Raw genomic sequence first — 98,425 nt, 5'->3', positions numbered from 1 at the left:
CCTCACGAGCCACACCCGTCACACACGCCACACCGGTCACACGGCCGTAAACCCGCAGGCCAGAGCCCCAGGCAACGACTTTGCCGGGGCCCTGGCTGGGGGTGGTGCAGGCGGTTAGGGCACCGAGGAGGCAGGCGCCTGCGGTGAGGATGGTCAGCCGGTTGCGGTTGGTCACGAGCGTCAGCCCTCCGTAGTCGGAGTCGATCGTAACTGGGCGTGAGGCCGCGAGGCCGGGCTGCGAAGCAGCCCTGTGGATAACTGGGGGCCAGGAGCCGCCCGGCTGGGGGGTGAGAGGCTCGGACGGCTCCTGGTTGATGGTGGGACGGGGCTACGAGCGACTTATGACGCGAAGTGAGGAACTGATTTCGGTGTGACACCACTCACAAGGCGTCCGAGGGCCCGAACTGGACATCCAGCGCGGCCGTCGTGAAGCCGAGCTTCTCGTAGAGCGCACGCGCGGCGGTGTTCGTCCCGTCGACATAAAGCACGACGCTCGACAGCCCCCGGTCCTCCTGCAGGTGCCGCAGTCCCTCGATCGTGAGCGCCTTCCCCAGCCCGGATCCCTGGTACGCCGGGTCGACGCCGACCACGTAGACCTCGCCCACGGAGTCCTCCACCTTCGTCCAGTGGAACCCCGCAACCGCCCCCGTCTCGCTCTCCACGGCAAGGAAGAACCCCCTCGGATCGAACCAAGGCTGCCCCATCCGGTCCGCCAGATCCGACGAGGTCCAGCTGCCCTGTTCCGGATGCTCCGCGAAGGCCCGAGCGTTCACCCCCAGCCAAGCAGTCTCGTCTCGCCCGGGCTCAAACGTCCGTACTGCGATGCCGTCGGGCCATACCGGCTTCGGAAGCGGTCCACTCATCCGGCGCAGAAAGTACAGCTCGCGGGTCACTCCGAGCCCTAGGCGCGCCGCGAGTTCGTCGGATCCAGGCAGTCGACCGTGGGCCCAAACCCGAAGCCCCGGTCCGCCGTGATCGAGCAGCAACCGGAGCAGCGCAGTACCGGTGCCTTGTCGTCGTGCGCGCGGTGCCACGACCAGTTGGGCCGAGCTGTCCGGTGCGAGTGATGCGTAGCCGACCAGGTCGCCGACTGTCTGCAGGCCGGATACCCCGAGCGTGCCCGGCTCACCGATGTACGCGAGGACGTGCAGATCGCCCGGATGCTCGCCGTCCAGGTGTAACAGGGTTCGCTCGGACAGCGGATTCACGCCGTCGCTCTGTGCTGCGGCGCGCGCGAGTTCGGTGACGGCGGCGGCAGTGGCCGGGGGCAACGGTGAGGGAACTGCTTCGAGGGTCACTGGACTACCGTAAAAGGTCCTTGGCAGTTCATGGCCAGGTCCTTGGTACGGCCACGCCGGGTCCGGTAATTTTCCCGGAACCGCACACCAGCGGTGACCGAATCGACGACGGAGAAGACATGGCCTACACAGGACGAGGCAGGGCTTGGCTGAGGGGACCGCGGGCCGTTGGCCTGCTGGCTGCCGGAGCCGCTGTAGTACTCGGCTTGGCCACGGGGGGAACCGTGACCCAGGCGGCGACGACGGCGAAACCCAAGCCGACGCACACGCAGATCGAGTTGCTCGCGCTCAACGACTTCCATGGAAACCTGGCGCCCAACAGCCCGACCAGCTCGAGCGGCAATGTGAACGGTGTGCCGGCAGGCGGTGCGGAGTACCTCGCGACGCACCTGAAGCAGATGCGGGCGGCCGCAGCGGCCCAGGGTCGGGAGAGCGTCACTGTCGCGGCTGGTGACCTGATCGGTGCCTCACCACTGCTGTCGGCGGCGTTCCACGACGAGCCGACGATCGAGGCGCTGAACGGGATGGGCCTGGAGGCCGCGTCGGTCGGCAACCACGAGTTCGACGAGGGCTGGCGTGAACTGCTCCGGATGCAGTCCGGCGGCTGCCTGCCCGACGGCGACGGACAGAACAACCAGAACTCCTGTCCCGACCCGGAACACCCGTTCCCGGGCGCGAAGTTCAAGTACCTCTCGGCGAACGTCTTCTTCGAGAACACCCGGACCACGCTGTTCGCGCCCTACAAGATCAAGACCTTCAAGGACGGCCGGAAGGTCGCGTTCATCGGCATGACGTTGGAGAACACCCCCAACATCGTCACCAAGTCCGGCGTCGAGGGCCTTCAGTTCACCGATGAGGCCGAGACCGCGAACCGGCTGGTGCCGATCCTGAAGAAGAAGGGTGTCGAGTCGATCGTGGTGCTGCTGCATGAGGGCGGCTTCCCGGCCGACCCGAGGGCATACAACAGCTGCCCCGGTATCTCCGGCCCCATCGTCGAGATCAACAACGCCCTGAGCCCAGAGATCGACATGATCATCTCCGGCCACACCCACCAGGGCTACAACTGCTCGCTCCCCGACAGCGACAAGCAGCCACGGCTGATCACCAGCGCCTCCTCCTTCGGCAAGCTGATCACCGACGTGCGGCTCAGCATCGACAACGCCACCGGAGACGTCGATCGCGTGAACACCCTGGCGAACAACCAGATCGTCACCCAGGACGTGGCGAAGGACCCCCGGACCACCGCGCTGATCACCAAGTACCAGACCCTGGTCGCGCCGATCGCGAACAAGGTGATCGGCCACCTGACGACGCCGTCGGTGTCGCGGACTGCCGACGACTCACTGGAGTCGCCGCTGGGCAACCTGATCGCGGACGCGCAGTTGGCCGACGCGTCGACCGTGACGAACGGCAAGACCCCCGTTGCGGCGTTCATGAACCCTGGCGGCATCCGGGCCGATCTGGCCTCGACCGGCGGGGAGGTCACCTTCGGGCAGGCGTTCACCGTGCAGCCGTTCAACAACTACCTGGTCTCGATGGACATGACCGGCACCCAGATCAAGGCCCTGCTCGAGCAGCAGTTCTCCGGCGTCAACGGTCCGGAGGCGCCGAAGTTCAAGGTGCTCCAGGTCGCGGGCATCGCCTACACGTGGAACCCGGCTGCTCCGGCGGGCTCGAAGGTGGTGGCCGGCTCGATCAAGATCGCGGGTCAGCCGCTGGTCGACGGTACGACGTACCGGATCGTCACGAACAACTTCCTCTCCGACGGGGGTGACGGCTTCCCGGCCTTCACCACCGCCACGGACAAGTTCTTCGGCGGTCTCGACATCGATGCCTTCGCCAACTACCTGACCGCCCACGACCCGTACACCCCAGTTGCCACCGACCGCATCTCCACCGGTTCCTGACCCGTACTACGGGACGCCGCGCCCGGGTCGACCATCCACAAGACCCGGGCGTGGCGCCCACCACCGGTGGCCGGACGCCGCGCCCGGGTCGGGCCGCTGGTCAGAAGCGGGCGGTTGGCGTCAGAGCAAGAACTTCAGTGCGACCAGGGTGAGGGCTGCAGCCGTGGCGAAGGCGGCCTTGCCCGAACCGAACCCGCGACGGACGGCCGTGCCGAACACCGCGACCGTCAGCGGTACCAGCATGACCAGCAAGGTGATCCCGGCTGCCCGGACGCCGACGTGGTCGCGGCCGCTCAGTACGAGACCGAGGATCATCGCGAAGGTCAACCCGATCCAGGTCGTCGTCAGAACCGGTCCGTCGGCCGGGTCGCTGCGATGCGATGCGTGCGCACCGCGGCGATGCGAAGTCGGAGCAACGTGCGCCATCGGTCACCTTCCGTGAATAGACCGAATACGCAAGGTAGCACCCTGACCACGCTCTGGTCCAAGGCCGTTTCGCGCACCGAACCCGACCCGTTTCTCGAGCCGGTCCAGGCCAGAATCCCCGCCGTCCCGGCGAATAATCGTCGCAGCCCGCAGCCCGCAGCCCGCAGCCCGCAGCCCGCAGCCCGCAGCCCCCCAGCCCGCAGCCCCAGCCCGCAGCAGCCACCCGCCCCCCGCAGCCCAGCCGCAGCCCGCCCCAAGCCCGCCGCTCAGCCCGCAGCCGCAGCCGGCCCTGAGCCCGCGGGGTGGGTGGTGGAGCGTCAGACGGTTACGTCGGCGGTTTCGCGCTGGTTGCTGGGTGGGATGACGAAGCGGTAGCCGACGTTGCGGACGGTGCCGATGAGGGACTCGTGTTCGGGGCCGAGCTTGGCGCGCAGGCGGCGGACATGGACGTCGACCGTGCGGGTACCGCCGAAGTAGTCGTAGCCCCAGACTTCTTGCAGCAACTGCTCCCGGGTGAACACACGGCCCGGGTGCTGCGCGAGGAACTTGAACAGCTCGAACTCCTTGTAGGTGAGGTCGAGCGCGCGTCCGTTGAGCTTGGCGGTGTACGACGCCTCGTCGATCACCACGTCGCCGCTGCGGATCAGGGACGTGTCCGGGTCCTCGTTGCGCACCGCGGCCAGTCGCCCGATCACCAGGCGCAGTCGCGCCTCGATCTCGGCCGGCCCCGCGGTGTCGAGCAGGACGTCGTCGGCGCCCCAGTCGGCGTTCACCGCGGTCAGGCCGCCTTCGGTGACGACCAGGAGCAGCGGTACGTCGATCCCAGTGGTCCGGATCAGGCGGGAAACACCCCGCACGCTGACCAGGTCGCGCCGGGCGTCGAGGAGGACGGCGTCGGCATCGGGTGCGTCGACGAGTGCGGCGACCTCGGCGGGCAGGATCCGGATCTGGTGGGGCAGCAGGGCGAGCGAGGGCAGCACCTCGGTGGAGGCCTGCAGCGCGTTCGTCAGCAGTAACAACGTGCTCACGCTGTCTCCTTGTGCGGGTCGTCGGATCCCGAGTCAGTGATCCGGTCCTTATGCACGTCAGGCCCCAGCGGCGTCATTGCCGGGGGCCCGAGACACACTGGATGCAACAGCAAGCTGACATAATACTCCAAGACTTAACCGATTAGTGAGGGCTCTCCCACATGGCGGAAGTAACCATCAGGTACTTTGCCGCGGCACGCGCCGCGGCGGGCGAGTCCACCGCGACCGCCGACGCCGCCTCGGTCAAGGATCTCGTCGTCACCGTGTCCGCCGATCGGCCGGAGCTGGCCCGCGTCCTCGGCATCTGCTCCTTCCTCGTCGATGGCGAGCGCGTGGACCTGGAAACGCCCCTCCGCCCTGGTGCTCTGGTAGACGCCCTCCCGCCCTTCGCCGGCGGCTGACCCAAACTGTCCGCCGAGCCGGGCTTGACCCTGACACGGTGTCAGGCAGTGAAGTGGTCAGCATGTTGAGCATCGGAGATCTGGCCCGCCATACGCGCGTCTCCGTCCGCATGCTCCGGTACTACGACACGCTCGGGCTGTGAACTGACGGGAGATTAGCGAGTGAGCCACCGGCAGGGCTTCCGGGTCGAGCTCGCCCCCGACCCTGGGCAGGCCATCGTCATGGGCCGGCACTGTGGCCTGTCGCGGGTGGTGGAGAACTTCTGCCTGGAGACGGTGCGTAAGAAGTGGGCGCAGCGCAAGGCGGAGGAGTCCTACGGCGTCACCGGCGACGACCTGACCAAGGTTCCGTGGTCGGCCCCCGCGCTGGAGAAGGAGTGGCGCGCCGCCCACCCCGCACGCTTCCCATGGTTCGCCGAGAACAAGCTGTCCTCCCGCGTCCCCAAGGAAGCCTGCCGGGTCCGTGCCGCCGGATTCTCCAACTATCTCAAGTCGAAGAAGGGCGAACGCCGGGGCGCGAAGATGGGCTTCCCCTCGTGGCGCAAACGCAAGCACGGCTCCCGGTTCCGCTACGACGCCGACCGGGCCAAGCCGCTGGATGCCCGCACCGTGCGCCTGCCGGCCATCGGCGATGTCGCAACCCGTGAGGACATGTCCTGGCTCACCGGCCGGATGGAGAACGGCAGCGCCCGGATCCTGGGCGCCACTGTCCGGGAGCAGGCCGGGCGCTGGTGGATCTCGTTCCAGATCGAGGTGGACCGCGACGACCTCAACAAGCACCGTCAGGCCGACGCCGAGGCCCCAGCGTGCGGGATCGACCTGGGCCTGAAGACGTTCGCCGTCATCAAGAACAGCGACGGCACCACCGAGGAGATCCACGCCCCCAAACCACTCAAGGCCGCACAGCGCGCGTTGAAGCGCGCCAACCGCAAGCTCGCCCGCAGCGCGAACGACTCCAAGAACCGGGCCAAAGCCCGCCAGCGTGTCGCCCGCCTGCATCTTCAGGTCGCCGACCGGCGCCGGGACTTCCTGCACAAGACCACCACGAGGCTGACGAGAACCAAGTCGGCCATCGCCGTGGAGACCCTGCACGTCAAGGGCATCATCAAGAACCGCCGGCTCGCCCGCTCCATCTCCGACGCCGGGTTCGGCGAGTTCGTTCACCAGCTGGACTACAAGGCCGACTGGTACGGCTCGACCGTATGGAAAGCCGACCGGTGGTTCCCGTCGTCCAAAACGTGCGGGGACTGCGGACGCATCAACCGCGCCCTGGTCCTCGCCGACCGCACCTGGGTCTGTCCCGGCTGCGGCGTCCTGCACGACCGAGACCAGAACGCGGCAGGCAACCTGCTCGCCGCTATGCTCGCAGACCGACCATGTACGACCTCGCCGGGAAGTTGCCCGGAGAACCGAAACGCCTGTGGAGACCACATAAGACCTCACTCTCCGGAGTCGGCAGCGGTCAGCGAAGCAGGAAGGGCCGAAGCGAGTACATCGCTGAGACTCACTCAACGGCTGGTCGTCCCGGAGTACGACGGCTCCGATCGATCGAGAGAGGTCTGACCATGACGAACAACACGCTGACGTTCAAGACTCTGCCCGCGCTTAGGCTGGCCCGCGTCACCGCCGAGGTGAACGACACCACCGAGATCAGTGGGGTGTCCGGGCAACTGGTCGAATCCCTGAACCAACGGCTGGCAGCGGCAGGCATCACCGGCGCCGGCCCCGGGATCAGGACCTACTACGGCCGCCCGGACGGATCGAAGATCGAAGTCGCCGTCGCCGTCCCGATCGACACCGATCTCGACGGGGCAGGCGGGGGCGGTGGTGCCGACCGTGCCGACGGCGCCAACCATCCCGACCGGCTCGGCGGGCTTGAGATCTTCGATCTGCCGGCGGAGGAGCGTGGTGTTTCGGTGGTCCACCGCGGCCCAGGGGTCGATGTCGGCGATGCCTGGATGACCTTGGATGTCGCGCTCGAAGAACGCGGCCTGGAATCCCACGGCGTCTACCGCCTGGTCGAGCTACCGTCCCCCGACGACGCGATCGAGCTTCAATGCCCCGTCCGCCCAATCGGCTCAGCCTGCCGCTGACCCCGGGCAGGATAGGTTTCGGTCGTGGCACGGGATACGGGGAGCCTGCTGACTACTGTCGGGCGGGCGGGTGCGTTGTTCGGCAGAGCTTGGCCACGTTTGCTGGCGGTGTTCGTGGTGGCGCAGTTGGCTCATCGCGGGGTCCAGTGGGTCGCGGTGCAGGCGGGGGCGAAGGCGGAAGCGGCCGGGATCGCGCTGCTGGCGTTGCTCGTGCTGATCTCACTGGCGATGTACGTCGCCATGTTCCTGGTCCTCCGCGGCGAGTTGCCGTTCCATCGGCGTGCGGTCGACGAAGGTGTGCTGGCGCCCGACGGGATGGAGCCGGGCAAGGAGCATCGGCCGATCGATGCGCTCGCGGCGGCGTTGTTGCCGTTCCTGGCGTTCTACGCGGCGTACAAGTTTCTCCAGGCCGAGGCACTCGAGTACGAGTACGAGCTGGCCGTCCACAAGGTGAACCAGACGGTCGCCGACGTGCTGGGCGGAGGCGTTGTCTCGCAGGAGTCGACGGGGCTCCAGTCGCTGTCCACCTGGTTGTTCATCGGCCTCGGTGTCGCGGCGTACCTGCTGCGGTTGTTCTTCAAGAAGCGCAGGGGCGGCGAGGACGGCGGCCCGGTGCGCAAGCTGTTCATCACTTACCTCGAAGCGCTGTGGATCTTCGTGGTCGCCTACCAGGCGTCGGCGTACATCCCGTCGCCGAAGGACTGGATCAAGGAACGCCGGGTCGCCGATTGGGTGCACGACGGCTATGTCTGGGTGCTCGACCAGGTTCTCGGGGTCGAGCGGATCCGGGAGATCTGGGACGCCGTTACCGGATTCGTTGCCGCCGGCATCGGCGATCTGTGGAACGCGGCCGTGTTGCCGCTGATGTGGATCACCATGACCGCGGTGATCTACGGACGCGCCGTGCACAAGGCACGGAAGCCACGGGTTCTGCGCTGGCGGTTCGACCGGATCACGCATCGCTGGCAGCAGACCCCGCCGATCGTGCGCGCGGCCGGCAACTCCATGGTGTCCGACTGGCGGGATCGCTGGACCCCAGTGGCGGACGCGTTCCGGTTGGTGGTCCGGTCGGGGCTGCGCCCGCTGCTCGGGTACTTCCTCGCCTGGGCCGTGGTGACGTACCTGGCCAGCGCGGTGTGGATCGTACTGCGGGACTACGTGCTCGGGCCGCACTCGTTGGCGTTCTGGCAGGTGATCGACGAGCCGCTGAACCTGGTCACGGAGGGGCTGAAGATCATGCTCCAGATCAGTCTGCTCGCGGCCGCGTACGACCGGATGGTGGGCGGGCTCGCGGGATACCTTCAGCCGCGGATCCGCGCAGTACAAGGGGATGCGACCGAGGACAAGGGGGTGACCGACCTGACCGCGGCTACCTCGGGAATGCCAGATACTCAGGGAGCTTCGTAGCCCAGGTGATCGTCGGCTGGACGGATTCGGCGACCTCGGTCGGTACGACGAACACGGCGACCGTCTCGAACGGCTTGCCCGCTTGCGGCGTCAAGTAGTACTGCGCGATCCGTGGGTTCCGAAACCTTTGAAGCTTGTCGTCGGAACCGCCGGCGCAACCCGTTGGGCGGTCGTGGAACGCGCTCTCGAGGTTCGACTCGTCCCAGATCCGCCCGTCCGGCGCGCGAAGGTGGACCCTGCAACCGCCAAGCGTCTCGAGTGCGGCCAAGTTGTCCACGCGGATGCGGAGATACACGCGGACGCGGGTCGTGCCTTCCGGCGGGGGTTCGGGGGCAGCGCTGGACTTGGGCTGGGGATCCACCTCGACACTCGCGTTGTACCAGGTGGCGTCCTGGTACGCCGTACCGCCGGCTGCGACGACGACTGGGTCGCGGGGTTCACTGTCGTACCACGACTTGTAGTCGGACCGGGTCGACCACCAGCCGAGTACGGGAACGGTGAGCACGAGAGCGGCCAGAGCAACCGTGTTCTTGCGGAACCAGTTCGGCTTGGCGCGGCGGGCCGTCATCATGTGCTCGCCCGGGTGAGGACGGCGACATCCTGACGGAGCGAGTCGAGCTGATCGGCCTTGACGTCCAGCGGGATCGTGGCCTGCGGCTCCAGTTCGGTGAAGATCTTCTTCTCTGTCACCAGCAGGATCGCGCCGGGCAGCTTATCGGCCGGGAGTTCGACCACGAACGAGCCGCGGACAGGAATACCCGGGGCGAGCTGGGTCCCGGTGAGATCGGCCTCTCGAAGGCCGCTCCGGTTCGCGCCGAGGTAGGTCGTGCCGTCGTCGGTGCGGATCTCGACCTTCTGCAGGAAGATCGGTTCGCGGGTGGCGTTGACGAGCGCGTCGATCACGACGAAGTCGGTCAACGTGTCGCGGTCGGGTTTCGTCCGGGGGATACGGAGCTTCTTGCTGACCCGGACCCCCTCGACGGTGAGCTCGAACCGCGGCGTCTCGACCGCCTTGCCGACGGCGCCCTTGACCGCGACCGGCTGCTGGAAGTCCTGCTGCGACGGGGTCAGCCGGTAGAGACCGATGATCGCGACGAGGACGAGCACGGTCAGGCCGATGTTGACGAGCTTGCGGCCGGTCATTTGGTGTTGTCCTTGACCTTGACGGTGCTCTCGGCCGCGGTCTTGTCCGGGGTCCACTTCTCGTGGTGGTCGAGCACGGATTCCTCGATGTGCTCGTAGTGCTGGACGGTCAGCTTGACTTCCTTCGGGAGCTCCGTCGCTTTGGGCAACTTCCAGACGTAGGCGACGTCCTCGGCCTGGCCGGGGGTGAGCACCGGGCCCTGGGTCTGGTCGCGCAGGTTCGTCGTACCGAGCGGGGCGTCGGTGGAGTCCAACCCTGGTACGTCGATGAGGCGGATCAGGTCGCTGGGTGGGATCGTGCCCATGTCGTCGGTGAGCTCGATCTTCGTGACGACTGCGATCAGCGCGCCGCCCGGGTCGGGTCTGAACAACGGCTCCAGGTCCTTTGTCGTGACCACGCGGTCGATCGTCACCTCGAACTGGCCCGCGTCGATCGCAGTACCGGCTGCCGCCTGTGGGGTCTCGTCGGCGGCTTTCTCCAGTCCGCCGAACGCCGCCGAGATCGCCAGCACCACGGCACCTGACCCGATCGCCCAGGTCCGCACCGACCGGCCGCGAACCCGGACATCCCGCAAGTCGGGCAGGTCCGCCCGTTCCCTGTTCCCCGTTGACACACGCGAAGCCTAACCACAGCAAGGCCCACCGCACGCCTTCCAGGAACCGTACGTGTCGACGAACCGCAGTCTCCGTGGAGCCGAGTCGGTCGTGGGGCCGGGTGGGTCGTGGAACCGGTTGGACGCGATGGGGCTGATCGGATGGAATGTGCGCATGGACGGCGGGCTGACGGTGCGGGCGGGGGTGGTTATCCCTGAGGCCGAGCTCGGTTGGCGGTTCTCGCGGTCCAGTGGGCCGGGCGGGCAGTCGGTGAACACGACGGACAGCCGGGTGGAACTCAGCTTCGATGTCAGCTCGACCACCGCGTTGAATGAGGCGCTGCGGGCCAGGGCGGTCGAGCGGCTCGCCTCCCGCCTGGTCGACGGGGTGCTGACGATCGCCGCCTCCGAGCACCGTTCACAATGGCGCAATCGGGAGGCCGCGCTGGCGAGGCTGGCCAGCCTGTTGCGAGAGGCGATCGCGGCGCCGCCTCGGCAGCGCCGCCCGACCCGCCCCAGCAAGAACTCCATCCGGCGCCGGATCGAGGACAAGAAGCGCCGCGGCGAAACCAAACGCCTCCGCAACCCCCCGGCCGACTAAGGGCGGGTGGGTGTGCGGGGCGGGACGCCGCGTGGTGCGGGCCCGGGGGTACGGGGTGTGGGACAGGCGGGTGTGCGGGGCGGGACGCCGCGTGGTGCGGGCCCCCGGGGGTACGAGGTGTGGGACAGGCGGGGGTGCAGGCGGGGGTGCAGGCTGGGGTGCAGGCGCGGGCCGTGGGACGGCCCGCGCCTGCTGTTGGGGTGGGGGTTCAGGCGGCGCGGCCGAGGGCTCGGTAGTCCCAGGAGGCTTGGCGCCAGGTGGTGGGGTCGAGGGCGTGGCGGCCGTCGACGATGTTGCGGACGGCTACGTAGTCGCCCAGCCATTCGGGGTCGAGTTCGCGGAACTGGTCCCATTCGGTGAGCAGGGCGACGACCTGGGCGCCGGTCGCAGCCTCAGCGACGCTGTCGGCGTAGTGCAGGTCGGGGTAGGCCCGCCGGGCGTTGTCCATCGCCTGCGGGTCGTAGACGCGGACGATCGCGCCCTCGGCGACGAGCAGCCGGGCGACGTCCAGGGCGGGGGCGTCGCGGATGTCGTCGGAGTCGGGCTTGAACGCGGCGCCCAGCGCGCAGACGGTGACCCCCGCCAGCGAGCCGCCGGCCTGGGCGCGGATCAGGTCGACGGTGCGCTGCCGACGACGCTGGTTGATCGCATCGACCTCACGGAGGAACGAGACGGCCTGGCCGACCCCGAGTTCGTCGGCCCGGTGGATGAAGGCGCGGATGTCCTTCGGCAGGCAGCCGCCGCCGAAGCCGAGACCCGGGCGGAGGAACCGGCCGCCGATCCGCGGGTCGTAGGACAGCGATGCGGCGAGCTGCTGTACGTCGGCTCCGGTGGTCTCGCAGACCTCGGCCATCGCGTTGATGAAGGAGATCTTCGTGGCCAGGAACGAGTTCGCGGCCACCTTGACCAGTTCGGCCGTCGGCAGGTCCGTGACCACCACCGGCACGGAAGCCTCCAGCAGCGGTGCGAAGGCCGACTCCAGAACCGACAGCGCCCACGGCGACGAGACCCCGAAGACCAGGCGATCCGGTCGCATCGTGTCCTCGACGGCGAATCCCTCGCGCAGGAACTCGGGGTTCCAGGCCAGCTCCACAGCAGTCCCGGCCGGTGCCGACGACTGCAGCATCGAGGTCAGCCGGGCCGCCGTACCGACCGGCACGGTGGACTTGCCGACCACCAGACAAGGCCGCGTCAGGTGCGGGGCCAGCGACGAGACCACCTGGTCGACGTACCGGAGGTCCGCTGCGGGCGAGTCGGCGGCCTGCGGCGTACCGACACAGATGAAGTGGACATCGCCAAAACCCCCGGCCTCGGCAATATCAGTACTGAACCGCAGCCGCCCGGAATCGAGCGCCTTGCGGAGCATCTCCGGCAGCCCGGGTTCGTAGAACGGAACCCGGCCGTCGGACAGCGCGGCGATCTTGGCCGCGTCGGTGTCGATACCGAGTACTTCGTAGCCCAGCACCGCCATGCAGATGGCGTGTGTGGCACCGAGATAGCCGGTGCCGAGGACAGTGAGACGTGGCTTTGCAGACATGGGTGTCCCCCCAAATCGACTTGTGCAGGGAATATCAGCGGCAGGGAATGTTGCTCAGACCTTCGCCGGCGCCGGTGACCTTGTTGTCACAGGCAACGACATTTGCCTCGGTCGGGCGCAGCGCGAAGCCGAACCCGGGCCCGTCCACGGCAGCGGTGTTGCCGGTGAACAGGTTGTGGTCGCCCCAGCCCTTCAGGATCTGATGGGTCTGGAAGCCGTCAGTGGTTGATTTCGTGCCGGTGTTGCCCTTGATCAACCAGTTGTTGCCCTTGACATCCACCCAGGAGTCGGCGCCGCTGAGTGCCGATCCGTCGAAGGTGTTCCCCTCCAGCAACCCTCCGGTGGTGCCTTCCTTGATGTCGACCGCCTCGGACGTGGTCTGCGAGATCTTGTTGTCCCTGACCACGTTGCGGTCGCTGCGGTCCGGCTTGCAGTCGTTGCTGGTGCACCAGTTGCTGACCGCGGAGCCGATGTAGACGCCTTCGCCGAACTTCTCCCGGCGCAGGCCCGTCTTGCTGATGGTGTTGTCCCGGACGACGTTGTCCGTGCTGTTGGAGCGCAGGTGGATCGCCTCGTCGCCGATGTCGTGCACCGTGAGCGCCTGGACGACCGTGCCGACCGTGGTGTCGGCCATCACGCCCTTCTGCCCGTTGGTCACGGTGAAGCCGACGAGTCGCCAGTACTTCGCCTTCTTCAGGTGGAAGACGTAACCGCCCTTGATGTTCTCGCCATCCAGTACTGCGCCCGCCCCGCCGCACAACCAGACCGGCTGCTCCGCGGTACCGGAGGCCTCGGCCACGAACTTCCCGGCGTACTTGCCGTCTGACAGCGCGATGCTGGTTCCAGGCGCGGCATTCTTCAGCGCCTCGGTCAACCCGTTCGTGTCGGAGACGGTGACCGTGGCGGCCGGGCAGGAGACCGGCGACGACGACGGCAGTGGTCCCTTGCCGGGAGCCGGCGCATCGGCGAGCAGCGGCGCGTCCTCCGGCTTGCGCTTGCCGTTCCCCTCCTCCTCTTCCTCGTTCTCCGGCGACGACGACGACGACGGAGTGTCAGATGGAGAGTCGGAAGAAGGGCCGGTAGGTTCCAGCGACGTGATCGTCGGAGCCGGCGGCACCGAAGGGATCGACGAGTCGGCACTGGGGGTCGGCGAGTCCGACGACGGCCAGACCGCGGCCACGACCCCGCCGCCGACCAGCAGCACGGCAGCAGCGGAGGCGCCGGCGATGATCAGGTCTCGCCTCGTCATTGCGCTCCCTGCCTGTCGATCTGTACTGCGGTCGCGGGCACCGGTTGTCCGTCGGAGACCGGTCCCTTGTCAGCGTAGGGGTGAACGATTCGCCGGATCTTCCTGGTTCCGCGTGCCGCCGTGAAGATCAGCAGCGCCGCCAAGGCGAGCCACATCGCGGTCAGCGGCTGCAGGAACCGCTTCAGCGTAACCAGGAACGGCGTGGTGTCGTGCCAGTTGCCGTCGTCGTTCCGCCAACTGCGCATGTTCACGTCGGCGGCCCGCTTGGTGTCGATGGCGCTGGGCCCCCGTCCGCTGATGGTGTTCTCGGTGACCTTCGTGGCGTTCACCGTGCCGACCAGTGACACCGCGTGCGACGTCGCGTCCGACATGGTGTTGCGCTGTACGGCGGCGGCCGAGTCGCGCACGTACACGCTGGTACTGCCGCCGCTGATGATGTTGCCGGACACGACCGACGAGACGACACCGTCCCGTACCGCGATGCCCTGCCGACCCGGATCCGTGACCCGGTTGCCGACCACGGACACGTCCTTCGCACCACCACGGACCACGACGCCCATGTCGTTGCCGTGCAGGTCGTTCGCGTTGACGCCGATGTTGGCGCCGCCGATCACCTCCACGCCGTACCGGGCGTTGTCACTGAGCTTGCTGTTCGACACTGTGTTGTTGCCGTAGCTGCCGAGGCTCGAACCGGTCGCACTGGGTCCGTCGGCGAGCGGCAGACCGGACATGGTCAGCCCGTTGCGGTGGTTCTGGGTCGCCTCGATCTCGGACAGCACGATGCCGGTCGTCGCCCGGGACAACACGATCCCGTCACCCGCGTTGCGGCTCGCAGTACTGGAGTCCACCACCGCGTTGGTGACGTAGCGGTGCATGACCAGGCCGTCGACCAGGCTCTCGTCGAACTTGCTGTCGCGGATGTCCAGACCGTTGGCACTGGCCGCGAACAGGCCGAACGCGTTCCGCTGGATCACCGTGTTCTGGATCAGCGCGGACACGAAGCTGTACTCCGGGTTGGCGATGTCCACCTCAGGCAGGGGGAGCGCGCCGGCTGGCAGGACCTGGCTGAGCGTGTTCTTGCCGGCCCCGTCGAGCCCTACGCCTGGCTGGTTCTTCTGTGTCGCCTTCTCAGCCGCGCGTTCCTGGTTGGCCCGCTTACCGACCCGCATGGTCTCGCCGAGCTTGTCGAGCGAACCGGAGTTCGGCCGGTCCGTACCAGTGAGCGACAGTCCGCCGGTCCGGCCGCTCCAGAACCCGAGGTCCGACAGTTCGGCGTACCGGACCCGCACCTGACCGCCGAGCGAACGGAGGTAGGCGCGACCGTCGTTGGTGAGGGTGTCCGGGCTGTCGGTGTCGCGGTTCCAGCTGGTGATCCGGACCGGTTTGCCCTCGGCGCCCTGCACGTTGAGCACACCGCCGTAGTTCACGATCGACACGAATCCGTCGGGATCGCTGGCCAGCCGCAGCCTCAGGCCGCCCGCGGACGACAGGTTCAGCGTCGCGCCGGACTGGACGACGACGTGCTCGGACAGCAGGTACCCGCCGTCCGGCTGCCGGATGAACGTCTGCGGCGCGAGACCGAGCAGGTCCTTGATCGTGTAGACCTCCCGCCGCGGCGTCAGCACCAGCGTGTACGCCGACCCGGTGGCGATCCGGTACGGCGTGTTCAGCGAGGTCTTGCTCCACCGGGTGAGCGAGTCGACGGTCCGGACCTCGACCAGTCGCCGGTCCTCGTCCGCGACGTACGCCGCCTCGGCCTCGGGGTCGCCCGGATACGGCAGCCGGTCGATCACCTTGTCCTCGGCAGCCGGTGTCTTCCCGGGCACGGACGGCTGGGTCGCGTCGGGCGGTTCGGTGGCCTTGGCGGAAGGCTGAGCAGGAGCCTTCGTACCGGGCTTCGATGGCTTTGGTGTGGATGGCTTGGGAGGAGTCGGAGTCGGGGTGGCGGCGAGTGCGCCCGGTTGAGCGAGCCCGAGGATCGCCAGGGTCAGAACGCCTGCGGTGAGAACCTTCCGCGGCTTGTTCACGCCACCGACTCCGTCTCCAGCGCCGAACTGGTGGACTGCCTCGCCATCCCAGCGGCCGGCGCGGCAGCCTGGTGCCGGGGGGCCTGAACGGCCGGCGCTGAGCTGGTACCGCGCAGCGAGGCGGCGTTCTGGCCCTCGCCGCCGACCATGGTCGCGGACCTGGTCAGCCAGCCCTGCTTGTTCATCGTCACGAACGCGTACAGCTTGATCGGCAGCGCGATCAGGATCACCGTCAGCGTCACCACCGGCAGCAGCAGGATCTCGAACGGGTGCCGGCGCAGATGCGAGATACCGCGGATCCCGCGCGCGATCATCAGCCAGGCGGCGGCCAGCGTGTAACTCTGCCAGGTCAGCTCGAGCCGGCTGAAGATCAGGTAGCCGATCGTGATCCCCATCGTCACCGGCGTGAGCAGGATCTGCAGCACGGTCACCTTGGTGACCAGCGGCACCCGCCACAGCCAGCCCTTCCAGGCCGCGGTCAGGTAGCAGCGGTACGAGTTCCGGCTCCAGCGGATCCGCTGCTTGACGAACGCCCGGAACGAGGCCGGGAACATCGACAGCGCCCGCGCCGACGACTGGTGCACGGTCTTGTAGCCGGAGGCAAGGACCAGCCAGGTCAGCCGGCCGTCGTCACCGGAGACGCAACGGCGGCCGAGGAAGAACTCGTTCTCCAGGTTGTCCAGCACCGACAGGACGACACTGCGACGGTATGCACCGGTCCGGCCGGACACGCAAGCGACCGCGCCGGCCCGGCCCATCGCGGGCACGTAGTCGTAGTACCGCAGGTTCACCAGCCAGTCGGCGACCCGCCGCCAGATGCTGGTGGTCCGCTCGTGCACGTTCTGCTGGGTGCTCACGGCACCGACCGTCGCGTCGACGAAGGGGTGCTGCACCGCCTTCAGCAGGCCCGGCTGCCAACTGGTGTCGGAGTCGGTGAGAACCAGGATCTCGTACTTCGCCGCGCGGATCCCGACGCCGAGCGCGGACCGCTTGCCCGCGTGCTTGAACAGGATCGGGTGCACCCGCGGATCGTCCAGCGCGACCAGCCGCTCGTACGCCTCGATGTCGGCGACGTCCAGCACGATCAGGATCTCGTCCGGGTTCTGCGCCCGCCAGCTCTCCAGGCAGCGCATCAGGATGTCCGGATCCTCGTGGTACGACGGCACCACCACCGAGGTCGTGGTGGTGTAGTCGTTGACGATCGGCCGGGCCAGCCGGGACAGCACGAACCGGTAGAGCCACAAGGCCCACACGATGATTCCGGCCAGGGCCAGCGGAACGAGGCTGCGCCATTGCGACAGATCGTTACCGGAAAAGCTGATTCCAGTGACTTTGTCCCAGATTTCGCTCAGGCTGAGCCGGCTCATGGGAATACCTGAAACAATCATTTGTTTCCCCCCACCGCATATGCGGTCGAATTCATCGGCCCCACCCCTGGAACCGATGACCCCTCCGGCCGGGCCTCACTGACCGGTCGGTGTCTTGCGAACCGCATCCGCCGGGGTTCTGTCCGGGTGGAACGGCCAGAATGAAAAGTAGCGGGCTGGGAAGTGGGAAGCCGCTGTCCCAAAGATCGTTCACGAAAGTTTAATCACCGGGTAACACACGTTGCGGGGATATTTCTGGTGACCCATGGGCATGGGACACTTACGCAATGAGTGGGCGGGTGGGACAAGTCGGCCGGTGTTTGCTGGCTATTGGTTTCGTGTTTTCTTTGATTTCCTGTTCGGACGGTGGTGAGGCGGCGCCGTCGCCGTCGGCGAGCAGTGTGCCCACGTCCGAGGCAAGCACTGTCGAAGCAACCACTCCGACACCTGTCCCCAGCACGCCGACCGTGCCCGCGGAGAATCCGGACTGCGTCGCCGGTCCGGGCAAGACGATCCGGCAACTCCCGGACATCACGGTGCCCGCGGTGACCATCGCGCCGGTGAATTCGGGTGACGAGACCGTGGTCGAGGGGTTCACCATCCCCGCGCAGACGATCGACGCCGGCTGCGTGATCCAGTACGACGCCCCGGGTGGTTGCCTGGGCGCGATCCGGATCACCGGCGCCTCGATCCCGGCCGCGACGATCCCGGAGAGCCGGGTGTCCGACTCGGACAAGGTGTACGCGGCCGTCACGGTGTCCGGGGTGGATGCGCCCGCGGTGAATTCACCCCAGGTCTGCCAGGTCGAGACCAACGGGGTGCTGCCGACCGTGACCCGCAAGGGCGTAGTACGGCGTGGGGTTTCGCGGCCTGGTACGGCGCGACCCGGTGGGAGTGAGAACGGCGTCAAGGTGGAGACCGTCAAGCTCGAGCCGGCCCGGCTGCCCGACGTGGACGTGGACCCGGCCCGGCTGGAGTCGCGCAAGTTGCCGGGTCAGGACAAGGTCGACGTGTTCACCGGCGAGGGCAAGATCTCGTACGTCGCGCCGGGGGACGTGCTGTTCGACTCAGAGCAGTGGACGATCCGGCCGGATGCGGCCCGCGCGCTGCACGCGATCGCCCTGAAGATCAAGGCCGGCTCGCCGAACGCCCGTCTCCGGGTGGAAGGCCACACCGACGATCGCGGTGACGCGACGTACGGCCTGCGTCTGTCCGAACGCCGCGCCCAGGCCGTCGCCACCTGGCTGATCCGCACTGAGAAGTTCCCCGCGTCCCTGATCACCACCAAGGGCTTCGGCGAAACCACCCCGGCCGTCCCCAACACCTCCGACGCCAACCGCCAGAAGAACCGCCGCGTGGTCATCACCGTCGCCACCCGCTGACCGGGATGTGAAACGGTTGGTTGAAAGGTAAGACGAGCGACGTAGTCTGGATTGCTGTGAGTCCAGGGATTGCCGTGCTCGTGGTCGCGCTGGTTGCCGGCGTGCTGCTGAGCCTGCTCAAGACCTGGTACGACGGGCGGTTCCGCGAGTCGCCGGTGGTCAGGGGAGCAGCGGTGGACGAGGATCGCGTTGACGCGAGTGATCTGGGTGTGGAGCTCGGTGAGCGGGCGACGTTGCTGCAGTTCTCGTCGGCGTTTTGCGCGCCGTGCCGAGCGACCCGGCGGGTGCTGGCCGATGTCGAGTCGATGGTCGACGGGGTCCGGCATGTGGAGCTCGACGCCGAGTCGAACCTGGACCTGGTCCGCCGCCTCGACATCCTGCGGACGCCTACTGTGCTCGTCCTCGACAGCTCAGGCGCGGTCGTCACCCGTGCCAGCGGCCAGCCCCACAAGCCGGCCGTCATCGCCGCACTGGGCACCGCGCTGGCCAGCTGAGTCCAGAGTTTGGGCGGCAGCAACCTGCCTTAGATGGTGTTGGCGGCCCAGATAGGTGATGCTTTGGCGGTGAGTTTCCCGGCCGGGTGGTACGACGATCCACGAGACCAGTCTCAGCAGAGGTTCTGGGACGGTGCGGCGTGGACCGAGCACCGCCGTCCCCGCCCAGGTCCACCGCCGTACCAGGCGCAACCCCCTCTCCCGTCGAACCAGCCAGCGCAGTACCAAGGTGCGCCACAGCACACCGGCGCGCCGCAGTACCAAGATGCGCAGCGGGCGCAATACCAAGGAGCGCCCGCCTACCAAGGTCCTGGGTTCGGCTATGGATCCATGGTGCCGTCGACGCCGGACGGCGTGCCGTTGTCCGGGTGGTGGAAGCGGGTCTGGGCTCGGCTGCTCGACGGATTGATCGTGCTGATCGTGAGCCTCCCGCTCACCGGTTACTTCTGGTACCACTACATCGGTGCCCTGGTGGACTACCAGAGCGAGGTCTTCGACCGCGCCGTCGCCGGCGAGACCACCAACTTCAACGCCACGCCGCCCTGGGACGTCTATCAATGGGCGATCCCCGCCGCGCTGATCGCGCTCGCGGTGAACTTCGTCTACGAGTACTTCTTCCTGGTCCGCTCCGGCGCGACCCCCGGCAAGAAGGCGCTCGGCATCAGCGTCCGCCTGCGTGAAGTCCCCGGACCGCCGCCGCCGCTCGCGGTCTGCAAGCGGTTCGGCCTGTACTCCGCGCTGTCGCTGCTCAGCGGGGTCCCGATCGTCGGCAGCCTCTTCAGTCTGCTCAGCCTGCTCAACGACCTCTGGCCGCTCTGGGACGACAAGAAGCAGGCCCTGCACGACAAGGTCGCCGCGACGAACGTCGTACTCGGCCCCCAGCCCCGTCGCTAGGCGACCACCACGTCGCCGAGGACCTCGAGGTAGTGCTCGCAGGGGTACCAGATCGACACACCGGCGTGGATGTGTCCGTCCGCCTCGTCGAAGTAGAGATCGGTGTAGATCTCTCCGCCACACGCATGCGAGTCGTACACCTGTTCGGCTTTGACATGGCCGAATACCTTCGGTTGCCCGCCGCGGATCGCCGCCAGCGCATGTAAGGCATCCAGGTCGAGAGCGGAGAAGGTGGTCTGCGCGTTCCAGCCGCTGCGGGTCGGCTCGGTCACTTCACCGGACATCGGTTCCTCCCGTGGTTTCGTCTGACCACCAGCATCGGCCGCGTTCTTCAGCCAGCCTTAAACTCCTTCGGGATCAGGCAACTTGTCCGAATATTGATCAATTGTCTCGCTGGGTGGGACCACGGCTCGCGATGCCGGACAGGTTCCGTACTCTCAGTGCGTGACTTACACGACGTGGCTGACCAAGCGCAGGGCAGTGGACAACTGCCGGATGCGCTCGTCGCTGTGTCGTCGCCGCTGACCAGGCGGCGTCCCGAGCGCTTCCGAACCGGTCGCTGAGCACGGTTCGCAGTACGCCGCCTCCCGCATCCTCTGGGCGGGATCTTGCTCGATCCCCACTCCTTCCGGGAGTCGCCATGTCTGACAAGACGGCAACAAAACCCCAGGTAGATCCGCGCGGACTCCGGTTCGCCGCGGCGCTCACCACGGTCGTGCTCGCGCTGACCCTGGTGCTGAACAACCCGTGGCCACTCGCGGTCCAGGCCTTGGTGTTCGCGATCTCGGTCGCCTTCGGCGTGAGCGCGTCGCCGTACGGCCAGATCTTCAAACGACTGATCCGGCCCCGGCTCGGCCCGCCGAAGGAACTGGAGGACGCGACGCCGCCCCGGTTCGCCCAGCTGGTCGGGCTGGTGTTCGCCGTGCTCGGCCTGATCGGCTACCTCACCGGCGCCGAGGTGCTCGGCGTCGTCGCCACCGGGTTCGCCCTGGTCGCCGCGTTCGTGAACGCCGCGGTCGGGCTCTGCCTCGGCTGCGAGGCCTATCTGCTGATCCAACGTATTCGTACGCCATCCACCGCTACTACCACCTGAGGAGCAGCAAACATGAGCAGGGAATCCGCTCTCGTCTCGGCCGACTGGGTCGAGGAACACAAGTCCGACCCCGGTGTCGTTCTGATCGAGGTCGACGAGGACGTCTCGGCGTACGACGCCGGCCACATCGCCGGTGCGATCAAGCTGGACTGGAAGGAAGACCTCCAGGACCACGTCCGCCGAGACTTCGTCAACAAGGAGCAGTTCGAGGCGCTGCTGTCCGACCGCGGCGTCGCCAGCGACGACACGGTCGTCCTGTACGGCGGCAACAACAACTGGTTCGCGGCCTACGCGTACTGGTACTTCAAGCTCTACGGCCACGGTGACGTCAAGCTGCTCGACGGCGGCCGCAAGCGCTGGGAGCTGGACAGCCGCGAACTGACCGACGAGGTGGTCAAGCGCGAGGCCACGCAGTACACCGCGCAGGAGCCGGACCTGAACATCCGCGCCTTCCGCGACGAGGTCGGCGAGGCCATCGGCGTCAAGAACCTGGTCGACGTCCGCAGCCCCGACGAGTACGCCGGCCGGCTGCTCGCCCCGGCGCACCTGCCGCAGGAGCAGGCGCAGCGGGCCGGGCACATCCCGACCGCGGCGAATATCCCGTGGAGCAAGGCGGCCAACGACGACGGCACGTTCCGCCCCGACGACGACCTGAAGCAGCTGTACGCCGACGCGGGCGTCGACTTCGGCAAGGACACGATCGCGTACTGCCGGATCGGCGAGCGCTCGGCGCACACCTGGTTCGTGCTGCACGAGATCCTCGGTCAGGCCAACGTCAAGAACTACGACGGTTCCTGGACCGAGTGGGGTTCGCTGGTCGGCGTACCCGTTGCCCTCGGCGACGAGCCCGGAAAGGCCTGAACATGTGCGGAGCAAAGCAAGGCGGCCTTGACCTCAAGGGCGTCGACATCGACAAGGAAGCCGTGATCCAGGGCCAGGTGCTGCGCGGCGACGAGCCGGTCGGCGGCGCGTACGTGCGGCTGCTGGACTCGACTGGTGAGTTCACGGCCGAGGTGCCGACCTCGGCGACCGGGCACTTCCGGTTCTTCGCCGCGCCGGGCAGCTGGACGCTGCGCACGCTGGCGCCGAAGGCCGAGCCGGTCGACCGCCAGGTGGTGGCCCAGTACGGCGAGGTGGCCGAGGTGGCCGTCTCCGTCTGAACCAAGCTCTGGGTGGTTCGGTGATAACCCGGTGGCCGGGCGCTCGTTGAGCAACTAGCCACGGTGGTGAATCGCCGAGCCCCCGGTTACGAACTGTGAAGTCTCCGAGGGCCCGGGCCTTGCGCGCTCGGGCCCTCGGCCTGTCTCCGGCCGGCTGGATGGTGTCCAGTCGCCACGCCGGTGATTCGTCGATCCCTGCGCCGATTTCCCTTGTGGCGTAGGGATCTTTCTATGCCGTCACGTGTTCCGGGTGCTTCTCAACTGCACAATCTCCACACTCTCGCAAGACCGCGTTCTTCTCGACCGCCGGGCCGAATGTAACGGTTTGATCTCGGAGAGGGTCTGGCTCGTTACCTACCGCGACCGGCCGAGTTGTGTCTGTGTCCTGGCCCGCCCAACGGGTCACGTCATCACTCAGGGAGGAGGGGTCATGAGACCCCGCATCGGATACAAGAAGCTCGCTGCCGTCGGTGTCGCGGCGGTTGTCGGCGTTGCTTCTACGATCGCGCTGACCTCGGGTTCGGCGTCCGCCGCGCCGGTTTTCGGTTACAGCGGCTACGCGTTCGGCACCGACGTGCAGACCGGGCTGGCCAACAGCGGCCCGCAGGTCATCAGCCAGATCAGCTGCACCACGGACCCGAGCCGGCAGTCGAGGAACGACCTGGCCACGGCCAATGTGAACAACCAGGCCATCGCGAAGACGGTCACGACCGACACGCATGCCTTCAACAACAAGTACGGCAACGGCGTCACCAGCAACGCGACCGCCGCGGACATCCGGGTCGGCGGGCTGCTGTCGCTCACCGGGGCCAAGACCACGACCACCGCGTGGTACAAGAACGGCAACCTGTACTACACCGGTAGCACCACCTTCGCGGCCGTGAAGATCGGTGGCATCCCGGTGCCGTCGCTGCTGAAGGCCAAGCCGAACACCAAGGTCGCCATCCCGGGCCTGGGCTACATCGTGCTGAACCGCGTGGGCGGCGTGAAGACGAGCACGGGCATCTACTCGTACGCGCAGGCCGTCGTGCTGCACGCGACCGTGAAGAACAAGTACATCCCGCAGGGCGTCGACGTCGCGGTTCTGAAGACCCGCGCCGAGATCACCAAGCCCGCCACCGCGATGGTGATGGGTGACGCCTACGGCACCAAGGCGAACGTCGACAAGCTGGTCGTCTCGGGCCCGACCTCCTACCAGGCCACCTGCCAGGGCACGGAAGGAAAGACGGTTCGCGTCGCGGTCGGAGAGGTCGTCATCCCGAAGGTCGCCTACGTGGGTGCGGTTTACACCACGAAGAACGGCATCGTCGGCGCCGACAAGTCGGCCGTGAAGTTCACCTCCCACGTCGCGGGCGTGAAGGTCGGCAACCTGTCCATCGGCGCGATCGAGTCCTCCGCGTTCGCGTGGAAGACCAAGGACGGCAAGTTCGGCACGCACTCGTCGTCGAGCATCGCCTCGATCAAGGTCGGCAAGAAGGTCTACAACGTCCCGACCGAGCCGAACACCACCCTGGAGATCCCCGGCATCGCCACCCTGACCTTCAACGAGGTCGTGAAGCAGAGCCGCTACGTCTCCGTGAACGCTCTGGTGATCCGGGTCCACGGCCTGAACACCAAGGTAGTCGTCGGCCACTCGGCCGCCGGTGTGATCGGCTGATCCAGCCCCACACCCCTCCCCGCTGAGCCGAACCTCACCGATTCAGCCGGGCAACACGACGGCCCCCCGGCCGGACCCCAAGTCCAGCCGGGGGGCCGATCCACGCCCAGCGGCGGCCGCGCCGGTGACGCCGTGCTTCACCGCTGACCAGTTGTATAACCCGCCAGCGACGCAACGACCCACCAGCGGTGCAGCGACCACGGCTCTCGCTCGGCCTCACCCACAGCTGCGTCAGGTGTCGAGGATGAGGGTGACCGGGCCGTCGTTGACCAGTTCGACCGACATGTCGGCCCCGAAGCGGCCGCATTCGACCTTGGCGCCGAGAGACTCCAGTGCTGTGCAGAAGGCGTCGTACAACGGCTCCGAAACCGCGCCGGGTGCCGCGGCACTCCACGAAGGACGCCGGCCTTTGCGAGTGTCGGCGTACAGGGTGAACTGACTGATCGCGAGGATCGGCGCCTGCTCCTCAGCGCACGACCGCTCGTCCCGCAGGATCCGCAGCGTCCAGATCTTCGCCGCCAGCGCGGTCGCCTTCTCCGTGGTGTCGACATGCGTCACCCCGAGCAGGACCACCAGCCCGGCCTCGCCGATCGCCCCGACCACCTCACCCCCGACCGTCACCGACGCCCGGCTGACCCGCTGCACCACCGCTCTCATGCCGCCCAGTCTGCCAAGCCTCATATCCCCGCCCGGAGCGGCTCCGATCCACGGGATGCTCTCGGGACCTTGAACACCACCTGGCGTCCTCGGACACGTCCTGTCCTGTCCGAAGTCCCCGTGTCTTGTCCGAACCCCCTCGGCCGCCATGCCGCCGGCGATCCCCTGGGTCTTCGCTGGACGACGAGACCACGGCCATCACCGGACCGCCTGCCCGCGCCTCCCGCCGCGACGGGAGATTGTCCGGTAAGCGGCCCCAGTTACCGGGGAATATCCCGTATCGGGCGGGGATCTGGCACGATTCGTTCATGACGTCGACGTTGCTCACCGTTGCCCCGACCGGCGCCGAGACCGCCAAAGCGGACTGCTCGGCCCTGCCGACCACCCTCGACGAACTCGTCGAGACCGCGAAGCGCTGCGAGGCCGCCGGCGCCGCGATGATCCACGTCCACATCCGCGACGCCGAGCACCGCCCGACCCTCGATCTCGGCCGGCTGACCGACACGGTCACCGCGCTCCGCGAGAACACCGCGCTGATCGTGCAGCTCTCCACCGGCGGCGCGGTCACGGATCCGTACGATCACCGCCTCCGGGTGCTCGACGCCGCGCCGGACTCTTGTTCGCTGACGATGGGCACGGTGAACTTCGGCGACGACGTCTTCATGAACCCCTGGCCGTTCGTCACCCAGCTCTACCAGCTCACCCAGGAACGCGAGATCGTTCCGGAGTTCGAGCTGTTCGATCTCGGTCAGGTCGCCGCGTTGCAGCGGTTGCTCGACAAGTTCGGCCTGCCGTACGGCGGCAAGGTCCACTGCGATCTGGTGATGGGCGTCCCCGGCGGCATGCCCGGTACTGCGGACGCTCTGGTTGCCGCCGTCAACGGTCTGCCCGACGCGGTCACGTCCTGGTCGGCGACGGGCGTCGGCCGGACGACGTTGCCGGTCGCGTTCGCGGCGCTCTCGAAGGGCGGTCATCTCCGCGTCGGCATGGAGGACACGCTGACCCTCGCCAAGGGCCGCCCGGTCACCCACAACGCCGAACTCGTCGAACGCGCCGCCGCCCTGGCAACCCTCGCTCAGCGTCCGTCCATGTCACCCGACGAGGCGCGAGACCTCCTCAACATCAAACGCCGCTGAGTTCTCACCGGGGACTGCGACGGTCGGGCCGGTCGCCGCTGCTGGATCATGACCACCAGTACGCCGACGGCGACGATCGTGGCCTCCAGCAACAACCAGTCGCGGAAGTAGTCGCGTGGAAGCACGGTCGGGTTGATCCCCTTGCCCTGCCGGAGCAGGAGGGGTATCGCCACGAGCGTCGTGATCCCGGCATACAGAAGGGTCGTGCGGATGGTGGTCACGGTGCGGTGGTGATCCGGGCCGATCGACCAGCGGGTAAGGAGCCAGCCGGCGCCGATCGTCAACGGCACCAGGAGGAAGTCGTCTGCCAGTACGGCTCCGCCTAACCAGAGCGGCAACCGGACCAACGCGTCGGTGCTCAAACTGTGCAGCAACAGCCGCAACCCCCACAGCCCGAATCCGACCCCAACCACTGCAAGCGCAGCACGGACAACAACCACAGACGGGCTGGGTGTTGCGTCGTCCGGGCTGTGGTCTGGGTCGGGCGGGCTGTGGTCTGAGTCGGGCGGGGTGCGGTCTGCGTTGGGCGGGCGGGGTGTTGCGTCGGGTGAGATGGGGGTTGGGTTGGTGGTGGTGTTGTCATTGGGGGACTGGCTGTTGGGGGTCATGGGAGGATCTCCAGGCGGTGGACCCATTTGGTTTGGAGGACGCCGGGGCGGTTGGGGGCGATGACGCGGGCGGGGAAGCCGTGGTCGAGGTCCAGGTCGCTGCCGTTGAGGCGGAGGGCCAGCAGGGTGAGTGGATCGTCGGCGAACTGCGGCGGCAACTCGCTGGTCGCGTGGAAACCGCCCTGTTCCATCGAGACGACCCGGACGCGCGAGGCCGCCGGTGCGCCGCAGAATCTGAGCAGGTCGCGGATGCGGATGCCTTCCCAGTGCGCACCCTGGCTCCAGCCCTCGACGCATGCGATCGGCAGTTCAGAGCGGCTCTGGGGGAGTGCTCTCAATTCTTCCAAAGAGTAAGTAAGTTGCTGAGGGCCCTCGATGGTGAATCGCCAGTCCGAGCCGATCCGCGGGACGCCGGCATCGTGGGCGGTTCGGTTCACCGGGAGACCTTGTGGGCCGATACCGGGTTTGCGTGGTGCGAGTACGGCGATCGGGCCGAGGGCTGGTACTGATTGGCCGATCGAGGCGACTCCGATGAGGGCTCCGGCGCCGGCGACCGTACGGAACAGGCCGCGCCGGCTGAGTCCGGTGATTGCTGGCGGCAACGAGTCGGCGGGTTGCGGGAGCGGCGTACGGTCGGCTGGGGTCTTCTTCCAGTGCGCAAGGATCAGCGGGAGTTTGACCGCCAGGTGGACGAGGAGGGCGCCCACGATGATCCAGGCGAGCGCGTAGTGGGTCTCCTTGAAGGGGAACGGCCAGGGGTACCACTGGAGGGTGTTCAGGAATCCGATGAAGAGTTCCAGTGCCATCGCGGATACCAGGACGAGGATGGAGAGGCGTTCCAGCACCGTGCCCAGTGCCGTGCCCAGCGTTTGGCGGCTGGGTGGCCAAGGGAGCTTGGCGAAGAGCTTGGGGTAGACGGTCCACAGCTTGGCGAGGAGCAGTGGGATCGCGACGGTGCCGGTGAGGATGTGCAGGCCCTGGGTCACTCGATAGAGGGACGACGGTCGGCTCGGGATGTGCAGCCAGTCGGGAGTCGCCTGCTGGAGATGGCTGAACAGGCCGGTGAGGAAACAGATCGTCACCGCTATGCCCAGCCAGCGGCCGATCACGGTCGCCACGCGTGGGTGGTGCAGCGGAGACGGGAACGACTTCTCCGTCGGGAGCGCCGGCAGTTTCATGTCCCCCATCACAACGCCACAAACCGCGACCCGGACCTCCCGAACGCTTACCGCCCACGAACATCCGGGTGATCCGGAGCAGTCATTCCAGGTTTGGACGCGGGACCGCTTACGGATCGGAAACAGCGGGGTGCCGTCAAGGGCCCGGGCGGGGTGAGAGTTGGGGCGGGTGGCGGTGCGAGGGTGGCGGGTTCGGGTGGTTGGGGTGGGCGGTGCGGGATGGCTTGTGGCTGGAGGGGGCGGGATTGTTGCCGGATTGCAGGTTTTGCCGGCTCGCGGGTGGGCTGGGTGCGTGACAAGGTATTCGGTCGGGGTGGATCCGGGGTGGGGTGGCGTGCGTCCCAGGCCGGGTGCACCGGGGAGGGCCTAGGCTGGTTGGGCTGGGGTGAGAGGAGAGGCACAGGTGAGGACACAGCTGCGGTCGTCGGACGATGACGAACGCGCTATGGCCGACCTGGCGGACGTATCCGACTGGCGCCGCCTCTGGGGCCCGCCGGGAACCGGGCTGGAGGCGATCCGGGCCCTGGTGATGCGGGTGACCGAGGCTACCGGTTGGCGTCCGTGGGCGCCCGGCAACATCGACCCGAATCGCTACACCTGGGGCCTGGTCACCCAGCGCCAGACCGTGATGCTGGTGCTGCCCGACGCCGTGCTGCCGGACAGTCCGCGCAGCGGGTGGTCGGCGTACGGGTTCGGGCGGGCGGATGTGCCGGCTGTCGAGGACGGGCTGGACGACTACTGGCCAGGACAGCTGCAGCTGGCGCGTAAGCACTGGGGTGAGCCGGTGTTCGTCGGCCCCGGTGACGACCTGCGGATCCCCGAGGAGTGGCGCGGCCGGCGCCGGCACCTGGCGGTGTGGTTGCGGCCGGGCGCCGAGATCCACCTGTACGCGACCCAGCCCGATGCCGAGGTGCCGAACTCCGCGGCCGGCTTCGGGTACTCCGTCTATGCGAGCGAGGTGGCCTGATGGCTGTCGAGGAACAACTGCTGCGGGACCTGAACCGGCTGTTCGGCCCGATCCTCCAGAGGTTGCGCCAGCGACGGCGCAATCGTCGGCTCTCGCGTCGGCTCTCCCGGCAGCAGGAGCGGCGCTCGATCGCGGAGGAGCTGCGCGACAGCATGGCGCAGAATCCCCAGCTCGAGTCGGAGGCCGACCGGCTGCTGGCACAGCTGTCGCCGGAAGAGCGGCAGGAGGCGATGGACCAGCTCGCCGAACGGGTTCAGCAGGATTACGACCGGCAGGACCGGGAGGCGAATACCGAGCTCCAGCAGGACCAGGACCGCGAACGGGACCCGAATGACCTCGACGACAACCAGATCGACGACCGGCGGGACAGGGACCTCGATCAGCAAGAGATCGAGGACCGCGTCGACGACGACGGCAACAACATCGACGACAACCGCGACGAGGACCTCGAGGACGAGCAGGACGCCGAGCGCGGCGAGGAGACCGCGGAGGCCGGCCAGCAGCGGGACGAGAGCGCCGAGGCGGACCGGCAGCGCACCGAGCAGCAGCAAGAGGAGCAGCGGAGACGGGAGCGCGAGGGGGACGGGCCGGACGTCGGACCGGCTGAGGCAGCCGGGGCGGCAGCCGGTACTGCGGCGGTGGTGGACGAGGTCGGCGACGAACTCGGCGAGGACCGCGATCAGGCCGAGCAAGCCCAGGACGCCCAGACGCAGGAATCCGAGCAGGGCCAGGACGGGCAGACCCCGGAACTAGAAGCTCAGGAAGCCGACGCGCAGGCGGAACAGACCCAGGACGGGCAGACCCCGCAGGTTCAGGAAGCCGAGGCCGAGGAGCCTGTGCAGGCCGATGAGGTCGCACAGGACGAGCCGGAGCTCAGCCCCTACGTCGCCGAAGAGGGCGCGGCTGAGCCGGAGATCGATGCGGATCAGCGCGATCTGGAGCAGGGCGATCCGGAGGTCACACAGGATCAGCGTGATTTCGAGCCGGATGAGCCCGAGGTCAACCCGTACGTGGCCGCGGAGGGCGCGGTCGAGCCGGAGGTCGCCCAGGATCAGCGCGATCTGGAGCAGGGTGAGCCGGAGGTCGGTGACGAGCAGCGCGACTTCGAGGCGGATGAGCCGGAGGTCAGCCCGTACGTAGCCGAAGAGGGCTCCATCCAGCCGGAGCGCGGCGACGACAACCAGCCTGGGCTGGAGCAGGAAGCCGAGCAGAACGAGCCGGAGCGGGACGGGAACGCCGAGCAGGTCGCGTTGCCGACGGCCGGCGATCAGCGGGCCGCGGCGGAAGCCGAAGAGCGCAACGAGGAGGAGCGCCCCGGGCAGGAGAGCCCTGGGCAGGAGCGCCCCGGGCAGGAGCGCCCCGGGCAGGAGAACCGGCGTCCGGAGGCGCTGGACAAGGTCATCAAGCAGGAGCAGCTGAATGATCCGAGCCGGGTCAACGGCGAGCGGGTCAGTGGCAACGGCAAGGAAATACCGACCTCCGAGAAGGCCAATCTGACGAAGCAGACGCAGGCGGGAGTTGCGCCGGCGGCCGGTGCCACGAGGCAGGACCGGACCCCGGTCGAGGCGGGCGTCGGTGGGAAGAACGCCGGCGCGAGGGCCAAAGAACTCCGCCAGGACAGCCCGGCCAAGGGACCTGCCGGCCGGGGCGGGAGCGAGTAGTCCCAGGTGACCCCGGTCGGCGCCAACGCCCGGCCGGGGTCGTCAGTAAACGATGGCCTGGGCATTGTCGGTGAGGATCTCTTCGGCGAACGCCTGGGCGCCGGCGATCCGCGCGCCCGGCACCAGGTCCGTCTCCGTCAGGTCGCGGCGCTTGGCGCACTGGGTGCACACGGTCAGTTGGCCGCCTGCCAGTACGCCGGCGAGCAGGTCGGCGAGGGGAGCGGCGTACGGGAGGTCGAACTCCTCGGCCTTGCCCGGTACGGCGAACCACACGGCGTCCCCGGTCAGCCACAGCGAGACCGTGGCTCCGGAGGCGACGGCGGTGGCCGCGACGGTGAAGGCCTGGTTGGCGCGTTCGGGTTCGTCGGCGCCTGCGGTCAGTTTGATCACCAGGGTGCGGGACATCACGCCACGGTAGCCCAGACCCCGCCCGGGCATCCCCTAGACTGGCGAACGTGCTGCACGTCATCTTCACCTCCCTGCTGGTGCTGGTCTGTGTGTTCATGGGCTGGTTCTCGGCGTTCGTCGTCTACCGCCTGTACCGCGGTCGCGGCGCGAACTGACGACCGGACGACACGATGGCGTTCGAGATCCCGCAGGACCTGCACCCCGATCTGGTACCGCTGGCCTGGCTGCTCGGCCGGTGGGAGGGCCGCGGTCACGGTGACTACCCGACGATCGAGAAGTTCGAGTTCGGCCAGCAGCTCGACTTCAGCCACAACGGCAAGCCGTACCTGCACTACGTCAGCCAGACCTATGTCGTCGGCGAGGACGGCACCAAGGTCCGGCCGCTCGCGGTGGAGACCGGGTTCTGGCGGCCGAAGCCGGACAACAAGATCGAGGTCGTGCTGGCCCACCCGACCGGGATCGCGGAGATCTGGTACGGCGAGATCGACGGCGCCAAGATCGAGCTGCAGACCGACGTGGTCGCCCGGACGGTGACCGCCAAGGAGGTCAGCGCCGGCCATCGGCTCTACGGCCTGGTCAAGGGTGAGCTCCTCTGGGCCTACGACATGGCTGCCGAGGGTCAGCCGCTCCAGCCCCACCTCTGGGCCACCCTGGTCCGCAGCTAGCTCTCCGAAACCCAGGAGTACTCGACCTTCGGCCGCCCGCTGCGTCCGTCGTACCGTTGCGTCCGTAGCGCCTGGCCCTGGTCGGCGAGGTGTTCCAGGTACCGGCGGGCCGTGATCCGGGACGTCCCCAACGAGGCCGCGACCTCCTCGGCGGTCCACCCTTCCCGGTTGCCGAGCAGCTGCACCACCCGGTCCAGAACGGATCCCGCCAGCCCCTTCGGCACCGACGAGACGGTTGCCGGATGCAACAACCGGTCCACCTCGTCCTGGTCCGCGACCACCTGGCCCAATTCGGCGGCCCGACGCTGACGCAGGTACGCCGACAGTCGGTCGCGCAACGTCTCGAAGGCGAACGGCTTCAGCACGTACTGCACCACGCCGATCCGCGCCGCTGCCTGAACCGCGGCCACTTCACGTGCTGCTGTCACGGCCACCACGTCCGTTTGGTTGCCTGCGGCCCGCATTCGCCGGACGACATCGAGGCCGTGCCCGTCCGGGAGATTCATGTCCAGAAGCACGAGGTCGACCTGTTCCCGGCTGAGCACCTGCAGCGCGCGAGCCGCAGTACCGGCGACGCCGAGACAGGTGAAGCCCGGCAGGCGATCGACGTACGTGCGATGCGCTTCGGCCGCCACCGGATCGTCCTCGACCACGAGGACCCGGAGCTCAGGCACTCGCGTTCACCGCCCGCGGCAGCCGGACCCGGACCGTCAGCGCCGGGACCTCCGCCAGTTCGGAATCCGGGTCGACCATCAACGTGCCCTGCCAGCGTTCGACCGTACTGCGAACCAGGACGAGCCCCAGTCCGTGGCCCGGCTCGGGCTTGGTCGTCCAGCCGCGTTCGAACATCCGGGCCAGCTCGGCCGAACCCAGTTCGGAGCCGGTGTTGGTCACCGCGAGGTCGATCGCATCGGTCGTAGTCTGCGCCTTCAACTCGACGCGCCGGGGCGCCGGACCACCTCGCGCGGCCTCGATCGCGTTGTCGAGCAGGTTGCCGACGACGGTGACGACGTCCTGGGCCGGGAGCTTGGTGGTGAGCGATTCCGAACCGAGGTCGAGGGTGAGCACGACACCGCGTTCCTGCGCCTGGGAGAGCTTGGCGAGCAGGAGGGACGCGAGCACCGGATCGCCGACCGTGCCGACCACGCGATCCGTCATTGCCTGGGCGAACTGCAGTTCCGACACCGCGAACTCGCGAGCCCGTTCCGGCCGGCCGATCTCGATCAGGCTGACCACGGTGTGCAGACGGTTCGAGGCCTCGTGGTTCTGCGCCTGCAGGGATTCGGCCAGGCTGCGGACCGCGTCGAGTTCACCGAGCAGCGCCTGCAGTTGGGTGTGGTCCCGCAGGGTGACGATCCGGCCGGATCGGGTCGGCTGCTGGTTGACCACGACGACCCCGTGTGCACCGAGATGCAGTTCGTCGTACGCCGGCCGCCCGGCGCGTAGCAGTTCGGCCAGGGCCTCGGGCAGCCGGAGATCGTCGATGGCGGCGCCGGGCTGGACCTCGTGGAGGCCGAGCAGGTGGAGCGCCTCGTCGTTGACCAGCTGGATCCGGCCGTCGACGTCGACTAGCAGCAGGCCTTCGCGGGCGGCGTGCAGGACGCCTTCGTAGAAGTCGAGCATCCAGGCCAGCGCCCCGGTCCCCATCCCGCGGGTGGCGCGACGTACCCGCCAGGACACCAGGGCGTTGCCGGCGATCGCGATGCCGAGCATCAGGCTGCCGATGCCGAGCATGGTCCGGATCTCGGTCTCGAGCAGCTCCCACCAGCCCGGCGGGGTGAGGCCGGCCGCGGCGGCGTCCCGGTCGGCCTGGGCGCGGGCGCGGCTGGCCAGGGTGATCCAGACCATCGCGATCAGCACCAGGACCGTGACCGTCTGCAGCCAGAGCACCTGGCGCCGCAGCTCCCACGGCCGACGTTTCATGCCGACATTGTGCACACCAGTCGCCCCAGTGGTAGACCACGGCGAGTGCGCCCGCCTGATTGAGACGGCGATGGCGAACGATATGAACGAAATGCGCTGTTGGCTTGTGCGTCACGTCACAGTTACTCGAAACAAGCACCGCCCGGCCCATCTAGGAGTCCCCCTATGTCGAGCGCCAGCAGTCCCCGCCCAACGCCGGTCCGCAACGACCGGACCCATTTCCTCTACATCGCCGTCGTGGTCGCCGTCCTGCTGGGGATCGGCGTCGGCTTCCTCTTCCCGGACTTCGCCGCCGAGCTGAAACCGCTCGGCACCGGGTTCGTGAACCTGATCAAGATGATGATCAGCCCGATCATCTTCTGCACGCTGGTGCTCGGCATCGGCTCGGTCCGGAAGGCCGCCAGCGTCGGCAAGGTCGGCGGTCTCGCGCTCGGCTACTTCCTGGTGATGTCGACGGTCGCGCTCGGTATCGGCCTGGTGGTCGGCAACATCGTCAAGCCCGGCTCCGGCCTGAACCTGACCGAGGCGCTGCGTGAGACCGGCCAGAAGCAGGCCGCCGGCGCACACGAGACCACCACCGACTTCCTGCTCGGCATCATCCCGAAGACGGTCGTCTCCGCGCTGACCGAGGGCGAGGTGCTGCAGACCGTCCTGGTGGCGTTGCTGATCGGCTTCGCGTTGCAGGCGATGGGCCGCACCGGCCAGCCGATCCTCAACGGCATCGCACACCTCCAGCGGCTCGTCTTCAAGGTGCTGTCGATGATCATGTGGGTCGCCCCGATCGGCGCGTTCGGCGCGATCGCGGCCGTCGTCGGCTCGGCCGGCGGAGACGCCCTGCTCAGCCTCGGCAAGATCATGCTGGCCTTCTACGCCACCTGCCTGATCTTCGTGATCGTCGTCCTCGGCACTCTGCTCCGGGTCGTCACCGGGATCTCGATCTTCCAGCTGTTGCGCTACCTCGGCCGCGAGTTCCTGCTGATCGTGTCCACCTCGTCGTCGGAGACCGCACTGCCGCGGCTGATCGGCAAGATGGAACACCTCGGCGTCGGCAAGCAGGTGGTCGGCATCACCGTCCCGACCGGCTACTCCTTCAACCTGGACGGCACCGCGATCTACCTGACGATGGCCTCGCTGTTCATCGCCGAGGCGCTGAACGAACCGTTCTCGATCGGCCAGCAGGTCTCCCTGCTGCTGTTCATGATCGTCGCCTCGAAGGGTGCAGCCGGGGTCACCGGTGCCGGTCTGGCCACGCTCGCCGGTGGTCTCCAGTCGCACCGGCCGGAGCTGGTGGATGGTGTCGGCCTGATCGTCGGGATCGACCGGTTCATGTCGGAGGCGCGGGCGCTGACCAACTTCGCCGGCAACGCGGTCGCGACCGTACTGGTCGGCCACTGGGTCGGCGCGCTGGACAAGGATCAGGTCCGGCAGGTGTTCGCCGGTGACGATCCGTTCGACGAGGCCGCCTTCGCCGCGGGCGACACCCACGCCGGCGACGTCCCCGGGCCGACCGATCAGCAGACGGCCGAGGTTCCTGCCCACTGACCAACCGTCCCACCCCTCCCCGCTGCCCGTCAGGTCTCGACCTGACGGGCAGCGGGCCTTTCCGCTGGTACCGTCGCGGTCGGACCCGATGCCCGGCGTACGTCGGGCGGCCCCCGGAGGAGGCTGAGATGCCCGACAGTGCACGGGAACGGTACGAGCTTGGGGGCCATCACAAACTGGTGTCCAGGCTGACGATCTGGCTTGTCGTGCTGGCACCCGTGCTCAGCCTGGGCGTCGGTGCCCTCGGCGCAGCCGAGGTCTATCCGTACAAGTACGCCATGACCGCGGGCATCATCGCCTTGGTGGTCCCGATCGGGCTGTCACTCCTCATCGGGGCCGTGCTCGGCCTCTACATTCTGGGCGGGTGGCAGCTGGCCCCGTTCGGCGTCGTCTTCGTCGCGGGCTTCGCGGCCCTTGTCTACGGGATCGCCGCCGACCCGAGACCGTGGATCGACCTTGGCGTCGGCCTGCTGGCGATCTCAGGCGCCGTCTTCTACGGCACCGGAGTGATGGCGGGGATGTTGCCGACCGCGATGCTCGCCTTCTTGGGCAATGGCGCCGCCTTGGTCGCTGGAGCGGTGATCGCCACCATCGCCCGGCTTACCGGCAACGTGGGGTGGTTTCTGTTCGGGGCGATGGCGGTTGGATGTGGCGCAGGCGGCCTGCTGGGACTCTTTCTGGTACGCCGCCGGGCGGGCTCGGCTGGCGGTCAACGCCCGGCCAGCAGTTCGACCACTGGAGCCAGCACATCCAAGTAGGTGGCGTTGATACTGATGTAGGACGTGCCGAGGGTGTCGCGGCGGCGCAGCAGCTCGTCCGCCATCTCCTGAGGACTCCCGGGGAGCAGCATCAGCGAGTCGGTCTTGCGCAACTGGTCCGGATCCACACCGGTCGCCTGGCGGGTCCAGGGCGGCAGGTCACCGTCCCCGGCGGCGAACAGGTTCATCGCCAGCTCGATCTCAGCTGCCCGCGGCCCGGCCAGCGCACGGAGTTCGCGAGCCATCCGGAAGACCTCGACCGGTGGTGACATCGGTCCGGCGGCCAGCGTGACGATGTCGGCTCGGGCAGCGGCCAGGGCAAGGGAACGCGGTCCGCCGGCCGCGAGCATGACAGGCGTGTGCCGATCACCGTCGAGCTTGTCCAAGTGATCCAGTGTCTGCCGGATCTGGTCCCGCCGCTCCTTGCCTGAACCGAACGGCAGGCCGAGTTCTGCGGCGTACTGCTCGGTGCCAGGTCGTCCAGTACCGATGCCGAACTCGAACCGGCCGTCGGTGAGGGTGGTCAGGGTGTGGGCCTCCCACGCAGCCGCCCGCGGCGTGCGGAGGGGTGCGGCGGCTACGAAGGTTCCGACCCGGATGTCGGTCGTGGCAGCGGCTGCTGCCAGTGAGGGGAACGGCGACAGCAGTTGGAGCCCGTCAGGCATCAGGACACTGGAGTAACCGAGGTCCGCGGCCCGGCGTGCGGTCGTCTGCCACTGGTCAGGTCCGCGGTCCGGGCTCGCCACGACGCCGAATCGGAATCGCCTGTCGCTCATCGCCTTCTCCTCTCGCAGGTTGTGTGTTCAGCCTGGTCGAGGCTGTGGGTTGTCCACATCCCACAGCGGGAGGCGTTCGGCGTACGTCGCTCGACGTACGCTGGTGACATGTCACGGAATCGCAGTCCCTTGCTGGACCTGGCGGGCGCCGTCGAGGCGGATGGTGTCGACGCGGGTGTCGCGGCCCACTACGGCTCCGACCTGCGGGAGCAACGGGCACTCGTCGCGGGCAAGGGATTCGTCGACCTCTCGCACCGGGATGTGGTCACGATCAAAGGCCCGGACCGGCTCACCTGGCTGCACGCGCTGACGACGCAGTACTTCGAGGGCCTGCGGGCGGGTGCTTCCACCACGGCCCTGCTGCTCTCGCCGACCGGTCACGTCGAGCACGTCATGTACGGCGTGGACGACGGCGAGACCTTCTGGCTGCACACCGAGCCGGGTGCCGCCGCGGCCATGGTCGAGTGGCTGAGCAAGATGGTGTTCCTGTCGCGGGTGGAGATCACCGACGTCACCGCGTCGTACGCGATCGTTTGGCGCCCTGGTACGCCGGCCGCGGACGGTACGGCGTTGATCCGGAGCGGGGCGGATTCGCTGGGTGGGCACGAGGTGTTCCTGCCGCGGGACGACTTGTCCGCATTCGCCGAGCTGGCTGGACCGCCGGCCGGGATCTGGGCGTACGAGGCGCTCCGGATCGAGGCGGGCGCACCGCGGTTCGGGCTGGACACGGACGAGCGCGCGATCCCGAACGAGCTCGGCTGGCTCGGCGTCGGCGTACATCTGGACAAGGGTTGCTACCGCGGCCAGGAGACGGTCGCCCGCGTGCACAACCTCGGCCGCCCGCCACGTCGCCTCGTCCGCCTCCACCTGGACGGCTCTGTCGACCGCCTCCCTGCCCATGGTGACGCCGTCCACGTCGGCGACAAGCAAGTCGGCTTCATCGGCTCGGCCGCCCGCCACCACGAGTACGGCCCAATCGCCCTCGCCCTGGTCAAGCGCTCAGTAGACACAGCAGCCGACCTGGCCGTCGTCGCCGAAGACCAGCCGACCGTCACCGCAACCCAGGAGCTCGTGGTCGATCCCGAGGTCGGCCTGCACGTCCGCGCCCGCCTGTAACCGCCAGCCACCCCCATCGCGCGCCTGCGCGCACCGCTTACCGCACCCACACCCGCGCACCGGGCAGAAGTGCATTGTGAGGGGAATCATCTCCTATTGGGGTTTTTGGTACTGACGTCTGGGCCTTACAGTTCAGCCGTGACCGAACCTGTGATCTTGGCCGATGTCGTCCGCAGCGGATTCGCGGAAGGGCATCATCGCGGCTCCGTGGTGGTGACGAACGCGGACGGCTCCGTCGAGTGGTCTGCCGGTGTGGTGGACCAGCCGATGTTCCCGCGCTCGTCGAACAAGCCGATGCAGGCACTCGGCATGCTCCGATCCGGGCTGGACCTGGACGGCGAACTGCTCGCGCTCGCGGGCGCGTCCCACTCGGGCGAGGGGTTCCACCTGGACGGCGTACGGAGGATCCTGGCCGGCGTCGACCTGGACGAGTCGGCGTTGCGCACCCCGGCGGCGTACCCGTTGGACGACACCGCACGCGATGAGTGGGTCCGGGCCGGGCATGGCAAGGAGCGGATCACGATGAACTGCTCCGGCAAGCACGCCGCGATGATCGCCACGTGCACCGCGAACGACTGGCCGTTCCACGATCCTGAGCGCGAGGAGAGCCCGGACGGGGTGTGGGGCCCGAACGACTATCGATCGCCCGGACACCCGTTGCAGCAAGCGATCCGGACCGCGGTCGAGGATTCGGCCGGGGAGAAGGTCTCGTACGTCGCGGTCGACGGTTGTGGCGCCCCCATTCTCGCGATCAGCCTGGCGGGGTTGGCCCGGTCGTTCGGCCTGTTCGCGTCGGCGGCCGCGGGGACGTTGGAGGCGCGTGTGGCGGATGCGTTCCGGGCGTTCCCGGAGTACGCCAGCGGGAGTACGCGCGACGAGGCCGAGCTGATGTGGGCCGTGCCGGGGTTGTTCTGCAAGGCCGGCGCGGAAAGCGTGTACGCCGCGGGTCTCGCGGACGGCCGGGGGATCGCGGTGAAGATCGAGGACGGTACTCCGCGCGCCCGCGCCGTGGTGATGGCCGCCGTACTCCGCAAGCTCGGCGTCGACAACGACGTCATCGAGCAGCAGGCCCGTTTCCCCTTGTTCGGCGGCGGTATCGAGGTCGGCGCAGTCCAGCCCCACGCGGGAGTCTTCGCGTAGCTCCCGGGACCTCGGCCAGCGAACCTGGACCTTGAACAGGAAACCGGGACATCGGACAGGAATGGATGCTGTCCGAGGTCCCGGCTTCTTGGTCAAGGTCTCGGTTTCTTGTTCAAGCATCAGCTCAGCGCGGGGTGAGCGGGCTCACGGTGGGGCTGCTTGCAATTGCAAGCAGCTGCTAGCAGACTGGGCGCATGGCCAGGTTGAGTGATCGCGCCGCTGGTGCGGTGGGATCGGTGGGGGAGTACCTCGCCGAGCAACGACGGCATGCGCAGCTGTCGTTGCGTCAGTTGTCCGACCTGGCCGGGGTGTCGAACCCGTATCTGAGTCAGATCGAGCGCGGCCTGCGGAAACCGTCGGCCGACGTGTTGCAGCAGCTGGCGAAGGCGTTGCGGATCTCCGCGGAGACCCTGTACGTGCGAGCCGGCATCCTCGACCCCGATGAGACCTCGGACGGCACCCGCAGGTCGGGTGTCGCCGACGCGATCCTGCTCGACCCCGCGCTGAGCGAGCGGCAGAAGCGTGTCCTGCTCGACGTCTACGCATCGTTCGTCCGGGAGAACGAGGGCCCGGCCGACCCCGAGCCCGACCACCCCGCGACCAACCCCGCCCCGACCAGCCCCGCCCCGGCGAAGAAGTCCGCGCCGGCGAAGAAGTCCGCGGCGGCCAAGAAGAGCGCCGCTGAGCCCGATCCAAGGACCCCTGCAAGAAAACGCATCACCCCGTAGTACGCCGTACCCCGAGACCAAAACCCCAAGGAGCAGCCTGATGGCTACCCGTACGCCCGTCACCCCGTTGTACGTCATCGCCGGCGCCGGCGACCTGGCGGTGGAGAAGTTCCGCGCGGTCAGCGAGGACGTCACCGCCCGGTTCGCCAAGCTGGACCAGAAGACCCTGCAGTCGTCCGTGCAGACCGAGATCGGCAAGGCGCAGGCCGAGCTGACCAAGGCCTTCGAGGCGCTGGTCGCCGACGCAAAGACCGCGCCGGCCAAGCTCCGCGAGCTGCCCGCCGCCGCGCAGGCCGGTCTGACCACCGTCCGCGGCCAGGTCGAGGAGACCTACGACGACCTCGCCACCCGCGGCGAGGAGATCGTGACCCGGATCCGCAGCCAGAAGGCCACCGAGGACCTGGTCGCCCAGGCCAAGACCACCGTGAGCAAGGCCAAGGCCACCCGGACCACCGCGAAGAAGACCGCCGACTCGGCCGCCCGGAACGTCAAGGCGACCACGACGAGCGCCCGCAAGACCGCCAAGACCGCGACCAAGGCCGCCGCCGACGCCGCCACCAAGGTCGGCGACTGAGCGTAGTTTCCGCGCTCCCGCGCGCTGAAATTCGAAGCCGGGTGGTCCCAATCTGCGTCTCAGCAGAGGTGGGCCACCCGGCTACTGCGTTACGCTCGTACGCATGCTCCCACTCGCTACGTTCCCGACCCTGTTCCCGGGGTTCGGCGACCCCTTCGCCATCATCTGGTGGGTGCTGTTCGGCTTGAAGCTGGTCGCCCTGCTGGACGCGGCGCTCCGGCCGCGTGCGGTGTTCGTGGCCGCCGACAAGCTGACCAAGCCCGGCTGGGTGCTGATTCTGGCGACGTTCACGCTGTCCCACATCTTCCAGAGCTGGCTCAGCTTCTTCGGCCTGATCGGGATCGTCGCCGCCGGTGTCTACCTGGTCGACGCCCGCCCCGCCCTCCGCGCCGCGGCTGGCCGAGGCCGCGGCGGCTGGGGCATCCGCAGGAGACGCGGCCCCCGCCCGCTCTAGTACCACGAACGCCCGCCTCCGGTACTACGAACGCCCACCCGCTGGAGTACTACGAGCGGTAGACGATGACCTTGTCGCCGAGGTTGACCTGGTCGAACAGCCACTTGATCCTGGCCAGGTCCCGGACGTTCACGCAGCCGTGGGAGGCGCCGGCGTAGCCGCGGGCGGCGAAATCGGACGAGTAGTGGACCGCCTGCCCACCGCTGAAGAACATCGCGAACGGCATCGGCGAGTCGTACAGCTTGGAGACGTGGTCCCGGCTCTTCCATCCGACCGTGAAGCTACCCTCCCGGGTCGCAGTCTTCTTGGCGCCGAACCGGACGTCGAACTGCAGTTTCACGACACCGTCGACGACGTACCGCAGCTTGCGGGTGGTCTTGTCGATGCAGAGGGCCACGCCGGTCGCACACCGCTGGTCGAGGCGCTTGCCGTTCACGACCGGCGCCGGCGGGTAGAGCTCGACCTGGGTCGGCTCGCGAGTCGCGGACTTGAGTTGGTCCCAGGTGTTCTGGTCGACGTATCCGAGTTCGGGAATCCCCTTCGACGTCTGGAACTTCTTCACCGCGGACCGGGTCATCGTGCCGTACTCGTTGTCCAGCCAGCGCTTCTCCAGCAGCTTCAGCTGGATCAGCCGGGCCTCGACCTTGCGGACCTCCGCGCTGGTGGATCCGTTCCGCCACAGCGCCTCCGGGTAGATCGGCAGCTCACCGCTGACCTCGAACGGCACGGTCTTCAGATCGGTCGTCGACACCGGCGTCGCGGCCGCCGTATCACCAGAACCGGACAGGCTTCCAGCGCTGGTCACGCTTTCGGAACCGTTCAGTCCGTAACCCGCGATCCCGGCGATCGCCGCCGTGACGACGGCCGCGGCCAGGACGTGCCTGACGGCGTACAACCTGCGAACCCAGTTCCGCGCGCGCATCTCGGAAACCCCTCGTGGTCGAAACCTTCCCCTGCCACACATGGGACGCCCGCACCGGCCTGTTGGTTGGCGCCCGGTACCGTTCGGTTTCCCTGCGTGCCCGGGTCAGCGTAGGTTGCTAACCGCAGTGAGTACACGTCTCGTTTGCAACTCGTGATCTCTTCCACACCAGGAGTTCCGATGGAGATCGTGCTCAGTACCGCGGACATCACCACCGTGGCGGCCGACGCGATCGTCAACGCCGCGAACCGCGCCCTTCGCGGCGGAGGCGGCGTGGATGGGGCGATCCACCGAGCAGGTGGACCGGAGATCCTGGCCGAGTGCATCGCGAAGTACCCGGACGGCGTACCGACGGGCCAGGCCGGCTGGACGACGGCGGGCAACCTGCCCGCGCAGTACGTGATCCATGTGGTCGGGCCCAATTACAACGCAGGGCAACGGGATCCGGCCCTGCTCGAGTCCTGCTATCGCAACGCGTTGCTGCTCGCGGAGGGCCTGGACGTGAAGCACCTGACGCTTCCGGCGGTGTCGGCCGGCATCTACGGCTGGCCGGCCCAGTCCGCCGCGGACATCGCCGTTCAGACGCTGCGGGAGCGGCCGACGATCGTGGAGCGAGCGACCTTCTGCCTGGTCGAGCCGCGGCTGTTCAAAGCCTTCACAAAGGCAACGGCGGCCGGGAAGTGATCCCGGCCGCCGTCAGACGTAGTACAGATTGAGCTCAGGCGTTGTAGACCAGCACGCGGTCGCCGACCTTGACCCGGGCGAAGATCCACGCGATCTTGCTCTTGTCGCGCATGTTGATGCAACCGTGCGAGGCGCCGTTGTAGCCGCGCGCCTTGAAGTCGGCCGAGTAGTGGATCGCCTGGCCGCCGCTGAAGAACATCGCGTACGGCATCGGCGACTTGTAGATCGACGACACGTGGTTCTTCGACTTGCGCTGAATCTTGAACATGCCCTGCCGGGTCGGCGTCGAGCGCCCACCGAACCGGGCGTCGCCGGTCGCGAGCAGCTTGCCGTTGTACAGGAATGCGACCTTGCGGGTCTTCTTGTTGACGCAGATGATCCGGCCGGTCATGCAGCGCCGGTCGAGCCGCAGCTTGCCCGGCACCAGGCCGCTCTTGGTGGTCTTGGCCGGAGCCAGCGGCTTCGGCGCGGTGGTCTTGGGCGCAACCTTCGGTGCTACCGCGGTGGCCTTCGCGGTCTGGGTCGTGGCGGCGCCGGCCGAACCGGTCGCGGCGAACACACCAACCCCCAGCATCGCGACCGCTGTCGTGGCGGCGCCGAGCTTACGCAGAATCCCCATGTTTCCTTTTGTCCTTCCCCCTGCTGAAATGTTCTTCCGATCTTCAGACGCCATGCGCGTCCAGCCGGTTGTAACGATCCGGGTCGTTCTTCCCCCGCCGGATCGCCCAACCGCTGAAGTGTTTTATCAGGCTTTGCTCTTGCGGCCCAGCTTGGCGCGCTCGACCTGCGTCAGTGCGACCTTCCGCATCCGGATCGCGTCCGGGGTGACCTCGACGCACTCGTCCTCGCGGCAGAACTCCAGCGACTGCTCGAGCGACAGTTTGCGGGCCGGGATGAGCTTCTCGAACTCGTCCGCGTTGGACCGGACGTTGGTCATCTTCTTTTCCTTGGTGATGTTCACGTCCATGTCGTCGGACCGCGAGTTCTCACCGACGATCATGCCCTCGTACACCTCGGTGGTCGGCTCCACGAACATGGTGCCGCGCTCCTGCAGGTTGATCATCGCGTACGACGTGGCGGCGCCGGTCCGGTCCGACACCAGCGAACCCGACGGCCGGGTGCGGAGCTCGCCGAACCAGGGCTCGTAGCCCTCGAAGACGTGGTGCGCGATCCCGGTACCGCGGGTGTCGGTGAGGAACTCGGTACGGAAGCCGATCAGGCCGCGGGCCGGCACCAGGAACTCCATCCGGACCCAGCCGGTGCCGTGGTTCGTCATCTGCTCCATCCGGCCCTTGCGGACCGCGAGCAGCTGGGTGACGGTACCGAGGTACTCCTCCGGGCAGTCGATGGTCAGCCGCTCGACCGGCTCGTGCCGCTTGCCGTTGATCTCCTTGGTGACCACCTGCGGCTTGCCGACGGTCAGCTCGTACCCCTCGCGGCGCATCTGCTCGACCAGGATGGCCAGCGCCAGCTCGCCACGGCCCTGCACCTCCCAGGCGTCCGGACGCTCGGTCGGCAGCACCTTCAGCGACACGTTGCCGACCAGTTCGCGGTCGAGCCGGTCCTTGACCAGCCGCGCGGTCACCTTGGTGCCCTTGACCCGGCCGGCCAGCGGCGAGGTGTTGGTGCCGATCGTCATCGAGATGGCGGGCTCGTCCACGGTGATCAGCGGAAGCGGCCTGGGGTTGTCCGGGTCGGTCAGGGTGTCGCCGATCATGATCTCCGGAATGCCCGCGATCGCCACGATGTCACCCGGACCGGCCGAGTCGCCGGGCACCCGCTCGAGCGCCTCGGTGACCAGCAGTTCGGTGATCTTGACCTTCTGGATCGAGCCGTCGTGACGGCACCAGGCGACCTGGGCCCCCTTTTTCAGGGTGCCTTCGTGCACCCGGACCAGCGCGAGGCGGCCGAGGAACGGCGAGGCGTCCAGGTTGGTGACGTGCGCCTGGAGGGGGGCGTCCTCGGTGTACTTCGGAGCCGGCACGTTCGCCAGGATCGTCTCGAACAGCGGCTCGAGGTCGTCGGAGTCCGGCATCCCGCCGTCGGCCGGCTGGGTCAGCGACGCGCGGCCGGCCCGGGCGGAGGCGTAGACGACCGGGAAGTCCAGCGCGCTCTGGTCCGCGTCGTGGTCGAGCAGGTCCAGGAACAGCTCGTAGGTCTCGTCGACGACCTCGGAGATCCGGGCGTCCGGACGGTCCACCTTGTTCACCACCAGGATCACCGGCATCTGCCGGGCCAGCGCCTTGCGCAGCACGAACCGGGTCTGCGGCAGCGGGCCCTCGGAGGCGTCCACCAGCAGCACGATCGCGTCCACCATCGACAGCCCGCGCTCGACCTCGCCACCGAAGTCGGCGTGGCCGGGGGTGTCGATGATGTTGATCGTCATCTGCTCGCCGTTGGCCATCTTGTGCCGGACGGCGGTGTTCTTGGCGAGGATCGTGATGCCCTTCTCGCGCTCGAGGTCGCCGGAGTCCATCGCCCGCTCGTCCACGTGCTGATGGGCCCCGAAGGCGCCGGACTGCCACAGCATCGCGTCGACCAGGGTGGTCTTCCCGTGGTCGACGTGAGCCACGATGGCCACGTTGCGCAGATCGTTACGGAGGGGCATGCGGAAGCGCTCCAAGCATTTTCGAAGAAGTCAGGCGGTGGCTACGACGGGATCTACGTGCCACTCGACGCAGGGCGCAGCCATCCCATCCTACCGGTCACCGTTCGTGTCCACGAATCCGGTTGAGCCTTTGACATCCCGCCGCCTCGCGCGTAACCGCGGGCTGTGGACAAGCGAGTGGACGAAGGACGGCAACTTGGATAAAAGTCATACACGGAAGCAGGTAGCGTGTAAGACTTTTATCCATGAAAGAGGTCGAGGCGAGGTTGCCCAGTACCTTCACCACGCAGGTGGCCAGAGAGTTCGGCGTGCATCCCCGCGATCTGTACGCCTGGCGGGACGACGGCCGCATCATCGAGCTGTCCCGGGGAGTCTTTCGCCGGGCGGAAGCCGCACCGGCGACGTTCCCCGATCTGCTGGCGGTCGCTCATCGTGTGCCGCGTGCGGTCGTGTGCTGTGTCTCGGCGGCAGCCGCGCATGACCTGACGGACGAGTTGGTTAGCGCAGTACAAATCGCCGTCCCGAACAGCTCGGCAGCGCCGCGGATCGACTTCCCACCGGTCACCTCGTTCCGCTTCGATCAAGCGACATTCGAGCTCGGTCTGTCCCGACTGGAGGCAGCGCCAGGAGAGTGGGTGCGGATCTACAGCCCAACCCGAACCGTGGTGGATCTGATGCGGCTGAGGAGCAGGCTGGGTGAACCGATCGCCTACGCGGCGCTCAACCGCTACCTGCGCTCGCGGGCAGCGAAGCCAGGATTGCTGCTGGAGTTCGCGGCGAAGCTCGGTGTGTACGGCCCGGTTCGGCAGGCTCTCGACATCTCGACCGCGGGATGACCCGCCCGACGCGCGAGAGCCGTGCCGGTCGCGCATATCTGGACCTTCAGAATCGGGCCCGCCGCGAGGGGCGTGGGACGCAAGAACTGCTGATTCTGTACGTCGTCGAGCGCTGGCTCGCGCGATTGGGCCGATCGCCATACGTGAACGATTTCGTACTCAAGGGCGGGATGCTGCTCGCCGCCTTCGGCCGGCGACGACCGACAGCCGACGCCGACGCACTCGCGCGAAACCTGGACGCCGACCAGTTCGCGGTCGCCTCGAGGGTCGCCGAGATCGCCGCATTGCCCGACTCGTCCGACGGCGTCGAGTTCCTCGCCAACACGGTCAGCAGCTCGGTCATCCGTGATGACGCTCTGTACTCCGGCGTACGGGTCACCATGGACGCCCGGATCGCCACCGCTGCGGTGAAGTTCCGGCTGGACGTCAACTTCGGCGACCCGGTGACACCGGAGCCTCAATTGGTCGAACTGCCCGCCCTGCGGCCGAACACGGATCCGATCTGGATCCTCGGCTATCCCGTCGAGACGGTCGTGGCCGAGAAGCTCACGACGGCGATATCGCTCGGGCCGGCGAGCACCCGGGTTCGGGACTACGCCGATCTCTACACCTTGGCCGGGACATATCCGCTTCTGCACAGCTCGACCCAGGCGGCCCTGCTGGCAACTGTCGCATTCCGAGGCGTGGCGCTGCGCCCGCTGTCCGAAGTGGTCGGCAACATCGTCGAGCTGAGGTCGGCGACCTACTCGGCCTATCGCCGCGGTCTCGGGCGGGACGGCGACCACCTGCCGACGTACTTCGGCGCGGTGGTCGACGCCGTTTCGGCTTTCGCCGATCCGCTGGTCCGCGACGATCGGCGCGTCTGGGATCCGGCGCGCTGGCGGTGGACCACTTAGCTCGTGGCTACTGGACGCGGTGGACCTTGTGTTGGGCGGCTTGGGCTCGGGGGCGGACGGTTAGGCGGTCGATGTTGACGTGGGCGGGGCGGGTGGCGACCCAGGTGACGATGTCGGCGATGTCGTCCGAGGTGAGGGGTTCGGCGACACCGGCGTACACGGCGTCGGCTTTGGACTGGTCGCCCTCGAAGCGGGTGAGGGCGAATCCCTCGCTGCGGACCATGCCCGGGGCGATCTCGCAGACGCGGACGGGCTGGTCGTAGAGCTCGAGGCGCAACGTGTCGACGACAGCCTTGACGGCGTGCTTGGCGGCGACGTACCCACCGCCGCCCTCGTACGCGACCTGGCCGGCCGTCGATCCCATCACGACGATCGTGCCGCGGCCGGCGATGAGGGCCGGGAGCAACGACTTGGTGACGGCGGCGACGCCGATCACGTTCACCTCGTACATCCGGCGCCAGGCGTCCAGGTCCGCATCCGCCACCGGTTCGAACCCGAAGGCACCGCCCGCGTTGTTGACCAGCAGGTCCAGCCGGTCTCCAACGGCCTCGATCAGGGACGCCACGTCATCGGCCGAGGTCACGTCGCACCGCACCGCACGGCCCTCGATCTCCTTGGCCAGTTCCTCGACCCGATCCAGCCGCCGGGCCGCACAGATCACCTCGAACCCCGCCTGCGCGAGGTGCCGCGCGGAGGCGGCCCCGATCCCACTACTGGCCCCGGTCACAACAGCAAGCGGACGACTCATACCCCGAGTCTCCCAAACCAGTGATGCCCACCTTGCACCCGTCTCACCCCGCAGCACGCTGGCTGACCGGACGGGCAGACAGGCAGCGGAGTTAGGCTGGCCGGGTGACCGAATCCTCGGCTGGCCGTCCCATTCGGCGGGTCGCGATGATCAGCCTGCACACCTCGCCGCTGGACCAGCCCGGGACCGGTGATGCCGGTGGCATGAACGTGTACGTGGTGGAGCTGTCCAAACGGCTGGCCGGCCTCGGGATCGAGGTGGACGTGTTCACCCGCGCGACCTCGTCGGCCCTGCCCGCGAAGGTCGCGCTGATGCCTGGCGTGACCGTGCGCAACGTGGCCGCCGGGCCGTACGAAGGCCTCTCCAAGAACGAGTTGCCCGCACAGCTGTGCACCTTCGCCCGTGCCGTACTCCGCGCCGAGGCGATCCGCGAACCCGGGTACTACGACGTGATCCACTCGCACTACTGGTTGTCCGGCCAGGTCGGCCTGCTCGCCCGGGACCGATGGGCCGTTCCACTCGTCCACACCATGCACACGATGGCGAAGGTGAAGAACGCCAGCCTGGCCGACGACGACGTACCGGAACCGCCGGCCCGGCTGATCGGTGAGGAGCAGGTGGTCGAGTCGGCCGATCGGTTGCTGGCCAACACCGCCGACGAGGCCGATGAGCTGATCACCTTGTACGACGCGGATCCCGCGAAGGTCGAAGTGGTCCACCCGGGCGTCGACCTGGACGTGTTCCATCCGGGCGACCAGGTCCTGGCCCGCAAGGCGGTCGGGGTACCGGAGGACGCGATCGTGCTCGCGTTCGTCGGCCGGATCCAGCCGCTGAAGGCACCCGACATCCTGATCAGGGCGGCCGCCCGGCTCCTCGACCAGGACCCGTCGTTGCGCAGCCGCCTGGTCGTCGCGATCATCGGCGGCCCGTCCGGCAACGGCATGGAGCACCCCGAGTCGCACGCCGAACTGGCCCGCGAACTCGGGATCGACGACGTCACCCGATTCGTCAAGCCGATGGCCCCCACCGGTCTCGTGGACTGGTACCGAGCCGCGTCGGTCGTCTGCGTCCCGTCGTACTCCGAATCGTTCGGGCTCGTCGCGCTGGAAGCACAGGCCTGCGGTACGCCGGTGGTCGCGGCCGCGGTCGGTGGGCTCACCACGGCCGTCGAGGACGGTCTCACCGGGCTGCTGGTGGCCGGCCACGAGATCGCCGACTTCGCCGACGCGCTGGGCCGGATCGCGACGGATCCGGACACTCGCGAGAGCATGGGCAAGGCCGCGGTGCAGCACGCGCAGGGATTCGGCTGGGAGCTGACCGCGGCGAAGACGCTGGCCGCGTACCGGACGGCGGCGGAGACGATGGCGGCTGACCAAGTGTCCAGTGTGTGGTGAGGCTCGACGCTATGGTGGCCGGATGAGAGTGTCGGCGGCGGACGTGATCCGCCAGGTTCTGACCGAGAACGCGCTGGAGTTCACCGAGTCCGCGCCGGGCGTGTTCAGCGCGGATCTCCCAGGCGAGCGCAAACTCAAGACCACCGTCGGACTGACCGTCGGACCGCAGGCGGTGCACGTGCACGCGTTCGTGGCCCGCCGGCCTGACGAGAACCACGAGGCCGTCTACCGCTGGCTGCTGGAGCGGAACCTCAAGATGTACGGCGTCGCGTTCGCCGTCGACCATCACGGCGACATCCACCTGGACGGCCGGGTCCCGCTCCAGGCGATCAACCCGGTCGAGGTGGACCGGCTGCTCGGCTCCGTGCTCGAGTACGCCGACTCGTCGTTCAACACGATCCTCGAACTCGGCTTCGCGGGCTCGATCCGCAAGGAGTACGAGTGGCGGCTGTCCCGCGGCGAGTCGACCCGGAATCTGGACGCGTTCAAGGGCTGGCTGGAGCCTCGATAGGCTGGGCACATGACCTATCGCCTGATCCTGCTCCGCCACGGCCACAGCGACTGGAACGCCAAGAACCTGTTCACCGGCTGGGTAGACGTCGACCTGAACGCCCAGGGCGTCGAGGAGGCGCACCGAGGCGGCCAGTTGCTGCTCGAGCGCGACCTGCTCCCGGACGTCCTGCACACCTCGGTACTGCGCCGCGCCATCCGCACCGCGACCATCGCCCTCGAGGAGTGCGGCCGCCAGTGGATCGACGTCCGCCGGTCCTGGCGGCTGAACGAGCGCCACTACGGCGGCCTGCAGGGCAAGGACAAGAAGCAGACGCTGGAGGAGCTCGGCGAGGAGCAGTTCATGCTGTTCCGCCGCTCCTACGACACCCCGCCGCCGGCGATCGAGCGCGGCTCCGAGTTCGACCAGGCCGGCGACCCGCGGTACGCCGGGCTCCCATCCGAGATCCTGCCGTCGACCGAGTGCCTGAAGGACGTCGTCGAGCGGATGCTGCCCTACTGGTACGACGCGATCGTGCCGGACCTGCGAGCCGGTAAGACCGTGCTCGTCACGGCCCACGGCAACTCCCTGCGTGCCCTGGTCAAGCACCTCGACGGCCTGGACGAGCAGACCATCGTCGGCCTCAACATCCCGACCGGCATCCCGCTGTACTACGAGCTCGACGACGATTTCAACCCGGTCACGCCGGGCGGCGAGTACCTCGACCCCGCGGCCGCCAAGGAAGCCATCGAGGCCGTCAAGAACCAGGGCCGCTGACGGCGGACGGCAAGAAGCCCTCGGCGACCAGGTGGTTGCCGAGGGCTACTTTTTTGCCGAGCTCAGTACGGAAGGGCTCAGTTGTTGCCGTTGGGGGACGGCGCCGATGCGCCGGCGCCGGAGCCGGCCGCGGTGCCGCCGACGGCGACCGGGAGCTCGCCGGTGACCAGGTAGACGACCCGGCGGGCCATCGACACGGCGTGGTCGGCGATGCGCTCGTAGTACCGGCCGAGCAGGGCGATGTCGACCGCCACCTCGACGCCGTGCGGCCAGGAGGCGTCCATCATCAGCCGGAACTGGCTGCTCCGCAGCTTGTCCATCTCGTCGTCGACGAGCTCCAGCTTGCCGGCCGCCTCGACGTCGTGGGACTTGATCACGTCACCGGCGGAGTCGACCATCTTGCCCGCCACGGACGCCATCTGCTCGATCACCGAGTGCAGATCGGCCGGGATGGCGGGCTGCGGGTAGCGCAGCCGGGCGATCTTGGAGACGTGCGCGGCCAGGTCGCCCATCCGCTCCAGGTCGGCGACCATCCGGAGCGCGGCGACCAGCATCCGCAGCTCGTTGGCGACCGGGGCCTGCCGGGCCATCAGCTCGAAGACCTTCTCCTCGACGCCCTCACCGGCCGCGTCCAGCTCGATGTCGGCGGCGATCACGTCCTCGGCCTGCCGGATGTCCGCCGCGAGCAGCGCGGCGGTGGAGCGTCGGACAGCGGTGGACACCGTCCGAGTCATCCGCTCGAGCTCGACGAGGATGTCGTCGAGCTGCTCGTGGTAGGTGTCACGCATGCTTGTGTCCGATCTGTGGATGCCGGCGCTGCCAGGGCGAATTCTGCCGGGGCATGGGTCCAGTACCCGCCCACGGGCGACGGTATGCCCCTGAGGTTGCCGGTTGGCGACGGGTGGTGAACGGCCGATGAACAGTTATGACGCGTGTAGGCCATCCTGTGATCATTCGGTCTTTCCCCATGATTTCCCCGCGTAGCATCGTTGCCGTGGACCCCACGCTGGCTGCGGTGCTGGGCGGCGTCATCGGCGCGGCCCTGGCCCTGCTTTCGCTGGGAGCCATGATGCTCAGCGAGCGAGCCCAGCAGAAGATCCCGGAATCCCCCGACCCGATCGTGCCGATCGGCGTCGCCACCGTGCTGTCCGTACTGCGTTCGTCTGCCGTGGTGATGGGTCCGGAGGACCAGGTGCTGCAGGCCAGCGCCCCGGCCCACGTGCTCGGCATCGTCCGGGGTGAGCGGTTGCTGGTGGAGGAGTTGCTCACCATGGTCCGCGCGGTCCGCCGGGACGGCGAGATCCGCCAGCAGGACCTGGAGATCGTCCGAGGCCGGCTCGGCGCCACGCAGTACGTGAGCGCGAGGGTGGCGCCGCTGGGCAGCCAGCTGGTGCTGGTCCTGGTCGAGGACCGGACCCGGGAGCGCCGGCTGGAGGCGATCCGGCGCGACTTCACCGTGAACGTCAGCCACGAGCTGAAGACCCCGATCGGGGCGCTGATCCTGCTCGCCGACGCGGTCTCGGAGGCATCCGACGACCCGGAGGCGGTGCAGCGGTTCTCGAACCGGATGCGGATCGAGGCGTCCCGGCTGAGCCGGCTGGTCAAGGAGATCATCGAGCTGTCCCGGCTGCAGGGCGACGACCCGCTGGAGAACCCCGGACCGGTCGACATCAACGGTGTCATCGACGCCGCGGTGGACCGCTGCCGGGTGGACGCCGAGGACCGTGACATCAACATCGTGGTGAAGACCGATCCGGTGCTCGAGGTGATGGGCAGCGAGGACCAGCTCGCGATCGCGATCGGCAACCTGGTCGAGAACGCGGTCAACTACAGCCCCGACGGCACCCGGGTCGCGGTCGCCGCGCACCCGATCGGCGACCTGGTCGAGATCACCGTCAGCGACCAGGGTGTCGGCATCCCGAGCAGCGACCTGGAACGCATCTTCGAGCGGTTCTACCGGGTCGACCGGGCCCGCAGCCGGGAGACCGGCGGCACCGGCCTGGGCCTGTCCATCGTCAAGCACATCGCCTCCATCCACGGCGGCGACGTGCGGGTCTGGAGCGTCGAGGGCCAAGGCTCGACCTTCACCGTCAGACTCCCGCTGCGGCTCGATCCCGCGACCGGGCAACCCGCCGACTCCGCCAGCCAGGTCGAGTCGACACCAACCCTGACCATCCCGTCTGGTCAGAGAACCAAGGAGGCAGCTTCGTGACCCGAGTGCTGGTCGTCGAAGACGAAGAGAGCTACAGCGACGCGCTGTCGTACGTGCTGCGCAAAGAGGGGTTCGAGGTCGCCGTCGCGGAGACCGGGCCGGACGCGCTGGACGAGTACGACCGAGCCGGTGCGGACATCGTCCTGCTCGACCTGATGCTGCCGGGTCTGTCCGGCACCGAGGTGTGCCGGGCGCTGCGCAGTCGTGGCAACGTGCCGGTGATCATCGTCAGCGCCAAGGACACCGAGGTGGACAAGGTGGTCGGGCTCGAACTGGGCGCCGACGACTACGTCACCAAGCCGTACAGCCCGCGCGAGCTGCTGGCCCGGATCCGGGCCGTGCTGCGTCGCGGCCAGGACGTCGAGCTGCTGCCCGACACGCTGGAGGCCGGACCGGTCCGGATGGACGTGGAACGGCACGTGGTGACCGTCTCCGGCACTGAGATCCGGCTGCCGCTGAAGGAGTTCGAGCTGCTCGAGATGCTGCTTCGGAACACCGGCCGGGTGCTCACCCGTGGTCAGCTGATCGACCGGATCTGGGGCGCCGACTACGTGGGCGACACCAAGACCCTCGACGTCCACGTCAAGCGGCTCCGATCCAAGCTGGAGAAGGACCCGTCCAACCCCGCCCACCTCGTCACCGTCCGGGGCCTCGGCTACAAGTTCGAGGCCTGACCCCGGTACGCCGTACGCGGGCGGGCTGCCGTCCGTAGTACGGGTCACACCCGGTCGGGGTAGGTCATCCTGGACGGTTAGCTTAGGCTCTCCTTAGTTGAGGCATCACCAGCTAAGGAGAACCACATGTCCTGGTCCCGTCGTTCCCGGGTGGCCCTGCGGCCGGCCCGCACCGCCGCGCTGGCGGTCGCTGCCCTGGTGGTCGCGACCACGCTGGCCGCGTGCGGCAGCGATGCCGACGAGCCCGCCGCCTCGGCGCCCGATGCGGCCGCCGGGTTCCCGGTCACGCTGAAGAACACCTTCGGCGACACCACCATCACCAAGAAGCCGGAGCGGATCGTCACGCTCGGCTGGAACGCCCAGGACGTGGTCTACGCGCTCGGCGAGACCCCGGTCGGGATGCCAAAGGTCACCTACGGCCCGACCAAGGAAGGCGTCACCGCCTGGGACGCGGACAAGTTCGACCCGGCCAAGACGACCCTGCTGGACGCCGGTGACAGCTACCCGTTCGAGAAGATCGCGGCGCTCAAGCCGGACGTCATCCTGGCGCCGTACGAGGGCTTCGACGCGACCGTCTACAAGACCCTGTCCGGGATCGCGCCGACGGTCGCGTACCCGGGTGCGCCGTGGCAGACCACCTGGCAGGACCAGACCACGCTGATCGGCAAGGCGCTCGGCAAGTCGGCCGAGGCGGACCAGTTGATCGCCGGGATCAAGGACCGGATCGCCAAGGTCGCGGCCGAGCACCCGGAGTTCAAGGACAAGACGATCACGGTCGGCTCGTTCGGCGCGGAGAACTACGTCTACATGCCGGGCGACCCGCGGGTGCAGATCCTGAACGAGATGGGCTTCAAGAACGCGCCCGGGGTCGAGGCGCTGGAGAAGACGAACACCAAGAAGGAGTTCGCCCTCACCATCAGCAAGGAGAAGGTCAGCGAGATCGACGCCGACGTGCTGGTCGCGTACGTCGACGGGCTGACCACGGCGAAGTTCAACGCCGACCCGGTGTACGCCGCTCTCGGCTCGGTGAAGAAGGGCAGCGCCTACGTGATGGAGGACCAGCAGGTCATCTCCGGGATGAGCGCGGTCAGCGTCCTGAGCGTCCCGTGGGTGATGGACAAGATCCTCCCGGGCCTGACCAAGGCCGCCCAGGCCGCTTCCTGATCGCGCAGGTCTCCGCCCGCTTCACCAGGGCGGGCGGCGGCCGGCGTCCGTACTGCGGCCTCGGCCACAGGTCCGCGGTACGAACAGAACGGGCCACCCCCGCGCCGGGGGTGGCCCGTTCTCGGTTCGTGTCTGGTCAGCCGTGGGTTTCGGCGTCGTCGCGGGGAGTCGGCGAGTAGTGGTCGAGGGTGAGGACCGGGATGTCGGTGGTCAGCGGAGCCGCCTTGGCGAAGGTGATGGTCACCTTGATCATGTCGCCGGGCTTGCCGCCGGTGACCGTGAACGGCTGGCCGGTGGCCGGCGGCAGGGTGAGGACGGCGCCGGTCGCCAGCGTCATCGGGCGCACGTTGCCGAACGTGACGGTGGCCGGCTCCTCGGTCGAGCTGGAACCCTCCGCGGGGGCGGACGCGATGCTCACCAGGGTGTCGTCGGTCCGGCCGCGATTGACGATCGCGCCCTGCAGTTCACCCTTGCCGTCCTCGGCGGCGAGTACCAGCAGGTTGCGGACAGCGATCGACCCGGAGTCCGCGTTGGTGCCCTCGGAGGGCTGGTAGGGCTTCGCGGTCTGGGCGTTGAAGTTCGCGCCGCAGGCGGCCAGCGCGATGCTCAGCGTGACGGCGGCACCGGCCGCGGCGGCCCGGCGGCGGGCCTGCGGGGGCAACGTGATGAGCACTGGGATCCCTCTCCTACATGCTGTGGACGCCGTCAGGCAGCGGCCTCCGGCGCAGCAAAGCGTAGCGACCGGGCTCGCCGGTGCCGACGGCGGCACCACCTTTTCGAGGTGTCCCGGGCAACCAAATCACGCGCGCGAGGCACGATGGACAGCGTTTGTCAAGGTGGGAAATGGCCTCTGACCAGCGCAAACGCCCCCAGCGGACCAGCGACCGCGTGGTAGGATAGATCTCGGAAAGGGGCACGTGACATATGACTTTCACAGTCGGCGAGACGGTTGTTTACCCCAATCACGGTGCGGCCGTCATCGAGGACATCGAGACCCGTCAGATCAAAGGTGAGGACAAGACCTATCTGGTCTTGAGGATCGTCGCTCAGAACGACCTGGTCGTCCGGGTCCCCGCGTGCAACCTCGATCTCGTCGGCGTGCGTGACGTCGTGGATCAGGCCGGCCTGGAGCGCGTCTTCGACGTGCTGCGTGCACCGCACACGGAGGAGCCGACCAACTGGTCGCGTCGCTACAAGGCGAACCTGGAGAAGCTTCACTCCGGTGACGTGATGAAGGTGGCCGAGGTCGTCCGGGACCTGTGGCGCCGTGAGCGTGACCGTGGTCTCTCCGCGGGTGAGAAGCGGATGCTGGCGAAGGCTCGTCAGATCCTCGTCTCCGAGCTTGCCCTGGCCGAACACACCAACGAGGACAAGGCGGAAGCCATCCTCGATGAGGTTCTCGCGTCCTGACCCCGGTCGGGCCGAGTTGGAACGCGTGACCGTACTGCCCTGTGCTGTTTTCAGGGTGAGGGGTTCGCTGTGAACACCGCGGCGATCATCCCGGCGGCCGGTCTCGGACTCCGGCTCGGTGGCGCGGAACCAAAGGCATTTCGAGAGGTCGGTGGCGAATCGCTGCTGGTCCACGCAGTGCGTGGGCTGACCGCAGCGACCGCCACCGGCCTTTCGTGTTTTGTGATCGCCGTTCCACCCGGCACGGAAGATGTCGTAGGCAAACAACTCGAGCCGTACGCCGGTGCCGCGGAGCTTCATGTGGTCGCCGGTGGGGCGGAGCGGACGGACTCGGTCCGGATGGCGCTCGAGTTGGTGCCGGTCGACGGGATCGACTGCATCCTCGTGCACGACGCGGCCCGGCCGTTCGTCCCCGTCGACGTGATCGAGCGCGTGGTCGCCGCCGTACGAGGTGGTGCTCCTGCTGTGGTCCCGGTGGTCCCGGTGACCGACACGATCAAGCGGGTCGATTCGGACGGTCGTGTGGTCGACACGCCCGACCGGTCTGCTCTTGTCGCCGTACAGACTCCGCAGGGATTCGAGCCGTCGGTGCTGCGCCGGGCGCATGCGCTGGAGGGCGCCGGGGCGACGGATGACGCGATGTTGTGCGAGCGGCTCGGGGTGACCGTGCAGACGGTCGCTGGATCCGAGGACGCTTTCAAGATCACCAGGCCGCGGGATCTTCAGTTGGCCGAGTGGTTGCTGGCCGAGCGGAGGTCGACGTGAGACCGCGGGTCGGGACCGGGGTCGACGTACACCCGGTTGAAGAAGGCCGGCCAATGTGGCTCGCGGGTCTGCTGTGGCCGGAGGAGACGGCCGGTCCGTCGGGGCATTCCGACGGGGATGTCGCCGCGCATGCCGCGTGCGATGCGTTGCTCGCGGCGGCGCGGCTTGGCGATCTCGGGTCGAACTTCGGTACTGCGGAACCGGAGTGGGCCGGCGCCTCGGGCGCGACCCTGTTGGCCGAGGCCGCTCGCCGGGTCCGGGCGGCCGGCTTCGAGATCGGCAACATCTCCGTCCAGGTGATCTGCAACCGGCCCCGTTTCGCCGCCCGCCGCGAAGAAGCCGAGAAGGCCATGAGCGCCGCCTGCGACGCCGACGTCTCCGTCAGCGCCACGACAACCGACGGCCTGGGCCTGACCGGCCGAGGCGAAGGCATAGCCGCCATCGCCACGGCCCTCATCTACTGACCCAGGTCTATCTGCTGACTGGGTCCTCCGAGAAGCGGGCGGCTCGTGGGTCCAGCTCGTCGCATGCTTGGGTGAGGATGGTGTAGAGCTCCGGTCGGCGGCCGCGGATCCAGCGGCGGCCGGTTGCCCTGGGCACCAGATCCAGGTCGAGATCGGCCAGTACCACGGCCTCGTCGGGCACCGGGGTCTCGGCGATGATCCGGCCGTACGGGTCGATCACCATTGCGTTGCCGGTCCGGATCTCATCGTCGTCCAGGCCGACCCCGTTGCTGAACAGCACGAACATTCCGTTGTCATGGGCCCGAGACGGCAACCATCGCATCAACCACCCACGCCCGTTCGGACCGTTGAAGGCTTCCTCGACCGCGGCCGGGTCGTGCTCGCGGTTCGCCCAGATCTCCGGCGGGATGGGCTTCATCCCTTGCGGACTGCGCGAGTTCGTGCCGCCTGTCTGGTGCGGTGCGAGCAGCACGGTTGCGCCGAGCAGCGCAGTCGCACGAACGTTCTCGACCAGGTTGTTGTCCCAGCAGATCAGTACGCCGACCTTGGCCTGCCACGGCGTGTCGAACACGGTGAACTCCGACCCGCTCGAGATCGCCTCGTGCTCGAACGCGTGCAACTTGCGATGCACGTGAATCGACCCATCCGGCAAGCACACGGCGTACGAGTTGAAGAGTCGGCCACGTCCGCGGTCCGCCAGGTCGTCGTACTCCAGGAAGCCCACGCCAATGCCCGCGCCGAGTTCCTGGGCGAGCGCTCGTACGGCGCTGACGTGCGGGCCGGTGCGCGGTTCGGCCAGTTCGTGGAGGCGTTCGGCGGTGTGCCGACGGAGGTGCCAGTAGCCGAGGAGGCACAGCTCCGGGAACACGACCAGCTCGGCCCCACCCTCGACGGCGGTGCGAGCGAGCCGGTCGACGATGGCGAGATTCTCCGCCGGCTGATCTGGAATCGCTTCGAACTGGACCACGGCGCGACGCAGCATCGACTTCTCCTGACAGGGGTTTCTGTCTAGGTAAGCCGAATCTTTACATGCCGTCCAATGTTATCCACAGGGTTTTCCATATCCTGTGGTTATGGATCTCCGGTTGCTGCGCATGTTCGTCGCGGTCGCGCGCGCCGGGCACTACGGCACCGCCGCGATCGAGCTGTCGATCAGCCAGCCGGCGCTGACCAAGCAGATCCAGGTGCTGGAGCGACGGGTCGGGGCGATGCTGTTCGTCCGTGGCCGGCAGGGGGCGCGGCTCACCACAGCGGGTAAGGCCTTGTTGCCTGACGCCCTCGACCTGCTCGACCGGGCCGATGCGTTCGAGCGCCGGGCGTCGTCGGTCGCAGCGGGTGACGACGGATCGCTCGCGATCGGCTTCGGGCTGTCCGGGATCCAGCTCGCGCCGCAGGCCGTGGCGCTGTTCCGCAGCCGCTATCCGCGCGTCGCCGTATCCCTGGACGACATGTCCTCGGCTGTCCAGTGTGAACGGCTACTCGCAGGCACCCTCCAGATCGGCTTCATCCGATTGCCCGCGCCGGTCGGCGTCGACTCGCTTCGCCTGCGCAGGGATCGCCTATCGCTCGCCTTACCGTCGACCGTCGATCCGCCCAGGTCGGTGGCGGCCTGGCTGGACGGCCGCCCGATGATCCGCCTACGCCCGGATCGCGGTCCCGGCCTGACTGGCCAGATCGATCGCCTGTACGCCGAACTCGGGTGCCGGCCGCTTGTTCTGCAAGAGGCCGCCGATCTGCAGACGGTGCTCGCCTTGGTTGCCGCGGGCGTCGGCGCGGCCGTAATACCAGCCAGTGCGGACGCGATCGCGCCCGATGCGGTCCGCCTCATTCCCCTCCGCGGTCGAGCCGCTTCCTGGTGGATCGGCGCTGCCTGGTCCGAGCGTTCCCTCCTGGTCGACCGCTTCCTGGCCGCCGCCACCGAAGCAGCCCGAACCTGAACGACGAAAACGTCAACGACGTAACCGACCCCGCCGCCGACGGGCGGTTCGCTGCAACGGAGGCAGTGCGGCCGAGTCCAACCAGGCCGAGAAGATCGCCTGTACTGCGTCCGCATCCGTCGCGGAGCTCGCCGCCAGCGCGCGAAACTCCACCGCCGTCACCGACCCATGTCGATGCGCACGAGTCCAAGCCCGGAGCAACTCGAAGAACGCGTCGTCACCCAACTGCTCCCGCAGCACATGCAGCGTGATCGCGCCGCGCTTGTACAACCGGTCGTCGAACATCAACTCCGGCCCCGGATCCGAGATGACCAGGTCCTGCGGCAGCCCGGCCAGCCGGCTGTGCGCCTTCGAGATCTGCTGCACGGCCGACAATCCGCCCGATTCCTCCGACCACAACCACTCGGCGTAGCAGGCGAATCCCTCGTTCAGCCAGATGTCCTGCCACCTCGACGGCGTCAGGCTGTTGCCGAACCACTGGTGCGAAAGCTCGTGCGCGACCAGCCGCTCGGAACCGCGCCGGCCGTCCACGTGGTTGCTGCCGAACACCGAGATCCCCTGCGCCTCCAACGGGATCTCCAGCGGATCGTCGGTCACCACCACCGTGTAGGAACCGAACGGATAAGGCCCGAACAGCTTGCAGAACAGCTTCATCATGTCCCGCTGCCGGCCGAAGTCCGAGCGGAAGTCCTTGATCTGCGCCACCGGCAACACGGCCCGCTGGACGACCGGCGACGAGGCCAGCTCGAGTACGTCGTACCGGCCGATCTGCACCGTCGCCAGGTACGTCGCCATCGGGGCGGTCTGGTCGTACACCCAGGTGGTCCGGCTCGCCTTCGTCCGGCGCGACACCAGTCGCCCGTTCGCGATCACCTGGTACGGCGAATCGGTGGTGACCGTGAGCTTGTAGTGAGCCTTGTCGCTGGGGTGGTCGTTGCACGGGAACCAGGTCGCCGCGCCGGTCGGCTGGCTCGCGACGATCACGCCCTCGGTGAGTTCCTCCCAGCCGAGCTCGCCCCACGGGCTGTCGACCGGCGCCGGGTTGCCCGAGTAGTGCACGTCGACCACGAAGTCGGCGCCCTCGGCGATGTCCACGACGGGCGTGATGTGCAGCTTGTGGCCACGGTGCACGTACCGGGCGCCGCGACGGCCGTTCACGAACACCTTCGACACCCGCAGGCCGGTCAGGTCGAGGCTGAACCGGGACAGCGACTGGGTCGCGGTCGCCCTGATGGTCGCCTTGCCGGTCAGCCGGTTGCTGCTGACCCGGTAGTCCAGGTCCAGCTCGTACCACGTGACTTGGTAGCCGCCGTTGCCGTGATTGGGGACATACGGATCTCCGGCACTCTCCGCACCCGGTCGGCCCTTGTCATGACCAATCATCAACCCTGCCACGGGGCGATCGGGTTGCCCGCCCAGCGGGATCCGGTCGGCACGCTCTCACCACGCATCACCAGGGAGACGGGGCCTACGGTCGCACCCTCGCCGACGGACGCGGCCGGCAGGATGATGCCGTGCGGCCCCAGGGTCGATCCAGGCCCGAAGGTGACGGTGCTCATGGACATCACCCTGTCATGGAACAGGTGCGTCTGGAGCACGCACCCGCGATTCACCGTGGCCCCGTCGCCGAGTGTGATCAGGTCGGCCTCGGGCAGCCAGTACGACTCGCACCAGACGCCCTTGCCGATCTTCGCCCCGAGGGTGCGCAGCCAGAGCGCCAGCACCGGCGTACCGGCCGCGGCGTTGGCGAACCACGGTGCGGCGACCAGCTCGACGAAGCTGTCGACCACCTCGTTCCGCCAGACGAACGAGCTCCACAGCGGGTACTCGACGGCGCGGGTGCGGCCGACGATCACCCACTTCGCGGCTGTCGCCATCCCGGCCGCGACCGCGCCCGCGGCGAGGATCACGCCGCCCGACAGCAGCAGCGTCGGCCACGGCCCGAGCCAGCCGACCATCGCCTGCAGGGCGAACAGCACACCGAGCGCCACCACGACCGTGCCCATCATCGGGATGAACCGGCAGAGCTCGACCAGCGCGCGGGCGATCTTCAGCCGCAGCGGCGGGTTGAACGTCCGGCTCTGGTCGCCCTCGACGGCCTGCCGGCGCAGCTTGACCGGTGGGCTGCCCAGCCAGGAGGTGCCCGCCTTCGACTTCTTCGGCGCGGCCGACAGCACCGCGACCAGGCCGTTCTTCGGCACCGACCGGCCGGGCGCGGTCATCCCGGAGTTGCCCAGGAACGCACGCTTGCCGACCTTCGCGCCGGCCACGTGCAACCAGCCGCCACCAAGCTCGTACGACGCGATCATGGTGTCGTCGGCCAGGAAGGCACCCTCACCGACCGTGGTCATCTTCGGCAGCAACAGCACGGTCGAAGCCTCGACGTCGCGGCCGACCTTGGCCCCGAGCGCCCGCAGCCAGAACGGCGTCAACAGGCTCGCGTACAACGGGAAGAGCAGCGTCCGGGCCGAGTCCAGCAACCGCTCGGTCGCCCACACCTGCCACCCGATCCGGCTGCGCACGGGATAGTGGCCCGCTTTGATCCCGAGCCCGAGCAACCGTACGCCGATCAGCGTCAGCACCGCCAACGTCACGAACGCGACCACGGTCATCAGCGGAACCGCGGCCAACGCCCGCAACGCGGCCGCACCGATCGTCTCGGTGTCACGGACCGCCCGACCCAGTACGACGATCGCCGCGACCGCAGCCGCCACGGGGAGCAACGACATCAGCGCCGAGGCAGCGCCGTACGCGAGGACCCACCAAGGGGCTCGCGCGGGACGTTCGTCCGGCCATGGGTGCCGGGCACGACCGACGCGCGTGGCGGGGGAACCGGACCAGCGTTCGTTGGCCGGGACCTTGCCGGACACGGCCGAGCCGGCGACGATCTCGGCGTTCCGGCCGATCTCAGCGCCGGGCAGCAACGTGCTCCGCGAACCGATGACGGCCTCGGCCCCGACGGTCACCGACCCGACGTGCAGGCGGTCGCCGTCGATCCAGTACCCCGCCAGGTCGACCTCTGGCTCGATCGAGGCGCCCCGGCCCATCGTCAGCATGCCGGTCACGGGCGGCAACGTGTGCAGGTCGACACCACGACCGATCTTCGCGCCGAGCGCCCTTGCGTAGTACGCGATCCAGGGCGCGCCGGCGAGGTTGGCCGCGCCCGCCGCGTCGGCCAGATTCTCCGCCGCCCAGAGCCGGACGTGGACGTTGCCGCCGCGCGGGTAGATGCCCGGCTTGAGACCGCGCAACAGGATCCGGGCGCCGATCACGGCGATGCCCATCCGCCCGGCCGGGGTGATCAGGAGCAACCAGCCGACCAGGATCCACCACCACGACACGGTGTGCATCCACGGCTGCCGGCCGACGGTCAGTTCGAGCAGGTTGTTCATCGTGAACAGATAGACCAGCCAGCGAACGCCGACCACGGTCTGCAGCAGCAGCGTCAGCACCGTCTGCAGCAACTGGATCCGCCGCGGAATCGGGCTGATCTCCCTGATCTCCACCGGCTCGGCGGACGTGGTGAAGGAGTCCAGCCGATCGGCGAGCGCGCCCAGTCGTGGGTACTCGTAGATGTCGCCGACCGTCGCCTCCGGATACCGCTCGCGCAGCACCGACACCAGTTGGGCCGCGGCCAGGCTGCCACCGCCGTGCAGGAAGAAGTCGTTGTCCGGCCCGGTGACCTGGGCGCCGAGCACCTTCGTCCAGCGTTCGGCGAGCCAGCCCGCGGTACCTTCCAACTCGGCTGCGGGGCCGCCCGTTTCCATCCCCGGCAACGGCCAGGGGAGGGCGTTCCGGTCGACCTTGCCGGACGTCCTGGTCGGCAGCGTGTCCGTCACCGCCAGCAGCGGAACCAGGGCAGCCGGCAACGCCTCCCGCAATCGCTCGGTCGCGGCCTTCTGATCGAACGTGTCCGGATCCTCCGGTACTACGTAGCCGACGAGCAACTGGTTCCCCGCGGCGCTCGCTCGTACTGCGGCTGCCGCACCGGTGACGCCGGGGAGGGCCTGCAGAGCCGCATCCACCTCGCCGAGCTCGATCCGCCGGCCGCCGAGCTTGATCTGCTCGTCGGCACGGCCGAGGAAGATCAGTCCCTCGGACTCCTTGCGGACCAGGTCGCCGCTGCGATACGCGCGCTCCCAGCCGAGCGACGGCATCGGGGCGAACTTCTCCGCGTCCTTGGCCGGATCCAGGTATCGGGCCAGGCCGACGCCGCCGATGATCAGCTCGCCGTTGCCGCCCTCCTCAATTTCGTTGCCCTGGGCATCCACCACGGCTAGGTCCCAGCCGTCCAGTGGCAGGCCGATGCGGACTGGGCCCTCGCCGGTCAGTTGCGCGGCGCAGGCGACGACGGTCGCCTCTGTTGGGCCGTACGTGTTCCAGACTTCGCGGCCGTCGATTGCGAGGCGCTCGGCCAGCTCTGGGGGACAGGCCTCGCCGCCGAAGATCAGTAGTCGGACCTGATCCAGCGCGTCGGCCGGCCACAGTGCGGCCAACGTCGGCACGGTGGACACGATGGTGATGCCTTGGGCAACCAACCACGGGCCTAGGTCCATCCCGCTGCGCACGAGCGACCGCGGTGCCGGGACCAGGCAGGCACCGTATCGCCAGGCGAGCCACATCTCTTCGCAGGACGCGTCGAAGGCCACCGACAGGCCGGCGAGCACTCGGTCGTCCGGACCGATCGGCTCCTTCTGGAGGAACATCATGGCCTCGGCGTCCACGAAAGCGGCCGCGGATCGGTGCGAGACTGCGACGCCCTTCGGTACCCCGGTCGACCCGGAGGTGAAGATGATCCAGGCGTCGTCCTCCGGCATCGGACCACTCGACGGATCTTGGTACGGCGAAGCGGCGTACGGGGTGCCGGTGTGCGGCGTAATGGGGTCGGACGAACCGGGGTACGGCGTACTGGGGTCGGGGGCGGCTTGGTCCATCCGGGCGGAGTACGGGAAGTCGTAGTACCCGTCCTCGTCCGGTCCGTCGGGGCGGGAACTCGGCCCGCTGGGGCGTGTGCTCGCGATCTCGAGATCGTCGGTGACCACGGCCGCCACCTGCGCCTCGCCGAACACCAACTCGGCCCGCTCATCGGGATCGTCCGCATCCACCGGCACGTACGCCGCGCCGGCCTGCAGGGTGCCGAGGATCCCGACATACAAGTCGTTGTGCCCGGACGAGATCCGCACGCCGACCCGGTCGCCCGGCCCGATCCCGAGCTCGATCAACCGCTGCGCGAACTTCTTCACCTGAGCCTGCAGTTCGCTGTAGCTCAGACTGACATGCGAGTCGTCCAGCGCAGGTTCATCGGGGTACTTGGTCGCCGTCTCCTGCAGGATGTCGACCAGCGTGCGCTCGGGTGGCGCACTGTCCCCCCGTCGCAACGTCACGCGCCGGATGATACGCGGATCTTCTGAACAGGTCGCGTTACGTCTCGTACGGAAGGATCTTGAACAAGGAAGCGGGACCGCGGACAAGAAATAACCTGTCCGAGGTCCCGCGATGTTGTTTCAGCTACGGCCGGGTGGAGTCGTGCCGCCCCCCGCCCGGCTATTGGACGAGGTTCGCCGGAGCGGCGTACGTGTTGCAGGCTTTGGTTTCGCCAATGTTGAGGCCGTTCATGATCCAGAAGCCCTGGCTGGTGGCCAGGCCATGGGTCCGCTCGTCGGCCGGGCTGTCCTTGGTCTCGCCGAAGCTGTTGCTCGCCTGGTGCTCGAACTCCTTCATCCGGCGGGTGAACGGATAGCTTTTCTCCACCGCCTTGCTGAAAACACCCGCCAAACAAGATGCCTGCAACTCGTTCCGCCGCGAGCTCTCCAGCTTCTGGTCCGGATGGTCCTGGACGTACGCGTACCGGGCGTAGGCCAGCTCGGTGACGCCCTGCACATGGTGGCCGTACTCGTGCGCGATCGTCATCAGGAACGCCAGGTCTTCCTTCGGCCCGAACGCCTTGTTCATCTGCGCCACGTCGGTGTACATCACCTGGTTGCCATAGCAGTAGAACGCGAGCACCCGGCCGGACAACGGCTTGAAGTTGCCGCACGGGGTGACCACCGGTTTGTCGAAGACGACCAGCCCCGGGTCCGGTTTCGAGCTGCCAAGCTTCTGGAACACCGGCCGCCAGGCGTCGTTCAGGCAGCCGAACAGCTTCTCGTAGTACCGCTTCTGCGCGGCCAGGCTGCCGTCGCCGAGCTCCTCCGCCGGGCAGTTCATTTCGCCGAGGCTGCCGGACTGGTAGAGCGGGTTGTTCAGCAGGAAGTCCTCGGCCGAGCCCTCGACCGGTTTGGTGGTCGCCGTCGGCACGATCGACGGGCCGGTCGGGCCGGGGTCCGCGGTGGTGTTGCTGCCGGTGAGGATCCCGGCGACGACCGCGAGCGAGATCCCGACGAAGGCGATCGCCACGAACGCGATCAGGACGAACTTGACCGCACCACCCCGGCGCCGTTGCGGCTGGAACCCGTTGAACTGGTTCGGACCGCCGTAGTACGGCTGCGCCCACTGGCCGGGGTACTGACCCTGCTGCGGGAACTGCCCTTGCGGCGGGTACTGGCCCTGCGGTGCGCCCTGGTACTGCGGCCCGCCGGGGTACTGCTGGCCCTGATACTGCTGCTGTCCGTACTGCGGCTGTGGTTGCTGTTGCTGCCACGGTGCGGCCTGCGGCGGCGGCAGTACGCCGGGCGGTGGCGCGGGCCGGCGGACGTCCTGGGGCCGGTCGTACCCGTAAGGATTGCTCACTGGTCGTTGGCCCCTTCTTCGAACGATCGTCCTTGTTTCGGTTCGCAAGGCGAACCGGCACGAGACTACTCTCGACCCATGTCACTGAAGCGCCGCCTCCTCCCGGTAGCCCTGCTTTTGTCCCTGTCTGCCCCCTTCGTTGCCCTCGGCACGTTGCCGGCCCAGGCCGCCGACGACCAGATCACGGCGTACGCCGCCGAGGCAACGCTGACCGGCGACGGGGTGCTCAAGGTCCAGGAGACCGTCGACCTGACCGCCGGCGGCGACACCTTCAGCCGCACCCTCACCACCCGGGTCCGGGCGAACGCCGACGAGGACCGGACGTATGCCGTCCGCAACGTGTCGGCCACGGTGAACGGGCAGCCGGCCGCGGGGTTCGAGAACGCCGAGACCGACGACGGCCGCCGGATCAGTGTGCGGCCGTCCGGTCAGGCCAAGATCGTCTACAGCTACGAAGTGGACAACGTGGTCGCCGACTCCACCGAGGGTCGCGAGGTGAGCTGGCCGATCGTCCAGGGCTTCGGCACCTCGATCCCGAAGGCGTCGGTGACGGTGAACGTGCCGTTCGCCACCTGGGTGACCTGTATCGCCGGGCGGACCGGTTCGAGCATGCCCTGTACCTCGTCGCAGCTGGCCGAGTCGGCCGCGCTCGAGATCGAGCAGAACGGCGTCCCGGCGGGCGGCCGGTTGACCTTCCTGACCGGGCTGGGCAACCAGGCGACGGTCCAGCCGAACGCGGAGTTCAAGACCCGGTGGTCCCTGCACCGCGCCTTCACGGTGGACACGGCGACGATCGGGTTGAGCGCGTTGCTGCTCGGTCTGGGCGTGCTGGCCGCGGCCGCGTTGTGGTTCCTCAAAGGTCGCGACGCGGGCAAGAGCCGCCTCGGTGGGTCTGAGCGTCCGGTGCTGGACGGTCCCGACGGGCCGCAGTTCGCCGCGCCGGACGGGATCCGGCCCGGCCAGGTCGGCACCGTCGTGGACGAGACGGCCGACGTGGTGGACATGACGGCGACTCTGCTCGACCTTGCCGTGCGCAACTACCTGACCATCGTGGAGCTGCCGCGGGAGAGCCAGTTCGGCAAGCTCGACTGGCAGCTGCAACGGTTGAACGCGGGCGGTCCGGAGCTGCTGCCGTACGAGAAGGCCCTGCTCGACGCCGTGTTCGCCGACGGGGACACCGTAGTGGTCTCCAACCTTGGTCAGGCGTTGCGGCCAAGGCTGAACCTGGTCCGCGAGCACCTGTACGCCGATGTCGTCACGCAGGGCTGGTTCGCCAACCGGCCGGACGCCGTACGGAACCGCTGGACCACGGCCGGTCTGGTGCTGCTCGGGGCGGGCGTGGTGCTGACGATCGTGCTGGCGATCGCGACGAAGTTCGGGCTGGTCGGGTTCGCGGTGATGCTCGCGGGGGTGGCGTTGTCACTGGCCGGACAGGTCGCGCCCGCCCGTACTGCCCGCGGAGCCTCCGTACTGGGCCGGGTTGCGGGGCTGCAGCGGTACCTGGCCGATGAGAGCTCGGCGGATCTGCCACAGAGTCACAGGCTGGAGTTCGCGTCTCGGTGCCTGCCGTACGCCGCGGTGCTGGGGCTGACCGAGAAGTGGGCGCTGGAGATCGCCGCGACCGACACGGACGACGACCCCGACGCGGGGATCGGCTGGTACTCCGGTCCGGCGGACTGGCACCTGTCCGACATCGGCGAGTCCCTGTCGAACTTCGTCACCTCGTTCGGCGGGACGCTGACCACGGCGCGCCGGCTGTTCTGAGGTTCCCCGACGTAAAGAAGCCCCCGGAATCCCTTTGCTGACAGGGATCCGGGGGCCTTCTTGCTTGCCCGCTAGCTGGTGTACTGCGGTCTGGTGCTGAACGTGTTGCAGAAGATCGGGTTCTTGTAGTTGAACCCGCGGGTCGACCAGAGGTTGTGGTTCGCCTTCGACCCGTGGTCGCGGATCCTCGGGTTGGAGAACTCGTCACCGGCGTTGGCGACGGCGAACTTCCACGCGGTCAGCAGTTCGCCGCGCATCGGGATGTATGCCGCGTTCGTCCCGAGATACGCCGAGCCGAAGCAGGACGCCTGCAGTTCGCGCTTGCGGGACTCCAGCAGCCGCAGGTTCGGGTCCGCCATCGTCGCCTGCCGGGCGAAGCTGGCGCCGAAGATGCCGGTCAGCGACTGGATGTGGTGCCCGTACTCGTGCGCGAACGTGTTCAGCATCCACGCGCGGGTGTAGATCGGGTTGATCCGGTAGTTCCGGTAGTCCACGTTGAACGGCATGTAGATCGCCTGGTTGGCGCCGCAGTAGTAGGCGCGGGTGCCGCGCTCCACTCCGCACGGGGTCTTCACCTGGTTCGCGTACACGATCAGGTTCGGCGCCCGGAACGGGATGCCGGCCTTCTTCAGCGCCAGGTACCAGGTCCGGTTCAGGCACGGCAGCAGCCGCTGGTAGTACGCCTTCGTCGCCGGGAAGGTGGTCGGCCGGTACACCGGTTCCACGCACTTCGTCGGCTGCAGCGCGCCCACCGAGTAGATCTTGTTCTTCGCCACCAGCTCGTACGCCGTCGGCTGCCGCGGCTTGGGCTTCGGCTTCGGGGTCGGCTTCGGCTTGACCGTCGGAGTCGGAGTCGGCGTCGGGCTGGGAGTCGGGGTCGGCGTGGGAGTCGGCGTCGGGGTCTCCGTCGGCGTGTCGATCGCGACGGGGGTGTCGTTGCCCCCGGCGTTGCGCAGGGCGTAGGTGACACCGGTGCCGACCACGAGGACGGCGAGCACGACCAGGCCGATCAGCAGGCCCTTCGAGAGCCGACGCGGCTTGCGCCTGCGTCCACCACCGGGCGGCTTCGGGATCGGGATCGGCGGGTACTGCCAGCTCGGTTGCTGGCCGCCCTGCTGGGGTTGCTGCCAACCGCCCTGGCCGCCTTGCTGCCAGTTTCCGCCACCCTGCTGCTGGTACGGCGGGTATGAGTTCTGCGCCGCGTTCGACCACGGGTTGGAGGGGTTGCCCCCTTGCGCGTTGGACGGCCCAGCCGGCCAAGAACTGGTCGGCCCCGGCGTGATCGGCCCAGTAGAACTACTAGGCCAGTTACTGGTCGACTCCCCCTCCTGCCCCCCAGCAGCGCCCCAACCAGACTGCCCCTGCCCAGGCTGCCCCTGGTCGGACGGTCCCCAGCCGGACCCACCACTCGCCCCGGAGGCGCCCGCAGCCGCCGGACCCCACCCGGACCCGCCCGCACCGGACTCACCCGCGCCAGTCTGTCCCCAGCCGGACCCACCCGCACCGGATTCACCCGGACCGGTCTGGCCCCAACCGGACCCACTCGCGCCGGACCCACTCGTACCGGATTCGCCCGCGCCGGACTGCGCCCAGCCAGAGTTGCTCGTGCCGGATTCACCCGGACCGGTCTGTCCCCAACCGGAGTTGCTCGTGCCGGATTCGCCTTGACCGGGCTGACCCCAGCCGGAGCCGCTCGTGCTGGAATCGCCTGGGCCGGAGGAGGCTGCGGCCGACGTTCTCCACGTGCCGGGACCCCAGGAGCCGGGGCCGGAGGTGGGGGAGCTCGGCGGGGTGGGACCGGTGCTCTGCGACGGACCGCCGGGAGTTGCCTGTGAACCGCCAACGCCGTCGGCCGGGGTCGCCGGCTGGCCGCTGGACGGCAGGTTCCATCCCTGGTTGCCGCTCGACGTCTGACCGGACGAGCCCTGCCCGGCGGAGTCCGAGCCCGCAGCACCCGGACCAGCAGTGCCCGGACCAGCGGCACCCGGACCAGCGGCACCCGGTCCAGCGGCACCCGGTCCAGCAGCACCCTGTCCAGCAGCGTCGCCCTGGCCCGCGGCGTCGGGGCCCGGGGCGCCCTCACCCGGCGGCTGGCCGGCTGGGTTCTGACCCGGTTGCTGGGGCGTCGGCGGGCCGGGCTGGATGTATTCCTGCGGCCGTTCGGCGGGTTCGGTCCACCACTGGGGAGACTGGCCATCCCTGCGCGGCGTTCCCTCACCGGTGCTGGGCTGTTCGCCCTCCGGCTCCGACGGGTCCCGCGGCGGGGGTGGATTCCAGTTGTCCGACATCGATACTCCTCACGAGACCTTGCTGGCCGAAGCCGTGAACGTGTTGCAATTCGCGCTGTTGAGCGTATTGAAGCCGCGCGCGGTCCAGTATTGGTGACTGGACCGGGCGCCGTGATCCCGCGGACCGCCGCGGTTGTTCTCATCCCCGGTCTGAGCCTCGACGTAACGTCGATAGACGGTCAGGTCGAGACCGGTGATGCCGTACGGGAGCTTGTTGGCCCCCATGAACACAGCGCCCAGGCAGGACGCTTGCAGCTCGATCCGGCGGCTCAGCTCGAGTCGCGCCTCGCGGTTCGGCGCGTCGTACTCGAGTCGTGCGGCGGCGGGCAGGATGCCGGTGAGCTGCTGTACGTGGTGGCCGAACTCGTGTCCGGCCGTGTAGGTGGCCCACATCCGCGCGAACGCCCGGTTGGCGGTGTCGGCGGAGCGGGTCCACAGCTTGATGTCGTCCTCGTACTTCAGGTACAGCGTCTGGCTGGACGGGCAGTAGAACGACACCGACGAGCCGCTCGTGCACGGTGACTGAACCGTCCCGGCCCAGAACACCACCCGGGGCGCGGTGAAGGTGTCCTGCGCGGCGCGGACCCGGGGTGTCCAGGCACGGTTCAGGCAGCCGACCAGGTTCGCGTAGTACCGCTGCACGGCCGCCTGGCTGGTCAAGGCGACCTGCGCTTCACGGCAATTGACCGAGCGCTGGACGCCCGTGGCGTAGAAGGCGTCGGCCTGGACGATTTTCGCACTGTCCTGCGACGGCTCCAGTTGGCCCGGGGTTCCGGTCGGGTCGGGCGTGGGTGAGCTGTCGTCCGGCTCGGTGGACGCCGCGGCGGGCGGCGTCGTACCGGATGCCGGGACTGCGGTCTGCGAATCGCCCCCACGAAACGCGAGGGCGGCGATCACCACGGCGACGGCCAGTCCGCCGATGACGAACAGGCCGACGGCCAGTCCGGTCCGGCGCCGGCGCGGTGGCCCACCATGCCGGAAGTGGTAGTCCCGGCCGGTGCCGAACTCGGGTCCCCACCCGACCTCCGGACGTGCCGGACCGCCGCCCGGCGTACCGGGCAGCGGGTAACTGGCGTAGAGCGGTATGGAGCCGTCGGGCAGTGGTCCCGGCGGCGGATGCGCTCCTGGCGGCTCGCTCCAGTCCTGATTCGACACGGTTCTTCCTCATCCCCCCGGGACGCACAGGGCGTGATCCGGACGACCAGGCTAACCACCGGGACCCACCATGGACTAGCGCGTTCTCGACGACATGAGCTAGCGCACTCTCCCCGACGGGGCGGTGAAGGTGTTGCACGCGGCCGGGTTACGGGTCTGATAGCCGCGCAGCGCCCAGTACTCGTGGTTGTTCGCGTCACCGTGGTCGTTCTTCAGATCGGTGACGTGACCGATCAGGTAGCGCCACTGTTGCTGCGACTGCCCGGTGACCGGGTAGGTCCGCCGGTTCGCGCCGATGAAGACGTCGCTGAAGCAGGACGCCTGCAGTTCGAGCCGCCGGGCCATCTCCAGCTCGGCCGTACGCGTCGGCGCGTCATAGCGCATGTCGTGGTTGGCCTCGAGGATGCCGGTCAGGTGCTGGATGTGGTGGCCGTACTCGTGCGCGAACTGGTGCAGCATCCACATCCGCGCCCAAACCTTCGCGTACGACTGCGAGTACTGGTTGTAGTTGCCGATGTCCTCGCGCAGGTTCATGTAGATGGTCTCGTTGGTGCTGCAGTAGAACGGCGGTCCGGAGTCGCTCATCGAGCCGCACGGCGACTGGACGGTCCCGCTGAACATGATCACCGACGGCTGCCGGAACTGGGCCCCGGAACTACGGATCATCGCCGGCCACGCCCGGCCCAGGCAGGCCTTCAGATTGACGTAGTTGGCCCGCGCGCCGGCGGTGGTCGACTGCCTGGCGTTCGACTCGCGGCAGCCGACCGATGCCATCGTGCCGACCCGGTAGATCCGGTTCCGGCTGACCACCTCGTAGTCGGTCGGCCCACGGCGTGCGGGTGGATTGCTGGTCCGCGGCGCGGTCGGCTTGACCACCGGCTTGGTGGTGGTCGGCCGGGTCGTGGGCGCCCGTGTGGGCGACGGCTCGTTTGTCGGCTCGATGGTCGGCCTGTTGCTGGTCGAGGACCTCGGCGTCGGGGCGGAGTAGTCGTCCAGGTCGTTCTTCTTGTCGACCAGTCCGGCGATCCACAGGCCGACCACGCCGAGGACGAGCAGGAGGATCGGCACCACGATGAACGGCGCCTTGCTCTTCTTCTTCGGGCCTTGCGGCCCACCCGGCGGCGGTCCGCCCCAGCCGAGTCCGTGCGGCAGCTGCTGCATCGGAGGCTGGGCACCACCGTACTGCGGGTACCCGGGCCGGCCTGGTTGCGTCTGCCACGGCTGCGGCCCCATCGGCCCCGGCGGCGGCACCTGACCGGGTGGTGGGGGGACCTGACCGGGCGGGGGAACCTGGCCGCCCGGCTGGTAGGGACCACCCGCGCCCGGCTGGTACGGGCCCTGCGGTTGGTACGGGCCTTGCGGCTGGTACGGCCCCTGGGGTGGTGGCTGCTGGGGGTACTGACCCGGTGGTCCCCATTGGTTGTCCGACACGCGCTCTCCACTGCCCCGACCGCGGACACCGACGTGGTCCGGGGCGCGACCACGCATCGCCTGACGCTATCCGAGACTCGGTCCAGCCGGACCGCTCGCCCGGTGATTCGCTCAGCTCACCCGCGACAAAGATCGTGTGGTTCCACGGGCAGTAGAACGAGACCCCTCGGCCGCTGCTGCCGCCGCACGGCGAGGACGCGTAACTGTTGACGACGATCATTCCGGGCGGCGTGAACTGGTGGCCGGTCTGGTCGCGATCGGTCTGGTTGCGCTCGGCCGGGACGTTGCCGCTGGCCGCGATGACGGCGAACACCGCACGGCCGCCACCGCGCTGCTTCGGCGGTTGCGGCAGTTGCCCCCAGCCCAGACCGTTGTCCGGGACCGCGTACTGGCTTGGCGGTACCGCGTGGTTCCCGGCTGAGGTGGTCCGCCGAACTGCGGTGCCCCGGTGAATCCAGAGGGCGGCGCCGACCCGCAGTACGGACCAGGTTGCGGCCTTCCACCATACGGACCAGGTTGTGGCGGCACGTGGCGGCGGTGGCCACCAGTAGCGGTAAGGTGCCCCCTGGCAACAATCACGGCAACGACTTGTGTACGACCTGTGGCCCCGCCCGGTGGCTCGCAGGGGCCCGGTGGCGCGGGCCGATCCGTTCCTGACCTCTCGATACGGTGTGATTGGGCGATGCGTCTACGTCTGCTCGGGGTGTCCCTCTGTGCGCTCGGCTTCCTGACCCTGACGGGCGGGCAGGCCGGTGCGACCGGTATGGGCGACGCCGCTGACCCGGTGGTGACCAACTACGACAGCGAGATCCGGGTGGACCGCGACGGTGCGCTCAAGGTGTCCGAATCGTGGAAGCTGAGCAACGTGTCCGGGACCTTCACCCGGTTCGTCGTCACTCGCGACCACCTGCCGGACGACGTCGATCACGTGCAGCGGATCGAGGACCTGCAGGTCAAGGCGGGCGGTGAGACCAAGCAGACCGAGCTGACCACCGACGGCGAGGTCACCTCGATCGCGGTCGCGGATGTCGCCGGCGACGCTCAGCTGGACTTCACGTACACCGTGCGCGGCGCGGTCGCGAAGACGCTGAACGGCACCGAGGTCCGGTTCGCGCCGCTGACCGGGCTGGCGCTCACCGTCCAGGACGCGAACATCGTCTACAGCACCCCCGAGGTCTCGCACGTCTCCTGCTTCGCCGGCGCGATCGACAGCAACACCCCGTGCACCCTGGCGCAGATCGGCGAGACCGCCGGCCCGACGTTCCGCCAGCAGGGCCTGCCGCCGGGCAACACGGTCCGGATGACGATCGGTTTCCCCGAGGGCGAGATCGCGGCCAACTCGATCGTCGAGTACCGCAAGACCCTCAAGCGCGCGTTCTCCACCGACACCGCGCAACTGATCACCTCGCTGCTGGTGCTGGTCCTCGGCGCCGCGGCCCTGCTCGTCCTGTACCGGCTGCGCGGCCGCGACCAGGTCGACCCGCGCCGCGTCGTACCGGCGTCGCTGTTCAGCCTCGGCCAGGACACCCGGATCGACTTCACCCCGCCGGCCGACCTGCGCCCCGGTGAGGTCGGCACCCTGATCGACGAGCGGATCGACCCGGTCGACGTCACCGCCACCATCATCGACCTCGCCGTCCGCGGACACCTCACCATCACCGAGCTCGAGCACGAGTCCGAGTACTCCCGGCCCGACTGGGAGCTCAAGCGGATCGCGAACGCGCCGTCCGAAGAGCTGCAGCGGTACGAGAACGTCCTGGTCCGCGCGATCTTCGGCGACAACGACACGGTCCTGGTCTCCGAACTCGGCAAGCAGGTCCGGGCCAACCTCGGCCAGGTCCAGGACGCCCTGTACGACGGGGTGGTCAAGCGCGGCTGGTTCACCGAGCGCCCCGACCGGACCCGATCCACCTGGGCCACCATCGGCATCGCCGTGACCGTCCTCGGCGTGATCGGCACTGTCCTGCTCGCCCTCTTCACCACCTGGGGCCTGCTCGGTCTCGCCGTCACCGCCGTCGGCCTCGGCCTGCTCGTCATCGGCCGCTACATGCCCGCCAAGGCCCCCGCCGCCGGCCGGGTCCTCGGCCAGGTCGCAGCCATCCGCGGCGAGCTGCTGGAGATGGACGTCAGCGAACTCCCGTCCGACCAGCACGCCGAACTCTGCTCCCGTGCCCTCCCGTACGCCGTGGTCCTGGGCGGCTCGGAGCGCTGGATCGACGCCCTCGTAGCCACAGACGCCGACGACGACGAGGACGAAGGCTTCCACTGGTACCGAGGCCCCCGCGGCTGGCACCTCCAGTACCTCCCCGACTCCCTCCGCAACCTCACCACGAACCTAACCGGCGCCCTCTTCACCCGTTGACCGGAGATGTTTCCAACCGGACTGTCGATGCTCTGGGAATCGACCGATCCACAAGACGCCCTGCGGGACAGGTTCGGGCTCTACGGCTTTGACGAGGCCGTTCTCTGGCTCACCAAGGTTTTGGCTGAGGTTTGGGGCGTCGACGTCGAGAGCTGCGAGCGGATCCTCATCAGCGGCCACAATGCGATCGCGTGGATTCGCAGCGATCGGGGAGCGTTCGTGGCGAAGTGGTCTCGGGCTGAGGGGCAGTTCGTACGGTTTGCCGCGGCTGCGGATCTGATCAACGCGTTGCACCAGCGAGGTGTGCCGGTGGCGCCGCCGCTGGAGTCGGTGGACGGCCGGTATCGGGAGATCGTCAGCTCTGATTCGTCCCGGTTGTCGATGACGGTGCAGCAGGCGGTGGACGGTCAACCGCTTGATACCGGCAACGAAACCACGGTCCGCGCGGCCGGTGCGTCCTTTGCGGAGCTGCACGCCGCGTTGGCTCTCCACCCGGACCATCGCCTGATCGGATCCGAGCCGAATTCGCCTGCGGATCTTCGACAGCGTATAGAGCAGTGGCTCGCAGAGGACGACTCCCGGATCGCGCCCGCAGCCTCTGACCGACTACGCGAGCAGATCTCCACGCTGCCGCCGATCGACACCGAGCCGCAGTTGATCCACAACGACTACCGCTCGACCAACATCCTCACCGCCGACACCGAGATCGTCGCCGTCGTCGACTTCGACGAGATCGCCTGGGACTACGCGGTCTGCGACCTCGCGCGCACGCTCGTCTTCCTCAACACCCGCTTCACCGACTGGAACCCGACCCCGGCCAACGTACGCCGCACCTTCCTCGCGGGCTACGAGTCGGTGCGCCCACTCACCAACCCCGAAGCCCAATGGCTCCAAGCCCTCGTCCTCTGGCGCGGCATCGCCGCCATCCCACCCGGCCCCGACCCCGCCGGCTGGGCCAACGCCCTCTAGGCACTCGCATCGCGGCCGCCGCTGGTGAGACAACCCGCCAGCGGGGATGGCTGGGGAGGCCTACTAGGTGGTGATTTGGGGGAGTTGGACCGACGGCGGGTGGATGACGTAGACGAGGCCGCCTGAGTGGGGGACCCAGGCGTTTTCGAAGGCTTCGCGGTCATACGTCGTACGGACCTGGTCGTTGCTCGGGATCAGGTGGGAGGCGGGGTCGTTGACCACGACGTTGCCGGCCGCGTCGAAGCCGACGATGACCATCAGGTGGCCGTTCGTGCCGTAGCCGGCGCCGGGGAGTTCGCCCTTCTTGAAGGACAGGGACGCGATCAACGGGATGCCGGCCTTGATGTACTGCTCCGCCTCCGTCAGCGAACGCAGTCGGGTGACGAAGGCGTCGAGCCCACGAGTTCCGGCGTACGCGGTGTTGTAGGGCCAGTTGCCCGCGCCGTCGTAGGCGTAGTCGAAGACCGAGCGGGCGGAGTGGTCCACCTGTGGATCGGCGTCGGCCGGATCGACCCAGGCTGTCTCGTCGGCAGAAGGGCCTGCGCCGTAATAGTCGAGGACCATCGCGGTGGAGGTCGGGGAGCACCACGCCTCGCCGCCGCCGTCCCACTGCGGGTAGTGCCCGATGTGTTTCTCCTGCGAGTACGTCGGTACGTCCAGTACGACACCTTCCGCGCCGCCGAGCGGGCTGACCGGGACCTTCTTCTCGTCCGGCAGCCTGGTCGCGACCGCACCGACACTGCGTACAGACGGCGTGCCGGTCGTCGCGGCGAGCCGGTAGAGCGAGACCTTCAACTGCCAGCGATCCAGTGACCGCCCGGTTGCGGCTACGAAGGTGTCGACCGCCACGGAGCCGTTCGAGTCGCCCTGGCTCGCGACCGAGGTCCGGTGGATGTCACCGGCCGAGGTGTCGTCGCCGCTACCCCAGCGGCCGAGCACGTACCACTTGGTCGTCGTACCCAGGTCGGTGTGGCCCGCCATCGCGACCTCGACCCAGGTGCCGGGCGGAGTGGTGGCGTTCCACGACGCGATCAGCTCGGTCAGGCCGAAGCTGGTCTGGACTTCTGGTGAGGTCCAGGTGGTGCGGTCGTAGGTCTTGGCCGTGCCATCGCCGAACGGGTCGACGTACGAGGTGGTGCCGGTTGCGGTGCCGAAGGTCAGGCTGCCGTCGGCGACCACGGTGCCGGCAGGTTCGCCGGCCAGGAACTCGGTGGTCGAGGTCCAGGCGTGGTAGGCGATGTCGCGTTGTTGCGGCACCTTGGCGGCCTCGCTCGGTACGGCGGCGAGGCTGAGCACGACCACCCCGGAGACCAGGGCGGCAAGTGGGCGGGAGGCGGTCATGCCAAAACGCTAGACCTGGTACCACGTCCTGTCGCGGTGAACGCGTGCCGTCGATCGTGTCGTCGCCGTTAGTTACTTTCGGTACCGGAGTGCTACTCCGCGGCGAGCGTGCCGGCCTTCCACTCCTCCGCGAGCATCGCGAAGACGAGCTCGTCGGTCCACTCGCCCTTGAGGAACTCGTTCGAGACGAAGTGCGCCTCCTGCCGCATCCCGAGTCGCTTCATCACTCCTGCGGATCCGGCGTTCCGACCGTCCAGCCGCCCGATCATCCGGTGCATGCCGAAATGCTCGAAGCCCAGGCGCAGTAGCGCGGCTGCCGCCTCGGTCGCGTATCCCCGGCCGTGGAAGTCCGGGTGGAAGACGAAGCCGATCTCGCCGCCCTTGTGCTCCACGGACTGCACGAACATCGTCACCTCGCCGACGTGTTGCCCCGTCTCCCGCAGTACGACGGCAAACGTCACCGCCTGTCCATCCGCATCCATCGGTACGTCGGCCAGCCGGAGTGCGAGTGAATCCCGGACCTGCTCGGGTGTCTTCGACTCGTAAAGTAAGAAACGGGTGACGTCGTCGTTCGACTGCAACTTCAGCAGGTCGTCGTAGTCGGTCTCGGTGTAGCGGCGCAGGGTCAGCCGCTCGGTCTCGATCGGCAGCGGAAGGCTCACATCCCGAGCTTAGGGCCTGTCTGACGGTTCCCTGCGTGCTGCGCGGCACTCGGCACGGCATCTCGCTGCACTGGAGCAAAGGCCACGATGAACACCGCATCGAGGCCTTCACTCCAGCACACCGAGCTACCGCACCGAGCACCTGCTCGCGACTGCAGGGAACCGTCAGACAGGCCCTAAGCGACCACCGCACCCCGGCAAGTCAATTAGGAGCACAGCGGCCCGGGCCCTCCTGAGTCGCGTCAGGAGGGCCCGTCTCCTCTCCCCGGATCCGGAACGGAGCGCCGGCGAAACTGGACCCGGCGAGTCCGTCGCTGGGTCAGCCGTTGGCGAGGGCAACCAATCTGGTCTGGTCGCCGTTGAAGCGGTTCTGGTCGATCGGGCTCGAGCTGTACTGCCAGAACGTGTAGTACGGCCAGCCGCCCGGCAGCGTCCCGGGTGCCGAGGCGTACCGCGCGACCCAGAGCGGATTGGTGCTGTTGAACGCCGTGGTGTTACCGGTGCAGCGGGTCCACCAGTCCAGGTTCGTGTAGATCACTGCGTCCCGGGTGGTGCGGGCCTTGTAGGTGTTGAGGAAGTCGCGGATCCAGGTCACCATCGCGGCCTGGGTCTTGCCGTAGCAGGTCGCTCCGTACGGGTTGTACTCGATGTCGAGCGCGCCGGGCAGTGTCTTGCCGTCCTTGGACCAGCCGCCGCCGTGGTCGACGAAGTAGTTGGCCTGGTTGGCGCCGCTGGAGTCGTTCGGGGTGGCGAAGTGGTAGGCGCCGCGGATCATGCCGACGTTGTAGGAACCGTTGTACTGCTGGGCGAAGTACGGGTTCGTGTAGTAGTTGCCTTCCGACGCCTTCACGTAGGCGAACCGCTTGCCGGCGGTCCATTGCGCGGCCCAGTTCACATTGCCCTGATGGCTGGAGACGTCGATGCCTTCGACCGTGGCGGCCGGTGCCATCACCGCGGTGGTGACGGCCGTACTGGTCTGGCGCCAGCCCATGTAGGCGTCACCGGCTTTGGTGATGCCGTGCGCACGGGCCTCGGCGGTCGGTTGGTGAGGGGCGGTTGACTGTGCTGTAGCGAGGGTGGGGCCGGCAAGCGAGGCCGTGAGCAGGCCGAGCGTGACGACGGCACCCGTGACGAGGGACTTCACGAGGAACCTCCAGGAGAACGCAAAGGGGCGGACAGAGCGCTCGGCGAAGGTTTTACCCGGGTCGAGGTAGGAAATAACCAAGACTTGGCAGTTTCGTTGTGAGAATTTGACGGCAAGCCGATGACCAGCCTGGGGATAACTGTCAAGAGCAGTCTCATCCGACCGTTACCCTTGATCGGTGACACTTCGCTTGTATGACACCGCGACAGCAGCAGTGAGAGATTTCGAGCCCGTTCATCCGGGCAAGGTCGGGATCTACCACTGTGGGCTGACGGTGCAGGGTGCCCCGCACGTAGGGCACATCTACAAGGAGGTCGTGTTCGACGTCCTGCGGCGCTGGTTCGAGTACGCCGGTTACGAAGTCACCGTGATCGCGAACGTGACCGACATCGAGGACAAGATCCTGGCCAAGTCCGCCGAGCGGGGCGTCCCGTGGTGGGCGCACGCCTACGAGTTCGAGCGCGAACTGCACTGGGCATACGACGTGCTCGGCTGCCGCCCACCGACGTACGAGCCACGCGCCACCGGGCACATCCCCGAGATGCTCGAGATGATCCAGCAGTTGATCGACTCCGGTCACGCGTACGTCGCGCCGGACGGGTCGGGTGACGTGTACTTCGACGTGAAGTCGTGGCCGGCGTACGGCGAACTGTCGAACCAGAAGATCGACGACATGGAGCCGGCCGAGGACGCCGATCCCCGGGGCAAGCGGGATCCGCGCGACTTCGCCCTGTGGAAGGGGCACACCGAGGACACTCCGCGGACCGCCTCCTGGCCGACTCCGTGGGGTCGCGGCCGGCCGGGTTGGCATCTGGAGTGCTCGGCGATGGCGGGGAAGTACCTCGGCACCGAGTTCGACATCCACGGCGGCGGGCTCGACCTGCGTTTCCCGCACCACGAGAACGAGTTGGCCCAGTCGACGGCGGTCGGGCAGAAGTTCGCCCGCTTCTGGATGCACAACGCGCTCGTCACCGCGGCCGGCGAGAAGATGTCGAAGTCGCTCGGCAACGGCGCGATCGTCCGCAACGTGGTCCGCCGGGTCCGGCCGATCGAGCTGCGGTGGTACCTGGTCCAGTCGCACTACCGGTCTGTGGTGGAGTACTCGTTGGCCTCGCTCGAGAAGGCCGCGACCGGCTTCCAGCGGATCGAGGGGTTCATCGCCCGGGCGACCGAGGTCACCGGCGGGGTCGAGCCGGCCACCAAGTTGCCCGTCGAGTTCGTCGCTGAGATGGACAACGATCTCAGCACGCCTGCGGCGATCGCCGTACTGCACAACACCGTGCACGATGGGAACAAGCTGATCGAGGACGGGGATTCGCCCGCACTGCGGGAGAACCTGGCCGCCGTGCGCGGGATGCTCGCCGTACTGGGCCTGGACCCGCTGGCCGAGCCGTGGGTGTCGCGGACCGGTGCGTCGGAGGAGCTCACCGAGATCCTGGACGGGCTGGTCGGCGCGCTGCTCGAGCAGCGGCAGGCCGCCCGCGAACGCAAGGACTATGCCGCGTCGGACGAGATCCGCGACCGGCTCAAGGCGCTCGGCGTCGTTGTCGAGGACACCCCGCAGGGGTCTCGCTGGACGATCGCCCCGCACCAACCAACCGAAGGAAACTGAAGTGCCAGGCAGTAGTCAGCGCAAGGGCGCGATCCGCAAGAAGCCCCGTGGCAACCCGACCGCCGGATCCGGCGGCCGGGTTCGTCGTGGGCTCGAGGGCAAGGGCCCGACGCCCAAGGCCGAGGAGCGGGTCAAGCACCCGGCGTACAAGCGCGCCAAGGCGAAGGCCAAGGCGCAGGAGCGCACCGCCGCCCGCCGGCCCGCCCGCAAGGACGCCGACGCGTCGGTGGAGTGGGTGTACGGTCGCAACCCGGTCGTCGAGGCGCTCCGCGCGGGCGTCCCGGTCAGCGCCGTATACGTTGCCGAAGGCACCGAACGGGACGCGCGGCTGCGGGAGGCGTTGCTGATCGCGGTCGAGCACGGCATCTCGCTGCTCGAAGTACCGCGGCAGGAGCTCGACCGGCTGACGAACAACGGTTCGCACCAAGGGCTGGCCGTGCAGATCCCGCCGTACGAGTACGCCCACCCGGACGACCTGCTCAGCCGCGCGTACGACGCCGGCCAGGTGCCGCTGATCGTCGCGCTCGACGGCGTCACCGATCCGCGCAACCTCGGCGCGATCACCCGGTCGGCCGCGGCCTTCGGGGCACACGGCGTCGTCGTACCGGAGCGCCGGACCGCCTCGATGTCCGCATCCGCCTGGAAGACCTCGGCCGGCGCCGCGGCCCGGATCCCGGTCGCCCGCGCCACCAACCTGAACCGCGCGCTCAAGTCCTACAAGGACGCCGGCATGCTGATCATCGGCCTCGACATGGGCGGCGAAGTTGAACTCCCCGAGCTCGCCGCAGCCACCGAGCCCCTGGTCCTCGTCGTCGGCTCCGAAGGCAAAGGGCTGGCCCGCCTGGTCCGCGAGAACTGCGACCTGATCGTCTCCATCCCGATGACCAGCGCCACCGAATCCCTCAACGCCGGCATAGCCACCGGCGTAGCCCTCTACGAAATCTCCCGCCGCCGCACCGCATAACCGGCCCCAGCGGGTCACCTGTGGTTGGCCGCCGCGCATGGGGACCTCGGTTAACCAGCAGGGACCGTGAACAACAAATGGGGACCGTGAACAAGAAATATCCAGTTCACGGTCCCCATTGCTTGTTCACGGTCCCGCAAGATGGCGCGGGTCGGGGCCGCATCGGTCATGCTTCCGCAAGGTGGCGGGGCGGCGGCTTGGTGGTCAGGTTTCCCGGGGATAGTGCGGGGGTCAGGCGGCGGCTGCGTGGGTGAGGGCGCGGCGGATGCGGTTGGCGGTTCGGGTCGGGTGCGCGAGGTCCGCCCAGCCGAATCGGGCGAAGGAGTAGCCGAGCTCGCGGATCCGGTCCTCGCGCCATTTCTCCGCGACCAGGACGTTCGCCCCGTCCGTGGAGTATTTCTGGGCTCCGTCGAACTCGACGATCAACACCCTGTCGAGCAAGAAGTCCACCCGTCCGAGGAGATGTCCGTCCGGGTCGCGAATCTCGGCTTGGAGGGTCGGCGCGGGTAGTCCCTGATTTGCCATCAGCACTCGCAATCGGGACTCCCCGACGGACTCGCTGCGGCCGTCGGCGAATCGCGTGGCTGCCCCGGCGGCGGGCGAACCCGGCCAGTGCTTGAGTCGGTCGGCTGCCGCGATCAACTCGTCCTGATCGACCAGCCCGGCCCGCAACGCCGCGTCCGACAGCACCACACCGGCTTCGTAGGACGACAAACAGGTGGTCTCCACGATGCACCGCGCAACGCCAGTGACTTGGAGTCCGTCGACCACCGTGGTGTCGCCCGGTGAAAGCGGCGAGCGATGTGTCTGCGTCACGCGGTCGGATCGAGTTCGTCCCGTCGAACGGGTCACCTGCACCCGGCTGAGGTCGGATCCCCATCCCGGGAGTCCGTGCAGGATGGCGGCCGACTGGTGGCTGACCGCCACTGCGCTGGTCATCCGGCTGAGGACGACTCGGGTCAGCACCTTGTGCAGACGGATGGCGCGATCCCAAGGGAGCTCCCCGTCCGGCCAGGCACCTGACTCGACGTACGCGTCACGGCAGAGCCGGGTCCATTGACCGCACTTCAGGCGCTGGCGGATCTCGCTGTCGCTGTAACCAGCATGAGCTGCGTCGGACCGCGTGAACCAGCCATCCCTGGCCCCGGCCAGCACCTCCAATTTCGGATTCATACCGGCAATATGCCGTCGCCCACCCCTCCGCTTCACGCCAATCTCCCGCCTGTGGATAAAGGGCGTGAACAAGAAACCGGGACCTCGCACAGGGAAATAACCTGTCCGAGGTCCCGGCTTGTGGTGCTGGGTCCCGCTTGTGGTGCGAGGTCCCGGCTTGTGGTGCTGGGTCCCCAGTTCCGACAGCTGGGGTCAGTAGACGCTGACGTTGTAGCGGGAGAGGACTTCGGTTACGGGCTGGAAGTAGGTGGTGCCGCCGGAGGAGCAGTTGCCGGATCCGCCGGAGGTGAGGCCGAGGGCCACGGTGCCGGCGAACAGCGAGCCGCCGGAGTCGCCGCCTTCGGCGCAGACGTTGGTGCGGATCAGGCCGGTGACAGTGCCTTCGGCGTAGTTGACGGTGGCGTTCAGGCCGGTGACGGAACCACTCCGCAGGCCGGTCGTGCTGCCGCTGCGCTTGACGGCCTGACCGACGTACGCGTTACCGGCTGAGGTGATGTCCTGGTTCGAGCCGTTGTAGAGGCTCACGGTACCGGGGTGGTTCGTGAACGACGTGCTGTACCGCACGATGCCGTAGTCGTTGCCGGGGAAGCTGGTCCCGTAGCGGGTGCCGAGCACGGTCGACTGCGACGAGTTCGCGTACCAGGTGCTGGAGAGGTTCGTGCAGTGTCCGGCGGTCAGGAAGTAGTAGGTGCTCCCGTTCCGGACGTTGAAGCCGAGCGAGCAGCGGTAACCACCGCCGTAGATGGCCTGCCCGCCGTTGATGCGCTTGCTGAGTACACCGGGCAGCTTCTCCAGCGTGACCTGGCTGCCGAACCGCTTGGTGACGGCGTTGAGCGCGTCGAACTTGCCGCCGGTCACGGTGTCGTCGTACGACACGATGATCCGGCCGGTCTTCTCGTCGGTCATCCACGCGGTACCCGGGATCGACGCATCCCGGGAGAGGGCGGAGGTGATGGTGCTCGCCGAGGCGATCGCCTCGGGACCCTTGGCCGCCTGGGCCTGGGTGCTGAGCATTGCGGTGGTCGCGGCAAGACCGGCGGTTGCCAGTAGTGCCACGAGGGGACGGATTCGCATGGTTGTGCCTCCTCACGATGAGGACGCCCCGGGGCGGGGTGCGTCCTTGACTCAACCGAAGACCCCTTTACCCAGGTTTATCCCTGAGTATTCAGGTAACTTCGGACGGTGAGGGTTAACCTCCGTATGTCAGGGTCCGCTCCAGCGTCTGGCGCCCGGCCGTCACCGCTGCGTGATCGACCTCGACCTCCCAGTCCTCCCCGGCGATCGTCACCGACATCACCCCGTTCCCGAACCACGGCCCGTACGCCGTCCGCCAGGTCGCCGCGACGTCCCGGACCCCCGCCGACCGGGCCAGCTTGTGCAGCAACGTGGTCATCCAACGCGAGTCGAGCACCTTGTTCGCCACCCGGATGTGCTTGCCGACCGGATTCCGGAACGGCGACATGGTCAGCTGGCGGATCGCCGTACCGGGGTGGTCGACGGCGGTGAGTCGCGCCTCGGTCACGTAGCTGCAGTGCACGTCGCCGGACAGCATCAGGATCGACGTAGGCGGGTTCTCGTCCCGGACCAGGTCGGTAAGCAAATCGGTCACGTCGTCGAACGACTTCCGGAACGAGGCCCAGTGCTCGAGGTCCATCTCCTGCCGGATCTTCTCGCCGACCCTGGACCCGCGCGGTCCCCAGGCGCCGGCCGAGATCGCCTCGTCCCACCCCTCCAGATGGTGCAGCCCGGGTGCGAGCAGGAACGGCAGGGTCGAGGCGAGCAGCAGATGGTTGATCGGCTGCGTCGCGTCCACGGTGTGCCGCCGGACCCACTCCCATTCGTGCGCGTCGACCATCGCCCGTTCGTCGGGTTCCAGGTGCCGCGAGCAGCGCGAGTCCACGGCGACCAGCCGCACACCACGGGATCGAGCGCCGAAGTCGCGGTAGAAGCTCCACCGCGTCGACGCCGGGTCCTCGTCCGCCTCCCAGGCGAAGGCGTCCAGGTAGGCCGTCCGCTCGTCCTCGTCGTCGAGCGTCAGCATCGCCCGGTACGTCGCGTCTTGCGTGAGCTGCTCCGGCGAGAGGTTGCCGAGGTGCTGATACACCCAGTACGACGCGTAGGCGCCGACCACCCGGTCATGCCACCACGGCTGCGAGGTGACCCAGCGACGCCAGGTCAGCGACGTGTTCCAGTCGTCCCGTAGGTCGTGGTCGTCGAGCAGCATGCACAGCGGGACAGTGGAGAACAGCCAGCGGACCGCGGGATTCGTCCACGCGTCGTAGTACAGCCAGGTGTACTCCTCGAAGTTGCCGATCTCGTCGGCCACCTCGGACCCGTGCCGACCACCATGCGCCTCCCGCAACTGCTCCAGTACGGCGTCCGACGGGTCGTCGGCGTACACCTGATCGCCGAGCAGCAGGATCGCGTCCGGGCTCTCCTCCGAGTGCGCCGCCATCCGTTCGGCCAACGCGACCAGCGCATCCGGGCCGAACCGCTTGAGACCCTCCTCGTCGAACGGCGCCGACCGCCGGCACGACCCGAACGTCAACCGGAACGTCCCGTCGGCCCGAGGCGTCCGGATCACACTCGGCCCGTACGGCGAATCCGCTAGCGGCCACGCCACGTCACCGTCCAGCAGCACCTCGTACGGCGTACTGGTGGCCGGCCGCAATCCCTCGACGAGCACGAGCGCGTAGTGATGACCGTGCACGGACCATGTGGTCGCGCGATGGCCGAGGATCTCCACCTCACACGGGCCGGTGGTCTCCACCCAAACGGTCGCCCGCGTCTCGTCGACGTACCGCAGGAGTGGACCCAACTTCAGTTGCATCCACAAAAGCTATCGGTCAGCGCAACCCTCAGTCGGTGCGCAGGGAGTGCAACACGAACGAGGCCAGCTCGCGGTAGGCCTCGGCGTCGTTCAGGCCGGTCCGGCGGGCGATGTCACCGCGCTGGATCGCCTGCATGGTGTGCGCGACCATCTCGGCGGCGAACCCGATGTCGACCTGCCGGAACGTCTTGCCGTTGATCCCGTCCTCGATCAGCGAGCGGACCCGGTCGGCCGCGATCCGGGTGTTGCGCTCGTACACCGACCGGGCCGGGGCGAAGGTCGCCACGTCGTCCAGGAAGGTCCGGCTGGCCGGCCGGAGCGCGTCGGCGACGGCGTTCAGGTAGGCGGCGATCCGGCGGTCGTGCCGGGTCTGCCGGGCGACGGCCGATTCCACCTGCGCGGTGGCATTCTTGAAGTAGTGCTTCACCACCTCGACGGCGAGCTGCTCCTTGCTCGGCGCGAGGGCGTACAGCGTCGTCTTGCTACAGCGCAGCTCGGCGGCCAGGTCGTCCAGGGTGAACCGGCTGAAGCCCTGCGCGAGAAACAGGGAGAGCAGCCGGTCGAGCAGCTCGGACTGCCTACGGGTACGGCGCCCCGGGACGACTGTTGTCATATCGAGACAGCATAGAACGATACTGAACTTGAGTCGACAGTATCGATGCTAGTATCGTTTCGATAGCTGTTGAGAGGGGTGTCTGATGGCCGTCGATCGTCTGCTTCCGACCGAGGAATCAACCGACCTGCTCGGACTCGTCCGGGAACTCTGCGACCACGAGCTGCGGCCGTATGCGGCCCAGGCCGAGGAGTCCGAGACGTTCCCGCGAGCCGCGTTCCGCACGCTCGGCAAGGCCGGCCTGCTCGGCCTGCCCTACCCGGAGGAGTACGGCGGCGCCGGCCAGCCGTATGAGGTCTATTTGCAGATGCTGGAGGAGATCGCCGGCGCCTGGATGTCGGTCGGCGTCGGCCTGTCCGTGCACACGATGACGAGCTACGCCGTGGCCACCTTCGGTACCGACGAGCAGCGGGACCGGTTGCTGCCCGACATGGTCGGCGGCGAACTGCTCGGCGCGTATGCCTTGTCGGAGCCGCAGGCCGGGTCGGACATCAGCGGGATGACCACGAAGGCGGTCCGCGACGGCGACGAGTATGTCCTGTCCGGTACGAAGGCCTGGATCTCGCACGGCTCGCACGCCGACTTCTACACCACCTTCGCCCGGACGTCGGCCGACCCGAAACACGGCATCTCCGCCTTCCACGTGCCCGCGTCGGCCGAGGGGCTCAGCTTCGGCGCACCCGAACGCAAGATGGGCATGACCGGCTCCACCACCACCCTGGTCAACTTCGACCGGGTCCGCGTCCCCGCGGCCAACCTGATCGGCTCCGAAGGCGACGGTATGCGGATCGCCTTGTCCGCGCTCGACTCGGGCCGGCTGGGGATCGCCGCCTGCGGGACGGGGCTGGCGCAGGCCGCGCTGGAGGTCGCCGCCAGGTACGCGCTGGAGCGGGAGCAGTTCGGGCACGCGATCGCGGAGTTCCAGGGGATGCAGTTCCTGCTCGCGGACATGGACGCGGCGGTCGAGTCGGCGCGGGCGACGTACCTGCTGGCCGCGCGGCGCCGCGACCTCGGCAAGCCGTTCACCCGGCAGGCCGCGATCGCCAAACTGGTCTGCACCGACGCCGCGATGAAGGTCACCACGGACGCCGTCCAGGTGCTCGGCGGCTACGGTTACACCCGCGAGTTCCCGGTCGAGCGGTACATGCGCGAGGCCAAGGTGACCCAGATCTTCGAAGGAACCAACCAGATCCAGCGGCTCGTCATCAGCCGCGACCTGCTCAGGAGTGTGCGATGAAGCTAGGCCCGACCGATGTCGCTCTGGTCACCGGTGGTGGCTCCGGCCTCGGTGAAGCGACCGTACGCCGCTTGGCCGCGGCGGGTGCCGGGGTGGTGATCTGCGACCTGCCGCAGTCGGCCGGGAAGAGCATCGCCGAGGAGCTGGGCGAGCGCGTCGTCTTCGTCCCGACCGATGTCACCGACGAGGCGGCCGTGGCCGCTGCCCTGGACGCCGCGGCGGAGCTCGGTGAGTTGCGCGTGGTCGTGACGTGCGCCGGGATCGCCACCCCTGGCCGGATCGTCGGCCGCAAGGGGCCATTGCCACTGGGAACCTTCCGGCAGGTGATCGAGGTCAACCTGATCGGCACCTTCAACGTGCTCCGGCTGGCCGCCGAGCGGATGATCGGCCTAGACGCACTGCCGGACGGCGACCGTGGCGTAGTGGTGATGACCGCCTCGATCGCGGCGTACGACGGGCAGGTCGGCCAGGCGGCGTACGCGTCGAGCAAGGGCGGCATCGTCGGGCTGACCCTGACCGCGGCTCGCGACCTTGCCGACAAGGGCATCCGGGTCGTCACGATCGCCCCCGGCACGATGGAGACCCCGATGCTTGCCGGCCTGCCCGAAGAGGCCCGCACCGCGCTCGAACAGCAGGTCCCGCACCCGGCCCGACTCGGCCGCCCGAGCGAGTACGCCGCGCTGGTCGCCCACATCATCGACAACCAGCTCCTCAACGGCGAGGTCATCCGCCTCGACGGCGCCCTCCGGATGCCACCACGCTGATCACCACCAAGGCGATCACCAACGGGGCGATCACCACTCCGTGAAGGATCCGTCCGGCCGGCGGAGCACGGGTGAGCGCCAGCTGTGACCTTTCGCAGCCGCGGCCCGGACCGCGGACTCGTCGACCTCGATCCCGAGTCCGGGGCCGGCGAGACGTTCGATGTGGCCGTCCACGAAGGTGAACACCTGCGGGTCGATCAGGTAGTCGAGCAGCGCACTGCCGCCGCCGTACTCGATGCCGAGGCTCTGCTCCTGGATCAGGAAGTTCGGCGTCGCCAGGTCGATCTGCAGGCTGGCCGCGAGCGTGATCGGGCCGAGCGGGCAATGCGGTGCCACCGTCACGTCGTACGTCTCGGCCATCGCCGCGATCCGGCGTACCTCCGAGATTCCGCCCGCGTGGGACAGATCCGGCTGGGCGACGGCGATGCCGGTGGGCAGTACATCGCGGAAGTCCCAGCGGGAGTAGAGCCGCTCGCCGGTCGCGATCGGGATGCTGGTCGACTCCGTGATCGGGCGCAGGTCGCGGGCGAACTCCGGCAGCACCGGCTCCTCGACGAACAAGGGCAGCATGGGTTCGAGCAGCGGCAGGATCCGCCGGGTCGCCGCCGTGCTGAAGCGGCCGTGGAAGTCCAGCGCGATGTCGACGGTGTCACCCAAGGCGAAGCGCAACGCCTCCACGCGATGCACCATCGCCCGTACTTCGGCGGCGCTCGGCACCGGCGGTAGCGCGTCGGCGAGGTTGAGCTTGACCGCCGTGAAACCGCTGGCCACCTTCGCCAGCGCATCGTCCACCAGAGCGGCCGTGTCCTTGCCGCCGATCCAGGTATAGATCCGGATCCGCTCGCGGACTGGACCGCCGAGCAACTCGTGCACGGGCGTCTCGTGGTACCGGCCTTTGATGTCCCACAATGCTTGATCGATCCCAGCCAGCGCACTCGACAGCACCGGCCCGCCACGATAGAAGCCGCCCTTGGCCATCGTCTGCCAGTGGTCCTCGATGCGCAGCGGATCCGTGCCGACGAGGTACTCCATCAAAGCAGCGACCGCACCCTGGACGGCTTCGGCCCGGCCCTCGACGATCGGCTCGCCCCAGCCGCTGATGCCTTCGTCGGTGTCGATCCGCAGGAACTGCCAGCGGGGTGCTACCAGGAAGGTCTCGTACCCGACGATCTTCACACTGCCTCATTCGGTCGAAGTTCCGCGCCGGCCAGCAGCGCGGCGACGAGCTGGTCGGTTTGCCGGAGCACCAGGGCGGCGGCGCCGGAAGCACCCGCCCGGGCGCCCAGATCCAGTTCCGCGGCCATGACTTCGACGTCGCGGGTGAGTGCCATCGCGGATCGGCGCAGGGTGGCGCGGATCGGTTCCAGCACGAGGTCGCCGGCGCGGGCGAGCTCGCCGCCGACGATGATGCGCTCCGGGTTGAGCAGGTTGCAGATGTTCGCCAGCACCCGGCCGGTCACCTCGCCGGCCTCGCGCAGCACCCGCACGGTGTCTTCCTGTCCGGCCTCCGCGGCGGCGAGGACCTCGTCGATGCCGGCGTCATCGCCGAGCACGGGGCTCAACGCCTTCAGTACGGCGAACAGCGACGCGTACTGCACCAGGCAACCTCGGTTCCCACACGGGCAGGCTGCACCGGACGGGTCCGCCGAGATGTGGCCGATCTCGCCGCCACCGCCGCGCGCACCACCGTGATGAAGGTTGCCGTCGACAAGCAATCCGGAGCCGATCCCGGTCGACAACCCGAGATACAGGACATCCCGAGAACCGCGGCCCGCGCCCCAGGTGAACTCGGCGACCGCCTCGAGCCGGGTGTTGTTCTCCACCAGCACCGGTACGGCGAGGTGGCGGCCGAACTCGGCGGCGACGTTCACCCCCGCCCACGCCTGACCGGGTAGGGACGGGCCGACCACGCCACTCAGCAGATCGATCGGTCCGGGTACGCCGATCGCGACGCCGACGAGGGCGCCCCGATCGAGTCCGGCCGAGGTCAGCAGGTCGTCGAGCAGGTCGAGCCCTGCCGTCAGCCGCTCCTGCCACGGGGTGTCCCGGGCCGCGGTCACACCGGCGCTGGCGAGCGACGTACCGGACAGGTCGGTGACGTGGCCCCAGACGCGTTCGAGGGTGAAGTCCAGGCCGGCCGCCGCGCCCGCGCCGGGGTTCGCCTGCAGGAAACCGCGGGCCCGGCCGTCGACCTCCGAGGCGTCGATACCGGCTTGGGCGACCTGGTCGCCGACCGCCTCGATCACGACGCCGCCCGCGACCAGGTCGCTGACGATGGTCGACACGGTCGTCCGCGACACCCCGCAGATCCGCGCCAGCTCAGCGCGGTGCAGCGCACCGTGCTCCATCAGGGCCGACAACAGCCGTTCGGAGTTCGTACGCCGGAGCGCTCGCAGGGATCCCGTGTCCTTCGCTGCCACGTCGTCGAGTATCGACCAGCGCATCGATTGAGTCAACGATTTTGACATGGAGCGTTCACACTCTTGACACAAACCCAGAAGTACTCGAACAATCACGGTCACAGTTCGGGCGTCGATCCCGGCCAGACGTTAGTGACGACATGGACAACGACATGGACGCACTGCGGAACGACCGAAGACCGCTGGTGGTGATCACCGGCGGGCTGGGCCGTGTGGCCACCGTGCTGCGGCCCCACCTGCGGGCGCAGTACCGGCTGCGGCTGGTCGACCGGGCCATCCAGGTCGGCTCGATCCCGGCTCAACACGACGTGGAGGTCCTCCACGCCGATATCGGCGACCCCGATACGGCGTACCAGGCCTTCGACGGAGCCGACGCGATCCTGCACCTGGCCGCGAACAGCAGCCCGTGGCAGAGCTGGGACAGCGTGTACGCCGCGAACGTGCGATCCGCACAGGTGGTGGTGGAGGCAGCCGCGGCGCACGGCGTACCGAAAATCGTGCTGGCGAGCTCGATCCATGCAATGGGTGAGTACAACCGCCCGGCGTACTGGCCAGTGAGTCCGCGGCTCGATCCCCGGCCGTGCTGTCCGTACGGCCTCGGCAAGGTCGTGGTGGAGGCACTGGCCAGGTCGCACGCGGACCGGACCGGCGCCTCGGTCACCTGCCTGCGGCTCGGCCTGACCGGTTGGCCGCTGACCGAACGGCGTTACCTCGGGCAGTGGCTCTCCGACGGCGACGCGGGCCGGCTGGTGCTCGCGGCGTTACAGGCGCGGGAGCCGTACGGCGTGCACTTCGGCGTTTCGGCCAACACCCGCAACCACTGGGACATCACCTCGGCCCGGACCGAACTCGGCTACCGGCCGCAGGACGACAGCGAACAACTGGCAGACGCCACCGGACCGTCGTCCGGTCCCGTCTGCCGTCTCTTCGACGAATCACAGACCCCTGAAGAAGGCGAGAAATGACATGATCACAACGAACCACGGGCTGTCCCGGCGGAGGTTCCTGGCGCTCACGGGTGCGGCGGCGGGCACCGCGGTCGCGGTCGGCTGCTCCCCGGCGTCCTCGACGAACACCGGTCCGGCCGCCGGATCGAGCGCGGGCTCGGCCGCCAAGGGGACTGTGACCGTCATGTCCCAGTCGGGTGAGTTCGGCCCGAAGGAGGCCAAGGCGGCTGCCCAGGCGCTCGGTCTCACCGTGAAGACCGTCGAGTACGACCTCACCAAGCTGACCGCCATGTTGGCCAGCGGCAACCCGCCGGACGTCGTCCGCGGTCTGGGCGCGACCGAGACGCCGTACCTGGTGGCCCGGCAGGTGGCCGAGAACCTCGATCCGTACTTCGAGAAGAGCACGCTGATCAAGGCCGACGACATCGACCCGGTCAACGACGTCTGGCGGTACGACGGCGAGAAGCAGGGATCCGGCCCGCGGTACGGGTTCGCGAAGGACTACTCGCAGGACTGCACCATCTGGTACAACGGCGGGCTGTACGACGCCGCGCAGGTGACCCGCCCGAGCGGGACCACGCCGTTGCTGTTTGACGAACTGCTCGAAGAGGGCAACAAGCTGACCAAGCGCCAGGGCGCCAAGGTCAGTGTCTACGGCCTCAACCCGAACGGGCTGGGCCTGTTCCAGCAGCTGTCCTGGATGACCGACCTGGCCGGTGGGAAGCTGACCGCCGACGACCTCGCGTCGGTCGACTTCAGCAGCCCGGAGGCCCAGCGGGCACTGACCTGGTATCTGGAGTACGCCAAGGCCGGCATCGGCCCGACGGTGCTCAACCCCGACCCGAACGGCTGGGACGGGCCGACGTTCCAGGCCGGCCGGATGGCGACCACACTCAGCGGTTACTGGCTCGGCGGATTGTTCTCCGAAGACCCCAAGTCCGCGAAGGTGGCGGGCTTCGCACCGGCGCCGCAGTTCGACACCAACCGCCGGGTCAGCCCGTGCTTCGGCGGCACCGGGCTGTGGATCCCGAGGGCCAGCAAGAACAAGGATGCCGCGTGGGCGGTGATGGAGTGGTTCCTGGCCGGTGCCCCGGCCAAGGCGCGGGCGTCCGGTGGCTGGGGCATCCCGCCGCTGAAGTCGCTGCAGACACTCATGCCGCAGAAGCTGCCGTACCAGAAGCAGGCGTACGAGGTGCAGATGGCCGAGAAGGAGCACTTCTCGGTGACGTCGTTCACGCCGTACGTGCGGGTGGACGCGATCAACACCATCATCAGCCGTGAGCTGCCCAAGGCAATCAAGGGCACGACCTCGGCGGGCCAGCTGGCCGACGCGCTGAACTCGCAGATCAACGCGCAACTCGAGGACGGAAAGAAGCGGTTGCGGTGAGCTCCGCACTGACCGAGGTACGACGTTCCGCCGCGCCGGCCGCGGCGGAACCGGTGGCCCAGGGCAAGCAGAAACCGCCCAGCCTGCGCCAGGCGCGGGCCTTCTACCTGTTCGTCGCGCCGTGGATCATCGGGTTCGTCGCGCTGACCGTCTTCCCGCTGGGCTATGCCTTCTGGCTCAGCCTGACCGACTCCGACGGACTCTCGCCCAAGACGCACTTCGTCGGCTTCGCCAACTACGTCGAGATCTTCCAGGACCCGCTGACGATCAGCTCACTGGCGAAGACCGGGGTGTTCACCCTCATCACGGTGCCGCTGTCGATCTTCGCCGGGCTGCTGCTCGCGGTGATGCTGAACCAGCGGCTGATGGCCCGCGGACTGTTCCGGGCGCTGATCTACCTGCCGGCGGTTGTTCCGCCGGTCGGTGCGGCGCTGACGTTCCGTCTGATCTTCGACCGCGACGCCGGTGCGGCGAACGGCATCCTGAGCACCTTCGGCGCGGATCCGATCACCTGGCTGGTCGATCCGAACGCCCGCTACGTCCTGTACGGCCTGGTGATGTGGGGTTGTGGCGGGGCGATGATCATCTCGCTGGCCGGGCTGCAGGACATACCCCGTGAGCTGGTGGAAGCGGCGCAGGTCGACGGAGCGTCGTACTGGCAGTCGTTCACCAGGATCACCATCCCGTTGCTGTCGCCGGTGATCCTGTTCCAGGTGATCACCGGGGTGATCGCTTCATTGCAGTCGTTCGCGCCGCTGCTGCTGTCCTCGGGTTCGCTCAGCGGGGCCGGGACGGTGCCACAGGGCAACTACATGTACATGATCCACGTGTTCGCGCAGTACTTCTCCGCGTCCCGCTTCGGCTACGCCTCGGCGATGCTGTGGCTGCTGTTCGCGGTCATCCTGGTCGTCACCCTGATCATCATCAAGGTGAGTGCCAAGACCGTCTTCTACACCGTCGAGCCGGAGGGGAAGCGATGACCAGGTCCTACCGCTATGCGCTGTACATCGTGCTGCTGGCCGTCGTACTGGCGATGCTCAGTCCGATCTACTGGCTGGTGCAGACCTCGCTGAAGTCGCCGGCCGAGATGGCGTCGTTCCCACCCACCTGGTGGCCGTCCGCGCCGCGGTTCGCGAACTACTCCGATGCGGTCAGCAGCGTCAACTTCGTCGGTGCCCTGCAGAACTCGCTCACCATCGCCTTCATCACCACCACCCTCACCACGCTCAGCTCGGCCTGGGTCGGGTTCGGGTTCGCCCGGCTGACCGCGCCGGGGAAGAAGCAGTTGTTCGTGATCCTGCTGTCGACGATGATGCTGCCCGGCATCGTCACGCTGGTACCGACGTACCTGATTTTCGCCAAGCTGCACATGGTCAACACCTACTGGCCGTGGGTGGCCTGGGGGCTCGGCGGCAGCGCGTTCCTGATCTTCCTGTTCCGGCAGTTCTTCGCCGGCATCCCGAAGGAGATGGAGGAGGCCGCCATCATCGACGGCTGCGGTTACGTCGGGATCTTCTGGCGGATCTTCCTGCCGCAGTCCTGGCCGGTGATCGCCGCCAGCGTGATCCTCTCCTTCACCGGCGCCTGGGGCGACTTCGTCGGGCCGGCCATGTTCCTCAGCCAGGACAGCACCACGCTGGCGGTTGCGATGGCGACCGGCTATGTCAACGACAAGGGCCTACCGCTGAACAACCTGGTCGCCGCGGGCGCGGTCATGTACGTCCTGCCGGTGCTGGTTCTGTTCATGTTCATGCAGAAGCGCTTCGTCAGCGGCTTCTCCACCTCCGGAATCAAGTGATGGAAGGGGTTCTGAGATGACGACGACACGAGCCCGGGCGTTGGCTCTTGGTAGCGCCATGATGTTGGCGGCGGCCTGCCTCACTGGCGGCGGCACCGCCACGGCCGGAGTGGATCAGATGCCGCAGGCAACCAACCGGACCTGCACGCAAGCCACCTCACCTGCTGCCCGCGGTCTGCGGCTCGCGTGGAATGACGAGTTCGGCGGCGAGTCCCTCGACAAACGCTCGTGGAGCACCGTGATGGACTTCCCCGGTCGAGCCGGCGGCCACTACCACAACACGTCGTACGGCAGCTACGCCGTCGACGAGAACGTGGTGCTGTCCAACGGACGACTGCGGTTGATCGCCAAAGACGAACCCGTCGTAGGCACGGACCCGGCCGGGACGTATCAGTACACCGAAGGCTTCATCTCGTCGCACGACAAATTCTTCCAGGCTGGAGGTTACTGGGAGATCTGCGCGAAGTTCCCGGCCGGCAAGGGATTGTGGCCCGCGTTCTGGCTGATCCCACAGGACCGCAGTTGGCCGCCGGAGATCGACGTCGCGGAGTGGTTCGGCAGTATCGAGGGCATGCACAGCGGCCTCGCCTCCGGCAACTGGCCGGACGTGCGATGGGACAGCCACTGGTCCTACGGCGCCGCCCCGACCCAGGGCTGGCACAAGTACGGCGTCCTGTGGTCCCCCGGCCGCCTCACCATCTACACCGACGGCATCCCCACCTACACCGTCACCGGCCCCCAGGTCCCCGACAAGCCGATGTACGTCGTCCTCAACAGCGGCACGTGGGCAAACGCGGATCGAGGTGGACCGCCCGACGAAACCACGGTCTTCCCCAACGCCTTCGAGGTCGACTACGTCCGCGTCTACCGGTAGGAACTACTTGGACGGTTGCGGGCCAACGACGAGTTCGTACAGAGAGCCGTGGTAGTGCCAGGGCTGGTGGATGCCGGTGAGGATGGGCCGTAGGACGGGTGCGGTCAGCTGACGGAGCGTCTGTCCGTCGTCGGTGCCGTTGAAGTCGCAGCCGTCGTACCGGACGGAGACCTCCTGATCGCGGCTGCCGCCGCGGACTGTGAGCACCAGGATGTACATGCCGTATGTGTCGATGCACTCCTTGTCGTTCGGTCCACTGCCCTCCGGTGCGCTGGTGATGGCGTCAACCAGCGCGCCGGCGGCGTCGCCGGTGAAGATCGAGCTCGCGATCAGTGGTGCGCGCCGATCGGGATCCCGACGGGTGATCGCGTACCGGCAGACCTTGATCGACTCGACGGTGCCGATCGATGCGAGGCCGCCGGTCGACGCGGGCCGTCCATCCGGCTGGTGCGCCAACCGGTGGTCCGGCGTACATCCGTTGGCATCCGAGCCGTCGATCACCCTCGCTGAGTCCAGGATCCGTCGTCTGAGGGAGTCGTCGTCGCTGAGCACGGTGACATGCAGGCCGTCCACGAGCCGGGTCTCCTCGACCCAGCCGTGGTCGGCCGGTTGGACGCCCAGCTTTCGCATCCCATCGCCGGCGGGATTCCTGCTCTTCGTGTCGAACCACACATAGGGTGCGCGGTGAGCGAGCGGTGGTAGCCCCCAGCAGCCAATCGTCCGCACGGGGCCGGGTCGGCCGACATGAGGGCGCTGCTTCTTCTCCACGAGGCAGGGCGGCGAGCCAGTGATGCCGTAGCCCCAGTCTTCGGGGACCTGGAGTTCGATGGTTTGGTACGACTCCCAGCGCCAGCCGTCATCCGCCGACGAGGCGCCCTGGCCGGCTCCAGTCGACCGGCCGGAATCGTCACCGCTGACCAGAGCACTCACCCCGATCATGCCGGCCGCGACGGCCGCACACGCCAGGACGACGGATCCGGTCGAACGCCATCGACGCATCCCCCTCAACTCCCGTCTCGGTTGAACAGACACTGCACCCGGAAACCGGATCGGACAAGAGTCGAGCTGTCAGATGACGCGTGGGGGTCGGCGAGGTCCAGGTCGAGTAGCGGCAGACGCTGACCGAGTGGACCGGACCGACTGACACGAGACCGCCTTGGGAAGGTGGCCGGACCACTTCGTCGCGGGCCAGGGCCGGCACTGGATCGCAACCGTTGCCGTCGATCTCGGGGATGACGTCGGCCGAGGCGAAGATCTTCTCCCGGAGGGCGTCGTCACCACTGGTCACGGTGATCAGCAGACTGCCGATCCGGCGGGTCTCCTTGGTCCAGCCGTCGGGGTACCTGATCACCTCCGGCCGCTCGCCCGTGAACTCCAGTGACGGGGCGAGGTGCCGGACTACGGGCGCGGGCGTCGGGCATTCGACCAGCATCGCGAACGTGGCGCCACCGGGGCGCGCACTATCGGCTTGGGCTCCGACGTGAACTCGGTGCACTTGGCCGGACCTGCCAGAGGCTCCGATCCCACGTACCCAGCACCTGCAGGTGAACGTCCTGGAACCCTCCCACCGCCACCCCGGCGCCAACGGAATCTCGGCTCTCTTCGCCGGCTGCAGCATCGACTGGTCGGCCGAGGTGGCCTGCTGCCGGTCGGTCAGCCCGTTCACACCAGTGAGGACGCTCGCGATAGCGACGACGGCCAGGACCGCAGAACCATTTACACGTGAGGTCATGGTGGGATCCGCTCAGCGGAGGAGGTGTTGGAGGGCAGGGGGGATGAACTCGGGGCGGTTGATGGCGTCGACCACCGGCTTGAGGACTGGCTTGGTCAGTTGGCGGACCATTAAGCCGTCGTCGAATCCAGTGGCGCCGCATTGGGCGAAGCGGCTGACGACCTCCTGCTCGCCGGAGTCGCCCCGTAGCCGGAGTACCAGGATCTCCGAGTCGCTGACCTGGCAGCCCTCGGCCGCGGTGACGTTGCCGGAGAAGACTCCTCGGTCCGGGATCTCCGGGGCTTCTCGCAGGGCCTCGCCGACTGCTCGGGCATCGTCGCCCGTGAGTTGGGCGCTGGCGACCAGCGGCGGAGGCTGGTTTGCGGAGGTGGTGCCTCGGTAGGCGCAGATCTGGATCGACTTGACCTCGCCCATCGCCGCGACGCCGTCACCGGTCTCGGGCCGCCAGCGCGTGTTCCCGACAGCCGGCGAGGACGGAGCACACCCGTATGCATCGGTGCCGGTGATCAGCTGGGCGGAGTCGATGATCTGCCGCCGGACTGCGTCGTCGTCGGTGAAGACGCTGACCCCGACAGCGCCGAAGACCTTGGCCTCCTCGGTCCAGCCGTTGCCCCGGGCAAACACTCCCGGCTGCAGGTTGTAATCGAAGAACGCGTGGGAGACCCGCTCCGCGACCGGTGGCGCCAGGGATCCACACGCCATCATCGGCACGATCCCCGTCGTCGGCCGCCCGACGGTCGGGCCTGCCGGCTTCCCACCACGACAAGTCCACAGGTGGCTGAAGGTGCCGTCCTGCCAGCTGTCCGGTACCTGGATCTGGATGTTCGAGTACGACTCCCAGTGCCACCCCTTCGCCGGCTGGGCGACCGTGGCCGGCGCGGGCGAGGGCGCGACCTCGTTGGTCAGGTTGTTGATCCCGGTGATCGCGGTCGCAACAGCAGCACAAGCCAGTACTGCGGCGCCGGCGGTGCGGGCCCGGCGGCGACGGCCGAGGCGCGTGTGGACGTCAGCCAACAGCGACGTGTCCGACGGCGCCTCGGTGGCGTGGTTCGCCAGGCTTTGGGCGAGCAGGGTTTCGGTGGGGTCGTTCATCAACGCAGGACCTCCTCGGAACTGCTCAGGGTGGTTCGGAGGGACGCGAGGGCGCGGTGGATCTGGGAGCGGACGGTGCTCGCGGAGCAGCCGAGGATCTCGGCGATCTCCGCGTCCGGCAGGCCCTCGTAGTACCGGAGGACGACGGCCGCTCGCTGCTTGGTTGGGAGGGATGCGCAGAGCTGCCAGACGGAGTCGGCATCGGCGTGGGCGATGGCGTGGTCGGGGCCGGCCTCACCGAGGATCGACGGGTCGTCGACGAGCGTCTCGCGGCGGAAGATGCGCCGCCAGGCCGAGATGTTCGCGTTCACGATGCACCGCCGGACGTACGCGTCCGGGTCGGACGCGATCCGCGACCAGCGTGGGTACGCCGCGACCAGCGCGTCCTGCACGACTTCTTCGGCCCGGTTGCGGTCGCGCGTGATCAGGTACGCGAACCGGAGCAGGTGCGCGCCGCGGTGCGACACCCAGGCGTCGAAGTCCGGCGGTGAGTCCCCGTCAGCTGCCATTTACCCCTCCCACACCTACTACCACGCCGGAGGAACGCAAGACGTTGCACGGTCCACCCCAGTACGACATACGGGGTGGCGGCCTGGTCAGTCTGCCTCAAGGGCCGCCGCTCGGTTTCAGTCGACCCTGGTCAGTGCTTCTCTGCTCTGACAATGGGATATGGACATCCCACTAGTCCTTCGTCGCCAGGCCGGTATTGAGCCGTCGGGGACCACGTTGCCGACGCGGGAGTCGGTCGCGTGGCTGGTGCGCCGTGACGGGCAAATGGCAGTGCTACGGCGACTCGACCCAGTCTTGTGGCCGGCCGGGGACAGCGATGTGCACTGCGAACTGAAGTGGCTGCACGACTTCTTGGCCCGCCTGGGTCGAACGTCGTTTCCCGCGCCTCGACCACTACCGCTGGACGGCGAGCGCGGCTGGACCCTCTATCAGGGCGCGCTATGGGAACTGGTGAGCTACCTGCCCGGCGACGTGGTTGGCTGGCGAGCGCGGCCATCGCTGGCGGTCAAGTCCATTCGCGTGGTGTAGCGGTCGTGTCGCGTGATCCGTTGGTTGGTTAGGCGCTGAGCGCCTTGAGGTCGGTGTTGGGTGTCACCTC

Annotated in this window: 95 protein-coding genes; 51 read left to right on the top strand and 44 right to left on the bottom strand. The window is 68.2% G+C overall.

Annotated features, from left to right (window positions below; genetic code table 11):
• Nucleotides 1-380: 380 nt before the first annotated feature.
• A complete protein-coding gene (gene mshD / locus EV643_RS37280; protein ID WP_133804928.1) occupies nt 381-1,298 on the bottom strand; it encodes a mycothiol synthase in 918 nt (305 codons plus the stop codon).
• Between the two features lie 206 nt (nt 1,299-1,504).
• Between mshD and EV643_RS37275 the strand changes: the two genes are divergently transcribed.
• Nucleotides 1,505-3,205, top strand: a complete 1,701-nt coding sequence (locus EV643_RS37275; protein WP_238166073.1) for a bifunctional metallophosphatase/5'-nucleotidase — start codon at nt 1,505-1,507, stop codon at nt 3,203-3,205.
• A 120-nt stretch (nt 3,206-3,325) separates the two neighbouring features.
• Here EV643_RS37275 and EV643_RS37270 read toward each other — a convergent pair whose 3' ends face one another.
• Together EV643_RS37270 and EV643_RS37265 are read right to left on the bottom strand one after the other, a co-directional pair.
• Nucleotides 3,326-3,631 (bottom strand): hypothetical protein, encoded by a 306-nt coding sequence (locus EV643_RS37270; protein WP_133804926.1) that lies wholly within the window; start codon nt 3,629-3,631, stop codon nt 3,326-3,328.
• 317 nt (nt 3,632-3,948) lie between these two features.
• A complete protein-coding gene (locus EV643_RS37265) occupies nt 3,949-4,659 on the bottom strand; it encodes a winged helix-turn-helix transcriptional regulator (RefSeq protein WP_133804925.1) in 711 nt (236 codons plus the stop codon).
• 161 nt (nt 4,660-4,820) lie between these two features.
• Between EV643_RS37265 and EV643_RS37260 the strand changes: the two genes are divergently transcribed.
• Genes EV643_RS37260 through EV643_RS37240 form a run of 5 tightly spaced genes read left to right on the top strand, consistent with a single transcriptional unit; the run spans nt 4,821 to nt 8,560 of the window.
• Nucleotides 4,821-5,060, top strand: a complete 240-nt coding sequence (locus EV643_RS37260) for a MoaD/ThiS family protein (protein WP_133804924.1) — start codon at nt 4,821-4,823, stop codon at nt 5,058-5,060.
• A 38-nt stretch (nt 5,061-5,098) separates the two neighbouring features.
• Nucleotides 5,099-5,203, top strand: a complete 105-nt coding sequence (locus EV643_RS37255; protein ID WP_202869922.1) for a MerR family DNA-binding transcriptional regulator — start codon at nt 5,099-5,101, stop codon at nt 5,201-5,203.
• Between the two features lie 19 nt (nt 5,204-5,222).
• The gene (locus EV643_RS37250; RefSeq protein ID WP_202869921.1) at nt 5,223-6,623 is read left to right on the top strand and encodes an RNA-guided endonuclease InsQ/TnpB family protein; all 1,401 of its coding nucleotides are present in this window, start codon (nt 5,223-5,225) and stop codon (nt 6,621-6,623) included.
• A 2-nt stretch (nt 6,624-6,625) separates the two neighbouring features.
• Entirely contained in the window at nt 6,626-7,153 is a 528-nt protein-coding gene (locus EV643_RS37245) for a GyrI-like domain-containing protein (RefSeq protein ID WP_133804923.1), read from the top strand.
• Between the two features lie 24 nt (nt 7,154-7,177).
• The gene (locus EV643_RS37240; RefSeq protein WP_238166072.1) at nt 7,178-8,560 is read left to right on the top strand and encodes a hypothetical protein; all 1,383 of its coding nucleotides are present in this window, start codon (nt 7,178-7,180) and stop codon (nt 8,558-8,560) included.
• Here the strand turns inward: EV643_RS37240 and EV643_RS37235 are convergent.
• Genes EV643_RS37235 through EV643_RS37225 form a run of 3 tightly spaced genes read right to left on the bottom strand, consistent with a single transcriptional unit; the run spans nt 8,523 to nt 10,317 of the window.
• Nucleotides 8,523-9,128: a hypothetical protein gene (locus EV643_RS37235; protein WP_133804922.1), complete on the bottom strand. Its 606-nt coding sequence runs from the start codon at nt 9,126-9,128 to the stop codon at nt 8,523-8,525. The genes EV643_RS37240 and EV643_RS37235 overlap by 38 nt on opposite strands.
• Nucleotides 9,128-9,703, bottom strand: a complete 576-nt coding sequence (locus EV643_RS37230) for a hypothetical protein (protein ID WP_133804921.1) — start codon at nt 9,701-9,703, stop codon at nt 9,128-9,130. The genes EV643_RS37235 and EV643_RS37230 overlap by 1 nt, the downstream gene beginning before the upstream one ends.
• Nucleotides 9,700-10,317, bottom strand: a complete 618-nt coding sequence (locus EV643_RS37225; protein WP_238166071.1) for a hypothetical protein — start codon at nt 10,315-10,317, stop codon at nt 9,700-9,702. The genes EV643_RS37230 and EV643_RS37225 overlap by 4 nt, the downstream gene beginning before the upstream one ends.
• A gap of 154 nt (nt 10,318-10,471) precedes the next feature.
• Here EV643_RS37225 and arfB point away from each other — a divergent pair, with 154 nt between their 5' ends.
• Complete coding sequence (gene arfB, locus EV643_RS37220) at nt 10,472-10,897, top strand: alternative ribosome rescue aminoacyl-tRNA hydrolase ArfB (protein WP_133804933.1); 426 nt, start codon at nt 10,472-10,474, stop codon at nt 10,895-10,897.
• A gap of 208 nt (nt 10,898-11,105) precedes the next feature.
• Here the strand turns inward: arfB and EV643_RS37215 are convergent, their stop codons facing one another.
• The 4 genes from EV643_RS37215 to EV643_RS37200 are packed head-to-tail and all read right to left on the bottom strand — an operon-like array spanning nt 11,106 to nt 17,077.
• Nucleotides 11,106-12,434: a UDP-glucose dehydrogenase family protein gene (locus EV643_RS37215; protein WP_133804920.1), complete on the bottom strand. Its 1,329-nt coding sequence runs from the start codon at nt 12,432-12,434 to the stop codon at nt 11,106-11,108.
• A 34-nt stretch (nt 12,435-12,468) separates the two neighbouring features.
• Nucleotides 12,469-13,683, bottom strand: coding sequence for a right-handed parallel beta-helix repeat-containing protein (locus EV643_RS37210; protein WP_133804919.1), 1,215 nt, complete (start codon nt 13,681-13,683; stop codon nt 12,469-12,471).
• Nucleotides 13,680-15,710: a right-handed parallel beta-helix repeat-containing protein gene (locus tag EV643_RS37205; protein WP_133804918.1), complete on the bottom strand. Its 2,031-nt coding sequence runs from the start codon at nt 15,708-15,710 to the stop codon at nt 13,680-13,682. The genes EV643_RS37210 and EV643_RS37205 overlap by 4 nt, the downstream gene beginning before the upstream one ends.
• The gene (locus EV643_RS37200; protein WP_133804917.1) at nt 15,707-17,077 is read right to left on the bottom strand and encodes a glycosyltransferase; all 1,371 of its coding nucleotides are present in this window, start codon (nt 17,075-17,077) and stop codon (nt 15,707-15,709) included. Before EV643_RS37200 ends, EV643_RS37205 begins: the two co-directional genes overlap by 4 nt.
• A gap of 467 nt (nt 17,078-17,544) precedes the next feature.
• Here EV643_RS37200 and EV643_RS37195 point away from each other — a divergent pair, with 467 nt between their 5' ends.
• From EV643_RS37195 to EV643_RS37185, 3 genes are all read left to right on the top strand, one after another.
• Nucleotides 17,545-18,459, top strand: a complete 915-nt coding sequence (locus tag EV643_RS37195; protein WP_166665721.1) for an OmpA family protein — start codon at nt 17,545-17,547, stop codon at nt 18,457-18,459.
• 56 nt (nt 18,460-18,515) lie between these two features.
• A complete protein-coding gene (locus EV643_RS37190) occupies nt 18,516-18,953 on the top strand; it encodes a TlpA family protein disulfide reductase (RefSeq protein WP_133804915.1) in 438 nt (145 codons plus the stop codon).
• Between the two features lie 69 nt (nt 18,954-19,022).
• Nucleotides 19,023-19,847: an RDD family protein gene (locus tag EV643_RS37185; RefSeq protein WP_166665720.1), complete on the top strand. Its 825-nt coding sequence runs from the start codon at nt 19,023-19,025 to the stop codon at nt 19,845-19,847.
• Here EV643_RS37185 and EV643_RS37180 read toward each other — a convergent pair.
• Nucleotides 19,844-20,131, bottom strand: coding sequence for a hypothetical protein (locus EV643_RS37180; RefSeq protein ID WP_133804913.1), 288 nt, complete (start codon nt 20,129-20,131; stop codon nt 19,844-19,846). The genes EV643_RS37185 and EV643_RS37180 overlap by 4 nt on opposite strands.
• A gap of 356 nt (nt 20,132-20,487) precedes the next feature.
• Between EV643_RS37180 and EV643_RS37175 the strand changes: the two genes are divergently transcribed.
• From EV643_RS37175 to EV643_RS37160, 4 genes are all read left to right on the top strand, one after another.
• On the top strand, nt 20,488-20,940 hold the full coding sequence (locus EV643_RS37175; RefSeq protein WP_133804912.1) for a DUF4395 domain-containing protein: 453 nt from the start codon (nt 20,488-20,490) through the stop codon (nt 20,938-20,940).
• A 12-nt stretch (nt 20,941-20,952) separates the two neighbouring features.
• On the top strand, nt 20,953-21,801 hold the full coding sequence (locus tag EV643_RS37170) for a sulfurtransferase (RefSeq protein ID WP_133804911.1): 849 nt from the start codon (nt 20,953-20,955) through the stop codon (nt 21,799-21,801).
• Nucleotides 21,802-21,803: 2 nt separating this feature from the next.
• Nucleotides 21,804-22,100, top strand: a complete 297-nt coding sequence (locus tag EV643_RS37165) for a DUF1416 domain-containing protein (protein WP_133804910.1) — start codon at nt 21,804-21,806, stop codon at nt 22,098-22,100.
• 430 nt (nt 22,101-22,530) lie between these two features.
• The gene (locus EV643_RS37160) at nt 22,531-23,757 is read left to right on the top strand and encodes a choice-of-anchor P family protein (RefSeq protein ID WP_133804909.1); all 1,227 of its coding nucleotides are present in this window, start codon (nt 22,531-22,533) and stop codon (nt 23,755-23,757) included.
• A 231-nt stretch (nt 23,758-23,988) separates the two neighbouring features.
• Here the strand turns inward: EV643_RS37160 and dtd are convergent, their stop codons facing one another.
• Nucleotides 23,989-24,414: a D-aminoacyl-tRNA deacylase gene (gene dtd, locus EV643_RS37155; RefSeq protein WP_133804908.1), complete on the bottom strand. Its 426-nt coding sequence runs from the start codon at nt 24,412-24,414 to the stop codon at nt 23,989-23,991.
• A 308-nt stretch (nt 24,415-24,722) separates the two neighbouring features.
• On the opposite strand from dtd, the gene EV643_RS37150 reads away from it, so the two are divergent.
• On the top strand, nt 24,723-25,550 hold the full coding sequence (locus EV643_RS37150; RefSeq protein WP_133804907.1) for a beta-keto acid cleavage family enzyme: 828 nt from the start codon (nt 24,723-24,725) through the stop codon (nt 25,548-25,550).
• On the opposite strand, the gene EV643_RS37145 is transcribed toward EV643_RS37150, so the two are convergent.
• Both EV643_RS37145 and EV643_RS37140 read right to left on the bottom strand, forming a co-directional pair.
• Nucleotides 25,490-25,924, bottom strand: coding sequence for a hypothetical protein (locus tag EV643_RS37145; protein WP_133804906.1), 435 nt, complete (start codon nt 25,922-25,924; stop codon nt 25,490-25,492). The genes EV643_RS37150 and EV643_RS37145 overlap by 61 nt on opposite strands.
• Nucleotides 25,925-26,154: 230 nt before the next feature.
• On the bottom strand, nt 26,155-27,336 hold the full coding sequence (locus tag EV643_RS37140) for a molybdopterin-dependent oxidoreductase (RefSeq protein ID WP_133804905.1): 1,182 nt from the start codon (nt 27,334-27,336) through the stop codon (nt 26,155-26,157).
• 403 nt (nt 27,337-27,739) lie between these two features.
• Here EV643_RS37140 and EV643_RS37135 point away from each other — a divergent pair, with 403 nt between their 5' ends.
• Together EV643_RS37135 and EV643_RS37130 are read left to right on the top strand one after the other, a co-directional pair.
• Nucleotides 27,740-28,303: a hypothetical protein gene (locus EV643_RS37135; protein ID WP_238166070.1), complete on the top strand. Its 564-nt coding sequence runs from the start codon at nt 27,740-27,742 to the stop codon at nt 28,301-28,303.
• The gene (locus EV643_RS37130) at nt 28,303-29,964 is read left to right on the top strand and encodes a putative sodium/potassium/calcium exchanger (RefSeq protein ID WP_133804904.1); all 1,662 of its coding nucleotides are present in this window, start codon (nt 28,303-28,305) and stop codon (nt 29,962-29,964) included. The genes EV643_RS37135 and EV643_RS37130 overlap by 1 nt, the downstream gene beginning before the upstream one ends.
• A 42-nt stretch (nt 29,965-30,006) precedes the next feature.
• Here EV643_RS37130 and EV643_RS37125 read toward each other — a convergent pair whose 3' ends face one another.
• The gene (locus EV643_RS37125) at nt 30,007-30,369 is read right to left on the bottom strand and encodes a DsrE family protein (protein ID WP_133804903.1); all 363 of its coding nucleotides are present in this window, start codon (nt 30,367-30,369) and stop codon (nt 30,007-30,009) included.
• A 173-nt stretch (nt 30,370-30,542) separates the two neighbouring features.
• On the opposite strand from EV643_RS37125, the gene EV643_RS37120 reads away from it, so the two are divergent.
• Nucleotides 30,543-31,037, top strand: coding sequence for a heme-binding beta-barrel domain-containing protein (locus EV643_RS37120; protein ID WP_133804902.1), 495 nt, complete (start codon nt 30,543-30,545; stop codon nt 31,035-31,037).
• Here the strand turns inward: EV643_RS37120 and EV643_RS37115 are convergent.
• Nucleotides 31,034-31,711 carry a response regulator gene (locus EV643_RS37115; protein WP_133804901.1) on the bottom strand — a complete coding sequence of 226 codons (678 nt, stop codon included), beginning with the start codon at nt 31,709-31,711 and terminating at the stop codon, nt 31,034-31,036. The two genes, EV643_RS37120 and EV643_RS37115, sit on opposite strands and share 4 nt — an antisense overlap.
• Nucleotides 31,704-32,960 (bottom strand): sensor histidine kinase, encoded by a 1,257-nt coding sequence (locus EV643_RS37110; protein ID WP_133804900.1) that lies wholly within the window; start codon nt 32,958-32,960, stop codon nt 31,704-31,706. Before EV643_RS37110 ends, EV643_RS37115 begins: the two co-directional genes overlap by 8 nt.
• A 165-nt stretch (nt 32,961-33,125) precedes the next feature.
• Here EV643_RS37110 and EV643_RS37105 point away from each other — a divergent pair, with 165 nt between their 5' ends.
• Nucleotides 33,126-34,502, top strand: a complete 1,377-nt coding sequence (locus EV643_RS37105; protein WP_133804899.1) for a cation:dicarboxylate symporter family transporter — start codon at nt 33,126-33,128, stop codon at nt 34,500-34,502.
• Between the two features lie 128 nt (nt 34,503-34,630).
• Nucleotides 34,631-35,260 (top strand): hypothetical protein, encoded by a 630-nt coding sequence (locus EV643_RS37100; protein WP_133804898.1) that lies wholly within the window; start codon nt 34,631-34,633, stop codon nt 35,258-35,260.
• Here EV643_RS37100 and EV643_RS37095 read toward each other — a convergent pair.
• Entirely contained in the window at nt 35,212-36,036 is an 825-nt protein-coding gene (locus tag EV643_RS37095; protein WP_133804897.1) for an LLM class flavin-dependent oxidoreductase, read from the bottom strand. The genes EV643_RS37100 and EV643_RS37095 overlap by 49 nt on opposite strands.
• Nucleotides 36,037-36,144: 108 nt before the next feature.
• Here EV643_RS37095 and ygfZ point away from each other — a divergent pair, with 108 nt between their 5' ends.
• From ygfZ to EV643_RS37070, 5 genes are all read left to right on the top strand, one after another.
• The gene (gene ygfZ, locus EV643_RS37090) at nt 36,145-37,152 is read left to right on the top strand and encodes a CAF17-like 4Fe-4S cluster assembly/insertion protein YgfZ (protein WP_133804896.1); all 1,008 of its coding nucleotides are present in this window, start codon (nt 36,145-36,147) and stop codon (nt 37,150-37,152) included.
• A gap of 138 nt (nt 37,153-37,290) precedes the next feature.
• Nucleotides 37,291-38,292: an asparaginase gene (locus EV643_RS37085; RefSeq protein ID WP_238166069.1), complete on the top strand. Its 1,002-nt coding sequence runs from the start codon at nt 37,291-37,293 to the stop codon at nt 38,290-38,292.
• 194 nt (nt 38,293-38,486) lie between these two features.
• Nucleotides 38,487-39,020: a helix-turn-helix domain-containing protein gene (locus EV643_RS37080; protein WP_133804895.1), complete on the top strand. Its 534-nt coding sequence runs from the start codon at nt 38,487-38,489 to the stop codon at nt 39,018-39,020.
• Nucleotides 39,021-39,060: 40 nt separating this feature from the next.
• Nucleotides 39,061-39,594, top strand: coding sequence for a hypothetical protein (locus EV643_RS37075; RefSeq protein WP_133804894.1), 534 nt, complete (start codon nt 39,061-39,063; stop codon nt 39,592-39,594).
• A gap of 103 nt (nt 39,595-39,697) precedes the next feature.
• Nucleotides 39,698-40,048: a DUF2516 family protein gene (locus EV643_RS37070; protein WP_133804893.1), complete on the top strand. Its 351-nt coding sequence runs from the start codon at nt 39,698-39,700 to the stop codon at nt 40,046-40,048.
• Between the two features lie 49 nt (nt 40,049-40,097).
• On the opposite strand, the gene EV643_RS37065 is transcribed toward EV643_RS37070, so the two are convergent.
• A complete protein-coding gene (locus EV643_RS37065) occupies nt 40,098-40,970 on the bottom strand; it encodes a L,D-transpeptidase family protein (RefSeq protein WP_133804892.1) in 873 nt (290 codons plus the stop codon).
• A 180-nt stretch (nt 40,971-41,150) separates the two neighbouring features.
• Between EV643_RS37065 and EV643_RS37060 the strand changes: the two genes are divergently transcribed.
• The gene (locus tag EV643_RS37060) at nt 41,151-41,654 is read left to right on the top strand and encodes an O-acetyl-ADP-ribose deacetylase (protein ID WP_133804891.1); all 504 of its coding nucleotides are present in this window, start codon (nt 41,151-41,153) and stop codon (nt 41,652-41,654) included.
• Between the two features lie 34 nt (nt 41,655-41,688).
• Here EV643_RS37060 and EV643_RS37055 read toward each other — a convergent pair whose 3' ends face one another.
• Nucleotides 41,689-42,273 (bottom strand): L,D-transpeptidase, encoded by a 585-nt coding sequence (locus EV643_RS37055; RefSeq protein WP_133804890.1) that lies wholly within the window; start codon nt 42,271-42,273, stop codon nt 41,689-41,691.
• A gap of 126 nt (nt 42,274-42,399) precedes the next feature.
• Nucleotides 42,400-44,262 (bottom strand): translational GTPase TypA, encoded by a 1,863-nt coding sequence (gene typA, locus EV643_RS37050; protein ID WP_133804889.1) that lies wholly within the window; start codon nt 44,260-44,262, stop codon nt 42,400-42,402.
• A 245-nt stretch (nt 44,263-44,507) separates the two neighbouring features.
• Here typA and EV643_RS37045 point away from each other — a divergent pair, with 245 nt between their 5' ends.
• Nucleotides 44,508-45,098, top strand: coding sequence for a type IV toxin-antitoxin system AbiEi family antitoxin domain-containing protein (locus EV643_RS37045; RefSeq protein WP_133804888.1), 591 nt, complete (start codon nt 44,508-44,510; stop codon nt 45,096-45,098).
• Nucleotides 45,095-45,994 carry a nucleotidyl transferase AbiEii/AbiGii toxin family protein gene (locus tag EV643_RS37040; protein ID WP_133804887.1) on the top strand — a complete coding sequence of 300 codons (900 nt, stop codon included), beginning with the start codon at nt 45,095-45,097 and terminating at the stop codon, nt 45,992-45,994. The genes EV643_RS37045 and EV643_RS37040 overlap by 4 nt, the downstream gene beginning before the upstream one ends.
• A gap of 7 nt (nt 45,995-46,001) precedes the next feature.
• Here EV643_RS37040 and EV643_RS37035 read toward each other — a convergent pair whose 3' ends face one another.
• Nucleotides 46,002-46,742 carry an SDR family NAD(P)-dependent oxidoreductase gene (locus tag EV643_RS37035; RefSeq protein WP_133804886.1) on the bottom strand — a complete coding sequence of 247 codons (741 nt, stop codon included), beginning with the start codon at nt 46,740-46,742 and terminating at the stop codon, nt 46,002-46,004.
• Nucleotides 46,743-46,846: 104 nt separating this feature from the next.
• Between EV643_RS37035 and mshA the strand changes: the two genes are divergently transcribed.
• The 3 genes from mshA to EV643_RS37020 are packed head-to-tail and all read left to right on the top strand — an operon-like array spanning nt 46,847 to nt 49,403.
• Nucleotides 46,847-48,136: a D-inositol-3-phosphate glycosyltransferase gene (gene mshA, locus EV643_RS37030; protein ID WP_238166067.1), complete on the top strand. Its 1,290-nt coding sequence runs from the start codon at nt 46,847-46,849 to the stop codon at nt 48,134-48,136.
• A 22-nt stretch (nt 48,137-48,158) separates the two neighbouring features.
• A complete protein-coding gene (locus tag EV643_RS37025) occupies nt 48,159-48,647 on the top strand; it encodes a type III secretion system chaperone family protein (RefSeq protein WP_133804885.1) in 489 nt (162 codons plus the stop codon).
• 9 nt (nt 48,648-48,656) lie between these two features.
• A complete protein-coding gene (locus EV643_RS37020) occupies nt 48,657-49,403 on the top strand; it encodes a phosphoglyceromutase (protein ID WP_133804884.1) in 747 nt (248 codons plus the stop codon).
• Between the two features lie 77 nt (nt 49,404-49,480).
• Here EV643_RS37020 and phoU read toward each other — a convergent pair whose 3' ends face one another.
• Nucleotides 49,481-50,191 carry a phosphate signaling complex protein PhoU gene (gene phoU, locus EV643_RS37015; protein ID WP_133804883.1) on the bottom strand — a complete coding sequence of 237 codons (711 nt, stop codon included), beginning with the start codon at nt 50,189-50,191 and terminating at the stop codon, nt 49,481-49,483.
• Nucleotides 50,192-50,397: 206 nt separating this feature from the next.
• On the opposite strand from phoU, the gene EV643_RS37010 reads away from it, so the two are divergent.
• The 3 genes from EV643_RS37010 (at nt 50,398) to EV643_RS37000 (ending at nt 53,453) form a co-directional block, all read left to right on the top strand.
• Entirely contained in the window at nt 50,398-51,615 is a 1,218-nt protein-coding gene (locus EV643_RS37010; protein WP_133804882.1) for a sensor histidine kinase, read from the top strand.
• Entirely contained in the window at nt 51,612-52,289 is a 678-nt protein-coding gene (locus EV643_RS37005) for a response regulator (RefSeq protein WP_133804881.1), read from the top strand. Before EV643_RS37010 ends, EV643_RS37005 begins: the two co-directional genes overlap by 4 nt.
• 126 nt (nt 52,290-52,415) lie before the next feature.
• Complete coding sequence (locus EV643_RS37000) at nt 52,416-53,453, top strand: iron-siderophore ABC transporter substrate-binding protein (RefSeq protein ID WP_133804880.1); 1,038 nt, start codon at nt 52,416-52,418, stop codon at nt 53,451-53,453.
• A gap of 136 nt (nt 53,454-53,589) precedes the next feature.
• Here EV643_RS37000 and EV643_RS36995 read toward each other — a convergent pair whose 3' ends face one another.
• A complete protein-coding gene (locus EV643_RS36995; RefSeq protein WP_133804879.1) occupies nt 53,590-54,126 on the bottom strand; it encodes a copper chaperone PCu(A)C domain-containing protein in 537 nt (178 codons plus the stop codon).
• Nucleotides 54,127-54,377: 251 nt separating this feature from the next.
• Between EV643_RS36995 and EV643_RS36990 the strand changes: the two genes are divergently transcribed.
• The 3 genes from EV643_RS36990 to ispF all read left to right on the top strand — a co-directional run bounded on the left by EV643_RS36990 (nt 54,378) and on the right by ispF (nt 56,092).
• Nucleotides 54,378-54,863 (top strand): CarD family transcriptional regulator, encoded by a 486-nt coding sequence (locus tag EV643_RS36990; protein ID WP_012918679.1) that lies wholly within the window; start codon nt 54,378-54,380, stop codon nt 54,861-54,863.
• 69 nt (nt 54,864-54,932) lie between these two features.
• Entirely contained in the window at nt 54,933-55,628 is a 696-nt protein-coding gene (gene ispD, locus EV643_RS36985) for a 2-C-methyl-D-erythritol 4-phosphate cytidylyltransferase (protein WP_133804878.1), read from the top strand.
• On the top strand, nt 55,625-56,092 hold the full coding sequence (gene ispF / locus EV643_RS36980) for a 2-C-methyl-D-erythritol 2,4-cyclodiphosphate synthase (RefSeq protein WP_133804877.1): 468 nt from the start codon (nt 55,625-55,627) through the stop codon (nt 56,090-56,092). Before ispD ends, ispF begins: the two co-directional genes overlap by 4 nt.
• A 7-nt stretch (nt 56,093-56,099) precedes the next feature.
• On the opposite strand, the gene EV643_RS36975 is transcribed toward ispF, so the two are convergent.
• Nucleotides 56,100-57,074: a nitrilase family protein gene (locus EV643_RS36975; RefSeq protein WP_133804876.1), complete on the bottom strand. Its 975-nt coding sequence runs from the start codon at nt 57,072-57,074 to the stop codon at nt 56,100-56,102.
• 91 nt (nt 57,075-57,165) lie between these two features.
• Between EV643_RS36975 and EV643_RS36970 the strand changes: the two genes are divergently transcribed.
• On the top strand, nt 57,166-58,029 hold the full coding sequence (locus tag EV643_RS36970) for a LysR family transcriptional regulator (RefSeq protein ID WP_133804875.1): 864 nt from the start codon (nt 57,166-57,168) through the stop codon (nt 58,027-58,029).
• A gap of 12 nt (nt 58,030-58,041) precedes the next feature.
• On the opposite strand, the gene EV643_RS36965 is transcribed toward EV643_RS36970, so the two are convergent.
• The 3 genes from EV643_RS36965 to EV643_RS36955 form a co-directional block, all read right to left on the bottom strand.
• The gene (locus tag EV643_RS36965) at nt 58,042-59,412 is read right to left on the bottom strand and encodes a M1 family metallopeptidase (protein ID WP_133804874.1); all 1,371 of its coding nucleotides are present in this window, start codon (nt 59,410-59,412) and stop codon (nt 58,042-58,044) included.
• Nucleotides 59,412-63,413 (bottom strand): Pls/PosA family non-ribosomal peptide synthetase, encoded by a 4,002-nt coding sequence (locus EV643_RS36960; protein WP_133804873.1) that lies wholly within the window; start codon nt 63,411-63,413, stop codon nt 59,412-59,414. The genes EV643_RS36965 and EV643_RS36960 overlap by 1 nt, the downstream gene beginning before the upstream one ends.
• Nucleotides 63,414-63,573: 160 nt before the next feature.
• Nucleotides 63,574-64,758: a neutral zinc metallopeptidase gene (locus EV643_RS36955; RefSeq protein ID WP_133804872.1), complete on the bottom strand. Its 1,185-nt coding sequence runs from the start codon at nt 64,756-64,758 to the stop codon at nt 63,574-63,576.
• A gap of 78 nt (nt 64,759-64,836) precedes the next feature.
• Here EV643_RS36955 and EV643_RS36950 point away from each other — a divergent pair, with 78 nt between their 5' ends.
• Nucleotides 64,837-66,522 carry a DUF2207 domain-containing protein gene (locus tag EV643_RS36950; protein ID WP_133804871.1) on the top strand — a complete coding sequence of 562 codons (1,686 nt, stop codon included), beginning with the start codon at nt 64,837-64,839 and terminating at the stop codon, nt 66,520-66,522.
• A gap of 71 nt (nt 66,523-66,593) precedes the next feature.
• Here the strand turns inward: EV643_RS36950 and EV643_RS36945 are convergent, their stop codons facing one another.
• From EV643_RS36945 to EV643_RS36935, 3 genes are all read right to left on the bottom strand, one after another.
• Nucleotides 66,594-68,810: a neutral zinc metallopeptidase gene (locus EV643_RS36945; protein WP_133804870.1), complete on the bottom strand. Its 2,217-nt coding sequence runs from the start codon at nt 68,808-68,810 to the stop codon at nt 66,594-66,596.
• 9 nt (nt 68,811-68,819) lie between these two features.
• A complete protein-coding gene (locus tag EV643_RS36940) occupies nt 68,820-69,965 on the bottom strand; it encodes a neutral zinc metallopeptidase (RefSeq protein ID WP_133804869.1) in 1,146 nt (381 codons plus the stop codon).
• Nucleotides 69,966-70,064: 99 nt separating this feature from the next.
• On the bottom strand, nt 70,065-71,453 hold the full coding sequence (locus EV643_RS36935) for a neutral zinc metallopeptidase (RefSeq protein WP_238166066.1): 1,389 nt from the start codon (nt 71,451-71,453) through the stop codon (nt 70,065-70,067).
• A gap of 149 nt (nt 71,454-71,602) precedes the next feature.
• On the opposite strand from EV643_RS36935, the gene EV643_RS36930 reads away from it, so the two are divergent.
• The 3 genes from EV643_RS36930 to EV643_RS36920 all read left to right on the top strand — a co-directional run bounded on the left by EV643_RS36930 (nt 71,603) and on the right by EV643_RS36920 (nt 74,727).
• Nucleotides 71,603-71,848 (top strand): hypothetical protein, encoded by a 246-nt coding sequence (locus EV643_RS36930; protein ID WP_133804868.1) that lies wholly within the window; start codon nt 71,603-71,605, stop codon nt 71,846-71,848.
• A gap of 230 nt (nt 71,849-72,078) precedes the next feature.
• The gene (locus EV643_RS36925) at nt 72,079-73,758 is read left to right on the top strand and encodes a DUF2207 domain-containing protein (RefSeq protein ID WP_133804867.1); all 1,680 of its coding nucleotides are present in this window, start codon (nt 72,079-72,081) and stop codon (nt 73,756-73,758) included.
• A 27-nt stretch (nt 73,759-73,785) separates the two neighbouring features.
• The gene (locus EV643_RS36920; protein WP_133804866.1) at nt 73,786-74,727 is read left to right on the top strand and encodes a phosphotransferase; all 942 of its coding nucleotides are present in this window, start codon (nt 73,786-73,788) and stop codon (nt 74,725-74,727) included.
• A 63-nt stretch (nt 74,728-74,790) separates the two neighbouring features.
• Here EV643_RS36920 and EV643_RS36915 read toward each other — a convergent pair whose 3' ends face one another.
• The 3 genes from EV643_RS36915 to EV643_RS36905 all read right to left on the bottom strand — a co-directional run bounded on the left by EV643_RS36915 (nt 74,791) and on the right by EV643_RS36905 (nt 77,874).
• A complete protein-coding gene (locus tag EV643_RS36915; protein WP_133804865.1) occupies nt 74,791-76,068 on the bottom strand; it encodes a C39 family peptidase in 1,278 nt (425 codons plus the stop codon).
• Between the two features lie 92 nt (nt 76,069-76,160).
• On the bottom strand, nt 76,161-76,730 hold the full coding sequence (locus EV643_RS36910; RefSeq protein WP_133804864.1) for a GNAT family N-acetyltransferase: 570 nt from the start codon (nt 76,728-76,730) through the stop codon (nt 76,161-76,163).
• Nucleotides 76,731-77,049: 319 nt separating this feature from the next.
• Complete coding sequence (locus EV643_RS36905; RefSeq protein ID WP_133804863.1) at nt 77,050-77,874, bottom strand: lysozyme; 825 nt, start codon at nt 77,872-77,874, stop codon at nt 77,050-77,052.
• 178 nt (nt 77,875-78,052) lie between these two features.
• Here EV643_RS36905 and cysS point away from each other — a divergent pair, with 178 nt between their 5' ends.
• Nucleotides 78,053-79,486 carry a cysteine--tRNA ligase gene (cysS, locus tag EV643_RS36900; RefSeq protein WP_133804862.1) on the top strand — a complete coding sequence of 478 codons (1,434 nt, stop codon included), beginning with the start codon at nt 78,053-78,055 and terminating at the stop codon, nt 79,484-79,486.
• Nucleotide 79,487: 1 nt separating this feature from the next.
• Complete coding sequence (gene rlmB, locus EV643_RS36895; protein ID WP_133804861.1) at nt 79,488-80,450, top strand: 23S rRNA (guanosine(2251)-2'-O)-methyltransferase RlmB; 963 nt, start codon at nt 79,488-79,490, stop codon at nt 80,448-80,450.
• 231 nt (nt 80,451-80,681) lie between these two features.
• On the opposite strand, the gene EV643_RS36890 is transcribed toward rlmB, so the two are convergent.
• The 4 genes from EV643_RS36890 to EV643_RS36875 form a co-directional block, all read right to left on the bottom strand.
• Nucleotides 80,682-81,623 carry a type IV toxin-antitoxin system AbiEi family antitoxin domain-containing protein gene (locus EV643_RS36890; RefSeq protein WP_133804860.1) on the bottom strand — a complete coding sequence of 314 codons (942 nt, stop codon included), beginning with the start codon at nt 81,621-81,623 and terminating at the stop codon, nt 80,682-80,684.
• Between the two features lie 192 nt (nt 81,624-81,815).
• Entirely contained in the window at nt 81,816-82,697 is an 882-nt protein-coding gene (locus EV643_RS36885) for a S1 family peptidase (RefSeq protein ID WP_133804859.1), read from the bottom strand.
• 115 nt (nt 82,698-82,812) lie between these two features.
• Nucleotides 82,813-84,453: a DUF7800 domain-containing protein gene (locus tag EV643_RS36880; RefSeq protein ID WP_133804858.1), complete on the bottom strand. Its 1,641-nt coding sequence runs from the start codon at nt 84,451-84,453 to the stop codon at nt 82,813-82,815.
• A gap of 28 nt (nt 84,454-84,481) precedes the next feature.
• A complete protein-coding gene (locus EV643_RS36875; protein ID WP_133804857.1) occupies nt 84,482-85,066 on the bottom strand; it encodes a TetR/AcrR family transcriptional regulator in 585 nt (194 codons plus the stop codon).
• Nucleotides 85,067-85,151: 85 nt separating this feature from the next.
• Between EV643_RS36875 and EV643_RS36870 the strand changes: the two genes are divergently transcribed.
• The gene (locus EV643_RS36870) at nt 85,152-86,303 is read left to right on the top strand and encodes an acyl-CoA dehydrogenase family protein (RefSeq protein WP_133804856.1); all 1,152 of its coding nucleotides are present in this window, start codon (nt 85,152-85,154) and stop codon (nt 86,301-86,303) included.
• Nucleotides 86,300-87,067: an SDR family NAD(P)-dependent oxidoreductase gene (locus EV643_RS36865; RefSeq protein ID WP_133804855.1), complete on the top strand. Its 768-nt coding sequence runs from the start codon at nt 86,300-86,302 to the stop codon at nt 87,065-87,067. Before EV643_RS36870 ends, EV643_RS36865 begins: the two co-directional genes overlap by 4 nt.
• A gap of 30 nt (nt 87,068-87,097) precedes the next feature.
• Here EV643_RS36865 and dgoD read toward each other — a convergent pair whose 3' ends face one another.
• Entirely contained in the window at nt 87,098-88,243 is a 1,146-nt protein-coding gene (dgoD, locus tag EV643_RS36860; RefSeq protein ID WP_133804854.1) for a galactonate dehydratase, read from the bottom strand.
• Nucleotides 88,240-89,511: an ROK family transcriptional regulator gene (locus EV643_RS36855; RefSeq protein WP_166665719.1), complete on the bottom strand. Its 1,272-nt coding sequence runs from the start codon at nt 89,509-89,511 to the stop codon at nt 88,240-88,242. The genes dgoD and EV643_RS36855 overlap by 4 nt, the downstream gene beginning before the upstream one ends.
• A 116-nt stretch (nt 89,512-89,627) precedes the next feature.
• Between EV643_RS36855 and EV643_RS36850 the strand changes: the two genes are divergently transcribed.
• From EV643_RS36850 to EV643_RS36830, 5 genes are read left to right on the top strand one after another with little or no spacing between them, the layout of a single operon-like run.
• Complete coding sequence (locus EV643_RS36850) at nt 89,628-90,452, top strand: NAD-dependent epimerase/dehydratase family protein (protein WP_133804852.1); 825 nt, start codon at nt 89,628-89,630, stop codon at nt 90,450-90,452.
• Nucleotide 90,453: 1 nt separating this feature from the next.
• A complete protein-coding gene (locus tag EV643_RS36845; RefSeq protein ID WP_133804851.1) occupies nt 90,454-91,821 on the top strand; it encodes an extracellular solute-binding protein in 1,368 nt (455 codons plus the stop codon).
• Entirely contained in the window at nt 91,818-92,801 is a 984-nt protein-coding gene (locus EV643_RS36840; protein ID WP_133804850.1) for a carbohydrate ABC transporter permease, read from the top strand. Before EV643_RS36845 ends, EV643_RS36840 begins: the two co-directional genes overlap by 4 nt.
• Nucleotides 92,798-93,619 carry a carbohydrate ABC transporter permease gene (locus EV643_RS36835; RefSeq protein ID WP_133804849.1) on the top strand — a complete coding sequence of 274 codons (822 nt, stop codon included), beginning with the start codon at nt 92,798-92,800 and terminating at the stop codon, nt 93,617-93,619. The genes EV643_RS36840 and EV643_RS36835 overlap by 4 nt, the downstream gene beginning before the upstream one ends.
• A 16-nt stretch (nt 93,620-93,635) precedes the next feature.
• A complete protein-coding gene (locus tag EV643_RS36830; protein WP_133804848.1) occupies nt 93,636-94,493 on the top strand; it encodes a glycoside hydrolase family 16 protein in 858 nt (285 codons plus the stop codon).
• 3 nt (nt 94,494-94,496) lie between these two features.
• On the opposite strand, the gene EV643_RS36825 is transcribed toward EV643_RS36830, so the two are convergent.
• Genes EV643_RS36825 through EV643_RS36810 form a run of 4 tightly spaced genes read right to left on the bottom strand, consistent with a single transcriptional unit; the run spans nt 94,497 to nt 97,826 of the window.
• The gene (locus tag EV643_RS36825) at nt 94,497-95,492 is read right to left on the bottom strand and encodes a hypothetical protein (protein ID WP_133804847.1); all 996 of its coding nucleotides are present in this window, start codon (nt 95,490-95,492) and stop codon (nt 94,497-94,499) included.
• Nucleotides 95,401-96,225 (bottom strand): hypothetical protein, encoded by an 825-nt coding sequence (locus tag EV643_RS36820; protein WP_133804846.1) that lies wholly within the window; start codon nt 96,223-96,225, stop codon nt 95,401-95,403. The genes EV643_RS36825 and EV643_RS36820 overlap by 92 nt, the downstream gene beginning before the upstream one ends.
• 12 nt (nt 96,226-96,237) lie before the next feature.
• Nucleotides 96,238-97,317: a hypothetical protein gene (locus EV643_RS36815; protein WP_133804845.1), complete on the bottom strand. Its 1,080-nt coding sequence runs from the start codon at nt 97,315-97,317 to the stop codon at nt 96,238-96,240.
• On the bottom strand, nt 97,317-97,826 hold the full coding sequence (locus tag EV643_RS36810) for a SigE family RNA polymerase sigma factor (protein ID WP_133804844.1): 510 nt from the start codon (nt 97,824-97,826) through the stop codon (nt 97,317-97,319). Before EV643_RS36810 ends, EV643_RS36815 begins: the two co-directional genes overlap by 1 nt.
• Between the last annotated feature and the right edge of the window lie 599 nt (nt 97,827-98,425).

Source organism: Kribbella caucasensis, from assembly GCF_004361855.1.
GTDB classification, from domain to species: Bacteria; Actinomycetota; Actinomycetes; order Propionibacteriales; family Kribbellaceae; genus Kribbella; species Kribbella caucasensis.
Note: the sequence above shows the minus strand (reverse complement) of the source record. Positions and strands in the feature narration are given on the sequence as shown.

Bases quoted from the DNA above. Each gene is read 5' to 3' on its own strand.
- EV643_RS37270 (WP_133804926.1), bottom strand. From the start codon at position 3,631: ATGGCGCACGTTGCTCCGACTTCGCATCGCCGCGGTGCGCACGCATCG.
- EV643_RS37260 (WP_133804924.1), top strand. From the start codon at position 4,821: ATGGCGGAAGTAACCATCAGGTACTTTGCCGCGGCACGCGCCGCGGCG.
- EV643_RS37245 (WP_133804923.1), top strand. From the start codon at position 6,626: ATGACGAACAACACGCTGACGTTCAAGACTCTGCCCGCGCTTAGGCTG.
- EV643_RS37235 (WP_133804922.1), bottom strand. From the start codon at position 9,128: ATGACGGCCCGCCGCGCCAAGCCGAACTGGTTCCGCAAGAACACGGTT.
- EV643_RS37230 (WP_133804921.1), bottom strand. From the start codon at position 9,703: ATGACCGGCCGCAAGCTCGTCAACATCGGCCTGACCGTGCTCGTCCTC.
- arfB (WP_133804933.1), top strand. From the start codon at position 10,472: ATGGACGGCGGGCTGACGGTGCGGGCGGGGGTGGTTATCCCTGAGGCC.
- EV643_RS37215 (WP_133804920.1), bottom strand. From the start codon at position 12,434: ATGTCTGCAAAGCCACGTCTCACTGTCCTCGGCACCGGCTATCTCGGT.
- EV643_RS37210 (WP_133804919.1), bottom strand. From the start codon at position 13,683: ATGACGAGGCGAGACCTGATCATCGCCGGCGCCTCCGCTGCTGCCGTG.
- EV643_RS37200 (WP_133804917.1), bottom strand. From the start codon at position 17,077: ATGAGCCGGCTCAGCCTGAGCGAAATCTGGGACAAAGTCACTGGAATC.
- EV643_RS37180 (WP_133804913.1), bottom strand. From the start codon at position 20,131: ATGTCCGGTGAAGTGACCGAGCCGACCCGCAGCGGCTGGAACGCGCAG.
- EV643_RS37175 (WP_133804912.1), top strand. From the start codon at position 20,488: ATGTCTGACAAGACGGCAACAAAACCCCAGGTAGATCCGCGCGGACTC.
- EV643_RS37170 (WP_133804911.1), top strand. From the start codon at position 20,953: ATGAGCAGGGAATCCGCTCTCGTCTCGGCCGACTGGGTCGAGGAACAC.
- EV643_RS37165 (WP_133804910.1), top strand. From the start codon at position 21,804: ATGTGCGGAGCAAAGCAAGGCGGCCTTGACCTCAAGGGCGTCGACATC.
- EV643_RS37160 (WP_133804909.1), top strand. From the start codon at position 22,531: ATGAGACCCCGCATCGGATACAAGAAGCTCGCTGCCGTCGGTGTCGCG.
- dtd (WP_133804908.1), bottom strand. From the start codon at position 24,414: ATGAGAGCGGTGGTGCAGCGGGTCAGCCGGGCGTCGGTGACGGTCGGG.
- EV643_RS37150 (WP_133804907.1), top strand. From the start codon at position 24,723: ATGACGTCGACGTTGCTCACCGTTGCCCCGACCGGCGCCGAGACCGCC.
- EV643_RS37140 (WP_133804905.1), bottom strand. From the start codon at position 27,336: ATGAAACTGCCGGCGCTCCCGACGGAGAAGTCGTTCCCGTCTCCGCTG.
- EV643_RS37130 (WP_133804904.1), top strand. From the start codon at position 28,303: ATGGCTGTCGAGGAACAACTGCTGCGGGACCTGAACCGGCTGTTCGGC.
- EV643_RS37125 (WP_133804903.1), bottom strand. From the start codon at position 30,369: ATGTCCCGCACCCTGGTGATCAAACTGACCGCAGGCGCCGACGAACCC.
- EV643_RS37120 (WP_133804902.1), top strand. From the start codon at position 30,543: ATGGCGTTCGAGATCCCGCAGGACCTGCACCCCGATCTGGTACCGCTG.
- EV643_RS37110 (WP_133804900.1), bottom strand. From the start codon at position 32,960: ATGAAACGTCGGCCGTGGGAGCTGCGGCGCCAGGTGCTCTGGCTGCAG.
- EV643_RS37105 (WP_133804899.1), top strand. From the start codon at position 33,126: ATGTCGAGCGCCAGCAGTCCCCGCCCAACGCCGGTCCGCAACGACCGG.
- EV643_RS37100 (WP_133804898.1), top strand. From the start codon at position 34,631: ATGCCCGACAGTGCACGGGAACGGTACGAGCTTGGGGGCCATCACAAA.
- EV643_RS37095 (WP_133804897.1), bottom strand. From the start codon at position 36,036: ATGAGCGACAGGCGATTCCGATTCGGCGTCGTGGCGAGCCCGGACCGC.
- ygfZ (WP_133804896.1), top strand. From the start codon at position 36,145: ATGTCACGGAATCGCAGTCCCTTGCTGGACCTGGCGGGCGCCGTCGAG.
- EV643_RS37080 (WP_133804895.1), top strand. From the start codon at position 38,487: ATGGCCAGGTTGAGTGATCGCGCCGCTGGTGCGGTGGGATCGGTGGGG.
- EV643_RS37075 (WP_133804894.1), top strand. From the start codon at position 39,061: ATGGCTACCCGTACGCCCGTCACCCCGTTGTACGTCATCGCCGGCGCC.
- EV643_RS37070 (WP_133804893.1), top strand. From the start codon at position 39,698: ATGCTCCCACTCGCTACGTTCCCGACCCTGTTCCCGGGGTTCGGCGAC.
- EV643_RS37065 (WP_133804892.1), bottom strand. From the start codon at position 40,970: ATGCGCGCGCGGAACTGGGTTCGCAGGTTGTACGCCGTCAGGCACGTC.
- EV643_RS37060 (WP_133804891.1), top strand. From the start codon at position 41,151: ATGGAGATCGTGCTCAGTACCGCGGACATCACCACCGTGGCGGCCGAC.
- EV643_RS37055 (WP_133804890.1), bottom strand. From the start codon at position 42,273: ATGGGGATTCTGCGTAAGCTCGGCGCCGCCACGACAGCGGTCGCGATG.
- typA (WP_133804889.1), bottom strand. From the start codon at position 44,262: ATGCCCCTCCGTAACGATCTGCGCAACGTGGCCATCGTGGCTCACGTC.
- EV643_RS37045 (WP_133804888.1), top strand. From the start codon at position 44,508: ATGAAAGAGGTCGAGGCGAGGTTGCCCAGTACCTTCACCACGCAGGTG.
- EV643_RS37040 (WP_133804887.1), top strand. From the start codon at position 45,095: ATGACCCGCCCGACGCGCGAGAGCCGTGCCGGTCGCGCATATCTGGAC.
- EV643_RS37035 (WP_133804886.1), bottom strand. From the start codon at position 46,742: ATGAGTCGTCCGCTTGCTGTTGTGACCGGGGCCAGTAGTGGGATCGGG.
- EV643_RS37025 (WP_133804885.1), top strand. From the start codon at position 48,159: ATGAGAGTGTCGGCGGCGGACGTGATCCGCCAGGTTCTGACCGAGAAC.
- EV643_RS37020 (WP_133804884.1), top strand. From the start codon at position 48,657: ATGACCTATCGCCTGATCCTGCTCCGCCACGGCCACAGCGACTGGAAC.
- phoU (WP_133804883.1), bottom strand. From the start codon at position 50,191: ATGCGTGACACCTACCACGAGCAGCTCGACGACATCCTCGTCGAGCTC.
- EV643_RS37000 (WP_133804880.1), top strand. From the start codon at position 52,416: ATGTCCTGGTCCCGTCGTTCCCGGGTGGCCCTGCGGCCGGCCCGCACC.
- EV643_RS36990 (WP_012918679.1), top strand. From the start codon at position 54,378: ATGACTTTCACAGTCGGCGAGACGGTTGTTTACCCCAATCACGGTGCG.
- EV643_RS36975 (WP_133804876.1), bottom strand. From the start codon at position 57,074: ATGCTGCGTCGCGCCGTGGTCCAGTTCGAAGCGATTCCAGATCAGCCG.
- EV643_RS36970 (WP_133804875.1), top strand. From the start codon at position 57,166: ATGGATCTCCGGTTGCTGCGCATGTTCGTCGCGGTCGCGCGCGCCGGG.
- EV643_RS36965 (WP_133804874.1), bottom strand. From the start codon at position 59,412: ATGATTGGTCATGACAAGGGCCGACCGGGTGCGGAGAGTGCCGGAGAT.
- EV643_RS36950 (WP_133804871.1), top strand. From the start codon at position 64,837: ATGTCACTGAAGCGCCGCCTCCTCCCGGTAGCCCTGCTTTTGTCCCTG.
- EV643_RS36945 (WP_133804870.1), bottom strand. From the start codon at position 68,810: ATGTCGGACAACTGGAATCCACCCCCGCCGCGGGACCCGTCGGAGCCG.
- EV643_RS36935 (WP_238166066.1), bottom strand. From the start codon at position 71,453: ATGCGTGGTCGCGCCCCGGACCACGTCGGTGTCCGCGGTCGGGGCAGT.
- EV643_RS36925 (WP_133804867.1), top strand. From the start codon at position 72,079: ATGCGTCTACGTCTGCTCGGGGTGTCCCTCTGTGCGCTCGGCTTCCTG.
- EV643_RS36920 (WP_133804866.1), top strand. From the start codon at position 73,786: ATGCTCTGGGAATCGACCGATCCACAAGACGCCCTGCGGGACAGGTTC.
- EV643_RS36915 (WP_133804865.1), bottom strand. From the start codon at position 76,068: ATGACCGCCTCCCGCCCACTTGCCGCCCTGGTCTCCGGGGTGGTCGTG.
- EV643_RS36890 (WP_133804860.1), bottom strand. From the start codon at position 81,623: ATGAATCCGAAATTGGAGGTGCTGGCCGGGGCCAGGGATGGCTGGTTC.
- EV643_RS36885 (WP_133804859.1), bottom strand. From the start codon at position 82,697: ATGCGAATCCGTCCCCTCGTGGCACTACTGGCAACCGCCGGTCTTGCC.
- EV643_RS36880 (WP_133804858.1), bottom strand. From the start codon at position 84,453: ATGCAACTGAAGTTGGGTCCACTCCTGCGGTACGTCGACGAGACGCGG.
- EV643_RS36875 (WP_133804857.1), bottom strand. From the start codon at position 85,066: ATGACAACAGTCGTCCCGGGGCGCCGTACCCGTAGGCAGTCCGAGCTG.
- EV643_RS36870 (WP_133804856.1), top strand. From the start codon at position 85,152: ATGGCCGTCGATCGTCTGCTTCCGACCGAGGAATCAACCGACCTGCTC.
- EV643_RS36865 (WP_133804855.1), top strand. From the start codon at position 86,300: ATGAAGCTAGGCCCGACCGATGTCGCTCTGGTCACCGGTGGTGGCTCC.
- EV643_RS36855 (WP_166665719.1), bottom strand. From the start codon at position 89,511: ATGCGCTGGTCGATACTCGACGACGTGGCAGCGAAGGACACGGGATCC.
- EV643_RS36850 (WP_133804852.1), top strand. From the start codon at position 89,628: ATGGACAACGACATGGACGCACTGCGGAACGACCGAAGACCGCTGGTG.
- EV643_RS36845 (WP_133804851.1), top strand. From the start codon at position 90,454: ATGATCACAACGAACCACGGGCTGTCCCGGCGGAGGTTCCTGGCGCTC.
- EV643_RS36835 (WP_133804849.1), top strand. From the start codon at position 92,798: ATGACCAGGTCCTACCGCTATGCGCTGTACATCGTGCTGCTGGCCGTC.
- EV643_RS36830 (WP_133804848.1), top strand. From the start codon at position 93,636: ATGACGACGACACGAGCCCGGGCGTTGGCTCTTGGTAGCGCCATGATG.
- EV643_RS36825 (WP_133804847.1), bottom strand. From the start codon at position 95,492: ATGCGTCGATGGCGTTCGACCGGATCCGTCGTCCTGGCGTGTGCGGCC.
- EV643_RS36820 (WP_133804846.1), bottom strand. From the start codon at position 96,225: ATGACCTCACGTGTAAATGGTTCTGCGGTCCTGGCCGTCGTCGCTATC.
- EV643_RS36815 (WP_133804845.1), bottom strand. From the start codon at position 97,317: ATGAACGACCCCACCGAAACCCTGCTCGCCCAAAGCCTGGCGAACCAC.
- EV643_RS36810 (WP_133804844.1), bottom strand. From the start codon at position 97,826: ATGGCAGCTGACGGGGACTCACCGCCGGACTTCGACGCCTGGGTGTCG.